This is a genomic window from Draconibacterium sediminis (assembly GCF_000949475.1).
Taxonomy (GTDB): Bacteria; Bacteroidota; Bacteroidia; order Bacteroidales; family Prolixibacteraceae; genus Draconibacterium; species Draconibacterium sediminis.
Genome location: NZ_JRHC01000001.1, coordinates 173,015 through 288,357 on the forward strand (window position 1 = coordinate 173,015; position 115,343 = coordinate 288,357).

The 115,343-nt window shown below is 39.6% G+C and carries 80 protein-coding genes and 1 tRNA gene (2 of these 81 running past the window's edge); 36 read left to right on the forward strand and 45 right to left on the reverse strand.

Features of this window, described 5'->3' with window-relative positions:
• From LH29_RS00705 to LH29_RS00770, 14 genes are all read right to left on the reverse strand, one after another.
• Positions 1-2,020: the 5' portion of an ABC transporter permease gene (locus LH29_RS00705; protein WP_045025656.1), read on the reverse strand. 323 nt of this gene lie to the left of the window's left edge; only the first 2,020 of its 2,343 coding nucleotides appear in the window; it begins with the start codon at positions 2,018-2,020; its stop codon lies beyond the left edge, outside the window.
• A 60-nt stretch (positions 2,021-2,080) separates the two neighbouring features.
• Positions 2,081-2,449: a GxxExxY protein gene (locus LH29_RS00710; RefSeq protein WP_045028367.1), complete on the reverse strand. Its 369-nt coding sequence runs from the start codon at positions 2,447-2,449 to the stop codon at positions 2,081-2,083.
• A gap of 62 nt (positions 2,450-2,511) precedes the next feature.
• Positions 2,512-4,887: an ABC transporter permease gene (locus LH29_RS00715; protein WP_045025657.1), complete on the reverse strand. Its 2,376-nt coding sequence runs from the start codon at positions 4,885-4,887 to the stop codon at positions 2,512-2,514.
• A gap of 328 nt (positions 4,888-5,215) precedes the next feature.
• Complete coding sequence (locus LH29_RS23495) at positions 5,216-6,217, reverse strand: DUF4097 family beta strand repeat-containing protein (RefSeq protein WP_052670487.1); 1,002 nt, start codon at positions 6,215-6,217, stop codon at positions 5,216-5,218.
• A 321-nt stretch (positions 6,218-6,538) separates the two neighbouring features.
• Positions 6,539-7,537, reverse strand: coding sequence for an SMP-30/gluconolactonase/LRE family protein (locus tag LH29_RS00725; protein ID WP_045025658.1), 999 nt, complete (start codon positions 7,535-7,537; stop codon positions 6,539-6,541).
• A 157-nt stretch (positions 7,538-7,694) separates the two neighbouring features.
• On the reverse strand, positions 7,695-10,073 hold the full coding sequence (locus tag LH29_RS00730; RefSeq protein ID WP_045025659.1) for an ABC transporter permease: 2,379 nt from the start codon (positions 10,071-10,073) through the stop codon (positions 7,695-7,697).
• An 89-nt stretch (positions 10,074-10,162) separates the two neighbouring features.
• Positions 10,163-12,550, reverse strand: coding sequence for an ABC transporter permease (locus LH29_RS00735; protein WP_045025662.1), 2,388 nt, complete (start codon positions 12,548-12,550; stop codon positions 10,163-10,165).
• Positions 12,551-12,631: 81 nt separating this feature from the next.
• Positions 12,632-14,965: an ABC transporter permease gene (locus tag LH29_RS00740; protein ID WP_045025664.1), complete on the reverse strand. Its 2,334-nt coding sequence runs from the start codon at positions 14,963-14,965 to the stop codon at positions 12,632-12,634.
• A gap of 205 nt (positions 14,966-15,170) precedes the next feature.
• Positions 15,171-15,590: an endonuclease domain-containing protein gene (locus LH29_RS00745; RefSeq protein ID WP_045025665.1), complete on the reverse strand. Its 420-nt coding sequence runs from the start codon at positions 15,588-15,590 to the stop codon at positions 15,171-15,173.
• A 175-nt stretch (positions 15,591-15,765) separates the two neighbouring features.
• Entirely contained in the window at positions 15,766-18,165 is a 2,400-nt protein-coding gene (locus LH29_RS00750; RefSeq protein ID WP_082063360.1) for an ABC transporter permease, read from the reverse strand.
• A gap of 131 nt (positions 18,166-18,296) precedes the next feature.
• Positions 18,297-20,645: an ABC transporter permease gene (locus LH29_RS00755; protein WP_082063361.1), complete on the reverse strand. Its 2,349-nt coding sequence runs from the start codon at positions 20,643-20,645 to the stop codon at positions 18,297-18,299.
• 82 nt (positions 20,646-20,727) lie between these two features.
• Entirely contained in the window at positions 20,728-21,426 is a 699-nt protein-coding gene (locus LH29_RS00760; RefSeq protein ID WP_045025671.1) for an ABC transporter ATP-binding protein, read from the reverse strand.
• Between the two features lie 148 nt (positions 21,427-21,574).
• On the reverse strand, positions 21,575-22,831 hold the full coding sequence (locus LH29_RS00765) for an efflux RND transporter periplasmic adaptor subunit (RefSeq protein WP_232302807.1): 1,257 nt from the start codon (positions 22,829-22,831) through the stop codon (positions 21,575-21,577).
• Positions 22,832-22,997: 166 nt separating this feature from the next.
• The gene (locus LH29_RS00770; protein WP_045025673.1) at positions 22,998-24,350 is read right to left on the reverse strand and encodes a TolC family protein; all 1,353 of its coding nucleotides are present in this window, start codon (positions 24,348-24,350) and stop codon (positions 22,998-23,000) included.
• A gap of 291 nt (positions 24,351-24,641) precedes the next feature.
• Here LH29_RS00770 and LH29_RS00775 point away from each other — a divergent pair, with 291 nt between their 5' ends.
• Together LH29_RS00775 and LH29_RS00780 are read left to right on the forward strand one after the other, a co-directional pair.
• On the forward strand, positions 24,642-26,006 hold the full coding sequence (locus LH29_RS00775; RefSeq protein ID WP_045025676.1) for a sigma-54-dependent transcriptional regulator: 1,365 nt from the start codon (positions 24,642-24,644) through the stop codon (positions 26,004-26,006).
• The gene (locus LH29_RS00780) at positions 26,003-27,355 is read left to right on the forward strand and encodes a sensor histidine kinase (protein ID WP_045025678.1); all 1,353 of its coding nucleotides are present in this window, start codon (positions 26,003-26,005) and stop codon (positions 27,353-27,355) included. The genes LH29_RS00775 and LH29_RS00780 overlap by 4 nt, the downstream gene beginning before the upstream one ends.
• A 15-nt stretch (positions 27,356-27,370) precedes the next feature.
• Here LH29_RS00780 and LH29_RS00785 read toward each other — a convergent pair whose 3' ends face one another.
• From LH29_RS00785 to LH29_RS00800, 4 genes are all read right to left on the reverse strand, one after another.
• Positions 27,371-27,781: a DoxX family protein gene (locus LH29_RS00785; RefSeq protein WP_045028374.1), complete on the reverse strand. Its 411-nt coding sequence runs from the start codon at positions 27,779-27,781 to the stop codon at positions 27,371-27,373.
• A 194-nt stretch (positions 27,782-27,975) separates the two neighbouring features.
• The gene (locus tag LH29_RS00790) at positions 27,976-30,351 is read right to left on the reverse strand and encodes a glycoside hydrolase family 127 protein (RefSeq protein WP_157493517.1); all 2,376 of its coding nucleotides are present in this window, start codon (positions 30,349-30,351) and stop codon (positions 27,976-27,978) included.
• Between the two features lie 12 nt (positions 30,352-30,363).
• Entirely contained in the window at positions 30,364-31,731 is a 1,368-nt protein-coding gene (locus tag LH29_RS00795) for a glycoside hydrolase family 27 protein (protein WP_082063363.1), read from the reverse strand.
• 153 nt (positions 31,732-31,884) lie between these two features.
• On the reverse strand, positions 31,885-32,460 hold the full coding sequence (locus LH29_RS00800; RefSeq protein WP_045025681.1) for a hypothetical protein: 576 nt from the start codon (positions 32,458-32,460) through the stop codon (positions 31,885-31,887).
• Positions 32,461-32,968: 508 nt separating this feature from the next.
• Between LH29_RS00800 and LH29_RS00805 the strand changes: the two genes are divergently transcribed.
• The 3 genes from LH29_RS00805 (at position 32,969) to LH29_RS00815 (ending at position 35,896) form a co-directional block, all read left to right on the forward strand.
• On the forward strand, positions 32,969-34,585 hold the full coding sequence (locus LH29_RS00805; protein ID WP_082063364.1) for a glycoside hydrolase family 43 protein: 1,617 nt from the start codon (positions 32,969-32,971) through the stop codon (positions 34,583-34,585).
• Between the two features lie 89 nt (positions 34,586-34,674).
• The gene (locus LH29_RS00810) at positions 34,675-35,508 is read left to right on the forward strand and encodes an alpha/beta hydrolase (protein ID WP_045028379.1); all 834 of its coding nucleotides are present in this window, start codon (positions 34,675-34,677) and stop codon (positions 35,506-35,508) included.
• A 193-nt stretch (positions 35,509-35,701) separates the two neighbouring features.
• The gene (locus LH29_RS00815) at positions 35,702-35,896 is read left to right on the forward strand and encodes a cysteine-rich CWC family protein (protein ID WP_045025683.1); all 195 of its coding nucleotides are present in this window, start codon (positions 35,702-35,704) and stop codon (positions 35,894-35,896) included.
• Positions 35,897-35,923: 27 nt separating this feature from the next.
• Here LH29_RS00815 and LH29_RS00820 read toward each other — a convergent pair whose 3' ends face one another.
• The 7 genes from LH29_RS00820 to LH29_RS00850 all read right to left on the reverse strand — a co-directional run bounded on the left by LH29_RS00820 (position 35,924) and on the right by LH29_RS00850 (position 48,853).
• Positions 35,924-38,092 carry a TonB-dependent receptor gene (locus tag LH29_RS00820; protein ID WP_045025684.1) on the reverse strand — a complete coding sequence of 723 codons (2,169 nt, stop codon included), beginning with the start codon at positions 38,090-38,092 and terminating at the stop codon, positions 35,924-35,926.
• 338 nt (positions 38,093-38,430) lie between these two features.
• Positions 38,431-40,011 carry a glycoside hydrolase family 32 protein gene (locus LH29_RS00825; RefSeq protein ID WP_045025685.1) on the reverse strand — a complete coding sequence of 527 codons (1,581 nt, stop codon included), beginning with the start codon at positions 40,009-40,011 and terminating at the stop codon, positions 38,431-38,433.
• Between the two features lie 40 nt (positions 40,012-40,051).
• The gene (locus LH29_RS00830) at positions 40,052-41,524 is read right to left on the reverse strand and encodes a glycoside hydrolase family 32 protein (RefSeq protein ID WP_045025686.1); all 1,473 of its coding nucleotides are present in this window, start codon (positions 41,522-41,524) and stop codon (positions 40,052-40,054) included.
• 82 nt (positions 41,525-41,606) lie between these two features.
• Entirely contained in the window at positions 41,607-43,343 is a 1,737-nt protein-coding gene (locus tag LH29_RS00835) for a RagB/SusD family nutrient uptake outer membrane protein (RefSeq protein WP_045025687.1), read from the reverse strand.
• Positions 43,344-43,363: 20 nt separating this feature from the next.
• The gene (locus tag LH29_RS00840) at positions 43,364-46,552 is read right to left on the reverse strand and encodes a SusC/RagA family TonB-linked outer membrane protein (protein ID WP_045025688.1); all 3,189 of its coding nucleotides are present in this window, start codon (positions 46,550-46,552) and stop codon (positions 43,364-43,366) included.
• A 12-nt stretch (positions 46,553-46,564) separates the two neighbouring features.
• Positions 46,565-47,497: a carbohydrate kinase family protein gene (locus tag LH29_RS00845; RefSeq protein ID WP_045025689.1), complete on the reverse strand. Its 933-nt coding sequence runs from the start codon at positions 47,495-47,497 to the stop codon at positions 46,565-46,567.
• Between the two features lie 12 nt (positions 47,498-47,509).
• Positions 47,510-48,853 (reverse strand): sugar porter family MFS transporter, encoded by a 1,344-nt coding sequence (locus LH29_RS00850; protein WP_045025690.1) that lies wholly within the window; start codon positions 48,851-48,853, stop codon positions 47,510-47,512.
• Positions 48,854-49,121: 268 nt separating this feature from the next.
• Here LH29_RS00850 and LH29_RS00855 point away from each other — a divergent pair, with 268 nt between their 5' ends.
• Positions 49,122-51,908: a hybrid sensor histidine kinase/response regulator transcription factor gene (locus LH29_RS00855; RefSeq protein WP_045025691.1), complete on the forward strand. Its 2,787-nt coding sequence runs from the start codon at positions 49,122-49,124 to the stop codon at positions 51,906-51,908.
• A 25-nt stretch (positions 51,909-51,933) separates the two neighbouring features.
• On the opposite strand, the gene LH29_RS00860 is transcribed toward LH29_RS00855, so the two are convergent.
• From LH29_RS00860 to LH29_RS00890, 7 genes are all read right to left on the reverse strand, one after another.
• A complete protein-coding gene (locus tag LH29_RS00860) occupies positions 51,934-53,394 on the reverse strand; it encodes a sigma-54-dependent transcriptional regulator (protein WP_045025692.1) in 1,461 nt (486 codons plus the stop codon).
• On the reverse strand, positions 53,375-55,816 hold the full coding sequence (locus LH29_RS00865; RefSeq protein WP_045025693.1) for a sensor histidine kinase: 2,442 nt from the start codon (positions 55,814-55,816) through the stop codon (positions 53,375-53,377). Before LH29_RS00865 ends, LH29_RS00860 begins: the two co-directional genes overlap by 20 nt.
• A 178-nt stretch (positions 55,817-55,994) precedes the next feature.
• Positions 55,995-60,098: an FAD-binding and (Fe-S)-binding domain-containing protein gene (locus LH29_RS00870; protein WP_082063367.1), complete on the reverse strand. Its 4,104-nt coding sequence runs from the start codon at positions 60,096-60,098 to the stop codon at positions 55,995-55,997.
• 18 nt (positions 60,099-60,116) lie between these two features.
• Positions 60,117-61,772 carry an L-lactate permease gene (locus LH29_RS00875; RefSeq protein WP_045028383.1) on the reverse strand — a complete coding sequence of 552 codons (1,656 nt, stop codon included), beginning with the start codon at positions 61,770-61,772 and terminating at the stop codon, positions 60,117-60,119.
• Positions 61,773-62,367: 595 nt separating this feature from the next.
• Positions 62,368-63,648: an ATP-binding protein gene (locus tag LH29_RS00880; RefSeq protein ID WP_198152316.1), complete on the reverse strand. Its 1,281-nt coding sequence runs from the start codon at positions 63,646-63,648 to the stop codon at positions 62,368-62,370.
• A gap of 689 nt (positions 63,649-64,337) precedes the next feature.
• Positions 64,338-65,237, reverse strand: a complete 900-nt coding sequence (locus tag LH29_RS00885) for a relaxase/mobilization nuclease domain-containing protein (RefSeq protein ID WP_045025694.1) — start codon at positions 65,235-65,237, stop codon at positions 64,338-64,340.
• The gene (locus tag LH29_RS00890; protein ID WP_045025695.1) at positions 65,234-65,578 is read right to left on the reverse strand and encodes a MobC family plasmid mobilization relaxosome protein; all 345 of its coding nucleotides are present in this window, start codon (positions 65,576-65,578) and stop codon (positions 65,234-65,236) included. Before LH29_RS00890 ends, LH29_RS00885 begins: the two co-directional genes overlap by 4 nt.
• Positions 65,579-65,998: 420 nt before the next feature.
• On the opposite strand from LH29_RS00890, the gene LH29_RS00895 reads away from it, so the two are divergent.
• The 11 genes from LH29_RS00895 to LH29_RS00945 all read left to right on the forward strand — a co-directional run bounded on the left by LH29_RS00895 (position 65,999) and on the right by LH29_RS00945 (position 77,183).
• The gene (locus LH29_RS00895; RefSeq protein ID WP_045025696.1) at positions 65,999-68,650 is read left to right on the forward strand and encodes a LuxR C-terminal-related transcriptional regulator; all 2,652 of its coding nucleotides are present in this window, start codon (positions 65,999-66,001) and stop codon (positions 68,648-68,650) included.
• Positions 68,651-69,050: 400 nt separating this feature from the next.
• Positions 69,051-69,845, forward strand: a complete 795-nt coding sequence (locus LH29_RS00900) for a class I SAM-dependent methyltransferase (RefSeq protein ID WP_157493519.1) — start codon at positions 69,051-69,053, stop codon at positions 69,843-69,845.
• Between the two features lie 140 nt (positions 69,846-69,985).
• The gene (locus LH29_RS00905; protein ID WP_045028388.1) at positions 69,986-70,840 is read left to right on the forward strand and encodes an SDR family oxidoreductase; all 855 of its coding nucleotides are present in this window, start codon (positions 69,986-69,988) and stop codon (positions 70,838-70,840) included.
• 116 nt (positions 70,841-70,956) lie between these two features.
• Positions 70,957-71,829, forward strand: a complete 873-nt coding sequence (locus LH29_RS00910; RefSeq protein ID WP_045025698.1) for a nitroreductase family protein — start codon at positions 70,957-70,959, stop codon at positions 71,827-71,829.
• Positions 71,826-72,959 carry an acyltransferase family protein gene (locus tag LH29_RS00915; RefSeq protein ID WP_045025699.1) on the forward strand — a complete coding sequence of 378 codons (1,134 nt, stop codon included), beginning with the start codon at positions 71,826-71,828 and terminating at the stop codon, positions 72,957-72,959. The genes LH29_RS00910 and LH29_RS00915 overlap by 4 nt, the downstream gene beginning before the upstream one ends.
• Positions 72,960-73,064: 105 nt before the next feature.
• On the forward strand, positions 73,065-73,922 hold the full coding sequence (locus LH29_RS00920; protein ID WP_052670489.1) for an SDR family NAD(P)-dependent oxidoreductase: 858 nt from the start codon (positions 73,065-73,067) through the stop codon (positions 73,920-73,922).
• Positions 73,923-73,940: 18 nt separating this feature from the next.
• Positions 73,941-74,147 (forward strand): hypothetical protein, encoded by a 207-nt coding sequence (locus LH29_RS00925; RefSeq protein ID WP_082063534.1) that lies wholly within the window; start codon positions 73,941-73,943, stop codon positions 74,145-74,147.
• 11 nt (positions 74,148-74,158) lie between these two features.
• Positions 74,159-74,875 (forward strand): 4Fe-4S binding protein, encoded by a 717-nt coding sequence (locus tag LH29_RS00930; RefSeq protein WP_045025701.1) that lies wholly within the window; start codon positions 74,159-74,161, stop codon positions 74,873-74,875.
• A 22-nt stretch (positions 74,876-74,897) separates the two neighbouring features.
• Positions 74,898-75,131 (forward strand): 2TM domain-containing protein, encoded by a 234-nt coding sequence (locus tag LH29_RS00935; RefSeq protein WP_045025702.1) that lies wholly within the window; start codon positions 74,898-74,900, stop codon positions 75,129-75,131.
• Positions 75,132-75,273: 142 nt separating this feature from the next.
• On the forward strand, positions 75,274-75,762 hold the full coding sequence (locus tag LH29_RS00940) for a hypothetical protein (RefSeq protein WP_045025703.1): 489 nt from the start codon (positions 75,274-75,276) through the stop codon (positions 75,760-75,762).
• On the forward strand, positions 75,726-77,183 hold the full coding sequence (locus tag LH29_RS00945; protein ID WP_052670493.1) for a serine hydrolase: 1,458 nt from the start codon (positions 75,726-75,728) through the stop codon (positions 77,181-77,183). The genes LH29_RS00940 and LH29_RS00945 overlap by 37 nt, the downstream gene beginning before the upstream one ends.
• 198 nt (positions 77,184-77,381) lie before the next feature.
• On the opposite strand, the gene LH29_RS00950 is transcribed toward LH29_RS00945, so the two are convergent.
• The 3 genes from LH29_RS00950 to LH29_RS00960 form a co-directional block, all read right to left on the reverse strand.
• Positions 77,382-78,578, reverse strand: a complete 1,197-nt coding sequence (locus tag LH29_RS00950) for a site-specific integrase (protein WP_045025704.1) — start codon at positions 78,576-78,578, stop codon at positions 77,382-77,384.
• A 282-nt stretch (positions 78,579-78,860) separates the two neighbouring features.
• Positions 78,861-78,944 (reverse strand) — tRNA-Leu (locus LH29_RS00955).
• Between the two features lie 143 nt (positions 78,945-79,087).
• Positions 79,088-80,527, reverse strand: coding sequence for an MFS transporter (locus LH29_RS00960; protein ID WP_045025705.1), 1,440 nt, complete (start codon positions 80,525-80,527; stop codon positions 79,088-79,090).
• 137 nt (positions 80,528-80,664) lie between these two features.
• Between LH29_RS00960 and LH29_RS00965 the strand changes: the two genes are divergently transcribed.
• From LH29_RS00965 to rsgA, 8 genes are all read left to right on the forward strand, one after another.
• Positions 80,665-81,246, forward strand: a complete 582-nt coding sequence (locus tag LH29_RS00965; RefSeq protein WP_045025706.1) for an RNA polymerase sigma-70 factor — start codon at positions 80,665-80,667, stop codon at positions 81,244-81,246.
• A gap of 43 nt (positions 81,247-81,289) precedes the next feature.
• Entirely contained in the window at positions 81,290-82,333 is a 1,044-nt protein-coding gene (locus LH29_RS00970) for a FecR family protein (RefSeq protein WP_198152317.1), read from the forward strand.
• Positions 82,334-82,345: 12 nt separating this feature from the next.
• Positions 82,346-83,914 carry an aspartyl protease family protein gene (locus tag LH29_RS00975; RefSeq protein WP_045025708.1) on the forward strand — a complete coding sequence of 523 codons (1,569 nt, stop codon included), beginning with the start codon at positions 82,346-82,348 and terminating at the stop codon, positions 83,912-83,914.
• Entirely contained in the window at positions 83,914-85,434 is a 1,521-nt protein-coding gene (locus LH29_RS00980) for an STN and carboxypeptidase regulatory-like domain-containing protein (protein ID WP_045025709.1), read from the forward strand. Before LH29_RS00975 ends, LH29_RS00980 begins: the two co-directional genes overlap by 1 nt.
• 55 nt (positions 85,435-85,489) lie before the next feature.
• Positions 85,490-85,834 (forward strand): 30S ribosome-binding factor RbfA, encoded by a 345-nt coding sequence (gene rbfA / locus LH29_RS00985; RefSeq protein WP_045025710.1) that lies wholly within the window; start codon positions 85,490-85,492, stop codon positions 85,832-85,834.
• A gap of 38 nt (positions 85,835-85,872) precedes the next feature.
• Complete coding sequence (locus LH29_RS00990) at positions 85,873-87,105, forward strand: ABC transporter permease (RefSeq protein ID WP_045025711.1); 1,233 nt, start codon at positions 85,873-85,875, stop codon at positions 87,103-87,105.
• Between the two features lie 177 nt (positions 87,106-87,282).
• Positions 87,283-88,311: an L-threonine 3-dehydrogenase gene (tdh, locus tag LH29_RS00995; protein WP_045025712.1), complete on the forward strand. Its 1,029-nt coding sequence runs from the start codon at positions 87,283-87,285 to the stop codon at positions 88,309-88,311.
• 237 nt (positions 88,312-88,548) lie between these two features.
• Positions 88,549-89,499 carry a ribosome small subunit-dependent GTPase A gene (rsgA, locus tag LH29_RS01000; RefSeq protein WP_045025713.1) on the forward strand — a complete coding sequence of 317 codons (951 nt, stop codon included), beginning with the start codon at positions 88,549-88,551 and terminating at the stop codon, positions 89,497-89,499.
• 64 nt (positions 89,500-89,563) lie between these two features.
• Here rsgA and LH29_RS01005 read toward each other — a convergent pair whose 3' ends face one another.
• The 9 genes from LH29_RS01005 to LH29_RS01045 all read right to left on the reverse strand — a co-directional run bounded on the left by LH29_RS01005 (position 89,564) and on the right by LH29_RS01045 (position 101,820).
• Positions 89,564-91,012: a family 43 glycosylhydrolase gene (locus LH29_RS01005; RefSeq protein ID WP_045025714.1), complete on the reverse strand. Its 1,449-nt coding sequence runs from the start codon at positions 91,010-91,012 to the stop codon at positions 89,564-89,566.
• 47 nt (positions 91,013-91,059) lie between these two features.
• Positions 91,060-91,797 carry an acetylxylan esterase gene (locus LH29_RS01010; protein WP_082063368.1) on the reverse strand — a complete coding sequence of 246 codons (738 nt, stop codon included), beginning with the start codon at positions 91,795-91,797 and terminating at the stop codon, positions 91,060-91,062.
• 519 nt (positions 91,798-92,316) lie between these two features.
• Positions 92,317-93,366 (reverse strand): tRNA 2-thiouridine(34) synthase MnmA, encoded by a 1,050-nt coding sequence (gene mnmA, locus LH29_RS01015; protein ID WP_052670497.1) that lies wholly within the window; start codon positions 93,364-93,366, stop codon positions 92,317-92,319.
• Between the two features lie 83 nt (positions 93,367-93,449).
• Positions 93,450-95,273, reverse strand: a complete 1,824-nt coding sequence (gene uvrC, locus LH29_RS01020; protein ID WP_198152318.1) for an excinuclease ABC subunit UvrC — start codon at positions 95,271-95,273, stop codon at positions 93,450-93,452.
• Positions 95,274-95,795 carry an adenine phosphoribosyltransferase gene (locus LH29_RS01025; protein WP_198152319.1) on the reverse strand — a complete coding sequence of 174 codons (522 nt, stop codon included), beginning with the start codon at positions 95,793-95,795 and terminating at the stop codon, positions 95,274-95,276.
• A 26-nt stretch (positions 95,796-95,821) separates the two neighbouring features.
• Positions 95,822-97,702 (reverse strand): tRNA uridine-5-carboxymethylaminomethyl(34) synthesis enzyme MnmG, encoded by a 1,881-nt coding sequence (gene mnmG / locus LH29_RS01030; RefSeq protein WP_045025717.1) that lies wholly within the window; start codon positions 97,700-97,702, stop codon positions 95,822-95,824.
• Positions 97,699-98,136 (reverse strand): rRNA maturation RNase YbeY, encoded by a 438-nt coding sequence (gene ybeY, locus LH29_RS01035; protein ID WP_045025718.1) that lies wholly within the window; start codon positions 98,134-98,136, stop codon positions 97,699-97,701. Before ybeY ends, mnmG begins: the two co-directional genes overlap by 4 nt.
• Positions 98,133-98,543: an ATP-binding protein gene (locus tag LH29_RS01040; protein WP_082063369.1), complete on the reverse strand. Its 411-nt coding sequence runs from the start codon at positions 98,541-98,543 to the stop codon at positions 98,133-98,135. The genes ybeY and LH29_RS01040 overlap by 4 nt, the downstream gene beginning before the upstream one ends.
• Complete coding sequence (locus tag LH29_RS01045; RefSeq protein WP_045025720.1) at positions 98,533-101,820, reverse strand: DUF4175 family protein; 3,288 nt, start codon at positions 101,818-101,820, stop codon at positions 98,533-98,535. The genes LH29_RS01040 and LH29_RS01045 overlap by 11 nt, the downstream gene beginning before the upstream one ends.
• Positions 101,821-102,257: 437 nt before the next feature.
• On the opposite strand from LH29_RS01045, the gene LH29_RS01050 reads away from it, so the two are divergent.
• Both LH29_RS01050 and ruvB read left to right on the forward strand, forming a co-directional pair.
• Positions 102,258-102,632, forward strand: coding sequence for a response regulator (locus LH29_RS01050; RefSeq protein WP_045025721.1), 375 nt, complete (start codon positions 102,258-102,260; stop codon positions 102,630-102,632).
• 11 nt (positions 102,633-102,643) lie between these two features.
• Entirely contained in the window at positions 102,644-103,666 is a 1,023-nt protein-coding gene (ruvB, locus tag LH29_RS01055) for a Holliday junction branch migration DNA helicase RuvB (protein ID WP_045025722.1), read from the forward strand.
• Between the two features lie 117 nt (positions 103,667-103,783).
• Here the strand turns inward: ruvB and LH29_RS01060 are convergent, their stop codons facing one another.
• Entirely contained in the window at positions 103,784-104,857 is a 1,074-nt protein-coding gene (locus LH29_RS01060; protein WP_045028404.1) for a glutaminyl-peptide cyclotransferase, read from the reverse strand.
• A gap of 207 nt (positions 104,858-105,064) precedes the next feature.
• Between LH29_RS01060 and LH29_RS01065 the strand changes: the two genes are divergently transcribed.
• The 9 genes from LH29_RS01065 to LH29_RS01100 form a co-directional block, all read left to right on the forward strand.
• A complete protein-coding gene (locus LH29_RS01065; protein ID WP_045025723.1) occupies positions 105,065-106,621 on the forward strand; it encodes a hypothetical protein in 1,557 nt (518 codons plus the stop codon).
• Positions 106,605-107,537 (forward strand): glycine-rich domain-containing protein, encoded by a 933-nt coding sequence (locus LH29_RS23500; protein WP_157493520.1) that lies wholly within the window; start codon positions 106,605-106,607, stop codon positions 107,535-107,537. Before LH29_RS01065 ends, LH29_RS23500 begins: the two co-directional genes overlap by 17 nt.
• Positions 107,538-107,643: 106 nt before the next feature.
• Positions 107,644-109,515 carry a hypothetical protein gene (locus tag LH29_RS01075; RefSeq protein ID WP_045025724.1) on the forward strand — a complete coding sequence of 624 codons (1,872 nt, stop codon included), beginning with the start codon at positions 107,644-107,646 and terminating at the stop codon, positions 109,513-109,515.
• A complete protein-coding gene (locus tag LH29_RS01080) occupies positions 109,515-110,282 on the forward strand; it encodes a hypothetical protein (RefSeq protein WP_045025725.1) in 768 nt (255 codons plus the stop codon). The genes LH29_RS01075 and LH29_RS01080 overlap by 1 nt, the downstream gene beginning before the upstream one ends.
• Positions 110,283-110,296: 14 nt before the next feature.
• Complete coding sequence (locus LH29_RS24485) at positions 110,297-110,506, forward strand: hypothetical protein (RefSeq protein WP_157493521.1); 210 nt, start codon at positions 110,297-110,299, stop codon at positions 110,504-110,506.
• A gap of 186 nt (positions 110,507-110,692) precedes the next feature.
• Positions 110,693-111,274 carry a hypothetical protein gene (locus LH29_RS23505; protein ID WP_052670503.1) on the forward strand — a complete coding sequence of 194 codons (582 nt, stop codon included), beginning with the start codon at positions 110,693-110,695 and terminating at the stop codon, positions 111,272-111,274.
• Positions 111,275-111,555: 281 nt separating this feature from the next.
• Positions 111,556-112,200 carry a hypothetical protein gene (locus LH29_RS01090; RefSeq protein WP_045028414.1) on the forward strand — a complete coding sequence of 215 codons (645 nt, stop codon included), beginning with the start codon at positions 111,556-111,558 and terminating at the stop codon, positions 112,198-112,200.
• Positions 112,201-112,217: 17 nt separating this feature from the next.
• On the forward strand, positions 112,218-115,223 hold the full coding sequence (locus tag LH29_RS01095) for an RHS repeat protein (protein ID WP_045025726.1): 3,006 nt from the start codon (positions 112,218-112,220) through the stop codon (positions 115,221-115,223).
• Positions 115,207-115,343 carry the 5' portion of a T9SS type A sorting domain-containing protein gene (locus LH29_RS01100; protein WP_045025727.1) on the forward strand. The gene runs 1,933 nt beyond the window's last position, so the window shows 137 of its 2,070 coding nt (coding positions 1-137); its start codon is at positions 115,207-115,209; the stop codon falls past the right edge of the window. Before LH29_RS01095 ends, LH29_RS01100 begins: the two co-directional genes overlap by 17 nt.

Here is a 115,343-nt window from a genome sequence, read left to right on the forward strand (position 1 = left end):
CCATGGCCGCAATTAACACCGCCATTATGGTAAAAAAAGCAAATGTATTTTTAGCGCTCGTCCAAATTTCCAGTGCCAGCCGGTAAGTTCCTACATCGTACCCGTTTACTTCAAAAAGAATATTCGGGAAAGCCTCGTTTAATACCGAGTTAATGTGTTCAAGGCTGCTTGTCATAGTATTCGGATTCACCTTAAAAGTGAGATCGTTATTACTTGCAAAACCTTCATCGCGATACAACAGCACATACGGAATTATTGGATTATGTACATCTTCAATATTAAAATCTTTTATAACACCGATTACTGTAAAGTGGCCATCAATCATTTCAAGCCATTTCCCGATGGGGTTGTCCCAACCAAATTGTTTTACCGCCGTTTCGTTTATCAAACACGTTTTGGTTTCGGCTGAATAATCGGTAGAAAAGTTACGCCCATCCACCAATGTCATACTCATTGTATTCAAATAATTTTCGTCAGCCTGGTTCCATCGTACATAAGCATGATCATCGGTCGGGCCACCTTCGTAATGAACACGTGTTCCCCAATTTGAATGCAACGGCGAATTAATCGATATAGTCATGTTCTCGATTCCGGGATTTTCAAGTATCCGCTGCCGAACCTGCTGATATGAAACCGTGCTATTCACACTTGGCAACTTACAATGCAACAGGTTATCTTTTGTGTAGCCAAGATCTTTGTTTTTCAGAAATGTAACCTGCTTGTACATCCAGATACTTGAGGTTAAGAGCACCACAGAAAGTATAAACTGAAGATAGACCATGGCAGTTAATCCACGTACTTTCCCTTTGTTGAAAGAACCTCTGCCTTTTAAAACATTTACAGGCTTTAAACGCGATATAAACAGAGCGGGATAGCTCCCTCCGATAAATCCTGTTACAACAACCGTTGCCAGTAAAAACAACACAAACAGAGGATTTTGCAGCAACTGAAGTTCGATATTCCGGTTTACAACATTATTAAACAAGGGCAGTAAAAGATAAGCCAGGAACACTGCAAATGCCAGCGAGATTAGTGCAATTAACACCGCCTCGGTAAGAAACTGCACTCGCAAAATGTTTCGGTTGCTGCCCGACACTTTGCGAATACCAATTTCGACAGCACGCATGGTAGAAAACGATGTGGTTAGATTCATAAAACTCACACAGGCCAGCAAAAGAGTTAAAATACCAATGAAAGAGAAAAAGTAAATAATGGAGCCCCGGTCGTCGCGTACACGTTCTTTCAGGTGTAAATTGCTTAAGGGTTGAAGAAAGCTGACCCGTTTCGATTCCTTATCGTAACGTCGAATCACATCTGCTATTTTCTCATTCACTGTACCGGCCATAGCACCGGGTTTTAGCAACACAAAAATCTCGAACGAACTATTGTCCCAGTTATCATTGTATCTTTTTACCAGGTCGGCATTCGACCGAAAATACGTGGCTACAATCGACGATTGTTCAGGAATATCCTGCATAATTCCGGTAACACGAAGCTCCTGTTTTTTCTCATCCAGAATTATTTTCCCCATCGCATCCTGTCCGGGAAAATATCTTTCTGCCATCGATTCACTAAGTACGATAGAATTGGGATCGTCGAGTACATCTTCTTTATTTCCCCGAAGCAACTTAAACGAGAAAAAACCGAAAATTTCAGATGGCGCAAGCAGTCCGGTTTGCTCCTTAAAAACACGTTCCTCATCGGGCGACAAATACTCGTTCCAAATTTCGTTGGTGGCAATGGCATTCTCAACTTCAGGAACATTATCGCGAATGAATTTCGCCATCGGAACAACGGATTGACCGGTTTCATCCATCCTGTCCGTCATTTTATACGATTGTACGCGATAAATTCTGTCGAAATTTACGTTGAACTTATCGTAGTCCATTTCATACTGAACATAGCGGGCAACCAAAATAAAAGCAGCCAGCCCCACCGAAAGGCACAAAATCTGGATAGCAGAAAGCGTTTTCCGTCTTCTGATATTTCGCCAGGCTATTAAAATAAAATGTTTAATCATGGTTTTTGTTTTCTAATCATTGTCTGAATCCGGACAATCAGGATTTAAAGATTTTCAGGATTAATGTTTTTTGTATAGTCTTTTGGTTTGCAGACTCGTTGAGCCAAAATTAATGAGCAAACCTATTTCTAAATTGTAAGCCGTTAGATAATTTAAGCCTTGAGCGAGATGAACATCCTCAAGGTTAATTATGGCTTTCAATTCAACCATTACCTTCTCTTCAATAATAAAATCTGCTCTGCGAGTGCCAACTTCGTAACCTTCATAATAAATGGGCATTTCTTGTTCACGCTGATACACAATTCCTGCATTGTCTAGCTCAATAGCCAAGCATCTTTGGTAAATTACCTCCTGGAATCCATTCCCCAACGTGTTATGAACTTTCATTGCACTACCAATAATTTTGTATGTCAGTTCATCCTCTATCATCGTCATTTTCTTTTTTCAAATCATGTAAATCCTAAAATCCTGTATATCCTGATTCTGACAGTTTATTCGTAACGTAATGACTCAACCGGATTACGTGTTGCAGCACGCCAGCTGTTCCAGGTTACGGTTAGCAATGCAATTCCCAGTGCCAGCAAACCGGCCAGTGCAAAAATCCACCAGCTCATGTTGGTTTTGTAGGCAAAGTTTTCGAGCCATTTACTCATGGCATAAAAAGCAAGCGGAGTAGCTATAATAAATGCAAAACCCACCCATTTTACAAAACTCTGGTTTAGCAATCCTAATATTTCCGAAACCGTTGCTCCATTCACTTTTCGGATACCGATTTCTTTGGTGCGTTGCTGAGAAATAAACAGGGCCAACGCACTGATTCCGATAATGCTGATGAGAATCCCGATGGTTGAAAATGCAAATAGGATACGGCTCAAAATCGTCTCTGCTTTATATTGTTGAGCAATTTTTTCATCGATAAAAAAGTATTCGGGTTCCTGGTTAGGGTAATATTCATTCCAGGTGTTTTTAATGGCTTCCATGCCGGCGTGCAGGTTGTTAATCCGCACGTGAGTAAAACGCGCCCTTGGTCCGCCTTCATCCAGCCAAAAGGCAAAATCGCCAATGCTTTCATGTGCCGAACTGTAATTAAAATCCTCAGCAACTCCGACAAAATTAATCCGTGTTTCTCCCGGGCCTAAGGGTTGGGCATTTGAATAGGCCAAAAGTTTTTCCATGCTACCGTGTTTATCCATCAGTCGCTGGTACAAATGATTGTTTATCACCATTCCCCGCACGGTGTCGGCATCCGGTTTTATCCAGTTATGTATGAGTTTAATATTCATGGTTTTGAGGTAGTCATAGTTGGCAAAAACAAATTCAGCCGTACCCTCAATTCCCAGTCCTTCCAGACCCATTCCCTGTGCCGGATAGCCAAAATGCTGTGCCGTCATTCCTACCGAAACTACCTGGCTTTGTTTTTCCAACTCGCGGGCAAAAACAGCGGGGTCTTTGGAAAGGTCTGTTAAGTGCAAAACAACAACATTTTCCTTGTCAAAACCCAATGGTTTATTCAGAACGAAACCAACCTGCTTATTCACCAGCAAGGTTCCTGAAATGAGGACGATAACAATTGTTACCTGCACCACCAGCAATGATTTCAGGACATAACTACCCGAAAAGTTGTTGCGCCCCGCCAAAATATCGATAGCCGAACTGCGAGCCAGTAAAAATACCGACACAAAAAAGGCAGTGATAAAAAGGCAGATGATCAAAACTCCGATGATGGTAAGATATACAACCGGCTCTGAAAAATAAATATCGAATTCAATCTCGAACAATCGGTTAATCATTGGCTTTAAACTTTCAATCGCCAGCAATGAAATACCAATGGCCAGTAAGCAAACCAAAAACACTTCCATTAAAACCTGCCTGACCAACTGGCGTTTTGTTGCTCCTATTGATTTTTTCAGGCCCAGCTCTTTTGATCGTTTAATTAATTTGGCAATGGAAAGGTTGGTGAAATTCAGCAACGAGATCGTAAGAATGACAAATGAAATAAGGATAAACAAACCAATATTTATCTTGCTTGAACTTTCGCGCAACTCAAAACGGTAATCCGATTTTAAGTGAATATTATCCATCGGGAACAGCGAAAAATCGTATTCCTGAGGGCCACGTGTTGTTTTCAGACTGCTGTTATCGTAATAAGTAGCTACCTTCTCAGCTACGAGCTTTGGATCTGCAGCTTTCTGAAGTTTGAAATAGTTATAAGTCCACTGTATTTTCCGGTCGGGAAGCGAAGCAAAACGTTCTTGCAGTCCTCCTTTCTGAGAGATCAGCAATTCGTACCTGAAATGAGTTTTCGGATGCGTGTTTTTTACCACTCCCCGAATCTCATAATCGCCCAAATCCCTGGTATACTGCAGTGCTTCAATAGTTATGGTTTGACCAACAGGATTTAAGTTACCGTAGTATTTCCGGGCAAAATCCTCGGTAATAAAAACGGTATTAGGTTTCGAAATTTCTGACAGATCACCTACCACCGGCTCTACCTCAAAAAGCTCCATAAAGGCCTTGTCAACCGACATAATATCCTTTTGTGCAACATAAGATTCCCCCATTTTAATGGTACCTTCCTCGCAATGCGAAAACTGGGTAGCCAGCTCCACTTCAGGAATTTCGGCTGCTGCAGTATGAACAATTCCCATACTACGCGCCCATGAAGCATTATCGCGTCCTCCCGGAACAGAATTCACACGGTAGATATTTTCGTGCGCACCAAAATGTTTATCAAAACTTTTTTCGTTTGAAACGTGAATGAATAAAACCAGGAAAGACGAAATACCGATCACTAATCCAAAGATGTTGATCAGCGAAAAAGCCTTGTCTTTAAAAAGGCGTCGTATCGTAATTTTCAGATTGTACATTTACTGGTATTTAAGATCCGGTATTTGCCGGTAGTTTTGTTCGTCAGTTTATTAACCAACTCTTGTGCCTTAAATACTAAAGGCTGAATTCTAACCACTTAACAAAAATACTATTTTTATTGTGTAAATAATTTTGACAAAAACTGTATAATTCCTTGTCACAAAGACCGGAACATCAATTTCGCAGTTTTACTCCGTTGGATATAAAAGTCAGATGCGTTTTGTAGGAACTTTGGATCGGATTTTTTTGACAAAAAAATAGTGAGGACTTCACGTCAAGAGAAATCCTCACTATTACTACTAAATTTTATGCAGAAGGAAACGGGAACTAATCCTCGTAACTGATGTTCACGTTACCTCCTGATGCATGAGCATAAACCGGAATTCCTCCTCCGTTCATTTTACCTTTCACGCGGTCTTTTTCGGAAGTACCGTTAAAGTTATGGAGCTCGATATTCACTCTGCCTGAACGCAAATCAAGATCGAGGCCCAATTTCTCGCCATCATGAATAACCGCAGAAACACCACCGCCGCTGGATTGCAGGTACAACTCATCGCTTAGATTACTAATATTAACCTTAACCGATCCGCCACTCGATTTGGCCTTAACCATCCCCGCTTCACCCTGCACATACACACCGCCACCACTGCTACTGGCATCCACGTCGCCGTTAATCTCTTCGAGTTTTACACTGCCACCAGAACTGCGTGCATAAACACTTCCTTTAGCTTTTTCAAGCGTTACGCCACCGCCACTCGAACTCAGTTTAATGTCTCCCTTATGTTTGTACACGTGAACACCGCCACCCGATGAGCTGGCTTTTGTGCTACCGCTTGTATTTTCCAGTTTTACGCCACCGCCGCTACTTGAGAAATCATGTGTTCCTTTTACGCCCGAAATTTTCAGGCCACCGCCGCTGGATGATACATCGCACGACATTTCTTCCGGAACGATAATGGTGAGCGAAATACCCACATTGTTTCTCCAGAAATTCATCTGACCCCTGCGTTTTACAACTGCAGTAATTGTTGATCCGCTTTTTGAAAAATCGATATCAAAATCGTCAAGAACTTCATCCAACGATTTGTCAGACGGAGATAAAAGACTTCCGTTTTTACGTACAAAAGCCTGAATTATAACTTTTGGCTGATTATGTGTTTGCACTGTTACACCACCTCCCGATGATGAAGCATTGAGTTGCCCCGGCTGGTTGATATCAAAGGTTTTTGTAATGGTTGGCTGACCGTCTTTTGCCAATCCATTCAACGAAAGCACAGCGGTCAGCACTGCTATTATCGTAAATAATTTGATGTTCTTTTGAGTTTTCATAATGCGTTTGATTTAATTGTTTTAAACTGATTATTAGTTATAGGACGACAAAGTTTTGGAATAGTTACTATTATTTTCAAATCGATCTCGCCATAATTACCTCATCGGGCTGAAAGCCCAGACTATTCTAACCCAACGGCAAAGCGAATGCGACACCTTGGGTTTCAGACGCCTATCTTTACGTCGCCCTGTATGGGCAGACTAATAACCTGGGCTTTCAGCCCGATATCCTTTTTTGTTCATCTACCCAAGACGATGTCTTGGGCTCAATTTAGCTGTCCTTTCAGGACGAAAAATCAGGATTGGACAATTTTAATGAATTCATTTTTTAAGGTGAACGCGCATGAGATAATTGTCAGCTGTTACATACAAAGCCGAATAGTCGTCATTAAATGCGCAGTTTGCCGTCTCTTTCCCTGTTTCTATTTTTCCCAGGATTTTCCCGTCAGGAGAGAAAATAAAAATCCCGCCTGGCCCTGTAGCAAAGACCGTCCCATTCCTGTGAACTTTCATTCCATCGGGAAGTCCATTATTCGCTAAAACCAGGTTTGTTGCATCATAAAAAACTTTTCCATTCCCAATGCTTCCATTCTCTTTCACATCATAAACCATCCAGATGGCTCTTTTCGGATCTGAATTGGCCACATATAATTTTGTTCCATCAGGCGAAAAAGCAATTCCATTTGGGCGGGTCAATGCTTTTGTGAGCAACTTAATTTCGCCCGATTTTGAAAGTTTGTAAACCCCCTGAAAATCCAATTCCTTTGCAGGATCATCTACATTTTTTTCAAGCCCGTATGGAGGATCGGTAAAATACAATTCACCGGTTTTACTAAAAACGGCATCGTTAGGGCTATTAAGTTTCTTTGCCTGATAGCTGTCAACCAGGGTTTCAAATTTTGGTATCGGATCACTCAATGGTGCTAACATTTTAGCTATCCTGCGATCGCCGTGCTGGCAGAGAACCAAACGCCCATCCGAATCCAAAAGCAAGGCATTGGAACCAAGCTCTCCCCCTCTGGCTTGTTCCCCGGTATACCCTGATGGTTTAAGATACAACTTCAGTCCATCGGATTCACTCCATTCATAAATCGAATTGTCTGGAATATCTGAAAAAATAAGTTTGTTCTCAGAGCTCAGCCAAAGCGGTCCCTCTGACCATCCAAAGCCATCGGCCAGAATTTCTATGCCTGCAGAAACATCGATCAAATCGGCCAGGTGTGGATCGTCCACAATGATTTTTCCGGTGGTTTGATAGTTTTGAGCGAAAGCTGGAACCGTCAAAATAAATGATAAAACCAGGTAAATAAATTGATGCATCTTGTTCTCTTTTAGGTTTGACTAATACCTATAAAGGTATGAATAAGCTTCGTAATTTGTTTGGTAACTCCCTTAGCTACTTTGAAGTTTGGGCTTACTCATACCTAAATGCCTCAATACTGACGAACTTCGTTTGTCAGCATCTCCGCATTTCTCACTACTCGTATCGAAGTGCTTCGACCGGATTCCTCGTTGCCGCCCTCCAGCTTTGCCAGCTAACGGTTAGTAATGCAATTCCCAAAGCCAGTACTCCGGCAAGGGCAAATATCCACCAGCTTAAAGTAGTTTTATAAGCAAAGTTTTCAAGCCATTTATTCATGGCGTAGTATGCAATGGGGGTGGCAATTATAAATGCTATGACTACCCATTTTATAATATTATTATTTAGAATAATCACTACTTCAGAAATTTTAGCACCGTTAATTTTTCGAATCCCAATTTCCTTTTTTCGTTGTAAAGCCGAAAAAGAGATTAGACCAAAAAGACCTAAGCAAGCTATAAATATCGCGATCAGGGTAAATATTTTAATCAATGAACTGAATTCAGTTTCGGTTTTATAAAGTTCCTCAAAACGTTCATCCAGAAAATGATATTCGAAAGGTACATCGGGAGAGAACTTCTTCCATGTGCTTTCAATTGTGGCAATTGTATTTTCCAGATCCATCCCCGATACTTTAATGTTAATGCAAGTATTCCACGGCAGATAACAAAGCATTGAAGGTTTTATTTCGTGGTGCAAAGAGTTAATATGGAAGTCCTTAATTATCCCAATAATCGTAATGTCATCTCCTAAAAAAGTTACGGTTGAGCCAATTGGGTCTTCTAACTCCATTTGCTTTACAAAACATTCATTTACCAACGCCGTGTTATTTAAGTCGTTTTTAATGGTTTTTGAGAAATTACGACCTGCGAGAAGTTCAATTCCAAATGTTTCGATGAAATCAGGATCAACCGTTGTAGCTTTATAATTTTTAAATTCACCATTCACTTTATGTTTGGAACCAATATTCAGATGGCCAACAAATGTTCCATTTGAACGTGCAACATTTTGAATCGATGGATTTGTCAATAATGATTCCCTAAATGACTGATATTGTTTACTTATACTGGCACCACCTGATAGGTAAATTAGGTGTTCTTTATCGAATCCCAGATTTTTAGATTTAATATAGTTCGCTTGTTTCGAGAATGTTAAAACCGCTATTATTAGAAAAATTGAAACAACAAATTGTGTTGTGATTAATACTTGTTTTAACCTATTTCCTTTCGTTCCTTTGTTGAATTCATTTTTTATACTCTTTACAGGTTTGAGCTTTGTAAGGAACCAGGCAGGATATAATCCTGAAATGAATCCAATCAGAATTAGTCCTCCAATCAGGAATACCAGTGCTTTGAATGTTTCACCAGGTGCAACCACGGATTTAAATCCGGTAAAGTTGAACAAATAGGGGTGAATGAAAAGAACTATAATTACTGCAATAATGCCAGCAATTGAAGTGATTAGTATTGACTCAGTTATAAATTGTTTGAATAAAGTACTTTTATCAGAACCGATTATTTTTCGAATTCCTATTTCTTTTAAACGGGTGCTGGAAATGGCCAGTGACAAATTAATGTAGTTTATAATGGCTATTATTAAAATGACCAGTCCTATTAGTAATATCAGATAAACAGAAAAGCGTTTGTTGCTACCATGGAAATGTACCTCTTTTAGTGGAACAAAGTTTAATTTGTATTCCTCTGCACGCTGACTTCCTTTATCTACCTGCCAACGCTCAGCCATCAGATTTGTCCAGCATTCGGGTGTTTCGTTATTGAGTTGATGTACTGTTTCAGGTGAAGAAATTTTAACAAAGCTGCCAAATCCCCAGTTGACCCAATCTTCGCTAATATTTCCGTTTCTAATGTGGTGATAAATTATGGTTGACATTGAAATTATTCCATTGTATGGAATTGATGAATTGGTAGGTGAGTCCTCAATTACACCGCTTACGGTGAAAGTATATTTTGCACTGGGGTAGTCACTTAAATAGGTAATTTGTTTACCTGTTGGGTTTTCGTTGCCAAACATTTTTCGCGACAAACGCTCTGATAAGATGATTGAATTTGGAAATTTCAGACCATTTTGGGCATCACCAAACAACATTTTAAAATCAAAAAAATCAAAGAAACTGCTGTCAGCAAAAATAAAATTCTCAGTTCTGATCGTTTCGTTTTCGTATTCTAAATAACCTTTATTTCCTCCACCAAACCATTCATCTACCCGAACAACATCTTCAATTCCGGCAATATTATCCTTTAAGAATAAGGCAACAGCCGGAGGTAAAGATCCATTATCGCCAAGATATACCTTGTAAATATTGTTCTGCTGTTTGTGAAAGCGATCGAAACTGAATTGATGATTTACGTATCTTGCTATTAGTATAAAAACAGCGATGCCAATTGCTAGTCCGATAATGTTAATCGAAGAATGAAGCTTATTGCGCCAAATGGTTCGCAGGATTATTTTATGATTTATATTTCTTAATGAGTTCATTTTATTAGCTTAAATATTTGATTTTTTTTTGTTTAGCTATTCGTACCTCAGCGCCTCCATCCCGATACGCTTCGCGATCGAGGATTTTGTCACTCATACCTGAGTGCCTCAACCGGGTTTCGTGTAGCAGCCCGCCAACTTTGCCAGCTAACAGTCAACAACGCAATTCCCAGCGCCAGCACCCCGGCAAGGGCAAATATCCACCAGCTTAGTGTGGTTTTATAGGCAAAGTTTTCGAGCCATTTATTCATAGCGTAGTATGCAATGGGCGTGGCAATTACAAAGGCAATAACCACTCTCATCACAAAGTCTTTGTTTAATAGCATCATTACTTCTGAAACTTTGGCGCCGTTTACTTTTCTGATACCAATTTCCTTGGTTCGCTTTTGCATGGCCAAAATAGAAAGAGCAAGCAAACCCATGCAGGCGATCAGAATTCCAATGCCTGCAAATACATTTAAACTGGCAGTCAGTTTACTTTCCGATTCGTACATTTGGTTGAGTTGGTCGTTTACAAAACTGTATTCAAAAGGGTATTCAGGCACAAATTCTTCCCACAATGTTTTTATTTGATCCGGCACTGCCGGTACTCCGGGATTCATTCTTACAATAATTTCATTGTAGTAAAACGGATTCATATTAAAACACATGGGAGTTATTTCACTGTGCAGCGATTTGAAGTTGAAATTTTCTACGATGCCAACTATCGTACCTTCCTGGTAAGCATATAATGTTTTCCCTATAGGATTATCAATCCCCATCTCATCAGCCGCTTTTTGGTTGATCACATAGGCACATTTTCTTTGGATGTCGTAATCAACTATGTCGTTTTTGAAGTCGCGATTAAATCCACGCCCCTCCACCATTTTAACACCTAGCGTTTCAAAATAATCGTAATAAACCGAGTTCCATTGCATGCTAACAGTTTCTCCTTCGGGCATTCCGTCACAACGAAAACCATCGGCTGATGTTTGTACATCCGAGGGCGAAGAAAAAGCGAGTGTTGCATTCTTTATCCCCTGCAATTTTTTTACTTCCTGTGCAAAAGCATCAAATTTATTCCCGTTTAATCCGTCGTCAACCGACATATTCAAAGGAATGGTTATTAATTCCTCCCTGGCGAATCCAGGGCTGTGTTTTTCCAGAAAATAAACCTGTTTATAAAATAAAGTAGTTATCGCCAACAGCACCACACTGATGGTAAATTGTCCAACGATAAAGACATTTACCATTTTGGGTTGTTTGTGCAGCGATTGTTGATCTGCCTTAAAAATACGTACTGTTTTTTGTCTCGAAATTATCAAGGCAGGAACAATCGAAGTTATAATTGCAAAAACAAAAATTACTCCTGTCAAAAAGAGTAAAAGTGTAAAATCAAACTCTTTTAAAGCTGGAAGAAATGAAAACCTGACTGTAAGAATAGAATTATACAGATAAATAAAAATTATTGAAATCGCCACGCTTATAGAGATATAAGATAATATCTCGCGAATTTGATCGCCGAAAATAATTGATTTTGAGGCCCCGCAAACTTTTTTGACTCCCGTATTAATAGCTCGTTGCGATGCGGTTCCAATGTGGAGCAGAAGAAAATTTACTGCCGACATGGAAAGTATAATCAAGGCAACAATGGCCAAAAGATATAGGTAACTTTTGTTTGCCTGCGGTACCGATTCCCAGCCGGTTTGCATTTCAGTGTGTAACTTTTTTAACGGTTGTAACGCCAGTTTATCGGGATTTTCTTCCACATGTGTCGTTAGGTAATCTGATACTTTTGTCGAAAAGGCTTCCTCTTCAATTTGGTTTTCGGCCAGGATAAATGTATGAATGTCGGATGGATAATTCCATGAAGGTTCAATCCAAACCTGGGTTAGTTTTGAGATACTTTCCAGGGGTAAAAGGATATCGCCACGAAAATTGGAATTCCTCGGGAAATCACTAAAAACCCCCTGAACTGTAAATAATCTGTCTTTGCCGATTTTTATCTGTTCCCCCACCGGGTCCTTTTCACCAAAATATTTTTTGGCTGCACTCCCCGATAATACAATAGAATTTGGCGAACTCAGGCAATTTGCCGCATCGCCTTTTTCAAGAGGAAATGAAAACAGCGAGAAGAAGTTTGGATCGGCAAAAATGGTTCGATTCTCATTAAACATTTTATCACCTGCAGTGAGTGCCAGGTAGCCCCAGTAAAAACTGGTGCGTGTAGCGTCCTTAATTTCCGGAAAACCTGATTTTAGGCTTTGTGCTAACGGCCCGTAAGTTGCTGCACCCGATAATTCATTTTTATCATTTTGAGTTAAAACACGGTACACCCGACTGGAATTTTCATATTGAGAATCATAGGTAAATTCCTGATAAACATGGCCCAAAACAATAATTACTACTGCCAAACCTATTGCCATCGACAAGATATTCAGCAGGTTCAATCTACTGTTTTTTCTGAATCCGCGCAGGATGATTTTTAGTGTTTTCATTTTTTTGTCTTTCAGGTTTATTCATATCTCAAAGCCTCAATACTGACGAAACTTCGTTTGTCAGCATCTACGCACTTCTCACTACTCGTATCGAAGTGCTTCGACAGGATTTCGCGTTGCCGCCCGCCAGCTTTGCCAGCTAACGGTTAACAGGGCAATTCCCAAAGCCAGTATTCCGGCCAGGGCAAATATCCACCAGCTTAGTGTGGTTTTATAGGCAAAGTTTTCGAGCCATTTATTCATGGCGTAGTATGCAATGGGGGTGGCAATTACCAAAGCTACAATTACCCAAATCACAAAATCTTTATTCAGCAAAACCAGTATTTCCGAAACGGTTGCACCATTCACTTTGCGCACACCGATTTCTTTCGTCCGGTTTAAACTGATCAGGAAAATCTGACCTAAAATCCCCATACAAGTTAGCACAATTGCAATTATTGAAAAGAATGTAATGGATTTGGCCAACTTATCTTCTTTTTGGTACATGGCCTGAAACTGGTCGTCGTAGAAAGTAAATTCCATGGGGTCGTCCGGTAACAGGCGCCCCCAAACTTTCCGAAGTTCACTTATTTGCTGTCCAAGGTTCCCGGGAATCAGCCGCAGTGAAAGCGTATTATACTCGCGGTCGGATTCGTAAATCAACGCAACCGGACTTAAAGAAGAATGTAACGATTCAACGTTGAAATTATTCACCATCCCCACTACATCGTAACCACCTTCTCTTCCGTTGTTATATTTTTTGCCAATAATATCTTCCCAGCCATAACGTTTTACGGCAGCTTCATTCATCAAACACGCCTTTCCTTTATCGCCCGACAAAAAATTTCGACCATCAAGTAGCTGAACGCCCATTGTTTCCAGGAAGTTTTCAGTTACATAAATACATTCGACCATAAACTCATCGTCTTCTACTCCACTTCCCATACTCATATTAATTAGCCCGGGATAACCGTTACTCAAAGCACTGCCCGATACAAAAGGAAGATCGCTGAACTCGTTTCGCAATGTCGTCTGGTTTTCACTCAGCCACGGAAGTTCTACCCTCAACAAGTGCTCTTCGTTAAAACCTAAATCATAGTGTTTTACGTATTGTAATTGTTTAAAAATCAGCATCACAACTGCAATCAGGGCAATGGAAACTGTTAACTGAAAAGTAAGCATTAGCTGTTTACCGAATTGTTTTCCGTTTCTTTTGCGTCCTCCCTGCAGAAAATCGGCAATGTTAAACCGGGATAAAATATAGATAGGCGCTAAACTGTTCAGAAAAATAATGCCGGTAACGATACCCAAAACAACAGGCAATAATTGTTGAAGATTAACATCGGCAAGATGAATTTCTCTTCCAAATAAGGTTCCGGTTGCCGGTAAAAGCAACGAGACAAATAGCACCGAAATAATCAAAGCAATAAAAATTCCTAGGGTAACTTCAATAAAAGAATCGATGAGCAAATGTGGTTTCCCCGCGCCATTGGTTTTGTTGATGCCAATTTCTTTCAGTTTTGCGTATTGCATTGAAACCGTGTAATTGAGGTAATTAATACTCGAAAGGAGAATAATCAGAATTGCAATAGCCAAAAAGATAAACAGCATTTTTGAATTGCCTTTGCTATGCTCATCAGTCCAACCCAACTTTATTGGAAACAGATAGATATCGGATAAACTTTGCAGTGCCAGGCTGTCGGTAGTGGTATTAAACTGCCCGATAGAGGCATTCATTTTCTTTGCAAACTCATCGGGTTCGATATTGTCTTTTAACAACAGAAAGTGTTCGACTGGAAATATACAAACACCGTCATTGCAGGCTTGCGCCATCTGAAATTCTTCATTTTCGCTATTCAGCAATAGTTCGGCTTTAAAACTCGAATTATCGGGCAAATCCTGCATAACAGCAGTAACTGTTGCCGAGAAAAATTCTTCTTTAATCGTTTTTCCTAACGGATTCTCATCCCCAAAAAGTTTTCTGGCTAATGACTCTGTAATTACTGCCGAGTTCAACTGACTAAAAGGCTTTTCATCCAGACTGGATAAAACGGGTATTGAAAATACATTGAAAAAGTTATTGTTCGTTGAAACAGTGTACTCAACACGTGTATAATTTCTTGTTTCAGGATCTTTTAGTGTAAATGGAAAATACGAGTACCCGAGCGGACAGGCTTTTTCAACATCAGGGTATTGTTCGGCAATTACAGCGTTGATTTTGTAATCGAGTCCCGACTCATTCTTTTTGGCATCATACACGCGATAAATCTGTTCATGCCGGGTATAGTGTTTGTTCACATTGTGTTCAGCACTGTAAAACAAAGCTATTAAAATACAGGCCGTAAAACCAATGGCAAACCCACCAATAATAAGCGATGAATACAACTTATTCTTCAACAAATTCCTGAATGCCAGTCTTATTTTGAATCGTAACATAGTTTTTCGTTTTTTAATTATTCTTACCCCTAAATCCCCTAAAGGGGACTTGTTCACATCTCCGATTGGCGAGTTATTTATTTTGAATTTTAACTTTCATATTCTTCACAAAATCTTGTTCAATGCTGACTCCCATAAGCCCCTTTAGGGGTTTGGGGTAAAAACAAAGTGTTTTACCTTGGCTTTTCCACCTGTTTCCTCACCCCTAAATCCCCTGAAGGGGACCTTTTGCTATCTCCGATTGGCGTTTTATACATTTCTGCTTTATTGTTTCAATTACTTGGGTTATATTTCTCTCAACCTCTTCATTTGTGAATCGGACCACTTCAATACCCCAATAATTCAATTCGCCGGTTCTGCCAATATCATATTCTTTTTGATCTTTTGATTTATGAATCCCTCCATCTACTTCAATTACAAGTTTTAACGGTTGACAATAAAAATCAGCGATAAAAATGTCAATAGGATGCTGTGGACGGAAACGAAGTCCCAAAACCTTCTTCCCTTTTAATTGCTCCCACAACAAAATTTCAGCCTCAGTCATGTTATTTCGTAAAAGTTTTGCCTTTTCGAAAATATGAGCTTTTGCCCCGTAAAACATTGAAACATTATCGCTTATTGACATTTATATAATTTTGTAATTCTAATTTTTTTTAACCCCTATTTCCTCTAAAGGGGACTTTTTTACGTCTCCGATTGGCGTATCACTTCTCTTATAATTTTAACTTTCATTTTCTTCACTAATCTGGTGCATTGCTCGGTCCCAGAAACCCCTTTAGGGGTTTGGGGTAAAAACTAGCTTATTCGTATCTCAACGCTTCGACAGGATTGCGCGTTGCTGCGCGCCAACTCTGCCAACTCACAGTCAACAGCGCAATTCCCAATGCCAACACTCCGGCCAAGGCAAAAATCCACCAACTTAATGTGGTTTTGTAAGCAAAGTTCTCGAGCCATTTGGTCATAACATAGTATGCAATGGGAGTTGCAACAATGGAAGCAATAGTTACCCATCTTACAAAATCTCGATTTAACATAGTAAGGATTTCAGAAACTTTAGCTCCGTTAACTTTTCGAATACCAATTTCTTTGGTTTTTCCTTCAGTAGCAAGAATTGACCAACCAATCAATCCAAGTACACTAATCAGGATGGTCACAATTGTTAATCCGGAAATCAGTTTTGTACGGCGAATATCTTTCCCATAAGCTTCTGATTGATCATAATGCCATTGATACAAAAAAGAATCGGGATAAAATTCATCGTAGACGGTCTTGAGGTGTTTGCATGCTTCCACTAAATGCCCCTCTTTATACTTGATGGAATAAGAACCGGTGACCCTGGACATGTGATAAGCCAGAACGGTTGGTTTTATTGGGTTGTAATAGGATTCGGAATGAAAATCGTCAACAACTCCAACAATAACACCATGCTGAAAACCATGACCACGCAAAATAGTTCCCAATACATTCTTTTGATTCATTTTCTCAGCAAAACTTTCATTCACCAACACTTCTATAGGGGAATTTCGAACTTTGAAAAAATCATCAAATGATTTAGGTTGCTTATTGGGGTCCAAGTTCCTACCTGCTAAAAGTGGAATATTATAAACCTCTACAAATTCAGGATCTTCCTGAAGTAATATTGCAGAAATGCTTTCCTTCGGGTTATTTTCAACTTTAACTTCTTCCATGTTCTCCCCTCCAACAGGCAAAGGTACCCCATGCGAAAAGTTTGTAATAAACGGTGATTTTAAAAGTTCCTGTTTTATAGCTGCGATGCGTGAAAGATCAGTTTCGCGGATAGCAAAAGATTGTGTATTATTTAGGTCACATCCGGGATCTTTTTCTTGAATGTAGTTCATCTGTTTGACCAGAACGAAAGAAGACATTAACAAAGCCGTAAAAACAATAATCTGTCCAACAATAAAATAAGCCCCCATCGATTGTCGCGACTTCAGGTTTACGCTTTTATGCTGCATGCGGTGTAAAGTCCCCGATAAAAGTCTCTCTAGCAGCCAAGCAGCTATACTGCCAAGTATAAGGGCACTTCCCAATATCAGGAAAAGCTGCAATGGATAATCGTAAAGAATAAACTGATGATTATTTCCCAAATACTCTCCAAAATGTTGATGAATGAATTGAGCCAGGGGAGCCGCCAAAAACAAGGCGAGTAACATTTGCAACAAGGTATAAATAATCTCATTGATAAAAACATCGCGTTTACCCGCACCATTAAAACTCAAAATCTTTTGTGTCTTGAAATACTTAAGCGATAGCGATGAATTCAAGAGAATATAATTCAGCAAAGCAACACTAAGAATCAATACCGAAATAATTGTCAACACCTTGATAAACACCAGCGACCCCATAGAGCCACCTGTAACGTATTCTGAATGAAAGTGGATATCCGTTAACGGCTGAAGCTTCCATTCGTCGTAGTCGGGTTTAGAATTAAATTTATTTCCATAATTGGCAAAATAAGTTTCAGCTATATTCGTCTCAACCTCTTCCCTTATGGCATTCGGAGACAGTAAAAGAAATGATTCAACTCTACCTGCTCCCCAATGGTTACTGGTTTTCCCATCTAAGTTCATAACAAAATCAGCCTGTATGGTTGATGTTGAAGGGATGTTTTTCATCACGGCAGCAACCTGAAATTGCTTTGGCGATTTTTTCATATTATCAGTATACAAATCGAAAGTGAGTTGTTGCCCAATTGGATTTTCCTGTCCAAAATATTTGCGGGCACTCCGCTCACTAATTACCAAAGCATTGGGTGTTTGGTCAAACTCACTAATATCTCCAAGAACAATGGGGAATGAAAAGACATCGAACAAAGACTGATCGGCATACAATATTCCTGGCTCATTTCCTGTAACACCCTCTTTATGTACAGTTACCGGCTCAGGAAGAAATTCTTTCGTATACCTAACAAAGTTTAAAACTGAAGGGTCATTTGCTTTTAAAGTTGGAGCAACGATAGTTGGGATAATCTGGTCGAACCTGTCATCGTACTTTTGTAATATTCTTGCTATTTGATTTTTATTTTTGTTAAACTGATCAGTCTTCAATTCATGCACCATAAAATTGAGCAGAAAAAGCACAACAGAAATGGCGATTGTAAGACTAACAATACTAATTATCGTGTAGAGTCTGTTTCTAAATAATCTTCTTATTACAAGTAAAAAATTAAATCTGGTCATAGTTTAGTATAAAAAATATTCATATTTCATTGTTCCATCTGGGATGCATGATTCTTTGCTCCTCTCTCTATTCATACCTCAAAGCTTCAATACTGACTAAACTTCGTTTGTCAGCATCTTCGCACTTCTCACTATTCATATCGAAGTGCCTCCACTGGATTTCGTGTAGCGGCCCGCCAGCTTTGCCAGCCAACAGCCATAAAGCCTATAAACAGTGCAAAAGCAGCACTAATCAGAAAATATACAGGACTGATGGAAACGCGGTTTACAAAATGCTGTAACCATTGATGCATGGTAAAATAGCTGCCGGTAAAAGCTATTGCGATAGCAATTAGCACCAGGATAAAGGTCTCTTTCAACAACTCGCTTACCACCTGCGATTCTGTGCTACCAATCACTTTACGTATTCCAATTTCCTTTTTCCGTCGGTTTACATTCATCACCGAAAGCGCCATTAATCCAATAAAACTGATGATAATTGCCAATCCGGCACCGGTAGTAACCAGTTTTATCATTCGCTCTTCGTTGGTGTATTTATTGGCGTAAACATCAGTTAACTGAAACTTGCTAATGATCAATTCCGGTGAATAGCTTTTAATCACCTCATCAATTTGGGCCAGCTGAGCAGAGGTAGTTCCTTCTTTTGTTCGCACATATAGATTGTTTACGTTGGTGCGGTAGTTGGTAAGAACAAGAGGTGCAATTGGTGCTCCCGGATGATCGATGTAATAAAAATCCTTTGCAATGGCAATTACCGTTAAAGGTTCGTCAAACATATCGAGCAAGCTCCCCACTTTTACATCGGGACCAAGCATTTTTGCTGCAGCTTCATTAAGAATCACTGCTCTTTTGTCTGCTTCCGAGTTATTAAAATAACGGCCGTCGACCAGTTCCAGCTGCATTGTTTTTGCAAACCCGGGTTGTACCCGGTATTCATTAATACCTTTAAAATTTCCGGGATCGCCATATTTTTTTATTCCCTGTCCGCTAGAGCCATGCCCCATGCCATGATCGGAAGATGCAACATCTTCAACAAATGCCAGTTGCGATAATTCATCAGCAATAGACGACGCGCTTCTTCGCACCTCATTATTCAGGTTGGTGATGCCGATTACATTCCCGGGATTAAAACCCAGAGGCACTTCCTTTAAATAGTTCACCTGGGCAAAAACAATTACCAGGGCACTAATGAGAAAAACAGAAATGGAAAACTGCGAAATAACGGCAATGCGCGACAAGGTGCTTTTACGTTTTACTTTTGAAGACTTTCCTTTAAGCGCATTTACGAGATTTAACTTCGACAAATAATAACTTGGATAGGCACCCGAAACCAGTATTAAAATTGTTAGAATTCCCATAACCAGCAAAATGCCGGAGAAGGAAAACATGTCTGAAAGTTCGATCTGGCTTTTCATTAGCCTCGCAAACGCGGGCTGAACAAGTGCCGTTAGTCCCAACGCCAACACAAACGACAAAAGGCTAATTACCGATGTTTCGGTAAAAAACAAACGTGACAAAGTGCTTTGCGTTGCTCCCAGTGACTTTCGGGAAGCAATTTCAGAAATGCGTTTTTCGCCATGTAAAACATATAGGTTAATGTAATTCACCATGGCAATAAGCAGCACTAAAAAAGCAATGCCGGCAATAATAAACACGTGCGTTAAATTGGCTTTTGGCGAAAGATCAAAGTCAACAGCCGAATGCAAATGCAGATCAGCCAGCAGCTCAGTTCCCGTTTCTACTGTTAGGCTGAATGGTTCACCCCAGGGTTTCATAAGCTCGTTGTTTGCAGCGGCTATTTTTTCACCTACCGAAGCTAAATCCGCATTTTCATCAATTCTGAAATAGGTGTAAAGTTCCAGCCCACCCCAGTTTTCAGGATGAACCGTCTGCATCGAAAGCAGCAAATCGAAATTAAAATGCGTATTATTGGGTAAATCATTTATTACACCCGTTACAGTAACCGGATCTTCCGAAACATTTAAAACCTTGCCAACACAATCCTCAGTATTGAATACTTTTAATGCAGTTGACCGGGTAATAACCACGTTTTTTTCACCCACCAAAGCATCATCGGCGTTTCCCTGAATCAACTCCAGTCCGAAAACATCAAAGAAATCCTTGTCGGCAAACAACATATGCACGTTTGGGAATTTTTGCTTCTCAAATTCTGCTGTAGTATTCCAGCCGTTATAAATCTGAGTGGCCGATCTTATTTCCGGAACCCGCGATGGAATTTCGGTGTACGCTTTGCGCAAACAAATGGCATAATTGGTGGTATTTCCATTTTCGGTAACTGCGTTGTAAAGTCGTAAAACATTGTTTTTTGTTTGAAAATGCTGGTCGTAACTCAACTCGTGTTTCAGGTAAACTGATAACAGCAATACTGCACTTAATCCGATGGCTAATCCGGGCAGGTTTACAAAAACCAACAAAGGATTTCGCCTAAACATTCTGAATATAAATCGTAAATTTTTCATGGCTTCCGATTTTATGTTGGTTCGCGCAGAAAGCAAGGCGTTAACCTCTCTCTCTGCCCGTTGCGCTTCGCGATCTGCTCTTTTACAACAGGATCTCTCCCATTTCTTTTTTCACCTCTTCGGTAATAATCATACCGTCGAACAGGTTTACAACGCGGTGGGCAAATTCCGAGTCGTGCAACGAGTGGGTAACCATAACAATGGTTGTTCCTTCGCGGTTGAGTTCGGTAAGCAGGTTCATTACTTCCAGACCGTTTTTAGAGTCAAGGTTACCCGTTGGCTCATCGGCAAGAATCAGTTTCGGGTTGGCAACTACCGCACGGGCAATGGCCACACGCTGCTGCTGACCTCCTGAAAGTTGTTGCGGGAAGTGTTTTGCACGGTGCGCAATTTTCATTCGCTCCAGTACTTTCTCTACCATTTCTTTGCGCTCGCGGGCTTTTAGTTTTAAATAGATGAGTGGAAGCTCCACATTTTCGTAAACATTCAGCTCATCAATCAGGTTAAAGCTCTGAAATACAAAACCAATATTTCCTTTGCGCAGCATGGTACGGTTCCGTTCTTTTAACTGCCCAACTTCTGCACCATCGAAATAATATTCGCCGCTGGTCGGATTATCCAGTAAGCCGATAATATTCATTAAGGTTGATTTCCCGCAACCCGAAGGCCCCATAATGGCTACAAATTCGCCCTTTTTTATATGAAGGCTTACTTCATTCAATGCACTGGTTTCCACCTCTTCAGTGCGGAATACTTTTGTCAGATTTTCTGTCTTTATCATGATATTTTTATTTTGTTGTTTGATTCTATTTTTGTCATTTCGACGACTCAGGAGGAGAAATCTGTTAATAAATGGTAGAGATTTCTCAGTCGTACCTCCTTCGAAATGACAAGCAACTTTTGCCTTTTGCCTTTCTACTTTTTACTTTTTACTTAAAAACAATCTTGTCGTTATCGCCAAACAAATCATAGCTTGAAGTAATCACTTTCTCTCCCGGTGTTAAACCTTCCAACACTTCATAATACTGTGGGTTTTGTTTCCCGATGCGGATGCTGCGTTTTTCGGCTTCCGTTCCGTTATCGTTTAGCACATAAACCCACTGGCCTCCGGTACTTTGAAAGAAGCCACCTTTTGGAATTAGTACGGCTTTTTCAGGTTGACCGAGCTGTAATTTTGTGTGATAAGTTTGCCCGGTGCGAATGTTATCCGGTTTTGCCCCTTCAAAGATCATATCAATTTCAAACTGACCTTCACGAACTTCAGGATATACCTTTTTAACGGTTAGGTTGTAGTTTTCGCCACCACGATCGAACGACGAATTTAAACCGCGGCGCACACGATCGATGTAATGTTCGTCGATAAGCGCATTGATTTTAAAGTCGGTTAAAATATTTATCATCCCTATTCGCTGTCCGCGGGCAATTGACTCCCCGATCTCAGCATTTAATAATCCCAACTGACCGTCGGCAGGTGCTTTTACATTCAGGTTATCCAAACGCAGGCGGGCCATTGCCAGGTTATCGCGCATATTTTCCAGACTCTCGTCCATATTTTTCTTTTGGTTGGAACGAAAAATCGAATCCTGTTCAAACTTCAGGTAAGTCAGTTCCTTTTCTTTGAGTGCCAGGTCGTAATCTTCTTTGGCTTGCAGGTATTCCTCGCGGGCAATCAGGTCATCTTCATACAATGCCTTATATTGTTTATATTTTCGTTCAGCCTGTGTTACCTGCAAATCAATCTGTAGCTTGGCTCGCTGGTTACCAATCTGTTGTTGTTCAATGGCAATTTGCGTGTTCCTGAGCTCGTTGGAATGATATGCCATATTCGATTCACTGTTCATAATGGTGGTATTCAGGTCGTTGTTTTTCAAACGAAGAATAACATCACCTTTTTTCACCATTTCTCCTTCTTCGATGAAAATCTCTTCCACTTTTCCACCTTCTTCCACATCGAGGAAAATGGTTGTTATCGGTTCCACCTGGCCAATTACGGTGATGTAATCGTTAAACTCGCCGTCGGTAACGGAGCTTATGGTCAGCTTATCTTTCTCGGCCCGAAACACGGAACCACTGCTTCCCGATACCACTTTATACAACAGAAAGGCAAATGCTAATCCGCCAACAATCCAAATAATGTGTTTGGCTTTTAGGCCTTTCTTCTTTTCAATTTTTTTATCCATTCCCATAATAAACCTGCTTTGAGCATGGAGCAGAGGGCAACGTGCCGTGCATCCTATGATATGTTTTATTTTATTTCAATTAATTTGTCATTGGTCAATAGTCATTAGTTTTCTTCCTAATGACCAATGTCTAATGACTTTTCCCTTTTTGCTTATTGCAAACTGCCTACTGCTACTGTAAACTTTCTTCCATTTCCCAAAAGCGCTGTCCGCGGTAAAACTGCAGTATTTTCATTTTTATCTCCCACTGGGTACGCGAACGCAAAACCTGACTTTGTGTATTCGCCAAGCGGTTTTTAGCAATGTAGTAATCGTTGATGTCTATCAGTCCCTGGTCGAATTTCTTCTCGGCAGCCTGGAAAGCCAGCTCGTCAACCTCGGTGCGTTTTACATACTGACTGTGCTCTTTGTACAGCGATTCCAGTTCCGTAAGGTCATTCACCATGTCGAAAAACATTTTTTGACGTTCATCGTCCAGATTATTTTGAGCACGTTCCAGTTCCAGTTTTGCCTTTTTCACCTCTGATCGATTGCTCCACCGGCTAAAAACCGGGATACTTAACGAGGCTCCCAGATACTGGTTTTTGTTATTTTTCCACTGATCGCCAAAAGCCACTGTGTTTCCATCGGCGTCGGTATTGGTTTCGTAAAAACCTGTACCTATCGATCCTCTGGCATAAATTGACGGGTAAAGTGCCGAGCGACTTAAAGCAAGGCCTTTTTCCGTGGCTTTCACATTGGCTTCAATCGACCGGTAATAAGGCGACCAACCGGTGTACTGTTCAAAAAGCTGTTGTGGCTGAGTTACTTGTTCGTTAATTACCACCGTCGAATCATCTACCAGCTCCATTTCCTCAGTCGAAATAAGATTCATCAACTGCTTTAGTTTTAATGTTGCTGTTTCCAGCGTGTTTTCAATCTGAATTTTGTTGAGTTCTTCGCGCTCCAGATTGGCACGCATGTCTAATAAGTCGGTTTTGGCTTTTAAACCAACTTCCACTTTCTTTTCTGTTGTTTTCAAACTTAGCTTTGAGGCTTCTACCTGCTCGTTGGCAATTCCGAGCATTCCTTTATAATAAACCACATCAAAAAAGGCCACCATCACGTTAAACGCCAAATCGTCGGTTGCCTTTAGCCGGTTATATTCCGAGGCCTGTTTCCTGAATTGCTGGTATTTTATCTGGTTCTGAATTCGAAATCCATCGAAAACAACAATGGACGACGACAAATCGAAGCTGCTGGAAAAAAACTCGGTATTGATATAGTCATTGGTATTCGGGTCGGCCGAACGACCAAAACTTAAGCCAGCACCACTTGAAGCTTCTATACCGGGCAACATATTTCGTTTGGCCTGGCGCGCCTGTTCCAGCGATAATCTTTCAAGAATCTCGTAATCCTTTAAATTAATGTTGTTTTCAATGGCATATGAAATACATTGGCTCAGGCTCCATTTTTGCTGAGCCTGAGCCGTATTTCCAATTATCAAATACAAAACTATAATGAGAATTATTCGTTTTTTTATCATCGTATAAAAATTGTTTCTACTACCCGTGCCATTATAATGCCACAAACCCAAACAACTGATATTGTGCTGCTTAAGATTCATCAATTTTCAGAATCGTTAAAATAATTTACAGAATATTGTAAAATAATTTTACAGTTGGTTGGAAATGGTTTTGGCTTAGTCTAATTTTGATTCATCAGTTCTTACCCCTAAATCCCCTAAAGGGGACTTAAGGTGGTTGATTCAAACAGAGCCTTTCCGGTTCTCCCTTCAGGGAGTCAGAGGGTGGAAAGGCGATCAATATTGCACAACATGCCAAAAGGAAACATCTTAATAGTCGACGACAACAAAAGCATCATCAGCACCCTGGAAATTTTGCTGGGGCAGGAATTCGATGCCGTAAAAGGAATTACCAATCCGAACCTCATTCCCAATGAATTGCGGACCGGCAACTATAATGTTGTTATTCTCGACATGAATTTTCAGGCCGGAATAAATACCGGAAACGAAGGTTTGTACTGGCTTGAACAAATAAAAAAAAGCTACCCCGATATTTCGGTGGTACTTATAACCGCTTACAGCGATGTGGAACTGGCTGTAAAAGCACTAAAACAGGGAGCCACCGATTTCGTTCCAAAACCCTGGGACAACAGCAAACTACTGGCTACAATTAAAGCTGCTGTTCAGCTTAACTTTTCGAAAACTGAAGTTGGAAAACTCAGGCAAAAAGAAGCCGGATTAAAGCAGGAGCTAAACCGCGATCAGAAGTTTATTATTGGTTCGTCGCCACAACTTACACAGGTGATGAACATGGTGCGAAAAGTGGCAAAAACCAATGCAAACATTCTGATTACCGGAGAAAACGGAACAGGAAAAGAACTGATCGCCCGCGAAATACACCGTCTCTCGCAGCGCCGAAACGAGGTGATGGTTAGTGTTGATATGGGCGCCATTAGCGAAACACTTTTTGAAAGTGAACTTTTTGGCCACGTAAAAGGTGCTTTTACCGATGCCCGCGAAAACCGCGCCGGCAAATTCGAAACGGCCCACAAGGGAACACTGTTTCTCGACGAAATCGGGAACCTTTCCTTTCATCTGCAGGCCAAATTACTGGCAGCTATTCAAAACCGGGAATTTATGCGTTTAGGTTCTGATAAACCTATCCCTGTTGATATACGGCTGGTTTGTGCCACCAACAAAAAACTGGAGAATATGGTAGTTGAAGGTTTGTTTCGCGAAGATTTGTTGTACCGTATTAACACCATTCAAATAGAAGTTCCTCCGCTGCGCGAAAGAGGCGACGACATTATAGTTCTGGCCGATTTTTTCCTGAAAAAATTTGCTTCGAAATACGAAAAACACGGGTTAAAAATCAACCAACCTGCCCAGGAAAAGCTGCTGAAATACAACTGGCCCGGCAACATTCGCGAACTGCAACACACCATTGAAAAGGCCGTAATTTTGAGTGATTCAATGGTGCTAAAACCCGAAGACTTTTTCTTTAAACAAGTATTTGCATCGAAGTTTGAAGATGAACTGCTGACCATTGAGGAAATGGAAAAACGTATGATTGTTTCGGCCATTGATAAAAATGCAGGAAATATGAGCCTGGCCGCCGATAAACTGGGAATTACACGCCAAACGCTGTATAATAAAATAAAAAAATACGGGCTATGATAAGTAAAAATCTATACGTCAAAATCCTTATCAGAGTCCTGCTTTTACTGACCGGTGCCCTGTTTTTAGGCTGGCTGATATTTGACCGGCAAGCGTACATTTTTGCCATCATTCCTGCCCTGTTTATTTTGGGAGTTACCATTAACCTCATCTATTTTTTGAACCGCATAAACCGACGCATATTTTACTTTTTTGATGCCATAAAAAACGAAGATTCTACACTTCGGTTCCCGAATAACGTCAACAACAAAATTATAAACGACCTGAACCAAAGTCTGCAAAAAGTAAACTCACAGATTCAGCAAATTTATCTCGATAACCAAAAGCAGGAACAATATTTTCAGGCCCTTCTGGAACACGCTGCCACCGGGATGTTCACCTTCAACAGAAAAGGATTTATTCTGCACTCGAACAAACTAGCCAAACAACTTTTTGAAGTGGATGTTCTTACCCACATCAACCAGTTGGAACGAATTGATCCCAAACTTTTTCAGACGATAAAAGAAATACACCCCTCAGAGCAAAGACTGATCACTTTACATTTAAAAAGCGGAATTTTTCAGTTGCTCGTCAAGTCGAATTCATTTATTTCAGACAAAGATGAGTTGATGCTGATTTCGGTGCACGATATTAAGAACCAACTGGATGAAAAAGAGCTGGAATCGTGGCGCAAACTGATACGCGTAATGATGCACGAGATCATGAACTCAATCACTCCGGTAACCTCTTTATCTGAAAGTCTGGCCGGATATTTTTACAAAAACGGGGCAATGGTATCGCCTGAAGACATTAACACAAAAACGATTGAGAACACCATTCGCGGGCTGGAAGTGATTCGCGAACAAGGCAAAGGACTGATCAATTTTGTTGATTCGTACCGGAAAATCACACGGCTTCCGGCTCCCGTGAAGAAAGTCTTCCAGGTGAAAAACCTGATCGATCATATACGGATCTTATCATCTTCGTTTGAGAATGCCGAACATGTTGAGTTATCGTGTAATGTTATGCCACCACAACTGGAATTACACGCCGATGAAAAGCAAATTTCGCAGGTACTCATCAACCTCGTAAAAAATGCTTACCAGGCCAATGAAGAGAATAAAAATGCAAAAATCAGGATCAAAGCAACGGTTAACGAAGCAGGACACCCTACCATTTCGGTTACGGACAACGGCCCCGGAATTTCGGATGAATTGATGGACAAAATTTTTGTTCCGTTTTTTACCACCAAAGAAAATGGTTCGGGAATCGGACTCAGTATTTCCCGGCAAATCATGCAATTGCACGGTGGCAGCCTGAAAATGAGCTCCGTTCCCGGAAAATATACTTCGGCAGTTCTGGTATTTTAATACAGGTTTTGGCTACTACTTTTTAGCAATCAACCGGTCGACCGAAATTTTTCCACTACCCGTTAGCAGCAACACAACATAGCCAACCAGGTAAAGCAAAGCCATTTCTTTGCGGCCAAACGGATCGGCACCATGAACAATAAAAGCAGCTACGGCCATGGTTACGATTGATGGAATTACAGCCAGGCGGGTTCCTAAACCAAGCACAATAAGAATGGAACAGAAAAACTCGGCAAACACAGCCAGTACCAGTGATACTTCAGGCCCTAAACCAAGCGGATCGCCAAATTGCATTTCGCCCGATAACAGACGCTGCAGCTTTGGATAGCCGTGAGTAAGCATAAAACCTCCTGTTGCCAAACGCAACAGCAACAGCGATAAGTGAACACTGGTATTGTTCAATTTTGTTTGAAATAACTTCTTCATAACTTCTAAATTTTGTTTTACACCAAACAGCCATCTTTTAAAATTGTTGGCAGCAATTCTCGAAATTATAGATAAAAAGCCCGATAACCACATGGTTAACAGGCTTTTTAACTTGATATAAATCAACTTATCTTAATCGATTTATGAAAGTCAAACATCCATTTTATTGGCTCAACGATTTACACAAGAATAAATTACGGAATTTCATTCTTCGTGAGCAATCGTACTTCGATAAGCCGTATACTAGACTGATCCGAAGCCTGCACTTTAAATATCAACTCTTGTTTTGTAAGTTCGCTATCAGGTATCGGGATTACTTTTTCAAGAATCGTATCTTCGTCTCCTCCATTCAGTTCTATAGTACCTGCAGATTTGTTATTTACAAGAATTTCTGCCGAACGCGGATATTGCGAGTCAAAATATTTCAGGTATAAAAAGCGACCTGTTTTATCCGGATTTTTCAGATTGTAGCTAAAAAACCGTCGTGTTTCACGGTAGTGATAATCATTTGCATATCCGGTTCTTGAACCTTCAAATTTCACAAAGTGATCCGATTCGGGCTGCTGCTCTCCACATCCCACCTTGTCGACGGTAATTTCTTCGAGGGCAATTCGGGCTTGCTCTTCTTGCTCAACTTCGCGAATCATATCGTTCAGCTCTTCTTTGCTTGCCTGCGACCAGTAGATGTTGTAGCGCGACTCGTGTATCCGGTAAAACGGCAACAACTCCAATCCGTCCTGGTATTGTTCCGGGTATAAACCCTTTAGTTGAAATGCCAGCTGATTTCCGCTTTCTTTTTCCAGCATCGACGGTAAATTATCAGCCGAAGCCACAATTACGGGCCGGTCTTTTAGCGGAATCATTTTGCCATGTGCAACGTGTCCCATGCGACTTGCATCGGCGTATAATCCTTTCAAATCTTCGGTGCCTGTTTTAGCAGCCAGCACAATTGGTCCGTAGTTAAAAGCATAGTTATTACTGCCGTCTTCCAACTGTTCTGTCGTAATTTTCATGGGTAAAACCAGCTCCACTTTATCGCCTTTTTCCCATTCCCGCTTAACCACCGCATAACCATTTTCCGACACCTGAAATTTTGCTTCTTTACCGTTCACCAGTACGTTCAGAGCCCCGTTTTCAACCCACGACGGATAACGCAAATGCAATTCGAATTCGGTTTTTTCGTTCGGATTGATGGTCAGATAAACTTTATCCTCATCCGGGAATTGGGTTTCCATAACCACTTCTGTGTTTTTGTCTTCCCAGTTGAGCACCGATGGAATGAATAAGTTTACGTACAACGACTGATCGGTATGTGCATAAATCATCTCGCCGTATTTTCCCGGGTTTTCGATACCGGAACCCACACAACACCAAAAGCTGGTTTCAGGTTGCGAATACACGCGGTAGTGGTTGGGGCGCATAGGCGTAAAATACACCAGTCCGCCGTTGTCGGGATTAATCGAGGCTAAAATATGATTGTAAAGTGTTTTTTCGTAATAGTCGATAAACTTGCTGTTGTTGCCAAAAGTAGGGTACAACATTTTGGTCAGCTTCAGCATGTTGTACGAATTGCACGTTTCCGGACCTTCAACCGATGAAATCATTTCGGAGAAATCATCTTTTGGATGAAAGTGTTCGCGAACGCTGTTTCCGCCAATGGCTATGCTGCGCCCGTTTACCACTGTATTCCAAAAGAACAGTGATGCATCCGACCAGACAGAATCACCATCCAACTCGGCAATTCGCTGATAACCGATCACTTTTGGTATTTGTGTATTGGCATGTTTTCCAGTCAACTCATCGTGATGTTCGATTAAAGGATCGAGAATTTCATGATGTGAGAACTTTTTAGCCAGATCGAGGTACTTGTCGTTGCCGGTAATTTCGGCTACATCGGCAAAAGTTTCATTTAATCCGCCATGTTCGCTTTCGAGCATGGTTTGTATCTGCTCATTGTTTAACCCTGATACCAAATCCAGCATCCAGTCGGTCATGTCGATCAGCATGGTTTTAGCGGTTTCGTTTCCAGCATAAATCCATGCGTCGCGCAATCCCGCATAGGTTTTATGAATGTTATACAGCGGTACCCATTTCCCATTCAGGCTGAAACCTCCGGCACGAATTTCACCACTCTTTATCTCATCCCATGCCGTTTGTCCACCGGGAACACCACCAACATAACCGTTTCCGTTGGCATCCTGACAGCGTTTTAATTCCGAAATCATGTAGTCGAGTCTTTCCTTCATTTCAGCATCTCCGGTTGATGCGTACATCAGCGAAAGCGCTGTAAGGTAGTGCCCACCAATATGCCCGTCGAGCCCGGTATTTTCCCAATTAGGATAACTTTCGACTTTGGGTTCCAACCCGGATTCGCGCAGAAAAGGAGCCAGCAAACGATCGGGATCAAGCGCCATCAAATAGACAATATCTTGTTTCTGTGCGTTCTTAAACTCGCTGTCGAGGAGCTTTACATCGCTGAGATTAAAATACTCAACAGGCGAGTTGTCTACTGTTTTATCGCAGGAGTTCAGGGCAAAAAATAAGAATATGAATAATGTTGTATACTTCATTTTAATAATAAATTACGGTTTTAGTTTTAACAAGACACTTTGGTGCGCCGAAAGGCTTTGGTCAATAGAGCCGGAAAATTTACCAAGTTCTTCACCCGACCACATATTGAATGCAGAGCATTCGCCATCAATACCCAGTTTTGAAAGTTCAACACCTACGATCAACGGTTCTTCGCCATCCGAGATATTGAAAAGTGCCAGGTAGATTTCTCCGGTATTTGGATTTTTTGATGTTATGGCTACCATACTTTCGTCCTGAAAAAGTTGTTTTACACCGGTGCTTTCGCGGTGCATTTTCAGCACGTCTTCGTTGGTCAACAACGACAGGGTGAATTCATCGTTACTTGGCAGATCGCCGCCAAACATGAGTGGCGATTTAAAAATTGTAAATAAAGTCATTAACGAATATTGCTCATCCGAAGTCAAACGTGTCATACGATCTTCGCCACGTTCTCCGCGAATTGAAATACGTCCCAGTGGAATCATATCACAATCGGGCCAGGTACCGGGAGCAATTTGCGGATACCATTGTTCACATACTTTTATCAGGTTATCGAAATGATGCCAGGTGTCCCAAACATCATCAACCATACGCCACATGTTGGCATGTTCTTTTACATGGTCGGCAGCTGTAATGGGTGTTGCACCGGGCGATGTACTTAAAACGATCGGCCGGCCACAGTTGTCGATGGCGTTTCGGATCAGTTCAATTTCTCCCTGGTGGTAGGGACGCGACAAGTCGTCGATCTTGATAAAATCGACTCCCCATCCGGCATACATATTCATAATTGAGTTGTAATACTCCTGTGCTCCGGGTTGATCGGCAACAATGGTGTAATTATCCCGTAACCAGGGGCACTGCAATTCAGTTGAATAAATCTGATCAGCAGTAATTCCGTCGGTTCCTAAAATCGGTAATTTGTTTTCAACCGCAACTTTCGGGATACCGCGCATAATGTGGATACCAAATTTTAATCCTTTGCCGTGCACATATTCAGCCAGCTCTTTAAAACCCTTGCCATCGGCAGCCGACGGGAAACGATTTACGGCAGGTTGGTAACGGCCGTATTCATCGATTACATAGCGCGGATCGGCTTGGTTGTAACCACCGGCTTTGTCATTCTCAACAAACCAACGAATATCAACCACAATATACTCCCAGCCGTAATCTTTCATATTTTCGGCCATGTAGTCGGCATTGGCTTTTACCTCATGTTCCTCAACGGTTGGTCCGTAACAGTCCCAACTGTTCCAGCCCATTGGTGGTGTTTCGGCCCAGGTTTTAAACTCGCCTTTGGCAAACGGCTCCGCTTGTTTTTGATCGTTACATGCAAATAATGCAAAAATTATTGCGACGGATAGTAGCTTTAATATCTTCATATTTTGATTAGTTTTATTGACAACTCAAACATTTCGTACCTCTAACAAAAGTAAAACAAACTCCAATTTTTGGAGAGGACATTTCTTAGTAATATGTAGACAAATCGGTAAATAACTTGCACATATTCGTTCTCGTGTAAATTTCAGTGAAAATTACATAAGCACTTTATAAATACAGGTATTATTCTTATAAATTGAGCTATTATTATTCCCGCGATGGATTGATGATACCACTTCTGCTTTTACCTTTTTATCCGCAACAAATGAAAACATGAGTTCGGCAAATCCTTCGGAGCAGTAACATAAAATTGATGAGTCCACTCCTTTTTCCCGGTTTACCATTGGGCAAACACAAAAATCCTTGTTTTCGTTGGCTAATAATACACCCGTACTTTTATCATATTCAATCTTCCAAAGCCACTCCTTTTCCAAAAATGAAATAAATTTTTCGATATTACCTTTATAAGGTTTCAGCACTTTTTCCATTTTCAGATGCCGAAAATGCACCTGTGCACAATTTTTCAAAATTTGTTGCGAAGCTTCGGTGTTATCGTCGATACTCTTTAAGAGGGTTGAAATCCACTCCTGCATGAGTAATCTTCCGGAATCGGGTTGTACTTCGGCACGCCCGTCATTTGATATAGCCAGAAAACCACAAAAACAGGATCCCGCCAGACATGTTTTTTTGATAAAATTTCTGCGGCTGTTGTTCTTCTCATTACTCTCCATCGAAATACAATTTTATTATCGCTTAAATCTCCGGGAAAATTGCAGAAGCACTTGATAAATACAGGTATTTTTCTAATGAATAAAGGTAATATTGTTCCCGCGATGGATTGATGATACCACTTCTGCTTTTACCTTTTTATCCGCAACAAATGAAAACATGAGTTCGGCAAATCCTTCGGAGCAGTAACATAAAATTGATGAGTCCACTACATTTTCCCAAGAATAAAAGGATCATATTTCTGCGAAAGGCTATTTTAATCCAGCCAAAGTTCATCGGATATAAGAAAAACAATATCTTATAATTTTCGAGTTTAATCTTTTGGCAAAGGAATACCGTCTTATGAATATACATGTCTGTCAGGCATCAGATAGTTGTCATCCGCAAGAAGAGCAGAATTATTTTGTACTTAATACAATATGAATTAGCTTCGCACAATAAGCTTAATTTTTATAGATTAGGCTTATTGATCTAACAAGAATTTACAACCAACTAAAATGAATTATAACCATGAATAAATATGAATCACGCTCAACCACAGCATTAAAAAGTTTTGTTCTGCTACTCGCACTTTGCCTGAGCATGAACCTGTTTGCGCAAGTCGCACCAAATCCGTTTGCAAAAGCACCTGAGCCAAATGCAACAGTAACCTACAATAATCCAATTCTTCCGGGTTTCTATTCCGATCCGAGTGTTTGCCGTGTTGGCGACGATTATTACCTCATCACAAGTACTTTTGAATACTTCCCGGGAGTACCGGTTTTTCATAGTAAAGACCTTGTAAACTGGGAACAAATCGGTCATTGTATCCACCGGAAAGAACAAATTCCAAACGGGCTGAACATTTTTGCTGCAACGCTGCGTTACCACAACGGAACATTTTATATGATCACTACCAACATTAGCGGCGGAGGAAACTTTTTTGTAAGCGCAACCAATCCGGCAGGTCCGTGGTCCGATCCAATTTGGGTAGATGTTCCGGGTATTGATCCCGATCTGTTTTGGGATGAAGATGGAAAAGCCTACATCATCAGTTCGCCTTTTATTTTGTATGAAGTAGACTTAAAAACCGGAAAATTATCGGAAGGCAAAAAAGTTTGGAACGGAACCGGAGGCAGGTATGCCGAGGGACCACATATTTACAAAAAAGATGGGTGGTATTACCTGATGGCTGCCGAAGGCGGAACCGAGGAAGCACACTCCGAAACCATTGCCCGCAGTAACAGCATTTGGGGCCCCTACACCGACAATCCGGCCAACCCAATTTTAACACAATGTAACGCCGCCGGCCAGGGGAAACCTATTCAGGGAATTGGCCATGCTGATATTATCCAGGCGCACGACAATTCGTGGTGGATCGTTTTCCATGGCTACCGCAATATTTCGGATAAAACGCACCACATTTTAGGTCGCGAAACCTGTCTGGCACCTGCTACCTGGCCCAAAAACGGCTGGCCGGTGGTAAACGGAAACGGAACAGTTGACGTTGAAATGACCTGCCCCACCCTGCCATTAAAACCGGTTGCCGAGTCTCCGGCTAAAATTGAGTTTGATAACAACAACTTGGGCCTAGACTGGAACTATGTTCAGGCACCGGTAGAAAGTAACTTTTCACTTACCGAAAGAAAAGGTTTCCTGCGCTTAAAAGGAGCTGCCGAGACAATCAGTACCAATCATACATCAACCTTTGTGGGACGCCGGCTAAAACACCATTATTTCACGGCAACCACTCAACTTGAGTTCGATCCGAAAAATGAAAATGAGGAGGCCGGGTTGATTTTGCTTAACAACGGTTCGCACTTCGATATAATGATTAGCAAAAAAGGAAACGCCCGAATTCTGACCGTAAAATTGCAGTTTGGACAAACCATTTACACCTCGAAAGAATATACGCTAGAACCGGGTCCGGTAAAACTGCGGGTCAGCGGCGATAAAACCACTTTTACCTTTTCGTTTGCACAGGGTAACGACGAATTTACCCCCGTTGAAACCGCCGATGCCAAATTTCTGGCAACCGAAACAGTTGGCTTCTTTACCGGTATTTATGTTGGTTTATATGCCACCGGAAATGGAAAAGCTTCAAAAGCCTACGCCGATTTCGACTGGTTTGAATACCTGAAGAATTAATTGAAAGCTACTCCTATACAAAATTGTAAACATTGCCTATCATAAATTATTTGTCGCTATTTTTAACGCCAGCAAAAAAAATTGAACTCATGAAAAGAACACTTTTACTTAAAGCAATCATCTTACTGATTGTGGTTACCGGACTGGCACTGCAAACAAAAGCTGCCAGGGTTCAGCACTTAACAACGCATAGCCAATCGATGGATAAAGACATAGAAGTAGTTGTAGTTACTCCGGAAGGTTATTCTGATGATAAATCATACCCGGTTTTGTACCTGCTTCACGGTTATAGCGATAACCAAACCGGTTGGATAACCAAAGTACCTGAAATTAAAAACTATGCCGATCTGTATCAGTTTATTATCGTTTGTCCTGATGGTGCTTTTTCGAGCTGGTATTTTGATAGCCCGATTGACAAAAACATAAAATACGAAACCTACGTATCGCATGAATTGGTTGATTGGGTAGACGACTCGTTTAGCACAATTGATTCGCGCGAAGGACGTGCCATTACCGGATTAAGTATGGGTGGACACGGTGCTTTGTATCTTGCTTTCAGAAACCAGGATATTTATGGCGCAGCAGGTAGCTTGAGTGGCGGAGTTGATATTCGCCCGTTCCCCGATAACTGGGATCTTTCGAAAAGGCTGGGTACTTACGCTGAAAACAAAGACAACTGGGAAGAAAACAGCGTCATCAATCTTGTTTACAAGCTAACGCCCGGATCGCTTGAAATATCAATTGATTGTGGCGTAGGCGACTTCTTTTACGGCGTTAACTGCGACTTGCACGAAAAGCTGCTTGAGCGAAATATTCCACACGATTTTACCACACGGCCCGGCGGACATACCTGGGATTACTGGAAAAACGCTATTGCTTTTCAAAGTGTATTCTTTCACCACTTTTTTGAAAAGGCGAAGTAGTTTAGAATTTATCGCTAATTAAAATTTACGAACCTCACTGATTTATAATTAGATCACCTCGGTTTTGTCTTTTGTTTTATCGGGTATCAAATGCAAAAAAATAGCGTTCGAAAAACATTGTTTCATCTATTTTTAAAACTCAAATTGTAATCTTCTAAGAAATATTCATTTTTGTACTCCTAAAATCAGGACAATGATGGAGCACAATCCAAAATATGAACCACATGCATGTGCCCGATGCGACAGTTTACATACCTGCACCGGAACCTACCACTGCTGGTGCAACCGGGTAGAAATTCCGGAAAATGTGCGCGATTACGTTATGGCCTGTTTCGATGGTTGCCTGTGCCCCGATTGTATTGAGGAATTAAAAAGAACGATTATTTAGGGATTCTATACTCAATTAATCTAAATCCTACAGAAGATTTATTCTTATCCCGCCATTAAATACAAAACCATCAGATGGCGCCCAGATATCAGGGAAAGTTGGCGAATTGTACGGTGGCAAAACCAGCGGCTCATAATTGGTCTGAATTACATCGGTAAAATTCTCAAAATTGATAAATGCCGACAGTCGCTTAAAATGCCGCATTACCATAAATCCCATCATCCAGTAATCAGGTTTTGAGTTGTATTGTTCGTCAAACTGAGTACCTGTATAATACAACTCGTATCCTACCGACCATTTTTCCTCCGTTTCGTACATTAGCGCCAACCCGACATTGTGCTTTGGTGTAAGCGGTTTCTGGTTGTTTATATTATCGTATTGAAGTTTGGTATTGATAAAGGCATAATTAAAATACAGCTTGAAATCGGCATACGAAAGTTTGCCATTGGTTTCAAATCCTGAGCTTAAAATATTGCCGTCGGCATTTTCAAAAAAGTAGGTGTTATCGGGCTGGTTTTCTCTTAAAACAAGTGCATCTTTAAGTTGTGTGATGTAAAAAAGTTGATTAATAGAAAAGGTAACTGCATCGAAAAACACCGTTTTATAATTCAAATCAAAGTTCCCACCTACCGACTTTTCGGGATTCATTTCACCACTTGAAATAGGTTGAATATTGCGGAAATACAGTTTTTCGGCATCTTCGGTAAAAATCGATGGCAGTTTATACCCCATTGCACCGCCAATTCGTGAAGAAAATTTCTCGGTGGCTTTAAAAAGCAAAGCAATTCTCGGAAGTACAAACGTACCGTAATCAAAATTGTAATCCGTTCTCAATCCGCCTTCAAACGTAAACTTCGGTCCAAAATCTGTTGTGTTCTGCGCAAAAACACCAAGCGTATTGTGGGTATAATCCCTTTTTTCACTGGCATCAACGTTCGTTTCTTTAAACTGCTCGAAATAATGATTTGCACCCAATTGCCAGTCAGACTTTTCATTTTTGTAAAGGCTGTAATTTATTTCTGAGAAGCCGGATAACTGTTTCCCGGCAAACTGATAATCCGGGATGTTCAACTCTCTGCTAAAATAACTCACACTGTTTTTTACAGCTATACTTCGCACATCGTTTGTATTCTGAATTTTAAACTGTGTAGAATACCGCTCCGATGTATTTTTGTCAGAAAAAACATGTTCCTGAGTTACATTGTGTTTTATCACTTCCATATCACCACCGGTCCGTGTATCGAAAGCCGAGCTGATTCCAAACAATACTTCGGTATTTGAATTGGGGTAGAAATAAAACTTTGGATTCAGGTTATAGGTGGTCGATTTTGGCAGGTTTGAAAATCCATCATCATCCGGGTCGTATGGAACCTGCTTATCTGCCGATCCATAAATGGTAATTCCTGTTTTACTAAATTTTTGCGCATAGAAAAAATTAGCTGTCGATCCCAAAGCGCTGGTTTGATTCAACATGAGGCTTAGCTCCGGTTTATCTTCTGGAGTAATGGAAACAAGATTCACCAGCCCGGCAATTGCACCACCACCATAAAGCGTTGAATTACTTCCTTTTATCAATTCCACCTGTTTTAAATCGAGCGGAGGAATCTGCATAATGGATAAGCCGCCTGCAAACCCGCCATATAAAGGAAATCCGTCTTTTAATATTTGCGTGTATCGGCCGTCCAGACCCTGAATCCGGATACTCATATTTCCCGAACTCAGCGATGTTTGCTGCATTTGTACCCCGGTGGTTTCCTTTAAAAGCATTCCGATATTGCTGGAGTTCATGGCAGCTTGTTCGCCTAATTCTTCGCCGGTTATGGCTTCAACACGCGTAGGAATATCTTCGATTGTTCTCGACGATCGGGTGGCAGCCACAATAACCTCTTCCAGTTCCTCTCCTTCTTCCAGTTCAACAGTGATTGATTTCTTATTATCCTGAGGAAAAACCAGGACTACTTTGCTCTTTTCATATCCGATAAAGGATATTACAAACACGGTTTTACCATCGGCTAAATCATTAAATACTGCAATCCCGTTTTCGTGTGAAACCGTTCCGGTTGTTGTTCCTTCAATAACAATATTTGCCCCGGTTAAAATTTCATCGTTCTCATCTTTAACGGTAAAGGTGACCGAATTCTGAGCCAGAGAATTAAAGGCGAATAGAATTGAAATGACTAAGAAAATATTTTTCATATACGTTGCTTACCTAACTTATCCATAAAAGTAAGTCGAAATGGTTATTACAATCCTACAAAGATTTCATTTTATAATTTATGATCGCAGTTTCAGCGATTATTATCTCATAGCTCAAGGGAAAAACTTCACAATAATTCCTGGAAAAGGCTTCATGATGTTGTTTAGAATGCTACCAAAAAAAGGAAGAACCAGATAACTTCTGATTCTTCCTCTCTTAAAATTTGGTTTTTAGATGGAACTAAATTGGAGAAATTACTTTAACGATTTAAACAATTCCATTTATAGAATTTAAATATCTGGATTTCAACGCTACACGTTTCCTTTTTTTGACAACTTTACCAAATGCTATTTATTCCTGTACACTTCGCGTTCACCAAAGTAAGTGACTGCCCTTCGGCAAAAACTTTCAGTTTGCTGAAAGGTTGAGAATTAAAAAAGATCTCTGTCATTACCAGATCTCCGCCATCTACAAAAATTTCGGCAGATGCGGCGTCCACAAAAATTTCAAGTTTTACGGTTGATCCAATTTTGTATGGAGCCACCGATATTCCGGAAAACTGATCAGAAAAGCTCATGTCTCCTGATTGGGTTCTATCAAACTGAAACTGCTCTGCCGATGCAGAATAGCTGAGTGTGACATTTTCGCCCAATTCATTTTCCAGCAGAATCCCAAATGATTCGGGAAGTGTTTCTCCCATTTCAAACTCCAGCGACAAGCGACTCTGATTCAAAGTCAAACCTTCTATATCCAGCTCCTTAACTCCCGAAATTTTCAGCGCTTCATCACTATTCACTGTTGCTGAATTAGCTGTGATCAGCTCAGCCTCTTTTACCGGGCTCGACTTTAAAACGTATTGCTCCTTCTTTTTAATCAGCGAAAGCGTGCGGGGTAAAGTCATTGCACTGCGCCATTTCTCTGTTGGTACAAGCTGTGCATACGCCCAGTTACTCATCCAGCCCAGGAAAATCCGACGACCGTCTTCTTTTGGCACATCCGACCAGGTAACACCGGCGTAATTATCGCGCCCCCAATCTACCCAATTGGTATCTTTTGAGTCGGCAGAAAATTCATGTCCATCAAAATCACCTAAAAAGTATTGGGTTCCCGAGCCACCATTTGGCCCGCCGGGGTTGATATTCACGATCAACACCCATTTTGTTTCGTCGGTTCCTTCAACCTGCAGCGGGAATAAATCGGGGCACTCCCAAACCCCATCGTGTGTTCCGGCATCAATACCAAAATCGCTTTCGTGTTTCCAGTTTTTTAAATCATCGGAAGTATAAATCTGAACGTGGTCGTGTGCAGAAAGTACAAGGTTCCACTTTTGAATTTCTTCATTCCAAATCACATTCGGATCCCTAAAATCGCGGTTCCCATCATTTGGAATCACCGGATTTCCCTCATATTTTGTCCAGCTTCGCCCTTTATCCAAACTGTAAGCAATGGCCTGCGATTCCACATCAACACCACCGGCCTTTGCAATTTCAGGATTATGATAGGTGAAAATTGCTATTAACGGCGGATTTTCAGCCGAACCAAATCCAGAGGTATTGTTCCAGTCAACCACTGCGCTACCGGAGAAAATATACCCCAAACTGTCGGGATATAGAGCAATGGGCATGTGTTGCCAATGCACCAAATCGGTACTAATTGCATGTCCCCAATGCATAGGGCCCCAAACTGTACTATCAGGATAATATTGATAGAACAGGTGATATTCTCCTTCGTAATAGACCATTCCATTTGGGTCGTTCATCCATGCCGAATCCGGCGAAAAATGGAATTGCGGACGGTATTTTTCGGTGTATGGTTTTGTCGTTTCTTCGGCTTCTGTTGTTTTAGTAGGACCGGAAGAACAGGCCACCGCATACAACAGTAAAATTGCAGCCAGAAAATTGAAATACTTATGGTTCATCTCTATTCGTTTAAATGGTTTATTTATCGTTTTATTTGAACTAAAATTCAGTAATTGTTCCTTCCAATAACTTAACGGTTCCTGTCTCGCTAAATAAGCTCAGCTGCACGTTTTCTGCATTAAAAGAAAACTTTCGCGAAACAGAAATCAGTCCGTTAATGGCAAATAGTTCGGCCGAGTTCCTGTCAATAATAAGCGTCATATCCAGTTCTGGCTCGTTGGTTACATAAGGTGCATAGTAGAAACCATCCCAACTATCGGGGAAATCGCGTTGTATAGAGGGGTCAGCTATGTAAAAATATCTTCGCTCGGCCTGATAACCCAGGATCAGCTCCTTGCCTTCGTTTGTAGTAATTTTAACACCAAAAGATTCCGCCATACCCAGGTATAAACGGCTATTAACATCGTATGTCAGGTCGATCCGGATTGGCAAATCCAGGTTCTTTTCGATTGATTTGCCATCGCTTAATTCAGTTTCGTTAATTGTTTCTGTTGCTGGTTTTTCAATGGCTGTTACAGGTTCTGCAAATAAATAATAATCGTAAAATTTTTCTTTTAAAGTTAATTGGCGGGCTAGCGAGAATTCGGCTGAGGGATTAGTTGGAATATTGAATTTTTCGTAGATCGAATTGTATAATGTTCCTATTAAAACAGGCTTTTTGTTTACGATCCGGTAATCGGATAAAACAACTGCCTGGTAAAGATCGCTTCCGTGATCGATCCATTTGGGTTTATTGTGCGAGGCCTGGTAAACAAAGCCATCGAAACTTCCAATAAAATACTGAACACCGCTGCCCTCATTTGGCGAGCCGCTATCGGCACTGATAAAAAGTACCCACTTCGTTTCGTTGGTTTCCGTAATCTCCATCGGAAAAAAATCGATGCTTGTCCACGATCCAGATTTTGGCACAACCTCATCACCAAACCGGCTTAGGTACTCCCAGTTTTTCAAATCTATGGATGAATAAAAACGCACTTCATATCCTGAAAGTGTTACCAGGATCCAGGTCTGGGTTTCATCGTTCCAAAATACTTTCAGGTCCTGAATGGGCTCGTAAAAATCAGCGAGCGAAATCGTGTTTTCTGTGTCTTGTTTCCATGTAGAGCCATTGTCGATGCTGTATAAAAGTGATAATTCTCCAAATTGATCAGCTACTGTTCCGAAAGCAATTAATGCAGAAGCTTCTGCACTATAAGCTGTTGTTTGATTCCAATCCGCAACAATGGTTTTTATGTTATGAATTCCGGCTTCTTCCGACTCAAAACTTATTGCTTTAGTGCTCCAGTTTACCAGGTCATTACTTTCAGCCTGTCCACACTTCTTTTCACCGTTAACCGTGTAATTGAAAAACAAGTGATAACTGTTTTCAGCATAAATTAAGGCTATAGGATTCTGGAGTATCGAATCTTCCGGGTTGAAATGCAGGGAAACAGCAGCTTTCTGTTCTTTATTTCCTGTGCACCCCCAGAAAACAACCAAAATCAGCAATAAAATTGAAGCCGGAATTTTCATAGGTAAACTGTTTTGATTAGTAAAGTTACGAAAACAGATCATGGTTGGAAGAATGTCTTCCAACCATGATCTTTTCTATTTATTAATACCCAACATTTTGTTCGTACAAACCTTTTGTAAAGTCTATCTCACGCTGCGGAATCGGGAAATATTCGTCCCTTCCGGCAGTAAATTGAGCATCATTCAAGAAATCTTTTCTTGTTTTCTCTTTTTCCAGGTAAGCATTCAAAGTTGGTTCTGCAATTCCCCAACGTACCAGGTCGAAAAAGCGAGGGCTCTCCAAAGCAAACTCCAAACGACGCTCCCACTGTAAAGCTTTTCGTGCGTTATCCTGTGTCCAGGCTAAATTCGATCCGTCGTATTCCGAGATCATATAATTTGATGGAGCAGTACCATCGGCAAAACGCGTTCTGCTGGTACTTTCAGAGGCACGTTTACGAACCTGGTTGATCAGCGGACGGGCCATATCTTGCTGTCCCAGTTCGATGTAAGCTTCAGCCTGCATTAACAATACATCGGCATAACGAATGATATCGATGTTTTTTGAAACGCCCATAAACGGACCTTGCTTTTTGTAGCAGGAACAATCGGCAGCCTGCTGCTCTTTCATACTTTGGAAGTAACCATAAACTCCCGGATCGCGCACCCAACTGTTGCTGAAAATGTAGGATTCCTCGTTACGGTATTTGTACGGGTGACCGTCGATACCAATGGAGTGGTCGATACGCGGGTCAACAGGTACTCCATCAGGAGTAATATCGGCTGCACTCAGTTCAACATCGTTAAACGTGTCGAACTTTGGTAAACCATTCTCATCGGTAGCAAAAGCATTCACCATATTCTGGCTTGGCTGATGGAAACCGCAACATCCGTATTGTGGAGCTCCGTGTGGATAATTCAAACCATTCTCGAAGTTCAAACGTCCAGATGTTGTTCCGTCGCTGATTGAAAACTGAATAGCAAAAACTGATTCAGGGCCATTATCGTAGCCCCCCGTAAAGTTTTCACCAAAATCAGCCTGCAAACTGTACTGTCCGGATGCAATAACCATTTCGCACAGGTTAACAACTTCCTGCATACGGCTTTGGTTAATGTTTACAACCTGGTTATTTTCATCCTGCTCGTAAGCCTGGTATAATCTCAGTTTTGCAAGGTAAGCGGCAGCAGCATATTTATTGGCTCTACCTACCTGCGATTGTGATTCGGGAAGATTATTCATTGCAAATTCAAAGTCTTCAGCGATTTTATTCCATAGTTCATCGTTTGAATATTCGCGGTTTGACGTTTGAAGAATCTCCTCGTTGCTCAGACTTTCATCGATATACGGAACATATTTGAACAACACTTTCAGCATAAAATGCGAATGTCCACGAAGGAAACGTGCTTCAGCAATCCTTGTCTGACGCAGCGCAAATTCTTCGTCGGTTAGCTCATTCAAGGTGCGCAATGCCGAGTTGGCACGCGAAATAGCACGGTAATAGTTTTCCCAGGTGTAAGGTAAACCGGCCAACCAACTCTGGAATGGTTGAGTAAGGTTGTATTGCTCGTAAAAGTTGTAAGGTTCAACATCGGAAACACCACCGCCTCCTTTGTAAGCATCGTCAGAGCGCACACTACCATAAACCCACATACTTGCTATTGGGCCAATCATATCGTTGTTTCCAATTCCGGCGTAAGCCGCGGTAACTAAACCTTCAGCGCCTTCGGCCGTTGGGCTTCCGGCTGAAATGAACCCTTGCGGCTCAGTTTCCAGGTAATTATCGCACGAGACAGCCAACAGGCTTATCAGTGCAACTATATATGTCTTTATATTTTTCATGATATCTTAAGTTTTATTGATTAGAATGAAACATTTACACCTACAGAGAAAGTTCTCGGAATAGGAATGGTATTAATATCTGTACGTTCCGGATCCGGCCCCTGAAATTCGTTGCTCTGAATCCAAAACAGGTTTTCGGCCATCAGGTAAAAGCGAACCTTATCCATGCCAACTTTATCCAATGTATTTTTTGGCAAGGAGTAACCAAGCTGGATGTTACGCAGTTTGAAATAAGACGCGTTTACATTCAAATAGCTTGAAGTACGCGTTTCATTATTGCTATCTGACAATGTTAATGCAGGAACATCTGAATCCGGATTTTGGGTAGTCCAGGCTCTGAAAACACCAGGTCCTACGTTATCGCGACCACGAATAAAATCGTTATAGTAAGTATAAGGATCATAACCGGTTTTTCCGGCAACACCCGATCCGAAAACCGACAAATCGAAGTCTTTGTAATTCACATCAATTCTTAAACTGTATTCCAGTTTTGGAAGCAGTGTTCCAAGGAATTTCTGGTCGAGCGAGTTAATTACACCATCATCATTCAAATCAGCCCAGCGAATACGCCCCGGAGCAGCACCAACCTGGCTGGCATGTGCATCAACTTCTCCCTGGTTTTTAAAAATACCATCAGCAACGTAGCCAAAAATCGAAAGTTCTGAATGCCCAAGAACTGTTTGCTCCGAGTTACCGGGATAAGCTGTTCTAACTTCTTCAGGAAGTTCAGTGATTTTATCCGCAAAGTGGCTGGCACTACCTGCAATCTCGTATGATAAGTCGCTGTTCACTTGTTTTCGGTAGCTCAACGCAAATTCCCAACCTGTGTTTTTCTTGGTTGCACCGTTCAGGAACTGCAGTTGTCCTTCACCTAAAGCCGAAGCTACGGGTGGCTGAATCAAAATATCGGTTGTTTTACGTGTATACCAATCGAATGCTCCTACCAGCTTACTATCGAAAAATCCGAAATCGATACCCAGGTTCAATTCATCTGTTGTTTCCCATTTCAAGGCAGGGTTTCCGGCTTGCACCGATACAAAACCCGAAGGCAGGTTTCCTGAATCCTGACCATCTAAAGCATAAGCTGAACCCACATTCCAGTAGTCATCAAAAAAGTCGTTGTGGAATATGGCATCAACCTGGTTGGCTACAGCACCGTAACGAGGTTCGAATAATCCGAGGCTGGCAAAATCACCAACATCCTGGTTACCAACACGACCAACACCCGCGCGGAATTTCAGGTTTGAAAGCTTTTCCATATCTGCCATAAATGATTCCTGGCTCAAACGCCATCCAAAAGTAGCTGCAGGGAAGAAACCGTAACGATTATCGGCACCGAATCGTGATGAACCATCGCGACGTAATGTTAAAGAAGCCAGAAAACGCTCGTCGTAGTTATAATCGATTTTACCGAATTGAGAGAATAAACGGCTGCTTGTGGCAGTTCCAAAACTATTTCCATTGCTGGTTCCCGCGCTCAACACAAAGAAGTCTTCTGTTTGTGTTGAAAATCCTTCTTTGTAACCTCTGAAGTCCTGGAAATTATCGCTGACGGCTTCAATTCCAAACAAGAAGTTAAATTTACTTTTGTCTAAACTCAGTTGATATTGTGCTGTATTCGACCAGGTTATGCTGGTAAAATCGCTGTTATAGATACTTAAATTGTTAACCGATCGTGCAATAAAACCATTGCTAAAAGCAGGTTCAATATCTTTGTCTTTAACCATCGAGTAGTCAATACCGAGCGTTGTACGCAGTACAAGATTTTTTACCGGCTGAATTTCAGCAAACACACTACCAAACAAATACCTGCGGTTGGTGTTGTCCCAGCGGTTGATATCCTGCATCATTACCGGGTTGTTACGGTCGGAATAACCTGATCCAAGAGGGCCACCATAATTTCCGTTTGAATCGTACAAGGGGATTGTTGGAGCTAAAGTAATTGCCAGTCCCGGAGTTGGAGAGCTACCAAGATCGGGCGTTTCCAAAGTTTCGTTCGACGACACCACCTGTGCATTGATTCCAAACTTCACTCTATTATCCAACATGCTGGTTTGTCCGTTAATACGGGCCGTAATCCGGTCGTAGTTGGTGAATTTCATCATACCGGTATTTTTAATGTAACCAATATTCATCAATACCGACGATTTTTCAGTTCCTCCGGAAACAGTCAGGTCGTTATTGATTACAAAACCGGTTTCGTAAGTTGCATCCTGCCAATCGGTATCGCCAGCAGGAACATTGGTATCTCCACCAACATAAGGCTGAACGCCTACACTATTCAGTACCGGATTGTTATAATCACCGTTCCAGTCGAAGTTGTAAATTTCGCCGTATCCGCTTGCTGGATCAACGCCGTCGTTTACCGATGCCTGCCACAGGGCCCGCCCACGATCAACGGCATTTAACATATCATAACGTTGCGATTTTTCGCTTTGAACCGAAAAGTTAGAGTTAAACTGAACATTCACTTCACCTTTTTTATCCGATCCGTTTTTGGTGGTAACAATTACAACACCGTTTGATGCACGTGCCCCGTAAATTGAAGAAGCCGAAGCATCTTTCAGCACCTGAACAGAAACGATTGAACCGGCACTTAGCCCCTGGAATACCTCTGGTCTTTTGGTTGGTACTCCATCGATGATATACAAGGGATTGTTATCTCCCAGCGTGTTTACTCCACGAATAAGAATTCGGCTGCTGGTGGCACTTGGAGTACCGGTTTTTTCAATATAAAGTCCCGGAACATGTCCCTGCAATGCCTGCATCGGGTTACCCGAACTTAAACTCACATTTTCGATAGCGTCCATTTCTACCACCTCAACCGCACCGGTTAAATCGGCTTTTCGCTGAACGCTATAACCAACGGCTACAACTTCTGCCAAACCAATGGTTTCTTCCTCCATTGCAATATTAATGGAGGTTCTGCCTGCTACTGCAATTTCCTGTGATTTCATGCCAATAAAAGAAATCTGCAGTACTGCATCGGCACCCGCTACCTCAATGGTGTAAACACCATCAATATCAGTAATGGTACCGTTCGTTGTTCCTTTTTCAACAATTGTTACACCTGGCAAGGCCATGCCCGAGGCGTCTTTCACAGTACCCGAAACCGAAATTTCCTGGGCAAACGCGATTGTTGAAAACAAACTAAGCAGAATGACAAACATTCCCTTAGTCGCATTTTTAAGTTTGATTCTTTTTACCATAATCAGATTAGTTTAATTAATTTGAATGTTATTTCTTTCGATAGTTGGTTGGTCAGTCAATAAGATCTTTTCAATCTCCCCCATGTCGTATTTTGGTGTAGCACCGGCTTTTGATGCCACAAAAGCTCCGGTAGCACAGGCAAAAGCCAGCGCTTCGGCAGGTTCCTTTTTATTGAGGAGGGAAGCAATTAGCCCGGCAAGAAATGCATCGCCGGCGCCAACGGTATCAACAGCATTTACTTTAAATCCGGGGTGTTCGTAGAATTTGCCATTGCAGTACAACAAAGCTCCTTTTTCGCCTTTGGTTACACACAACATTTTAATGTTGTAATGTTTTACAAACCATTCAATAAGGCTGTGTTCATCAGTACCCGACAGCTTGTGCCATGCTGCAAAAACATTTAGTTCGTCATCGTTTAATTTTACGATATCCGATTTCTCCAGAAGCTTTTCAACTACTTCCTGAGAATCATAAGGTTTGCGAAAATTTACATCGATCAGTTTCACTCCATCGTAATCCAGCAGGTTCATTAGCGTTTCACGGGTTAAAGGGTTGCGCGAAGCCAGTGATCCGTAAATCAGCAAACCTGCCTGCCCGGCTTTTTTCATTAGCGAATCAGTTAGTTGAATATTATCCCAGGCTACGGGTTCACAAATTTCGTAAGTAGCGTTGTTGTTTTCATCCAAATGCACCAGTACTTCACTGGTGGGCAAATTGTCATCGGTTTGAATGTATGCGGTAGACATACCTGAATCTTCAAGGAATTTTTTTAGCTCTGCTCCCGGTTCGTCATTCCCCACACTGCTGGCAATAGTAGCATCCAAACCGATAGCACTGAGGTGAAGCGCCACGTTCATGGGTGCACCACCGGCTTTTGCGCCCGATGGCAGACGATCCCAAAGCACCTCGCCAAAACACAATATTTCGTTGTTTCTAATGTCCATGTTTGTTTAGTATTATTTGATTCGTGATTTCATATCCTGTTGAATTTCCTCCAGCGACTTGCCTTTGGTTTCGGGAAGAACTTTCCAGGCAAAGAAGAAGTGCAACACCATCATTGCAGCGAAAAAGCCAAAGGAAATACCGCCACCAACGGTGTTATTCAATACCGGGAATCCCCAAATAAGAGCTGCGGCAAAAATCCAGTGGGTAAAACTTCCCAGCGCCTGCCCCTGCGAACGTACTTTGTTGGGGAATATCTCGGAAATAACCACCCAAAGCACGGCTCCCTGCGAGAAAGCAAAAAAAGCGATGAAACCCATCAGGTAAATCATTACACCGTAGCCGCCAAAATCGGAGTAGTTATTGGTAAAAAATGACTTTGAAAGCAGACCAAGAAACAGAACCATTCCTACTGATCCGGCCATAAGAAGTGTTCTTCGCCCGTATTTATCGATAAGGAAAAGTGCCACGAAAGTGAACACCAAATTTGTGGCTCCTACCGAAATAGACTGAAGTAGCGATGCATTGGTACCAAACCCTGCCATTTCGAATACTCGTGGCGCATAAATCATTATGGCATTTATACCCGCCAGCTGATTAAAGGCGGCAATTAAAAAGGCAATCATTATCGGGAACCGGTAAGCTTTTACAAACAATTTTCTGTGCCCCAATGCCTCCTCTTCGTCTACCGATTGTTTTACAATACGTACTTCCTCCGTTGGATTTTCAGCCTTGATACGCTGAAATACAGCTAATGCCTCATCAGTATGTCCCTGGTTTACCAACCAACGCGGACTTTCAGGAACCAGGTTCAGCAATAAAAAGAAGGTTGCCGCAGGAATAGCTTCCACACCGATCATCCAACGCCACGATCCACTTTCGAAAATATTTGCCAAAAGGTAATTTACTGCAAAAGCCAGAAAGATGGCAGTAACCACAAAAAACTGGTTCAGTAAAACCAGCTGCCCGCGCTTTTTTGCCGGCGATATTTCGGCTATAAACATGGGTGTAACCACCGAAATACAACCTAAAAGAACTCCGGTTATAAAACGGCAGGCCAGCAACATACCCCAGTTAATGGCAAATGCACTACCCAAAGTTGATAAGGCAAAAAGACCGGATAATACGATTAATGATTTGCGGCGCCCGAATTTTTCAGCCGGTTTACCTATTATAACAGTACCAACTATGGTGCCCATAATGGCAACAGCAACTGTAAATCCCAGCCAAAAACTATTTAAGTCGAATAAGGTTTCCAGTTGCGAAGTGGTACCCGACATCATAGCAATGTCGTAACCAAAAAGAAAGCCGCCAAGAGCTATTATTATGGCAACTGAAAAAACGTTTTGTGTCTTCATTTCGATATTAGAATTATTGGTTTAAAACTCTGAGTCAAAGGTATGGAGGCACCCTTTCTTCGGCTTTCAAACATGCTACATAATGTTAAAACCATGTAACATTATCAGCCTAAATATTAATCCATTTGTACTTATGTAACATCGATATCAACTATGATACACAATGAAAAATTAATGGCAAATTTCTTTCACGTAATCGTGCGAATTGAGATATTGGTTCTTTGAAATTTATTACTTTCACAAAATTATATTAATCAGACTAAAATATATGACGAAGAAACTATCGATCCTATTTCTATTCGTACTGTTATTCTCCTTCTTTAGTCTTTCGTCAAAAGAAAAATACAAAATTGGATTTTCGCAATGCACCACAGGCGATGACTGGCGCAAATCGATGCACCGCGAAATGATGATAGAACTGGCCTTTTTCCCCGATTTTGAACTGGTTATAAAAGATGCCAACGACAATAGCGACCAACAAATAAACGACATCAGGCAGTTATTGGAAGAAAAAATTGACCTGTTGATTGTTTCTCCCAACGAATCGGAACCAATAACACCAATTGTTGAAGAGGTATATAATAGCGGAATTCCTGTTATTGTTATCGACAGGCAAATAGCCTCGGAGGCTTATACTGCCTATATTGGCGCAAACAATTATTTAATTGGAAAAGAAGCCGGAGATTATGCGGTAAAATTGTTAAACGGCAAAGGTAAAATCGTTGAAATTACCGGGTTGCAAGGATCCTCGCCTGCAATTAACAGGCACAATGGTTTTATGGAAGTGATTTCGCAATATCCCGAAATTGAACTGGTTGCATCGGAATCGGGCAAGTGGAATTACAGCGACAGTAAAACGGTAATGCAAAATTTCGTTAACCAAAAACTGAACTTCGATCTCATTTTCTCGCATAACGACAGGATTGCCAGAGCAGCCTACGAAGTAATTGCCGCCAATAATATCAGCGATAAATTTATCCTGGGTATCGATGGATTATTAGGAGATGACGGTGGAATAGAAGATGTGATCGATGGTAAAATTGATGCTACTTTTCTTTATCCTACAGGTGGAGCCGAAGCCATTCAACTGGCTGATAAAATTCTAAACAAACAGCCTTTTGAGCGTATCAACATTCTTGAAACCGTGGTTATTGATAACAACAATGCCAAGATATTAAAACTTCAATACGAGGCTGTTGACGACCTGCAGGGAAAAATTGAAAACCAAAAATCTGTTCTTGAAAACCAGATTGCCCGCTTTAAAAGTCAACGGAGCTTTTTAATCGTTGTACTGGTTTTACTGGCAGCTATTGTTATTTTGGTTATTCAAACCTTCAGAGCTTACCAGAACAAACGTGCGGCCAACGAAAAACTGGAGCATCAAAAACTAGAAATAGAAAAAAGAAACCGGGAAATTATAAAACAAAGAGACCAACTTATTGAAGTTTCGGAAAAACTGGAAGAGGCTACACAAACCAAACTTCGTTTTTTTACCAATATGTCGCATGAGTTCAGAACGCCGCTTACGCTCATCATTGGTCCGCTAGAGGATATGATCGAATCAACAGATATTCCGGAGCGTTTTAAGAAGCAGGTTTCCATGATGCACCAGAATTCACTTCGCCTGTTGCACATGATTAATCAACTGATGGATTTCAGGAAAATAGAAAACAATAAAATGCAGTTGCAGGCCGCCAGTTACGACATTGTTGGTTTTCTGAAAGAAATTGTGATGCCCTTTTATGATCTGGCGGAGAAGAAGCATATCTCTCTTGTTTTTGAAGCTGAAAAAAACCATTTAAATGCCTGGTTCGACATGAATAAACTTGATAAAGTTATATTCAACCTGCTCTCAAATGCCATTAAATTCACACCAGTTAATGGCACTATACGAATCACGCTAAAAGTAATTAAACCTTTAACACAGAAGATTTGGGATGAAGAAGTGGAAATTAAAGTTTCCGACAACGGTAACGGAATTCCAACGGATCAGATAGAGCATATTTTTGATCGTTTTTTCCAGGCAGAAAGCTCACACGGCTTTATGGGAACAGGTTTGGGACTTTCGCTTTCGAAAGAATTTGTCGATCTGCACCACGGAGAGATCGAGGTTAAAAGCAACATTGGAGAAGGAACAACTTTTACTATTCATTTGCCACTTGGAAATACCCATCTTAGCGCATCCGAAAAAATTGAAACACCTGTAAACGATACGAAAAAGAAGCAGATTCAACGAAACAACGAAATTCATATCAATCCGGTTTTAAATACCGGAGAAAAGAATATTGAAATAAATTTTGAGGAAAAACCGACACTTCTTTTGGTTGAAGACGAGAACGATGTTCGCGAATATATAAAAGACAGTTTGCAAGATCATTATCATATTCTGGAAGCAGAAAATGGAAAGCTGGCACTGGAAATCATCCGTGATGATGAACCCGACCTTATTGTGAGCGATATTATGATGCCCGAAATGGATGGGCTGGAGCTTACCCGCACCTTAAAAACCGATTTAAAAACCTGCCATATTCCAATCATTCTTCTTACCGCAAAAGCTTCGCAGGAGCAGAAATTTGAAGGATTGGAAGAAGGAGCCGACTCCTACATTCCGAAACCGTTTAACAGCCGTCATCTGCAAATCAGGGTGAAAAAATTGCTTGAACTGAGAAGGAAAATGCAGGAACGCTACAAAGTTCAGCTACTTATTTCAGAAGACGACAAAGATCTTTCGCGCCTCGATCGGAAGTTTCTGAACAAAATCTCGCAAATAGTGGAAGAACACCGCGACAAGGAGGAGTTTTCGGTGGAAGAACTAAGTCAGATGTTGGGATTATCGCGCGTGCATGTTTACCGGAAAATTAAAAAACTTACAGGAATGTCGGTTAGCGAATTTGTACGCTCAGTAAAATTGAAACTCTCGTTAAACCTGATAAAAAACAGCGGAAAAACCATGGCTGAAATTGCCTACGAAGTTGGTTTTTCATCGCCATCGTATTTCACAAAATGTTTTAAAGACCAGTTTGGAATATCGCCCAGTGAATACGCGAAAAAGTGAACACTTAAGGCACTAATTTTACCGGCTATTTTCTGCGATCTTCCAGCTTTCGCAAACGGCTGCGCAATGCCGACCGGCTGATTCCAAGATATTCGGCAACTGCGGTTTTGGCGCCATCAAAACGTTTCATGGCTTTGGCTACAATTTCTACCTCCAGTTCCTCAATTGAAAAACCCTCTTCGGGGAGCACTACTTCGCCCGGCCGGATGGGAATCCCTTCCACTTTTTCGGGCACACTGGCTGTATTCTCAACAAACAAATGCGCCAGATGCCAGGGTTGAAGCTGCTCATCGTCGAACAACAACACCACGCGTTCAATGGCATTTTGCAGCTCGCGAACATTGCCCGGCCATTCGTATTTTTCCAGGATAGAACCGGCCGGTTTAGAAATAAATTTAAAGGCACGGTTGCGTCGTTGCGAGTACATTTCGAGAAAATACTGTGCCAGCGGTAGAATCTCCTCTGTCTTTTCCCTGAGTGGTTTTAACAGAATATTTCCCGTTTCGATGCGGTAGAACAGATCCGAGCGAAATTTATTCTGGTCGATCAGGGCTTTTAACTTTCGGTTGGTGGCAAAAACAAAACGCACATCCAGTTTTATCAGCTGACTGCCTCCCACGCGGTAAAGTTCGCGCTGCTGCAACACCCGTAAAAGTTTGGCCTGCATTTCCAAAGGCAGTTCGCCAATCTCATCTAAAAATAAGGTGCCACCCTGTGCCTGCTCCATTTTTCCGATATATCCGCCAGCGCGTGCCCCGGTAAAAGCTCCCGGCTCGTACCCAAACAATTCACTTTCAAAAAGTTGCTCCGAGATTGCTGCACAGTTAACCGGAATAAAAGGCCCCGGACTTTCGAGCCCTTCCCCGAAATGGATTAGCCGGGCCACCATTTCCTTGCCGGTACCGGTTTCGCCCTGTATCAGCACCGGGATATCCCTGCTTTTATGAAACTTCAGCGACAGGTCTACCACCTGTTTCATATGTTTGGAGAACACCGCCATTTTGCCCGATTCCTGAATGTCGCGAATGGTATTTTGCAAGGCCCGAATCCGTTGCGTAGATGCATTTACTTCCTTGCCCATCTTTTGTACCGATTCTTTCAGGTCTTTGTTTTCATTGATCAATTGGTAGCGCTCCTGAATCTTGGAAACGGTCATCGCCAGTTCATCGATATTTACAGGCTTTAAAAGGTAATCGGCCGCGCCCAGGCGCAGTGCTTCAATAGAATGGGTAATTTCCGAAAAACCGGTCATGAGGATAACCGCGATTCCGGGGTAATCCTGTTTTACGCGTTTCAGCAATTCCAAACCACTTATTCCGGGCATTTTTATATCCGAAATAATCAATTCGAATTTATCTTTTTGCAGAATTTCCAGGGCCGCCGTTCCGTCTTCGGCATCGGTAACATCCAGCTTCAGGTCTTCCACCAGAAATTCAACAATTGCTTCCCTGCTTAATTGGTCATCTTCAACTACCAGTACTTTCATTTTCAGTGTCTTTAGTAAATGTTATCACAAACCGAACACCATCTCCTTCCCGGTTCTCGTAACGAATGTCGCCATTCATTTTCGTAACAAATGTTTTTACAATGGCCAGTCCCAGTCCCGTTCCGCCTTTGCTTTTTTTGGTTGAATAAAAAGGATCGAACAACTGCTCGCCGATCGAACTTTCAATCCCGGCACCATTGTCTTCCAGAATCAGTTCTATCTGCTTTTCCTTTTTAACGGTACGAACGTTTATTTCCTTTTTTTCGCGTTCCACCTCATCGAGCGCATGAATGGAATTCACCACCAGGTTGATAACCACCTGTTCAATCTGAATTTTATTTCCTTTTAAATACAACTCGCCGGCAGCCAGTTTCTGGGTAGCCACAATGCCGTGATTCCGAATTTGCCGGCGCAGCAAATCGAGCGCATTTTTTACGATCGTGTTTAAATCAACCAGCTGAAGTTCATCCGAATCGGGAACTGGATTAACCCAGTAATTGCGCATGTGGCTTACAATTTCATCGATGCGTTCAGTACCTTTCGAAATGGCTTCCAGTTTGCGAACAATATAACTTCCGGTCTCGGTTCCTTCGCGCCTCATTTTCCGCAGCACGGTATCGGTAGTGATTTTTATGGCGTTAAGCGGCTGGTTAATTTCGTGCGTAATGCCCCCGGTTATTACCCCAATGGAGGCCAAACGCGAAGTACGCTCCATAACACGCACCGCCTCGGCATGTTGTTTCTCCATGCTCAAAAACTGGTTCATCTGGAAGTTCCGCTCCCAGGCGTTGGCAATTACCCGCACCAGTGTTAAAAGCAGGCGTTGTTCGTCCTTTTCCCAAACATGTGGCTCCTGGAAAGCAAAACCGGCCATCCCGTTTATTTTATCCACCACTTTTATCGGAATCAGCATCACCGAACGGATACCCCGATTTTCAAAAAATTGCCTTTCGCCTTCGCTTAGCTCCGAAAGATCGGGGCTTACAATAGTTTCATTTTTAAGAATCCGTGTGATGATATTTTGCATCGCCTCGGTTCGGCTACTGTCCATTTCTTCTATACCTTCTCCTTTTTCCGAAGTCATTGAACCGATTATCTGGCCAATCTTATCGTCTTCGGAAAAACTGTACAAGCTTACTTTTCCCACATGCGTTGACCCCGTAATTGCATTCAAAACCTTATCGATCACTTGTGTGAAATCGTTGGTGGAATTCAGGTAGGTAACGATTTCGGCCATTAGCCGCTGTTGTTTAAATGCCAGCGTTAAATGCTCCTGTTTTAAGAGCAACAACTTCTCGGCCTTTTTACGGCGCTGAACCGACCGGCTTAAAACCAGGATAATAACAAAAGCCACTACCAGCACCAAAAGCACCACTACGATAGTTGTTTTGTTGAGGGAATAAAAATCCATCGGTTTATTGATGATCCGGGCCTCGGCAGGAAGTTTGCTCTTATCGATGTTATACTTTTTCAGCAGATTCTGATCGAACATGTAAAGCCCCTGCAAATCTTCTTTTATGGGAATTTCCGATGTTTTCTCGCCATGCAAAATGCGTAATCCCATTAATGCCGCTTCCTTCCCGTGATCAATACCGCGGATTAGCTTTCCGCCAACGATACCGCGGTTTAAAAAGAACTCCCAGCTGGAATAAACCGGAACTTTTGCATTTTCAGCCACCAGCCTCGATTCTTCTTTGTACGATATAAATTCCTGGTTTTTATCCTTGTTGAAAGTGAGCATCAGGATTAGGTCGGGCGAATTAACACGGGCCACTTCTTCAGCCAGTTCATCAAAACTTACATTATCGATAAAACGAAGTTTGTTTCGGTAATTTTCGGGTAGCGCATCCAGCATCATCCGGTTAATTTTGGCTGTGGTGGTGTACAAATCATTCACCACATAAATGAGCCCCGATCCGGGATGCAGTTTTTCCATGATATCGATGGTTGCCTTAAAATCGGGGCGTTCGGTTATCCCGGTAATCATTCCATCGTTGATATCGCGCTCATCGATTTGCTGGTTAATTCCACAAAAAACAACCGGAATATTCTTGTAAATTTCCTCGCGGTTATCGAGCAAAAATTTCAACGCATCATCGTCGACTGTTATAATCAGATCAAATTGATTTTGTTGCAGACGTTCGCGGTAAAATCGTTCAATCCGAGAAAAATAAAGCGAATCGGTGTATCTTTTTGTATCGAGGTATTCATAAAAAAGCTCCACTTCTTCATCGTGCGCCGACATAATTTCCTGTATTCCGCGCGACACATTATCCGACCAATCCAGCCCCTGGTGATACGAATGCAGCACCAAGATTTTATGCGACGGCTGTTCGTAAGCAAATACCGATACCGTAAAAATCAAAAATAGGGGAAGCAGTAAACAACCGAAGAACATCTTCTTTATTTGTGATTTTTTCATAAGCCTATTCCCGTCCCTAATTTTCTTTTAAGATAAACAATTAAATATAAGTTTTTCTTTCAATCGTAATGAAATAAATCAGAAGGAGTTGGAGATGCCAACTATGCTCCATAACGAAAACAGGGGAAACTACAAGTAGTCTCCCCTCCCTCCTCAACTCAATACCTCTGCCGGAATTCTAGAATGAATATTTCACATGTAATTGCAAGCGGGTGTTTCCCACTTTCTCCACATCCGTTACATTCAAACCGGAATCGGCTGTGCCGTATCCTGCATAAGTTTGGTTTAATTCCAACATCACTTTAATTGCCTGGTTTCCCATTATTACTCTTGGCGATATTCGCGCAACATAATCAATGTTAGTGCCCCGGGCATAAACCTCTCCGCCATCGGCAATTGGGTCGCTGCTACCCAAGTTGTTCGCCATACCTGCGAAAAGGCCAAAATTCACCTTCGAAAAGCGCGTCATTACTTCTGTCCACCACGAAAAAGTATTCACCGGTGTATATTTAAAACTGTTTGTTTCTGTATTGATTTCGCTAACACCGTAACCTCCAAGCATGGTTAAATCGGTGCCGTTTTGTGCATAAATACCCTGAAGTTTAAAAGTCATCGATTTGCTTTTTAGAACGGTATATGCAATAGCATGATAGGTTCTGAGTGATTCATCCACATAATTGCCGTCGCTGTTTACAAAGCGCGGAACAAGGCTTTTGGTTCCGGCTACTAAACCAATCAGGCTTTTGCCCGGCGCACCGTATTCCAGGTGCACATCAAATTCAGGAATTGACGACTGGCGAATATAGACAGAGCTGAGTCCTTGCGGCCCGAGCGATTTGTAATCCAGCTGCGATAAAGCGGTTAATGATCCAACAAATTTGTCAGAAAACTTGCGCGTTACCCTGATTTGCGGATTTCGTGCCAGCGTTGAAATTGGCGCTGCTGCTCCCCACGACGAAACCTCGGGGTAGCACGACAAAACAAACATCGGGCTCCAGTACTGGCCAATCATAATGCTTGTTTTTTCATAGTCGAGTTTGGCCATGGCGTGACGCAGACGTACCGTGCCGATTTTATCGTTTGCATTTCCAACAAAATCGAATTCAATAAGACTGCTTAAATCTCCGCCCCACAATTTGGAGCCTGAAGATTTTGCGCGTAGGCGGCTGTGCAAAGCAAAAAAGTTAAAGTTGCCTTTTGCGTTAATATCAACTCCATTATCATCGTAAACAATAGGCGCCGGATATAAAACCACATCCCCGTCGCGGGCCGAAACTACCTGCCGGCTATCGAAAACCGCCTCGGTAGATACAAATCCGCCTACTTCTACTTTTATCTTGTCCTGTGCATTCACCAAAGATGTTAACGACAGCAGTAAAATCATAACGGCTGTTGCCATTGCAGTTTTGGTTTTCTCTTTAGCAACAGGTTTTGTTTCCTTTTTAACCAATTCTTTTTTGGGTGCCGGTTCGGTAACCTGATCGACCAGATAAACAATTGATTTGTGGGAAATTCCACTGTTTTTCGACAAACCAATCTCACAGGTTCTTGAAGTGGAGTACCCTTGTTTTACGTCATCAGGCAGCTGAATCTTCAAATTCCGAAGACCATGTTCGTTTAATTCGGGATACGAAAAACCCCTGTCGCCGGCAAAACCACAACAGTTGGTTTCGGGCTGAACCACTTTTTCAGCACATAACTTCGCCAGATCGACCAAACGGGCGTCCATTCCCATTTTTTTCATACTGCAAACCGCAAATACCGAAACGGGCTCAGCCACCGGAGTAAAACTTAATTCATCTTTTAAATATTCCCAAATGAACTCTACCGGTTCGTACAATTTTAAGCGGTCTTTCATATTTTCTTTCATGGTAAACAGGCATGGGCTCATATCGCATAAAACCGGATATTTGCCGTATTGGCTGGCACTTTTCAACGCTTCTTCCAGTTCATTCGATTTTCTCAAGCCCTGCTCTTTAAATCCTTTGCTGGAATAGGACATTCCACAACAAAGACTATTCAACTTCTCGGGATAGATAATTTCGTATCCTGCCTTTTTTATCAGGCGTTCCATAACAGCAGTCAGCTGTTCTTCTCCTTTTTGATCTTTTGATTTTCCCATCGATCGGTTGATACACGACGGGAAGTAAACCACCTTTTTAGGATTTGCCGAATCGACCTTACCGGGCACTATTTTTTTCGCACCCGATGGCATGTACTCGTTCCAAAGCGGCACTTTTTTGCCCGAAAGTTTATGAATACCGTTTGAGGCAGCGTTCATAAAACCGGTTCCCAGCACCGAATGTGCAAGATTTACAACCGACAGCGAACCACGCATAACTTTAGTGGTTAAGGCCATATGATCGGCCAGCCAGTCGGCCACTTTGTTTTGCTTTGGCGTATGTTTTTGATAACGAATTTCCTTGATCAGTTTTCCGGTATCGATTTTCACAGGGCAACTTAAGGCACAAAGCCCATCGGTAGCGCAGGTTTCGTCGCCCGAATAATTGTACGAATTTTCGAGGGCCGCCAATTCATGAACTTTCTCGCCGCTTACCCGCAAACGTGAAATCTCGCGGTAAACCGCCACACGCTGGCGCGGCGACAAGGTTAGTTCGTTGGCCACGCACGAGGGTTCGCAAAAACCACACTCAATACATTTGTCCACCTTTTCTGATGCAGCCGGAAGCGGTTTCAGATTTTTCAGATGCGATTGCGAATCATCGTTCAGGATAACACCCGGATTTAGCAAATAATGAGGATCAAAAATCTGCTTGATCTTTTTCATCAGATCGTAGGCTTCCTTTCCCCATTCGTGCTCAACATAAGGGGCCATGTTCCTTCCCGTTCCGTGTTCCGCCTTTAAAGCGCCGTCGTATTTATCAACTACCAGTTTCACCAGGTCGTCCATAAAATTCTGATAGCGGGTTACTTCTTCTTCACTGGCAAAATCCTGTGTAAACACAAAGTGCAGGTTTCCTTCCAGCGCATGACCAAAAATCACGGCTTCATCATAACCGTATGTTACAAAAAGAGCCTGCAAATCGAGCGAGGCCTGTGCCAGTTTTGGTACCGGGAAAGTCACGTCTTCGATAATTACGGTTGTGCCGGTTTCTCGCATGGCACCTACCGACGGGAATAAACCTTTTCTGATTTTCCACAAGGCCATAAATTCAGACAGCACATCGGTAAATGATACCGGAATTTCGGCAGGAATATCGCTTATCGTTTCTAAAATCTCATCAATCTGTTCAGCCAGAACTGTTGGCTCTGATGCACGGGTTTCCACCAGAATGGCACTGGCTCCTTCCGACAAATCTTTCAGGTAAGCCGGCACTCCGTCCTGATCTTCAACCGAACGAAGACCTGCCCGGTCAATCAGTTCGACCGCAGCCACCGGGGCACTTTTTAACAACGAAACCGCGTTACATGCTTTTTCAATATCGGGGAAAACCATCAGTGAACTAGCTTTGAATTTGTGTTCGATTACCGTTTTGTAGGTGATCTCGGCAATAAAACCCAAAGTTCCTTCAGAGCCAATCATAATGTGTTCGATCACATCAAAGGGATCGGTAAAATCGACCAGCGCATTCAGGCTGTAACCCGTTGTATTTTTCATTTTGAACTTGTCGCGGATACGCTGCGCCAAAGGCTCGTTGGCATTAACCGATTCCACCAGTTCGGTTAGGTTAGCCAAAAGTCCGGCATGTGTTTCCCTGAAAGCTTCTTTACTTTTTTCATCACCGGTGTCGAGCAACGTTCCGTCGTGGAAAACAATTTTCATGCTTTCAACCGTTTTGTAAGAGTTTTCGGATGTACCGCAACACATTCCGCTGGCGTTGTTGGCAGCAATTCCGCCAATCTGAGCCGCATTTATCGATGCCGGATCAGGACCGATTTTACGTCCGTATTTTGCTAAAATAGCATTGGCTCGTGCACCGATAATTCCGGGTTGCAAACGAATACTCAGGCCGTTCGCCAGTACTTCGTGCTTTTGCCAGTGAGCGCCGGCAATCACCAGTATCGAATCGGTGATGGCCTGACCTGAAAGACTGGTTCCGCCAGCACGGAAAGTAACCGGTAGTTTTCGTTTTTGGGCTTCCTTTAATATCGTTGACACTTCGTTTTCGTCCCTGGCCTTGATTACCAGCTTTGGAATCAGGCGATAAAAACTCGCATCGGTTCCAAATGCCAGCGTGTGCATCGGATCGTGAAACATTCGGTTCTCATCGATCACCGACAATAACGAATCGTAGAGTGATTTATATTCTCCGCTAAGCATAATTTCTTTGTTTAAATTTTAAAGTGGTAATGGATTTAGCCCCATAAACAGAACGGATCCGAGAATCAGCAGAATGATCAGATAATAGGCAAACGAGGGCACCGAATTGGTGCGAATTATCCTTCCTTCCGACCCGATACAACCAACAGTAGCCGACACGGCCACCACGTTGTTCACACAAATCATATTTCCAACACCTGCTCCAATTCCCTGCATAGCCAGAATCAGAATTTGCGGTATGCCCAGCAAGGTTGCTGTTTCGAACTGGAACGAAGCAAACAGAATATTTGAAACCGTTGCTGAACCCGACATAAAAGCACCTAAAATGGCAATTAGTGGTGCAAAAACCGGGTAAGCGTGTCCCGAGATAGATGCGGTTGTACGCGCCATTTCGGTGAGCATACTTTCCAAACCTGCGCCGTTTGTTCCCGAGTTTAGCATGATCTGCACCAAAGCAACCCCGCTGAATAAAGCTATTGCAGCTCCTTTTATTTGATTGAAAGTCATTTTCCAGGCTGCCTTTACCTCTTTCATCTTCATTTTATGAAAAACGTGGGTGAACAACGCTACCACAATAAAGGGCAGCGTGCCCGGTAAATACGCCCATTTTAAGGCATAATCAAGTTTATCTATTCCGAATAAATTATTGATTTGTATGGTTTGTGCTGCCAAAATTCCTTTTAATCCAAATTGCGGAATACGTGTCACAACCAGGATGACCGCGATGAGCAAATAAGGTGACCATGCACGAAGCAGTGACATTTTTGCTTCGCCAACAGTTCCGGTGTCGGTATTCGAAAACCAGCTTTTTGCCCACTTCGATTCGTGCGGAAAGTCCCAAGTTTTTTTAGGAACAAGAAAACCTTTTTTAGCTGCCACAATTATAATTCCCAAACCAATAAACGATCCCACCAAACTGGGTAGTTCGGGACCGAACACCACAGCGATTAGTGCGTAAGGAACCATAAATGCCAGGCCGGCAAATAAGGCAAAAGGTGCAGCCTGCAAAGCAGGTTTAATCGATTTCTCCTTACCAAAAATCTGGGTCATAATCATTAAACCCAGCAAAGGAAGCAGCGTACCAGCCACCACATTGGGCAATGCCACCCATTTGGTCAGCATCATTTGAAACACCGTCGGATCGGCTCCAACCTGTTGCAAATTGGTTTCGAGCGTGCTCATTGCGCCAAAAATGGGCGTTCCAACTGCGCCAAACGGAACAGGGACACTGTTAAATATCAGCGCCACGATTGCCGCAGCCAGCGGAGGGAAACCCAGTCCGACCAGCAGTGGCCCTGCCAAAGCCGCAGGAGTACCGAAACCGGCAGCGCCCTCGATAAATGCACCGAACATATAACCGATGATGATCGCCTGAATCCGGCGATCGCGGGTGATTCCCTGAAACCCGTTGTTAATGGATGCCATGGCACCCGATATTTTTAATGTATTCAGAATCAGAATGGCTCCGAATATGATGATCAGAATGTCCATTGCTTTTAAGACACCGAAAAAAGAATATGCGGTAACACTCAGAATATCGATCTTCCAATAGACCAATGCTATTAAAACAGCCAGGCCCCAGGATAACGGAAGCGCCTTTTTTGCTCCCCAGTTAAATCCCGCCATCAATACGATTGTTACTACAATTGGTAAAAAAGCCAATAACGCGTTCATAAGTTTTAGATTTAAATTAAACATCAAAGCCATCTTGGTTTACGACGACGCGACCCTTAGCCAATTGAAATGCCAAAAAATAGAGAAGCTGATTTTTTATCGAAAATGAAAACACTTAATATCTGGTATTCTGATCATTACGGTTTATGTTTTTTGATTTTGGGGGAGAATTGCCTACTGAATAAAAACGGGCCATTTGGAACATGCGGGCCATTTGGAACGCGATAATCGGGCGAATGTGCCATTTGGAACGGGGTGGAATTTTAAAAATAGGGACTCTTTTAATGTACATTTAGAACACAGAGGGTACCTTTTAAAAAAACCAAACTTGAAAATTCAGAAAGGAAATTGAAATAAAGTACAATTATAAGTGCCACGTTTTATGCCAAACAAAAAGCGCTTAAATCAATGATCTAAGCGCTTTTAATGTTTTTTGGTATTTCACCAAGTACCCGGGGCGGGAATCGAACCACGCCCGTAATACGCTTATAATCAATGTGTTATTTTAATGCAAATCGTGAGGTCTCGTTTTTGTCTCTCACTGGTTCATTTTCAATATTTTATCGTTTAAAAATACGAAATTGTAACCACTTCTTCAAATGTTGATTAATTCCCACGGATGTAGATGAAGAATACCTTCATAGTTCGAATATTTCATATCATCAAGAGAAACAACATACTTTTCATAGTTATCTTTTATCTGTAAAAGGTTGCCAAATTCCCTGTTTATAACATTTTCGTTGTTTAATAAATAGGCTACCTGAATATAAATTATCCTATCAGCCTTTTGGGCAATAAAATCAATCTCAAGATTATTTAATACTCCAACCTGCACTTCATATCCCAAACGTTTTAGTTGCAGATAAACGTAATTTTCAAGGTTATATCCGACATCTGTCGGTAAAAATCCAAACAAGAAATTTTTAAAAGCTAAATCATTCAGATAATATTTACAGGCACCTCCGAGTACTTGTTTCCCTCGTAAATTAAAACGATCTGCCTGATGAAAAATAAAGGCATCAGTTAAATACTGCACATAACTTGAAACAGTTTCGTAATTTGTTTTTTTCTGTTTGCTTTTAAAATAATTGATAATATTACTTATCGCTGTCAGGTTTCCGATATTTACCGCAAGGAACTTAAATAGTTCTTCCAGTAATGGTAGATCCTTAATTTTATGTCTGTCCAGTATATCGCGTAAAATGACAGTATTTTTTAAACTGGCTATGTAATTACGTTTAAGTTCTTCTGAATTAAGATGAAACAATTCAGGTAAACCTCCGGTTTTAAGATATTCAAGAAAACTTTCCTTTCCCAGAGTTAATTCCTTTACATCCAAAAATTCGGAGTAATCAAAAGGTAAAATCTCAAATTCAACATATCTACCTGATAGTAATGTTGCTAATTCTCCTGATAATAAAGTAGAGTTTGAGCCGGAAACAAATAGCTCGTAATCCTGTGTAAAATCCTGAGAATATGAATTAACAAAGGTTTCCCAACCTTCAATGTTTTGCACTTCATCAAGAAATATATAGATTTTTCCTTCTACCTGAAGTTGTGCTCGATAAAAGGAAAACAATTCATCTAAGTCAGTAGCTTCTTGTATTTCATCAAATGCAATAAATTCCTTATTCAAAAAGAACAAATTCTTTGGATCAACATTCTTATTCGTAATAAGATAATTCATTATTTGTCGTAATAGATAACTCTTTCCGGATCGACGTTGACCTACCAGTACTTTTACTAAACGAGTATCCAAAAATCCAGTTATTTTTTCAAGATATTGCTTACGCTCATAACCGATCTGTATTGTTTGTCCTTCCCAGGCATTATATCTTTTTGTTTTCTCAAATACATTTGCAATTTTTTCAGCCATATTTGAATTTATTTTTATTTGATATATTTTTTCAAATATATTTGAATATTTTCAAATTGTTTAGATATTTTCAAATATATTTGAATTATTGTTGTGAAATTATATCTATGTGACCTAATCTGTCTATTCAATTCGACACATTAGCAATGTTTTTGTCGATCACAATCGACACTTTTAATGAAGCATGAGCTATAAAATACACATTTATAGCCCAACATAATCTAAATTGTGAGCTATACAAACAATTTCGAGATTGTAAGTCAACTCCATATATTACCGTTTTACTCTTCCGAAACACACTTTTTCGAACGACTTTTCGTGAGTTGACACATTTTTTCGAACGACTTTTGGTGCCAATTAAAAGAAAAATACTCCCATCTTCATTCATTTCCAAAGGCTATCCTTAATCCCAAATCGTAAACACCGGCTCTTTCCAATTCAGGCATTAGGCAAAAGAAGGCGGAATAAATGGACTGAAAGATTGCGCCGGAGGACAGTAAATTGGCAAGTGTTTTTCCAATACTTTGATGTCAAGTCTCCTTTCGAAGTATGAGAAAGGTGTCTTGGCAGCAAAGAATACAAACAATTTCAAAACTCTTGTCAATTTGCTGGCTGCGTTTATGCCGTAAGCTTTTGACGGTTGACTGAATTGAAATCAATTTGTTGAAGATTTGGGAAAACCTTATGACCTACATCCGGTACCCTCTGTTCTTTTTCTTTATGGGCTTTATGCGTTGATAGGTTTCCTTTCTACTTTGTCTTCTTTCATCTTTCTCTGCCTCAAGCAGACCTTCTTTTATCAACTGATAAAAAGCCTGATCCAGTGATGGATTATCAATAACAGCAAAATATTCCTGCCTCTTATTCTCATCCAGCTTGTACTTAATCTTTGAATAGCTGAATTGCCTGTCAATTTTGGAACCGTTAAATTTTAAATCATTTTTAGTAAACGAAATCCCCTGAACAACATTTGTATTTCCCCTGCATTTGTAGTTTACTGTTATCCCCTCTTTGTTTAGTTTAGCTTCCAGTTCGTCCATATCTTTACATTTGGGCACAAGCTCTTTCAGGCAGCTATAAATCTCATATTTTGTTTTGTCCGGTTCTTTTAGCCGGTGAACGTTTACATTTTCCTTTCCTTTGGCAAAATACAAGTCATTCTCTCGTGTAAGTTCTTTACAGATCTTTTCACTACGGTAACGATCGTTTTTATTGGATATCGTTTTCCCAAGATTGTTGACTCTGTTAAACACAATATGAATATGAGGATGCTCCTTATCGTAATGCCGGGCGATGATAAACTGGGTATTTACAATTCCCATTCTGTTTAGATAATCATCTGCAATCTTTAGAAGAAACTCATTATTCAACTTTGCTTTATCCTGAACAGAGAAATCCAGGGAAATATGACCTACCGGTTTGCTGACCCGCGAATTGAGTTCTGTTTGAGCAACAAAACTTTTTGTAATCGAATTCGTGTTTTTCAAACGTACGCCCTCTCCCATTAACAATTCAGCTGCTTTCTTTGGAGCAAGGATATAATTTACTGCCCCGGCGAAGTCTCCACCTGTTGTAATCTTGGCAATCATAACATCTTGTTTATGATTCGGTCAATTTTACGTGCAAGAAACAGGTATTCGCTACGAATATGATCGTAACCCAGGGCATTGGCTTTTCGTGCAATCTGATTGAGGTTATTGGCCATTCCTGAAAGTTTTCTTATCTCAGCATTAAGTTCGGGTGTTAAGCGTTGAACAACTGTTGTATTCATTATTGACTGCCTGATAAACTCACTTTGTGTAATTCCGGCTTCTGTTGATTTGCCAATTAGGGAGTAATATTCTACGGTCGACATTTTTACCGTTACCTTATATTTCATCTTCTCACCATCCAATTTTCGAGGACGTCCACCTTTGTTAAATTGCACCATTTTTTATTACCATTTTTTAGACCAACGGGATGCTAAATAGGAGTTTTGGTCTTACCAAAACATAAACTTGCTATCCTACCTCGAAAGGGTCTTTTTATGGAAATAAAGTTAGGTAACAGAACAGAAAAAGAAAACAGCAAATAAGCTCAATATCAACCAAATAAAATGTATTTAATCTCTTTACATACTAGTTACCAATAATATTGAAATGAATAAACTACTACAAATAAAGTTTGGCAAATTCTTAATGATTCATTTGGCGGTGATAATTTTCTCGACACTAATTTCTATTTTATGGACAAAGCTTGTTAGCCTTACCTATAATCCCTTCGCTTCCCCCTGACCTCGTTCGAGGCAAACAAAAAATGCTGATTCAAATTCGTGAATACGAATTGTGCAGATTTTTACTAATTTGCATTAATGCTTAAAACAAAACTAAATAAACCAAATCCGACTTCTAAATTAATCCTTAGAAAGGAACTAATTGATATACTGGAAAATGGCAAAGAAAAAAAACTGACCTTAATTTCAGCACCTGCAGGATACGGAAAAAGCACAGCACTAAGTCAATGGATTGACAATGGGAAATTGCCATATGTATGGTATTCGCTTGACAAATCAGACAATGACATAACTAATTTCTTACAATATACAATTACAGGTATTCAGTCGGTTTATAACAACATTGGAACAGAAGCGTTAAAACTGATGGAATCCAATGGCAATCCTACTTTTGAAACCATTGCCTCGCATCTTATCAACGATCTGTACGAGATACAGGAGCATTTCTACATCATATTCGACGACTATCATTTAATTGAAAACCAGCAAATCAACCAGCTTATTTCTTTCTTGCTTCATAAGCTGCCCGACAATATCCATATCGTACTCATTACCCGTTCAGACCCTTCAATTCCTTTAGCTCGCTTAAGAAGTCAGCAGTTGGTTACAGATATCCGCTTATCCGATTTATGTTTTAATGCAAACAACATCTATGATTTCTTTAAAAAAAGTTTAAATATTAGTTTGACTATTGAAGATGCCAAAAATCTGGAATCAAAAACAGAAGGATGGATTGCAGGACTTCAACTAACGGCTTTATCCTTACAGGGTAAAGAAGATATTAGCGAATTTGTTCAAAAACTCAAAGGTGATAATCGGTATATAGTGGATTATCTGATTGAGGAAGTTCTTCAACAACAATCCCAGGAGTTAAGGGAGTTTCTTTTATGTACCTCTGTATTAAGCCAGTTTAATGCATCTCTTTGCAATCATGTGCTTAATATCAATAATGGACAGGAAATAATTGAACTTTTTGAAAGAAATAACATGTTCATTATTCCTTTAGACAATGAAAGGAACTGGTTCCGCTACCATCATCTGTTTGCCAGTTTGCTTCAGCATCGGCTAAAAGTACAATTGAAGGATAGGATACCTGAACTTCATGCCAATGCCAGTCAATGGTTTGAAAATAATGATCAACTCGTTTTTGCCTTGGAGCATGCAATTGCCGCTGGAAATAAAATCAAGGCATTAAATCATTTTGCCAATGTTATTGATCACCTGTGGAAAACTTCACAATATCAAACTATACTCCAATTTGGTGGAATGTTTACGCACGAGGAGTTAATTAAAAACGTAAATCTTTGTCTAAACTACTTTTGGATTTTATTTCAGTCGGGGTACATCGAGCAGGCCGCAAGTTTAATATATCTGCTGCAAAACCACACCACCAACAAGGCCGAATTAGCAATGGTCCATGTTTGTATAAATAATCTTAAGGTATTAACCGGCGATATTGAATCTGTATTTACATATTCTGAATTAGAACTCCAGCATATTAAGGAAGATGTTGACTATTGGAATATACTTGCTTTTCTGTCTCTGGGAGAAATTCATCGTCTTAGATTTGAGTTAACCACAAGTTATCATTCTTTTGATCAGGCAGCAAAGAGAGCTGCAGTGCCTCAACTTATCTATTTTGAAATGGTAAACCGGATCAGATCTTCTTTCGTATTATGGACACTGGGAGATTTTTTAGGGGGCTATATAGAAAGTCAGGATCTGCTTGACAAATTGAACGCGTCTGGCGCAAATAATAGTTTTAGTATTGATCTCTTATCTTCAATTTTGTACTGTAAAGTTGGAAATTTTCTGATACATACTAATCAAATTGAAGAAGGGCTTCAAAAAAGCATTCGTGGCTACGACTTATCAAAAAAATCAACGAACCAACTTTTTATTACAAGTTGTACCTATCTGCTCGCAGAAGCATATTATTTGGCAGGAGAATATAACAAGGCGATTAACGTTGTCGAAGAACTGGATGCCATACCTTACAAACAGGTTGCGAAATACCTAAGTGAACTGGCGGATTCGTTAAAGTGCAAATTGTACCTTTTAACCAATAAACAAGATAAGCTTAAACCACTTTTTGAAAAGGATATTAAAGCAGATAAAAACCATGCCTTCGAATACATTCTATTTAGTATTAGCAGGGCACGGTATCAAATTGAACAAGGAAAAATCAAGGATGCTTTAGATATGTTACAGGAAGTTGCAGAAGAGCTAAAGGCTGAGAAGGGCTACGGATTACTTGCCGAGGTTGAGATTCTTCAGGCGAAGGCTCATTCCCTGATTCATATAGAGGATGAAGCTATCGATTATCTGTTACAGGCAATCCTAAAAACACAAAGTGCCGGCTTAATCCGAATTTATATTCTTGAAGGTGCTGAAATAGAAATCAACCTAAAAAAAATCAAACAATTAATAAGCACCAAAGCCAACACTCAGTTTAACAAAGTTGATGTTGAGTACATAAACAAACTATTGCGTGTGTTTGAAAAAGAAAAAACGGTGTCTCCCATAATTTTAGAAGATTCATTGAGCAGCCGGGAACTGGACACATTAAAACTTATTGCTGAAAACCTTACAAACCAGGAAATTGCAGATGCTCTCTATATTTCAATTACAACAGTAAAAACACATGTAAGAAATATTCTGCTCAAACTTGAAGCAAAAAACAGGAACGAAGCTGTTTCAATAGCGAAAGAAAAAGGGCTGTTGCACTAAAACACTATTGCCTGTTAAATCATCCCCCTAAATCATCCTTAGGGATGATTTTTACACAATTATAAATTCGGAATTTTGACATGTAAAAATTAAGATTGTTGAAGAATAAAAATGTGGAATGAAAGTTGATTTTATTTTACTAACAATTTATGTACATTTGCTACACAATAAAAACAAAGTGCCGGTAACCCATCCCATACACTTTTAGTGGCTTGGGAACGAGAAAATCTAATTTACAGAACATTCTAAATGGCAATGACAGACTGTCGTTGCCTGTACAATTCAATTTATTTATTAATTGAAGTAATGTTGTAATTAGATTTTTACATGTACTCCTATTCGGGATAGATACATTTCAACAAATCATATCGCAAATTACTTCGTGAAAAAAATCACGAAAATGCTTATTAACAAACAAATAAGGGAAGAACTTAATCATTTGTTCTTTCTACTAAAATTACAGGACCGAAATTCAAAATCGTCACTCGACAAACAAGTAAAAATAGAACAGATTATTGCTTATCTGGAAGTCATTCATGCAGAATTTCGCAAGACCTCAAGAAAACGTAAACTGGTTATAATTGATAGTGGAGCAGGTAATTGCTACCTAAGCTTCCTGGTCTATTACTTTTATCACAAGATAGAAAACAGAGATATTGAAATTCATTGTATTGATTTCAATGAAAAGCTTATGGAAGCTAATGAAAAACTAGCCAATGAAATGAGGTTCGAAAACATGTACTTCTATCCAATGGATATAGCAGATTTTGTTGCAGACAAGAAGGTTGACATGGTATATTCATTACATGCCTGTGATACTGCTACAGACAAAACAATGTACTTAGGAATTAAAACTAATGCACGAGTTATATTATCAGTTGCTTGTTGTCAACATACTATCAATATGAAAGCATCATCATTGAAGGCAATCACCAGATACAAGTCCTTCAGAGACAAAATGTTAATGATGATATCAGATACAATGAGAGCTCTACTGCTAGAACGTAATCAATACAAGGTCGAAATATTCGATTTCGTCTCATCCAGATTCACAGAAAAGAATGCTATGGTCAGAGCCAGAAGGGCTGAAGTCAGAAAACAGCAAAATGCAGTCAGAGAATATGATTTTCTTCGCAAAGAGTTTCGGATGAAACCTTACCTTGAGGAGCTCCTGTCTGATCTTGAAGTAGATTGAGAAAAGAAGAAACCAATATCTAATTAAATCATCCTTCCAAATCATCCCTGGGGATGATTTTTTTTTGCCCACTCCTCCCGTACTTTGTATCAGTTATTTTAAAAGCAACGGCAAAGAAAGTAATAATAAAACGATACGTGATGAAAAACAAAAAAGTATTATTAGCAGGAGCAACAGGATATTTGGGAAAGCATATTGCAGTTGAAATACAGAAACAACAATATGACGTAACAATTTTAGTTCGGGATAAATCTAAAGTCCCTGTGAATGTAGCAAACCTGAACAAAATTGTTGCCGAAGTTACAAAGCCGAAAACATTAAATGGACTAATGAACAATTTTGAGGTTGTCATTAGTACCATTGGCATTACCAAACAAAAAGATGGATTATCATACATGGATGTGGATTACCAGGGTAATCTTAACCTTCTTAATGAAGCAAAGAAAGCAGGTGTTAAGAAATTCATCTATGTTTCAGCTTTAAATGCAGATAAGCTTACCCATCTTAAGATGTGCCATGCAAAAGAACTTTTTGTTCAGGAACTTAAAAAAAGTGGATTGGATTATTGCGTTATCCGTCCAAATGGCTTTTTCTCAGATATGGCCGAATTTCTGAAAATGGCAAAAAAAGGAAAAGCAGAATTGTTTGGTGGTGGAAATTACACGATGAATCCCATTCACGGTGCAGACCTTGCAGAAATATGTGTTTATGCCATCGATGGTATAGAAAAGACAATTGAATTGGGTGGTCCTGAAGTTTTAACGCATAATGAAATGGTCGAATTAGCTTTCAGCACCCTTAATAAAAAAGTCAAAGTAAGTTATATGCCGGAATGGATGCGTAAAATGATTCTTTGGTTTGCACGAAGTTTTTCATCGTCCCAAAAATATGGCCCAATGGAATTTTTCTTTACCGTTCTGTCAATGGATATGGTAGCTCCGAAATATGGGACACATACACTCAGAGCTTACTTCGATCAACAAAAAAAATGTTAAACAAATGAGTTTGTTAAGGTTAATTCTAATAGGGCTTTTTCAGATGTTCAAATGGACATTTTACGGTCTCTATCTATGGACTCTCACTTCCATGAATTGAAAAAATTATTAAAATCATGAGAAACAAAATAAATCAATCACTTTGCAAAAAATGTGGAATATGTACTGAGGTTTGTCCAAATAAAATTATTCTTCAAAATGGGCATATCCAGTTTAAAGAAGAAAAAGAACATTTGTGTCTGCAATGCGGACAATGTATGGCTGTTTGTCCTTCAAAGGCAATAAAAGTCAAAGGTTTATCCTATGAAAATGATTTTCATGAAATAACCGGAAAAAAGGCAGATTACGAAAATTTCATGGAAATCCTTTCGAGCCGTCGATCGGTAAGAACGTTTAAAAACCGGCCGGTGAGTGAAGAAGTAATAGATGAAATAGTGAACTCTCTTTCTTATGCTCCATTTGGTGCAGCACCCGAAAAAATGGAGATTAGTGTGATCAATAATCGCGAGAAGATTGTATCGGCACTACCTTTAATTTCGGACTTCTTTCATGGAATTGAAAAAATGATTGAAAGTCCGATTGCTTCAATATTTCTCAAATTATTTGCAGGGAAGGAAGATTTTCAAACCATAAAAAATCACATATATCCAATCGCTAAGAGTGGAATATATAATCTCGATAACGGAGACGGTATAACAAGAGGCGCACCAGCAATAATAACCATACATGCAGCTAAAGATGCCGAAGCACACACCAATAACGGAATAATATATGCAACCTATATGATGCTAGCTGCTCATGCAATAGGGCTTGGAGCAACCATGATAGAGTGCGTTATTCCTGCCATTAATAGAAATAAGAAGTTAAAGCGGATTTTTCAAATCCCTGATAACAACGAAGCGATTATGTCAGTTATCGTAGGTTATCCAAAGTACCATTATAAAAGAACGATTAAACGTCACAAACATAAAATTAACAGAGTGTTATGAAGCAAAAGGAACGATTATATTACCTGGACTGGCTAAGAGTATTGGCCTTTGGTCTGCTGTTTGTTTTCCATTCAGCACGATTTTTTGATGATTATGGATGGCATGTAAAAAATGTAGAACATAGCATACTGGCAAATATTTTAGTGGGATTCACTCATGGATGGCGCATGCAGCTTATCTTCTTCATTTCCGGAGTTGGAACCTACTTTGCACTAAGATCCCGCAAAGGGGAATTTCTAAAAGATCGATTTGTCAGGCTCATTATTCCGTACCTGTTTGGAATCGTTTTACTGGTTCCGCCTCAGAAATATTACGAATTTCTTTACAATAATTGGTTTACTGGCCGTTTTACAGAGTTCATTATGGGATATCCTATGGGACTAATGGAACACCATCCGGGTGTAAGCCTGGAATGGACAGGACATTTAGGTTTGCATATCTGGTACCTGGCATTTCTTTTTGTGATGACACTGGTTTATCTCCCACTGGTAAAAGCCATTGCTAAACCCAATCTTCTTAGAAAATCATTAAAGTTCTTCTCCCGAAATTTGATGGGCCTGTTTGTCTTTATTCTTCCGGTAATTCTCACAGAAGTTTGGTTAAGGCCGACACATGGGGATTATCTTAATTGGGCTGATTTCTTCCAATACAGCATGTTCTTCCTGGTTGGATACTTTTTTATGGTATTTGATAATTACAGAAGCCTGGTAAAGAAATACACTTACCTGTTTCTTATATTGGGTGTGGCCTCATCATGGTATATTTTCAGTCATTACCCGGAGATAAATCAGGCAGAAACGATACTTATTTCCATCATTAATGCTACCATTCGAATTACCTCTTCATATTCGTGGGTATTGTTCTTCTTTGGTCTAAGCCAACGTAAGTTAAATTTTAACAGCAGGTATTTAAGCCGACTCAACACAGGAATACTTCCCTTCTACATACTGCATCAAACCGTGATTATAGTGATAGGATTTTATGTAGTTTCTACCAATTTTAGCATAATGACTAAATTCCTGATTATTCTCACCACCTCTTTGGTTTCCACAATTCTATTGTATCAGATCATAAAAAGAGTGAATGCCTTGCGATTCGTTTTTGGTATGAAAGCACTGGAAAAGAAATAGTGGATTATACAAAAATCATCCTTCCAAATCATCCTCAGGGATGATTTTTTGTTGGTGGGTGGATAGTAATTTTGATTTAGAAATAATTCATAAAACAGAAATAAGATGAAAACAGAAAAAAATACAAACAAAAAACAAGCAGTTCTTATAACTGGTGCTTCAACAGGAATTGGATATGCAACTGCCCTTTATCTTGACAAAGCAGGATATCAAGTATATGCGAGTGTGCGCAAAGAAGCTGATAAACAAAAACTCATTAAAGCTGCATCATCAAACCTGACTCCGGTAATAATGGATGTGTGTGATGAAGAAGCGGTGAACAAAGCTTATCAGCAAATAAAAACAGAAACCGAAGGATATGCCTTTAGTTTGGTAAATAACGCAGGAGTCTCCCTTAACGGGCCACTGGAATTGATTCCCTACTCAAATATAAAAATGTTATTGGATGTTAATATCAGTGGTTTAATCCTGGTAACAAAAACTTTCTTACCCCTTATTAGAAATACAAAGGGGCGAATTATAAATATAAGTTCCGGCCATGGGCTGCTTGCCATTCCCGATAAAAGTGTATATGCCGCTTCCAAATTTGCTGTTCAGGCTATTTCCGATTCACTCCGGGTTGAACTAAGCCCTTTTGGAGTAAAGGTTTCGGTTGTTGTACCCGGCAAGATAAATACAAATGTATTGGGAAAGATAATGGATGAAAGAGAAAAAATGATTGACCAGGCTCAGCCCGAAACAGCAAAACTCTACTCAACGCAAATGGAGTATTTCGACAGGGAAGTAAAAAACCTTCCATGTATCGAAGCTGTGGAAGTTGCAAAAGTAATTACAAAATCATTAAGCAATCCAAAACCAAAAGCTCAATATTTGGCAGGTCCTGGTGCGAAGAAAATGAAAATATTTGCCCGCTTTCCCCGATCAATGAGAGATAATATGATTTACAAAGCCATTTATAAATAGATGATAAAAAGGATAGACATGGACCGATTTCAAATTGTAATAAAAGGCCGTATTGATATAGAATGGGCAGAATGGTTCGGGGCGATGGAAATCAACTACGATGGGGACTCTACAATATTGACAGGAGAATTACCGGACCAGTCGGCTTTACATGGACTATTGAATCAAATTAGGGACTTAAACCTAAAACTGATATCTGTTAATCCCGATAAACAAATCAAATAAACCTGGAAATCATGAAACGACAAGTACTTAGAAAAAGGATATCATCCATATCATTTTTCCTGTTCCCGGCCACCTTTGTTTATTTTTCACCCTATGTCATTGTCGATGCCAGTGCCAAAGGAATTATATGTGGAAGCTTCTTTATGTTTATTCTGCTATTTGTGGGATCATTGTTTTTTGGCCGGGCCTTCTGTTCATGGGCCTGCCCTTTAGGTGGTGCACAAGAAATATTATCGCCCCTAAAAAAGAAGTTTGCGATAAAAGGAAGAATCATAAAGTGGTTTATTTGGGTTCCCTGGGTTATCTCCATCATTATTGTTGCAATGCGTCGGGGGGGATATCAGGAAATAAACCCCATTTTTAGAACAAACCATGGTTTTTCTCTTGGAAGTATCTACACAGCTATAGCTTATATGTGTGTACTATTCGTGTTACTCACAGCTCAGTTTATAGTTGGTAAAAGATCTTTTTGCAGACACATTTGTTGGATTGCCCCTTTTATGATTCTCGGGAATAAAATTAGAATCCTGTTAAAAACCCCGTCTCTGAAATTAGCCAAAACAGATAGTCCCTGTATTAATTGTAAAACGTGTACAAAAAATTGCTTGATGGGGCTTGATGTCGAAAACATGATCATGACTAATAAAATGGAAGATTCCGAATGTATTCTGTGTGGCAATTGCGCGGATGTTTGTAATAAGGGTTGCATAAAACTAAAGTTTCAATAATTAATCTTTTAAAATAATCAACATGAATAATCAAAAATCACAGCAAATAGGCCTAAACAAGGCAAAAGCAAAAGTTGAATTTCGTATTCACATCATCAATTACATCGTAGTAAATGCAATTCTTGCAATTATTAACTTGACACTAACTCCCGGTTATATCTGGTTTAAGTGGCCTCTTTTGGGCTGGGGAATCGGCATCATTCTTCATGCTTTAAAAGTCTTTTATTCTGGAAATACAAGCACAAGGAGCAATTGATCTAAAAAGAGACGGAAAAACAATACAAAAACTCAACTGACAAAGTATTATGGCGCGCAAATTAAGAAAACATCCATTAACCTGCTTACTAATTTCCATATGTTGGTTAATAATTGGACGGCTACGATTATCAAATGTATATATGGATCAAATTATTGAGATGGATGACAATTCAAACTTTCAGATATTTAGGCATGCAACAAAAAAGAAAGTTGATTTTAATACTCAATTTACAGTGTTTATAGTGAGTTTTAAATTTTTGCATTTATCTCATAAGGCAAATAAACTAACATCAATAGTTCCAATGCTCCTGATAACCGGATTTCCGGGATTTGTCAAAAAAATATATGCGGTTAATTATAAAAATGGTTATTGGCAAGGAATGTACCAATGGAAATCATTAGAAAATTTGGAGGAATATAAAAGGTCTTTTGTGTTTAAGATGATGAATAAAAGAGCTATTCAGGAATCGATAAAATCCATTCATTACGAGAACAAATCTTTGGATACTTTTATAAAAGAAAAAGTCAAATACAACAACGAACACATAACACCGTATCTTAAAATAAGTAATCAAAAATTATATGAAATATCATGCAAAGACTTATCAAAATATTTATCGCTGCTCTAATCACAATTACCTTTAGCTGTACAACAGATGATCAAAATATTTCCGATGAAGTAAAAGAGAATATTATTGCCCGGGTAAACAATGAAGTAAATACAGGAATTGTCGTTGGTGTGATTACACCACAAGGAACAAGCTTTTACAGTTATGGTGTAAAATCATTAGAGACAAATGAGCCGGTAGATGAACATACTGTTTTTGAAATCGGCTCAATAACTAAAACATTTACTGGAATATTATTGGCTAACGAAGCAGTTAATGGAGGGCTAAGTCTTGATGATCAACTACAAAATCTATTACCAGAAGGAGTTATTGCTCCAACAAGAAACGGAGAATCTATAAGATTAGTTCATCTGGCAAATCATACTTCTGCATTACCTCGCGTACCAAATAATTTTGTTCGAACCAATCCTGAAAATCCATATACCGATTTAACAGAACAACAGGTATATGAATTTGTAAATAATTACGAATTACCTTATGATATTGGCACAAAGTTCTTATACTCCAATTTAGGAATGGGCTTACTGGGAAATGTTTTAGCAGCAAAAAACAATACTACTTATGAGGAATTAATGTTAAAGAAAATTGTTGATCCGTTGGACTTAGAGGACACCCGTATTACCTTAACACCTGATATGGAAAGACGATTTGCAAAGGGGTACAACATGGGTGTAGAAGTTGGTTATTATACACTTCCGGCCATAGCCGGAGCAGGAGCAATTCGCTCAACAGCTGTCGATATGCTAAAGTATTTAGCAGCAAATATGGGAATTAAAAAGACTGATCTATATCCTGCCATGGAATTATCGCATAAATCTACCGGAATTAAGGAAGGGGAAATGACCGTTGGATTAGGCTGGATAACATCGATGGTTGAAGGAGAAGAAATAATTTGGCATGATGGAGGAACAGGTGGTTTTATGTCTTTTATAGGTTTTACAAAGGATGGTGCAAAAGGAGTTGTGGTGTTAACCAATTCGAATGGTTTCCCCGATGATATCGGGTTTCACTTATTAAACCCAAAATCAGAATTAAAAAATCCAATTCCTTCCATTGCAACAAAATTGAACAAGATAATTGAGAAGGAAGGTATAAATGCAGCGGTCAAATCGTATGAACAGTTGAAGAATGATCATGCTGATAAATATAATTTTAGTAGTCCGGAATTGATTAATTTAGGTTATAAATTACTTCAAAAAGACAAAACAAAAGAAGCACTGGAAATATTTAGAATAAATGTCGAGAACTACCCAAACGACTGGAATGCCAATGATAGTTATGCAGAAGCTTTGTTAAAAAACGATGAAAAAGAAAAGTCAATTGAGTATTACAAGAAGTCAATTGAGCTTAATCCTGAAAATGCTTCTGGAATTGAGGTATTAAAACAACTCGGAGCAGAAATTGAAAGATCACAAAAATAGAATCTTAAAAAAGAAAAAGATGACGCGTTAACATACGGTATAAGGCGTGGCTAGGTTGGGCTCGTATGACACAGTCGAATCTTGTTTCGCCTCAGTTTCGGTCGGACATTCAGACTTTCTAAAAATCATTTGAAGGAATGTCTGTAAGGGAAGTTCTAATCCGTAGTTGTTCCTTTCAAAAATTCAATCCAATCAATCTCATATATCCATTATCTTGTTAAAGTCTTGCGAAATTTTTGTGTCCAGTATCCTAGCATAAATCTGGGTAGTTTTCAGAGAACTATGTCCTAACACTTTCGAAACGGTTTCAATTGGTACACCATTGGTTAGCGTTATTGTTGTAGCAAATGTATGCCTGGCTACATGCATTGATAGATTCTTTTTAATTCCGCATATATCCGCAATTTCTTTTAAATATGCATTCATCTTTTGATTTGAATTCACTGGTAGCAATAGTCCTTTTGAAACATTTATTGGATAGTTTTTATAGCGCTTCAGAATGCTTTTAGCAGCAGGCAATAATGGAACTCTGCATCTTGATCCATTTTTAGTTCGATCTATAATAATCCATTTTTTTCCATCGTTTCCGATTCTTATATGCTGTTTTGCCAACTTCGAAATATCAGCATAAGACAGTCCTGTATAAGAGGCAAAAAGAAAAATATCTCTAACAATGGCAAGCCGTTCAATATCAATCTTCTTTTTCCTTATTTTTTTTAATTCCTTTTGAGTTAAAAATTCGCGCTTTGGTTGTTCTGTTTTTACCTGAAACTTTACATACGGATTCGTTGAAAGATAATCCATCGCAACTGCAATATTCAAAACTTTCTTCATGTGTTTATGGTAACACCAGGCAGTATTTACACTGTTATTGTATTTGGTTTTTAGGTATACATCAAAATCATTAATAAACTTATAACCTATGTTACTAAGAGTCCACTCCTTCTTTCCATAAACGTCAGATAAAAAGTTTAGAAGCCGGTTTTTTGAGGTTTTATAGTGTTTTAATGTAGTTGCTGAAAAACCTTTGCCAATATTGGATTCTATTGTGTTCATGTAAGTATCAAACATTTCAACTATTCCATGCTCTTCTTCTATGCCGCAAAGTTTGTTTTTAATATCAATTACATCAAACTTTTTGTTCCCGGCTTCAAACTGATTATAAATATCAAGAATATTAGAAGCTACTTTATCAAGACGATTATTAGTTGTCTTCGCTAAACTTGATGAGCCAGTCATTCTTTCTTTTGATATATCCCAGGAATTCTGATCAACAAATATCTTTGTCGATAATTCAGCACGTTTTCCATTGAGCGTAAACCTGACATAAACGGGGTAAGTTCTGTCTTCCCGCTTCTTTGATTTTTTAAGTAAAAATGCAATTGTAATCCTCATAATCCATAAATTTTAACAATTTAGGTCTCGCTCACTGTCTAAAAATACATTATAAATGCCACTTTTGAAACAGTAAAACGAACCAAATTAAACCAATTAAAATGAAATGAATCAGCGAGTTACAGCGTTTAGCGAGACCTATCGAGTCTATTTAACCATAGGTCTCGATTTTGTCGCATTTTAGATGCTTTTAAAGCACTTTTATTGATATTTATGCTAAATAAAAAAGCGCTTAAATCATTGATTTTAAGCGCTTTTAATGTTTTTTGGTATTTCACCAAGTACCCGGGGCGGGAATCGAACCCGCACTCCGTTGCCAGAACTGGATTTTGAATCCAGCGCGTCTACCAATTCCGCCACCCGGGCAAACTTCCTTTGTGGAAAATTGGTGTGCAAAACTAATTATTTCCGTTGAATTCGCAAAAACTATTTGAAAAAGATTTTTGAGCAAAAAAATACCTCCCTGAATATTAAACAGAGAGGTAGTATAGTCTTTTGGAAACAAGGTATTAAACCAGCCTTTTTTTAGCATCGATTCGTCGAACCACCTGTCCGTAAATAATTAAGGCCAATGCCGAAATTAAGGCAATACCCACAAATACATACCAGATATAATGTGAATTGCTGTAGTGCTCAATTTTTTGGGCTTCCGTTAATAATTTCAATGGTTCGATATTTCCTTGCTCAAATATCACCTTTTGTTCTGAAGTAAGCAGCAACATGGGATCCGGACAGTACTTCTCTAACAACACACCCGACATAATAAATCCTAATAAAGAGGATATGAACGAGTGAAGGTGACTAAAACCAAGATACAATCCCTCTTCCCCTTTTGGCGCCTGCAACGAGAAATATTCAAGAAACCGGGGCGAAATAAACGATTCGGCCAAACCCTGAAAACCAATACCGATTACCATCATAAAAGCCACAGGGTGCATGCCAATAATGTTTCCATCGGGCATTAAATTACCAGCCGCCATAAACAGGGCTGAAACCGGCATGATAAACATTCCAATAGTCATACTGAACAGAGCCGATTTTTTCCTTAAAAGCTGTGTAATAAATGCTACTGTAATAAACACCACCAGCGGATTAACGTTGGCATACCACGACGGCGATGCTCCTTCTCCCGCCAAACGAAGCACATATTTTGGCATGGTTGCATACATCTGATGTTGAACCATCCAAAAGCCCGTAACAATAAGAATTAATACCACCAGTCGTGTATTGGTTAGTACCCTCATAAATCCGGCCCAAAGTTCTCCTATTGTTTTTCCTTGCCCTTCGTGCTTTTTGCTTTTATACATTACAAAAACGACAATTAATCCAAGCAAGGTCATTACTGCCGAGAAATAGCTGATCCAAATCAATCCTTCGTTACCCATCGACAAGCGCAAGGGTTTCACGATTGTTTTACCGGTAAAAGCACCAATATTTACCATGGTATAGAAAATACTGTAACCTCTTGCCCTGTTTACTTCCGAAGTTTCTTTGGCAACCGTACCTGTAATGACCGATTTAATAAACGAACCACCTAAAATAATGAGCGCCATAACCGGAAGTACAGCATACCGATATGAAGAACTGTCGAGTCCATTAAATTTGGTGACATCGCCATACTCTACCAAACCACCACCTTCAAACAGCGATGGGAGTACACCCAATCCGGCATAGCCAATTGTTAACAGACCAAACGCCAGGATTAATGATTTCCGGAATCCTATTTTATCAGCATAGGCGCCGGCAAATGTGGGTAAAAAATACAGCAGAGCAGAAAAAGTACCGGCAATTGCACCGGCTTCAATATCGCCAAAACCAATTATACGCGATAAGTAAAGCGTAATTGCTATAAACAAGCCATAATACGCTGCACGTTCGAATAATTCAACTGTATTGGCTACCCAAAATGCTTGTGGGAATTTCCAGGTTTCGTTTTTTTCTCTTGTCATTTTTTATCGATTATGCCCGCAAAAATAGCAGCTTAATCGAAAGCACAAAATGACATAAATTTCTTAAACATAATTTCAATCTTTTGCAAAGTATTTCTTTTTCATACCTTAGCAACCACCGTTAGAACTATTTGTACATGAACTCATTCGAAGAAAACAATCTATTCGAAAATATTCAGCAGGGTGATGAAAAGGCTTTTGAAAAGCTTTTTAAACTTTATTACGGATACCTGTGCAACTTTGCCACTAAAATAATTGCCGATGATGTGGCTGCCGAAGAAATTGTTCAGGAATTTTTTGTGAAGTTTTGGGAGCGCCGGGCCGATCTTAAAGTTGAAACGTCGCTAAAAAACTACCTCTTCCGTTCGGTAAAAAACCTTTGCCTGAATTACATTAAACATAGTAATATAAAATTATTACATGCTCAAAAAGTGATTGCCGAATCGGAAACAAACAGTTTTAACAACGATTATATTGAAGTTGACCTGGCTGCCGACATTGCCAAAAGCATTGAAGAACTGCCCGAAAAACGTCGCGAAATATTCCGCTTGAGCCGCGAAGAAGGATTAAAATACCGCGAAATTGCTGAAAAATTAAATATTTCAATAAAAACGGTTGAGGCACAAATGAGTTTAGCAATCAAATCATTACGAGACAAATTAAAAAAATATAACACCTTCATCTTCTACTTTTTTGTTAGCAGGACAAAAAATATTTAGGGGTAAATTAATTGTGTATTGTCATTTAAACGAGATGGGAAAAATGGAGAACATAGAAAAATTTGATTGGGAACTGGTTACCAAATATTTGAGTAACGAAACCAGTTCGCAGGAAAATGACGAGGTGGAGACCTGGATTTATCAATCTGATAAAAACCAGGCAGAGTTTGAGCAGTACAAAAACATGCTCAACAAAGTAGATTCCTATTACCAGGCAAAAAAATTCGATAACGAAACAGCCTGGAAATCTGTACATACACAATTAAGCCCTGCTAAAGTTCGATCTATTCAGCTGCAAAAAAGAAGAAAGGAGGTTATTGCACAATTTTACAAATATGCTGCAATAGTTGTTATCGCACTTTTATTGGGTTCAGTTGCATATTACCTTGGTTTCCGCAACCCGGAAAAGGCTTATTACAGCGAGGTGATCTCGGCCAAAGATCAGGTGCTGAACGAATATGTTTTACCCGATGGTTCGGTGGTTACTTTAAACAACGATTCGAAACTGCTGTTTCCGAAAAAGTTTAAAGGCAACACCCGCGAAGTTACCATCATTGGCGAAGCATTTTTCGATGTTCAGCGTAATCCCGAAAAACCGTTTGTAATTAATGCCGGCAATGCACAGGTTAAAGTTTTAGGTACCTCTTTTAACGTTAGTGCATACCCGGACGCAGAAACTGTTGAGGTTATTGTTGAAACAGGTAAAGTTCAGGTAATCAGTAAAAACGATAATCCTGAAATGGAAAGCCGCGAGGTATTTTTATCTCCCGGCGAAAAAGGAACGCTGCATGTATTAAACCGCGAATTGATGAAAACGGTGAACAGCGATCCGAATTTCCTGGCCTGGAAAACACACGACCTCATTTTCAACACTGTTCCGTTACACGAAGTGGTTGAATGTCTTGAAAAAGCTTACCACATTGATATCGACGTGATGGAACCGGAGCTAAACGACCTACTATACGAAGGTCATTTCGATCAGAAACCGGTTGATTTCGTGTTAAATGTAATTCGGCTCACATTTGATTTGGATTTATCGGTTGAAGGCAAACATTACACTTTAATGAGCCGTACAAACAATCAGTAAAGCTTTAAAGTCATGAAACCAATAAAATGGAATAAAATAAAAATTATTGTCCTAATGGCCTTGCTGGCATTGTTAGTGGTACCTAACACCAGTTTTGCCCAGGATACAAAGAGCCAGGCACTCGATCAAAACATCAGTATTTACGCTGAAGACGAGCCACTTTCGGATGTCATTGAAAAGATCTGTAAATACCTGGACATTGATTACTCGTACAACGCAGAAATGGTTGCGGATAAAAAAATCAGTTTAAACGTATCGAACAAGCCATTAAAATATGTGCTCGATAAACTGATGAAAGATTTCTACCTGCTTTTTGAAATTGAAGATAACCTGCTGGTAGTGCGCGATTACGTTCCTATCGACGAGAGTATGGAATACGAAAATACCACGCAACAATTTGCCAGTACCAACCGTGGATTCCTGTTCGATAACCCGCGTGATAAACAAATCACCATAAAATTTAAATCGGCCAGTAACTTAATTATCATTCCGGTAAATATTAACGACTCGGATACGCTGAATTTTATTCTCGATACCGGTGTTCGTTACCCGATAATTACCGAGTTACCGTTTATTAACAAGCTGAATTTGAACTACATGATGCCGGTTAAGGTACAAGGACTTGGCGAAGGAGAATCGTTAACAGCTTATCGTTCGGGCAATAACGTAATGCATATCGACGGATTAACAGCGCGTAACCAGGAAGTACAAATGATCATCGACGAAAACTTCCAGATTTCGCACATGCTCGGTATTCCGGTTCACGGATTAATCGGCTTTAATCTGTTTAAAGATTACATTGTAAAAGTTGATTACATGAACGAAAAACTGACATTGTATAAGCCGGAATATTACAAATATCGCGACCGAGACAAAGACATTATTATGCCTCTGCATTTTGATGGAAACAAACCATTCGTACGCACCACAATTGTTACCGATGAAATGAAAGAAGTTCCGGTAAAACTGTTGGTTGACACCGGTGCCAGCGATGCGCTTTGGTTATCAGAAAGTTCAGACGAACGAATTAATTTGCCGCAAAAACACATTGAAACCTTTTTGGGTCGTGGTTTAAATGGCGACCTGTACGGAACAAAAGGACGTATTGATGCCATTTGGGTAGGACCACTGTTGCTTACAAAACCAATTGTAGCCTTTCCTAACTCAAAAAATATCGATAGCCTAATATCAGTAAACGGCAGAAACGGAACCATTGGCGCAGAAATTTTAAGGCGTTTTTATGTAACAATCGACTACAGGAATAGCCGGTTAACACTGCGCCCAAATCATAAAATTAAGGAAGACTTTAATTACAATATGAGTGGAATGGAAGTTACCAATCCGATGCCCGGCCTGCCCATTTTCACCATTGCCGATATTCGCGAAAATTCGCCCGCACACATCGCCGGGTTACAGGAAAACGACCAGATTATTCGTATTAACAGCAGTAATCACCAGTCGCTGGAGTTAAACGATATTAATCTACTGCTTCAAAGCCGCGAAGACAAAAAAATTAAACTCACGGTATTACGAAACGGAGAAGAGTTTAAAACTTCTTTTGAGCTGAAAAAGATGTTTTAATGAAACAAGTAAAACAACTGATCATATTTGTTACCATCCTGTTGCTATCTTTTACTACAAAAGGCCAGCAACAGGATGGCTCTATTTTCGAGCGTCGCATAAGTATCAATCAAACCGATCAGCCGCTCGATTTTGTTTTGGAACAGATCAGTTGGCAGGCTAATGTATTTTTTTCGTACGATGCCACTATTTTCAATTCTGCACAAAAAGTCAGTATATCGGCACAAGATAAATCGCTGTACACCATTCTTAATACTTTGCTCGATACCACTCAGTATCGTTTTAGCGAGTTGCAAAACCAGGTAATTATTACCCGAAAATCGAACAACGAAGTCATGGTGACAGCACAGGATTCAGTTCCGGTTAAATATTTTTTCCTGTCGGGTAAGTTAATTGAAAGCCGAAAAGGGCGGCCCATTCCTTTTGCATCAGTATCAATTTTTGATAAACCAATTGGCACTATCAGTAATACCGATGGCGAGTTTTTGCTAAAGGTTCATCCCTCATATATCGCTGATACCATTGTTATTTCGTGCATGGGATACGAGCAAAAGTTGTTGCCAGCCAACCAGTTGCTCGATGAAGATCTTTTTATTCTTGAACCGGCTTCGATAAAAATAAAGGAGATAAAGGTTACCGCTATCACGCCCGAAAAATTGTTAAAGAATATGCGGGCCAATTATGAAAAGAATTATACACCATCAAGCAAACTAATGACGGCTTTTTACCGCGAAACTGTTAAACAGGATAAAAATTATATAAGTGTTTCGGAGGCGGTAATGGAAGTACTAAAAGCACCTTATATTGGCACCACTCGCGGAGATTTGGTGCGTTTGTTAAAAGGGCGAAAAAGTCGAGAAGTTCAACCTTTTAAGTGGCTGAATTTTAAACTGATGGGCGGCCCCTTTACCATTACCGAACTGGATGCCGTAAAAACCGTTGAAACATTTATTGATCCTGAATACGAACGTGTTTATGAATATCAGATCAGCGATGTTGTATGGTATGAAAACCAACCGGTTTATGTGGTAAAGTTCCAAGCTCAATCCAGCGAATTTTACCCGCCCTTTGAAGGCGAAATGTATGTTCACCGTGAAACATTTGCCCTTGTACATGCTAATTACCACCTAGATAAAGCGGGATTAAAAAAGGCCGAAGAGGTTATGATTAAAAAGAAACCGCGAAAAGTAAAAGCGCGGCCAACCTATGTAAATTACCAGGTAAATTACCGTCAATACCAGGGAAAATGGCATCTGGCTTCGGCAAAAGCATCGGTTAAATTTAAAGTCCGAAGCAAAAGAGATCGCATAAATTCGGAGTTTCACAGCGTTTCCGACCTGTTAATCACCAATATTCAACCCACCGATTTAAAGCGTTTCAACAAAGACGAACGTTTTAGCCGCAGCGATATTTTTGTTGAATTATTAGGGGCCTACGACGAAAAATTCTGGGAAAACTACAACATCATTAAACCCAACGAAAGCCTGCGAAATGCTTTTAAACAATCGCTGTTTAACTGATTTCTGCTTCTATTCCAAGGTTTTTGCGTAATTTTGTGGCTTATAATCAGAAACAATGGAACAATACAGCACAAGACAGAATAAAATCTCGAGGCTCATTCAACGCGAGATGGCCGAAATCCTTTTAAAAGTAAACAAAGAACGTTTCCCGGGTAAATTGCTTAGCGTTACCGGAGTGCGCATAACAAAAGATCTTTCCATTGCGCGCATTCACCTTAGTATTTTTCCCTCGGAATTTGCCAACGAAATTCTGGAAGAAATTAAGCTTTCGGGCAAACAACTACGTGGCGAACTGGGCCGGAAAACAGGAAAAAGCCTGCGTGTTATTCCTGATCTGGAATTTTATATTGACGACAGCCTCGATTATATCGACAATATTGATAGCCTGCTAAAGAAATAGTTTCCGAAACTTTTCGTTCTCAAACAAAACACCGGCGTTTGAACTTACCATTTTTCATAGCAAAACGTTATCTGTTCTCGAAAAAGAAACAGAATATTATTAATATAATATCATGGATTTCTATGGCCGGAATCGTGGTAGGTACCATGGCGATTATCATCATTGTTTCCGTTTTAAATGGGTTTACCGATCTGATTGGAGTGTTTTACAGCGACTTCGATCCTGATATTAAAATTTCGTCGGTTGAAGGGAAAATGTTTGATCCCAATACTATTGATATTGAGCAGATAAAAGCCTTACCCGATGTAGTTTCGTATGCCGAAGTGGTTGAAGAAGTGGCCTTGTTACGTTATGGAAAACGCCAGTTTGCGGCAACAATTAAAGGTGTTCCTGATAATTATCCGGATTATACCAATATCGATAAGCTGTTGATTGAAGGCGAATATTACCTCAAAAAAGACGGGATAGATTACGCTGTTGTGGGACGCGGAATTGCCAATAATCTTGGTGTTGGCGTTTCCTTTCTCGATCCGTTGCATGTTTATGTGCCTAAAAAGGGAAAACAGGTATCGCTGAATCCATCACGGGCTTTTAATCACGGTTATCTGTTTCCGTCGGCGGTGTTTGCTGTGCTCGAAGATGTGGATGCCAAATACATGCTGGTATCAAAGGCGTTTGCCACCGAGCTTTTTGACAGTGAAGACGACATTTCTGCCATTGAACTGGCTATTGCTGATGGGGCTGATGTTGACGCTCTTCAGGAAAAACTGGAAGAAATTGTGGGAGCCGGGTTCCACGTGAAAAACAAAGAACAGCAACACTACCTGGTTTTTAAAACCATGAAATCGGAAAAATGGGCGGTTTACTTTATCCTTGTTTTTATTTTGCTGCTGGCTTCGGGGAATATGATCGGCAATCTGACCATGCTTTATATCGATAAAAAAGAGGATATTGCCATTTTGGGTAGCATGGGACTTCCCACAGAACAAATTAACCGGATTTTTCTATACGAAGGCTGGTTAATTTCGCTGGCAGGAGGAGTTTTAGGTACCATTTTGGGTGTTTTTGTGTGCTGGTTACAAAATACTTTTGGCCTTATAAAATTGCCGGGTGCCGGTGGTTCCTTTGTTATTTCGGCCTACCCGGTTCATATCATTTTTACCGACATCATTTTGGCATTCGCCGCAGTTTTAATTATCGGATTTATTGCCTCGTGGTACCCCGTTAAATTCATATCTAACAAACAGTTAGCTCCTTCAAATATCGCCTGATTGAAGAATTTTCAAAACTGACTTTCCTTAGATTTTCAGCCATATTTTTGTTTTAACTTGCACCTGATATCATCTAACAAGTTATATGTAAATGAAACGAGCTTCTACAACTTTTTCTAATAAACCTTGTGATTATAGCGAGTTACATAAGTTGCCGAAAAATATAAATACTAACGAATGAAAGCAATTGTAAAAAGTAAACCTGAAAAAGGCATTTGGATGGAAGATGTTCCGATGCCCACAGTCAGACCCAACGATATTCTTCTGAAAGTACAAAAATCAGCCATTTGCGGCACCGATTTGCACATTTATAAATGGGACGAATGGGCGCAACAAACCATTAAAACACCTGTAACAATTGGCCACGAATACATGGGAACCGTTGTTGAAGTGGGTTCGGAAGTTGACCGCGTAAAAGTAGGTGAGCGCGTTACCGTTGAAGGTCATATTTCGTGTGGATTTTGCCGAAACTGCAGGCGCGGCCGTCAGCACATTTGCGACAATACCATTGGAATTGGGGTAAACCGCGACGGTGGTTTTGCGGAATACATTTCTGTTCCGGCAAAAAACGTGCTGCATGTTGATGATCGGATTTCGGATGAGATGATGGCGATTATGGATCCACTTGGAAATGCAACTCACACCGCTCTGTCGTTTCCTTTACTGGGCGAAGATGTATTAATTACCGGCATTGGCGGGCCGATTGGAGCCATGGCAGCAGCCATTTGCAAATTTGCCGGAGCACGCAACATTATCGGTACTGATTTAAGTAAATACCGCCGAGATCTGGCCCGAAAAATGGGTGCTACACGTGTTATCGATCCTACCAAAGAAAGCATTAAAGAAGCCATGAAAGTACATCATATGGTTAGTGGTTTTGACATTGGTTTGGAATGTTCGGGTTCGCCGGTAGCCTTTAACGACATGGTAAACCACATGTACAATGGCGGAAAGATAAGTTTGCTTGGTTTGCTACCCGAACGTACTCAAATTAACTGGAGCAAGCTCATTTTTAAAGGATTAACGCTAAAAGGAATTTATGGCCGCGAAATGTACGAAACCTGGTACCACATGGAAATGATGCTGACCACCGGCCTCGATATCTCGCCTGTTATTACCCACCGTTTTAAAGCCGATGATTACCAGGAAGCCTTTGAAATTATGGAATCAGGCGACTGCGGAAAGATCATTTTGGATTGGGAATAAGAGAATGATGAATTTTGATTAACGAATTTTGATTTCAAATGGGAGTGGTTCTACTAGCTTTACTTCTAAAATCTTAATTCGTTAATCATCATTCGATATTCATAAATAACCATTCTAAACACATAATCTTCATTTCATTTGTTGTTCCACCATTGTTCCACGTGAAAAATCATCTGGTGTTTCAGGAAATTTCCTGATAAACAGCAGAAAAACTACCTTTGCAGAAAATTAAAGAGCTTGAAAGAAGGATTAGTAATAAAATCGACCGGTAGCTGGTACACCGTGGAGGATGAAAACGGAAATACCTACGAATGCAAAATAAAGGGCAAATTTCGCATTAAAGGAATTCGGAACACAAACCCCGTTGCCGTGGGCGATCGTGTGGGATTTACGCTCCAAAACGTGTCTGCCGACGAAAATGTAGCGCAGGTTGGTTTAATTACCAAAATCAACGAACGCAAAAATTACATTATTCGCCGATCTATCAATCTTTCGAAACAGGCACATATTATTGCTGCCAACATCGACCAGGCCGTTTTGGTAGTAACCATGCAATACCCCGTTACCACAACCACTTTTATCGATCGTTACCTGGCTTCGGCCGAGGCGTACCGTATTCCGGTTATGATTGTTTTTAACAAAGCTGACCGCTACAACGAAGACGAAACGGAAGAGATGGACCTGTTGATGCAGATCTACCGTAATATCGGCTATAAATGCCTTAAAACGTCGGCTAAAGAAGGAACCGGTATAGAAAAGTTTAAGGAAGCTTTAAAAGACAAAACCAACGTCATTAACGGCCATAGCGGTGTTGGAAAATCGACACTCATTAATCTTATTCAGCCGGGTTTGAATCTGAGAACCATGGAGATTTCCGACTCACATAAAACCGGAAAACATACCACTACCTATTCTCAACTGTTTAAGCTGAATTTTGGCGGGTATATTATCGATACGCCGGGAATTAAAGCCTTTGGTGTTTTGGAAATGGAACCGTGGGAGATTTCGCATTATTTTGTTGAGATATTTAAATTTTCGGAGCATTGCCAGTACAACAATTGCTCGCATACCCACGAACCCGGATGTGCCGTTAAAGAGGCCGTGGAAAATTATCAGATCGCTCCTTCCCGATTCAGAAGTTATCTGGGATTACTGGAACCGGATGATAAACACCGACCTGCATTTTAAGCAAAAAAGAAAGGCGCAAGTTGAATCAACCAGCGCCTTCCGCAATAATATTTTTAACCTTATTCTAGTGATCTCTAAAATTCCATTTAGAATTGTCACTGTTAAAATCAAATTCAGCAAGCGTAGGTGTACTGTCACCAGTTGATACCAACGCCAGCTTCTTATCTGAGTTTGGAACAACCTTCGGCATAATTCTGTACGTTCCGTCAATTAATTGCTCAATTCTCCATAATTGCTCGTCAGCGCCTGTAAATTCCGGCACTGCAATTACTTCAGCATCTGCTGTTGCTGCCAGGGCGCGTTCTGTTCCTTCAATAACGATTTTATAGTAAGGCCCACCCAAATATCCACCGGCTTCAGGCACTGCAGTAATCGTCCATCGTTGGTGCGGACGGAACATGTAATCACCAATTCTTACACCTATGTCTCCTTTTGGCCAGGTGTCGATTACATCTTCTAAAGTTTGCGAAGGAATAGGTTCAACCGGTTTGTCGGCATCTTCCCAAAACCGGTGTGTTCCACGTGGCATACGCACAAAATCAACCACTAGTTCCAAAGCATATCCTCTTCTTTCCGATTCAATTTCGTAAGTTCCTTCTTTAAACGGATCACCTGCAACAGGCCAATCATTTTTCCAAAGTAACGGACGAATCCCAAGTACACTGCGGCCACTACGATCTAAATCAGCTTCAAAATGGCATGACATTTTTTGTACTCCTTCATCAATATTTATTAATCCGAAATGCCCAGGACCGGTAACTCTTCCACCGGCAGCAATAACCATTTTTCCACCACCTTTAAGCATTTCTCTTCCCATATTGTCGACGTATGGGCCGGTAACTTCTTTTGAACGGCCAACTACAATATTGTAAGTTGAATTAGCACCATCGCAGCAGGTTCCGTGTGTACCCAGCAAATAATACCATCCGTTACGGTACATCATTGTTGTGGCTTCGCAGTCGATGGCAATATCAATTTGTTCATTACCTTCAACTCGTTTCCCTGTTTTGGGATCGAGCTCGATAAGGCGAATAAATCCAAAATAAGTACCGTACGAACACCATAAGCGCCCTGTAGTTGGATCAAGCAACAGTCCCGGATCAATGGCATCACAATCTTCCATACCTTCCGATCGAACCACTTCAATAGGTTCAGAATATTCGAAATCGGGAGAATTTGGATCGAGTGTTTTGTTCCACATGGTTAGAATTCGTCCGTTGTGTCCGCCTCCGAGGCCACCACCGGTTGCACCATAAACCACAAGGTAACGGTCACCAATTTTCATTGCGTCAGGAGCTGCACCACCACCGGGTCTTACTCCCCCACCGTTCCATACCCAACCATCTTCGGATATTAAACCACCTCTACCTGTTCCAAAAGTATAATACTTACCGTCGCATTCCATTATTGTTGAAGGGTCGTGTATATACGGTTTCCCTACTTGTGCCATTACTGTTTCGCAGAATAACAGCGATAAAAGAGCTATTGAGCCCAATATTTTGATTTGTTTCATAATAATTTCGTTTCAATTGAGATTTTAACTAGTTTGATTAAACGATATTACTCACAGGTAACTGTGATGTTTTTGATTGGCTCGCCTTTTTCATCCAGAAAACGAACACAAAAATCGCTCATCCCCGGCCCGTTGATTACAACGCCACGAACAATATTTTTTCCCTTTTTAAGTGTTAGTCGCGGCGATACAGCATCATCCATTACCATACGTCTGTCGCCCGAAAGTAACAATGTTTCTTCACCGTTTAACCACCACATCGATGCTGAGTTTGAGCCCACTGCCATTCTCACATTTTCCATGTCCTCAGGCGCATTAACAACAGTTACAGCCCAAAACACCACTCCGTAAATGGGTTTAGCTAATCCATAAGCGAAACGGAATAATTTTACATTGAAAAGTTTACTGTCCAAAGCATGCCAGGCCAGTTCAGTATCGCCAACTTTTACAATGTCACCATCTTCTGGCAGAATAGTAAACTGGTTGGGGAAATAAAGCGTATCGAATGCTGCACGAAGATAGCTGTCGGTAAAAACAGTATTACTACGGTTGGGTTTACTAATTGGTTCTAATAGTAACCAACGTTGAATAAAACCATCCTTATCCGGGGTACTTTCTTCAAGCGATACCGGAGCAAAATAAGCATCGATACTTCTTCCTGTAGTATCGGTTAAAGCAGGATCGTCCATCTGACGTCCAGGTCTTCCTTGTTGGGCTTTTAATTCAGAACCAACCAGAATAAAAAGGCTAAGCGCCAATAAAATAGTCTTTTGTCTTACGTTCATAATTACATCTTTTCAGAGTTTAAGATTTATTTTTTTTATTAATCAATATTGCGAATAGTCATAATTCCATTACTCCTCATTTTCAGGTATGGAAACCGTGTACTTATTCTTCAAAATTAAGTCGATGTAGGTTTTGGGATTTTAGTTTTTGAATATTTGATTTCTATTTTTACACATATTTCATCATTTCCGGGAATATAAAGACTCTTTTACACTTCAAACTGAATAACTGACTATTGCCAATCGATCCATTTGTTATAATCCACCTCCGGAAACGGGTGAATGGCAACTTTTTCGCTTTTTTGATTATTTAGTATTAAATAGAATTGACTATTTAGAACTACATAAGTTTAGTCGTATTGATATAAGATTTAAGATTTGCTCCTATATCAATTGTGTCTTAATAAATCATATCGGAGAAAACTGTTTTCTGAATCTTGAGGGTAGTTATTGCAGTTGTAAACAAAATTCGATTCTTTAAAGAATCTGTATACGATCGGATCTTTTAATAGATATTATCTATTTTGCTGATTTTATAAATCCACCACCGATCAATCTGTCGTTATGATAAAAAACTGCCGTTTGTCCGGGTGCAATCATGGCTTCAGGTTCTAATAATTCGACCTCAGCCACAGTATCGTTTAAAATATGCAAATTACAGGGAGTTTCCTGAAGCCTGTAACGCACCTTTACTATTAATTCTAAATTACTATTAACTATCTCTTTATCAATTATATAGTAATTTTCCAAATACAATTTAGAGCGGTATAAATCGTCGTATTTTGCCAACACTATTTCGTTGTCATCTAGACGAAATTCGGCCACAAATAGCGGAAAATTCAGATTCAGTCCCAATCCGCGCCGTTGTCCGATGGTAAAATTGAAAATTCCCTTATGCTCACCCAAAATGTTCCCGAATTGGTCAACAAAATTTCCGGGTTGCGATTTTATGCCACGCTTTTTTAGAAATTGACGGTAATCATTTCCCTCAATAAAACATATCCCCAGGCTGTCCTTTTTTTCCGACAAGGATAAAAATCCTTTTTCCCGGGCTAGATTCCTAATCTCTGTTTTTTTAAAATTACCCAATGGAAAAATCAGTTTATCGATGATCTCGCGAGGCAATCCCCAAAGAAAAAAGGATTGATCTTTTTCCGGATCCTCACCCTGAAAGATATATTTCTGTCCATTATATATTCCGGTTTTCACATAATGCCCGGTAGCGATTGAATCGCAATTCATTGCATTCGCGTATTTTTCCAGGTATTTAAATTTCAGGTTAGGGTTACAATATGCACATGGGAAAGGTGTGCGACCGTTTATATATTCGTCGATAAAGTAACGAATAACATATTCTTCAAACTCCTTTCGCAGATCTACGGTAATGTGTTGAATTTTTAGGCGATTAGCTAAATCAGTAGCATCTTTTAAAAAGTGATGATTTTGATCATCGGTACCACTAAAAAGAAATGTAACTCCAATAACAGTAAAACCCTGCTCCTGTAATAACATCGCTGAAACAGAACTGTCAATTCCTCCACTCATCCCCAGCAAAACACGTTTATTCATTTCAATATGATTGTAAAATTTTAACGGTATTCAATAAACTCACTTCTAAGTTTTGGTTTGATCAGCTGATAAGATCCGTTCTTTTATTCCCTTTCTTTCTGAAAATAATCGTACACAACCTTTGCTTTAGCCTTCCCAATTGAGGCTTCCAAAGCGTCGAGTTTTTGTAGTTTTAACTGTTTTACCGATTTGAAATCCTTCAATAATTTCTCGGTGGTCTTCTCCCCTACTCCGTCTATATTTCCTAATTCAGATGTTATAAAAGCTTTCGAGCGTTTATCCCGATGAAATGTAATTCCAAAACGGTGTGCTTCGTCTCTTAGATGCTGAATTACTTTTAGCGTTTCGGAGTTTTTATTGATGTAAAGAGGAACTGAATCACCCGGAAAATAAATTTCTTCCAGCCGTTTTGCGATCCCTATTACCGTAATTTTGCCGCGTAGTTCCAGCTTGTCCATCGCTTTCATTGTAGCCGACAACTGGCCTTTTCCTCCATCAACAACAATCAAATTAGGTAATGGTTTGTTTTCTTCTTTTAAACGTTTGTAACGCCTGTAAACAACCTCCTCCATCGAAGCAAAATCGTTTGGACCATCAACGGTTTTGATATTAAAATGACGGTATTCCTTTTTTGCCGGTTTTGCATTTTTAAAGACTACACACGCTGCAACCGGATTTGTTCCTTGCAGATTACTGTTATCAAAACACTCAATTCGTTCGGGTAATTCCTTTAATTGAAGGTCTTTTTTAATGGTATTTAGTATACGATCAGTTCGAATTTTAGGATTTTTAAGTACCGCTTGTTTGTCCCTTTCTAAACGAAAATACTTTGCATTACGCATCGAAAGGTCTAACAATTGTTTCTTCTCCCCTCTTTGCGGCACCTTAAAAGTGACATTTTCAATCACATTTTCCAGTTTAAAAGGCACAAGAATTTCACGTGCATTGCTAAATATTTTTTGTCGTATTTCAATAATCCCGGCCAAAAGAAGCTCTTCTTTATTCTCATCCAGACCCTTTTTAATCTCTAAAGTAAAGGTCTGAATAATGGCTCCTTTTATAATTTTCAGGTAATTGATGAAGGCAAAATTTTCATCCTCCTCAATCGAATACACATCTACATCTGTAATAACCGGAGACACAACAGTTGAACGGCTTTGATAACGTTTTAACGAATCATACTTTTCTTTAATTGCAGCTGCTTCTTCGAAATTTAAATTCTCCGCCATTTCTGCCATCATGCCTTCCAAATGCTTGATAACGCCAGAAATATTTCCTTTCAAAATATCTGTAATATCAGCAATTCCCTGGTCGTATTTCTCTACCGAAACGTGCCCTTCGCAAGGTCCTTTACAATTTCCAATATGGTACTCCAGACAAACTTTATACTTGCCTGAAGTAATATTTTCGGGTGATAAATTGTAGTTACAGGTACGCAATTTATATTCCGATTTAAACAAATCCAGCAAAGTTCTGACGGTATAAATAGAAGTGTACGGACCAAAATATTTTGAGCCATCGCGAACCAAATCCCTGGTTTTAAAAACGCGTGGAAAAGGCTCGTTTTTTATACATATCCATGGATAGCTTTTGTCATCCTTTAATCGAATATTGTAGCGGGGCTGATACTTTTTAATCAGATTATTTTCCAACAACAAAGCATCTTGCTCACTCTCCACTACCATGTGTTTTATATCAACAATATTGCGTACCAATAAAGCCGTTTTCCGGTGATCGTGATTCTTTGTAAAATACGAAGAAACCCGCTTTCGCAGGTTCTTTGCTTTTCCGATGTAGATTATCGTATTCGACTGATCGAAATACTGATAAATACCGGGCTTATTCGGCAACACCGATATAAGCGTTTTTAAGTGATCAATATTTTTATTTACCGTCTTATATTTCAATTACTGATATTTTACTAATACCTGAGTTTCGTATTCTTTTAGTATCGCCTTATTAGGTGTATCAATAAATTCAAGATCGCAAATAAAGCTGAAATAAATATTCTCCACACCACACTTTTTTGCCAGATTTAATGCCGCGACAGCTGTTCCTCCGGTGGCCAGCAAATCATCATGAATCAATACCACATCATGTTTTTCCAATGCATCGCTATGCATCTCTACACTATCCATTCCATATTCCAATTCGTACGATTCACTCAAAACCGCACTGGGCAATTTTCCTTTTTTACGAATAGGTACAAAACCGGCATCAAGACGGTCGGCAATTGCTCCGCCAAAAACAAAACCGCGGGCTTCAAGACCAACAACTTTTGTAATTCCTTTCTCTTTAAAGTTTTCCACGATTGTATTCGTAACAAACCTAACCGCTTCTTTATTTTTAAAAAGCGTTGTTACATCTTTAAAACTTATCCCCTTTTTTGGGTAATCAGGAATCTCGCGTATTTCTCTTCTTAAATCCATTTTATAAAATTGTTCCACGTGAAACATTAACGCCCTAATAACACCAGTAAAACGTTTATATCGGATGGAGAGACACCCGAGATACGTTTTGCCTGCCCAATTGTTTTTGGTTTTATTTTATCTAGTTTCTGACGTGCTTCCGTAGAGATTGATTTTAACTCGTTATAATTAAACTTATTTTCAATATTAATATTCTCGAACTTATCCAGTTTTTCAGCCAATAGTTTTTCGCGATTAATATAACCTTCGTATTTAATCACAATTTCGGCTCCTTCTATAATTTCTGTTTTTCTTACTTCCGGAACCCGCCCGAGAAATGTTTTAAACGGGGTAATCACTTCAATCAAATCAAATATCGAAATCTGAGGACGCAAAATAAGGTCGAATAATTTAACGCCTTGCTTCAATTCCGAAGTACCCTTTTCCGTAAGTAACTGATTTACAAAGCGTGGCTTTACAGAAAAATCCTTCGCATAGTCGATAATTTCCTGAATTAAGCGTGTTTTTTCTTGCAGTAAATTGAGACGTTCTAGCGAAGCCAGGCCTAATTTATACGATTTTTCGGTTAGACGGATGTCTGCATTGTCTTGTCGGAGCAAAATTCGAAATTCTGCCCTACTGGTAAACATCCGGTAAGGTTCGTCTACACCTTTTGTAACAAGATCGTCGATTAGAACTCCAATATAAGCTTCGTTTCTTTTTAAGACAAAAGTGTCGTTATTTCCTGCTGATTTTAAATGCGCATTTATACCGGCCATGATTCCCTGGGCACCTGCTTCTTCATAACCGGTAGTTCCATTAATCTGTCCGGCAAAAAACAAATTGTCAATAATTTTGGTTTCCAGAGTATGATTCAATTGAGTTGGATCAAAATAATCGTATTCTATCGCATAACCCGGACGGAATATTTTGGCCTTTTCCAGACCGGAAATTTTATGTAAACCTTTTAACTGAACCTGCCATGGAAGTGAAGAAGAGAAACCATTTAAATAATATTCGATTGTATTCTCCCCTTCCGGCTCCAAAAACAACTGATGTTTTTCCTTTTCGGCAAAGGTTACCAATTTCGATTCTATACTCGGACAATAACGTGGACCGGTACTTTGAATCGTACCATCAAACATAGGCGAATCTTCAAATCCCTGCTGAAGTTCTTCATGTACTTCAGCACTTGTATGTGTGATCCAGCAAGAACGTTGTTTAAGTTTTGTTTCGGTACCAGGTAAATAAGAGAATTTATAATGCCCTTCATCGCCCTTTTGCTCAGTAAGTTTCGAAAAATCAATGGTTCTGCCATCGATTCGAACAGGTGTTCCGGTTTTCATCCTGCCGGTTTTAAAACCTGCTTCCAGTAACTGTTCAGAAATATTATACGATGCAGCTTCTCCAATACGTCCTCCGGCAAGCTTTTCCTGCCCTATATGCATTAAACCGTTTAAAAAGGTACCATTGGTCAAAACAACTGTATTCGACTCAAATTCGACACCAATCTTCGTTTTAACGCCCGTTACCTTTTTATCTTTGATTATCAATTGAATAACAGCATCCTGCCATAAATCGAGATTATCCGTGTTTTCAAGAATATTTCTCCATTCTTCAACAAAGCGAAAGCGATCGTTTTGAGCACGTGGACTCCACATTGCAGGTCCTTTCGATTTGTTAAGCATACGGAACTGGATAGTTGTCTTATCGGCTAGAATACCTGAGTAACCACCCAGAGCATCTATTTCACGCACGATCTGACCTTTTGCAATTCCTCCCATAGCAGGATTACACGACATCTGACCATACTTGGTCATATCCATAGTAATGAGTAATGTTTTCGACCCAAGGTTTGCAGCTGCTGTGGCTGCTTCGCATCCGGCATGTCCTCCCCCAACAACAATTACATCATATTTCTCCATCATACCTTCAGTTCTTTAAAATCTATTTTGGCAAGATAAAACTCTTCCATTTTTGTCATTTCCACTTGTTCCTCTTCCGTTTTATCTTTATATCCTACTAAATGCAGAACTCCGTGTAATACAACACGATACAACTCCTTTAATTGTGAAATTCCGTAATTTTCTGCATTTTCATTTACTCTGTCTATACTTATAAATAAATCGCCCGAAATTACATTTTTCTCCACGTAATCAAAAGTTATTATATCTGTATAATAGTCATGATCAAGATATTGTTTATTCATTTCGAGCAAAAACTCGTCGGAGCAATACACAATTGTAAGTTCTCCAAGTTGATATTTTTCATTGATTACGAGATTTTCAATTTGATTTTTAAGAAAATCTTCCTGGAATGATATCGGTTCGATATCTTCAAAATAAAATTCTATTGAGTTCATTCACAGACAATTTGGAAACTTAGACTGTTTCCCTTTTTGTTAAATTCAACATTTTTGGCGATGCTTCTAATGATATGTATTCCGCGTCCGGTTTCATTCAAAAGATTATCCTTATGAGTTGGATCCGGCACCTTTTCCACATCAAATCCTTCTCCTTCATCGGTAACACGAACCTGAATAAGATGGCTTTTACAATCGATATTAAGTTCTACTGTTTTTCGATGGTCCTCTTTATTACCATGAACAATAGAATTTGTTGTTGCTTCAGAAATACACAAAAACACAGGATTAAAGCATTTTTCGGGCATATTATGAAAGATAAAATGAGCCCGTACAAACTCTTCTACCCGTTTTATTTCCTCATTAACTGACTTTATAATCAATATGTTAGGTGGTCTATTCTTCACTCTGGTCTTGTATTTTGTTTAGATAATCTTTGTATTTTTTGTTATAAAAGTTATTCAATGTATTTGAATTTCGGTTTAAGTACTCAATAGTGAAATTCTCTTTTTCCTTATACTCGAAAAACTTAACAGGGTTACTGTAGAACTCATCTGCACTCTCTGATTCCCTTTTATCTTCGAATTCGCGTTCTGTTTCGGCCTTTTCAGCTTCAAGCAATCGTGTAGTAATAAGATTCTGTCTTGCAATAGTTTCCGCATTAATCGACTTACTCATCAACTCTCTGCGGTTTTGTTCCAGCATCTCATCAATTCTTTTTAAAGTTTCCTGTGCCTGGCTACCCACCTGACCGTTATTCATAAGGTCGCGAAGCATTTGTTGCATCATTTCGTGTTGCATTAAACTTTGCCCCAATTGTTGGCTTAATCCCTGCGAATTTCCGTTCTTCATTTGTTCGATCATCTTTTGTAACTGCTGTTTTATACTTTCAGATGATTCCTTAAGATCCTGCATTCCACTCCCCATCCCGCCGGGATTTTCGCATTGCTGATCGCCTGGTTGGGCATTTGCCATTTGTTTTTCCAGCTGCTCCAGGCTTTCGTTTAATAAAAGCGCCAGGTTATTTGTAGCAGTAATTACAAATTGCTGGCTACTTCTGGCTTGCGGAAACAAGGCCTCTTCAAGTTGCTCGCCCGATTTTGTAAGATTTATTTCCATGTCCACCAATTCATTGCTTATCATACTTGAAATTTGTGGTGTACGTTTCGCCAATGCGTATAACGAATCTCTTACAATTTTACTTTGGTCTTCAATACGTTTTTGTTCCTTATTAAGCTCCGTCAAGCGCGGATCTTTAGCACTAATACTACTTAAACCGGTTAATACATCTTCCTGATTAAACGACAAAAGCACCAGGTTATCCAATATTTGACGTAGATTTTGAATGTTCTCCTGGTTTTGTTGCATACTGTTCATATCCAACATTTGCTGCATGGCAAACGCTGCATTTTTCATTTGCTCTGAAGTTTTCTGAATGCTTTGGCTCGACTTTTTACGGTTCTTTTTCTCCAGGTTTTCTTTACTTTCTTCCGAACTGTTTTGCATTTCCTTAAATTCCTCGTCAAAATCATCAAAACCAATAGGTTTCTCCAATTCTTTATTCATTTCCAAAGCTTCATTTAAACGCTTTTCGAGGTCTTTCAGGTTTTCCTGATGTTCGTTTACCTTTTCACTTATTTCTTCGAAATTTTTCTCTTCATTTATCTCCCTGGCCATTTTCTCCTCTTCCATGGCCATTTCACTCATTTCATCCGTAATGTCCTGCAACTTTTGCTCAACCTTGAACTTCTTTAACATCTCCAGATTTCTGTCGAGTTGTTTCTGAAGATCGTCCATGGTAACGTTCATATCGCGGGTAAGCTCATTTAGTTTTTTACTGTCAAACTCCTCAGCCAGTTTATTAAATTCGTCCATTAGTTCCTGTAACTCGTCCGTAAAAACTTCTTTGAGCAGTTCTTCTATCTGCTTTTGTTTTTCGATGATCGCCTCCGAGTTATCATTAAACGAATTCATGTAATTATTTAGGCGCTTATTATCCTGCTTAATTTTATCGTACAGTTTTTCAAGCTGGTTTTGCTTTTGTACAATGTCATTAACCATCTGCGATTTTTCCCAATCGGAGGTATTGGTATCCATATTTTTAATCTGCAGATTTTGCAAACTATTTTGAATTTCCTTTGATAATTGCTGGCTTTCAGCAATCATATTCTCCAGGTTTTCAAACTGTTCTTTTTCGTTAGCTTCCAATTCTTCTTTATCTGGGAATACAAATGTGTAACTGTCGGAAGTAGTAGTTTTATAGCCGTTTATAGCATCGTTATCGGACACAGAAAAATAGTAAGAAATTGCTCCTTCCGATTCAACAGCATTAAAATCATAACTGAAATAAAACTCCTGGTCGGTGGTATTTTTTGAAAAAGGTAATGCAATAGCCGTGTCTTCGTTGGCAATATTATAATGGAATTTTAGTGACGAAAAACCATAGTCATCCCCAATAACACCTTTAAAAAAGAAACGTGTTAAACGTGTTGAGTCCTCAATGCGCATAACTTCAATATCCGGGTAAATATCCGGTATCACATCAATATTATATGACAGAGCTAACTCTTCCTCGGTAACACTGTTACGGATATAAACATTGTAATTACTTGATTTGTAGATCCTTCTTTCAAGTTCAAACAGTCCTTCGTTTTCAGTCGCTTTCACTCTTATCGAGTCATTAAACAACAGGGCCAGCGAGTCAACATCTATTCCTGAAAACTGCCATTTCAAAATTGTTCCACATGGAACCTGCACATCTCCGATGTTTTCCAGCAACTGCGATTCGCCTAATGTATAACTCGGTGGAATTACATTTACAGTGAAAGAATTAATACCAGGTTTAGGTAGCAACTGAAGGGTATAACTATCTGATTTATAGTTTAAATCAGTAAAATAAAACGAAACAGGATTAATTACTGAGGCCATCTCAAATTCGTAATTACCGGTTTCAATTGTTTTCATCAGGTAATTATTTCCCTCGATATTTATATATACGATTTGTGGAATTTCATCGCCTTCGGCTATTACTTTTACGGTATAGGGATCACCCTTTTTCGCTTTCAGACTTTCGTTTGTTAATTGAAAAGAGAAAGGAGCAGGTTTAACAAACTCCTGGTTATAATGTACCAAACGATTTGTTGATTCAGTAAAAATATTTTTATTGAATAATAATATTCCTGAAGCGATTAAAACACTAACTATCAAATAAATAGAAATAACCTTAATATTTTTATACTCAATTGCTTCATTAAAATCGAATACTTTCAACTCATCAATTTTTTGATCAATACTGGCAATTAACAAGTCGTTGGAGTACTGCTTGTCATGCAAATCAGATAATTCAATGATATTCAATAATTTATCTTTTATCTCACCAAAATGTTTCTGAATCAGATGAGTAGATGATTTCAGATCAATAGGTTTTAAAATATGCAGTAAACGAAATAAAGGAACGAATATAAACTGCGTACTTAACAAACCGGCAAAAATGAGATAACCGTAGAAAATGACTTTACGTGTTAACGAAGAAAGGTAAATATAGTATTCAACTACAGAAAATACTGTATATAAGGTAATTAACAATACAAAAACCAAAGCCGCCCCTCTTATCAACTTGTACAAGCCATATTTAAACCTAAATGCGTTTAGTTTATTAACAAGTATGTTGAAATTTTCCGTCATTCTGCTTAAAGTTCTTATTTTTCAATCGTTTATTTTTTACACTAATTGTTAATAATTGTGGATAAACGTGTCAAAAAAACAAAAGTAATCTTTTATACTAATTTTTGGTTTCTTCAATTTTTTCATCATATAATTTCGCTTTCCAAAAACCATCGTTAATCTTACGTTTTTTTGATGCCCGTTTATTCACAGGAAATGCACCTGTTAAAAACGTTAGTTCTCTTTTCCTATTCACTATTAACAGTTGTTGAAAAGAAAAGTTATTTTATTACCAAAGAACAATTTAACCTGTAAAATAGTTGTTGAAAACAGGAGAACAAACATGTTTACAGTTTCTGCATAATTGGTAAAAAATAGTAATTAACAATTACCAACAGGATATAATAACTAGTATTAATTTTTAAATTTGTTTAATTATTAATTATAATAGAAGAAGATTGGACATATTACTTGTAGAAGACAACCTATTAAATCAAAAGGTGGTTATATTTAATTTGAAGAAGTATAACTACAACGTTACTGCAGTTACCAACGGACCCGAAGCTATTGAGCAGGTAAAGCAGAACGATTTCGATTTGGTGTTAATGGACATTATGCTGCCCGAAATGGACGGCTATGAAATTACCGCCGCCATAAGAGAGTATGAGAAGGCAAACGCCATTGAAAACCCGGTTCCTATAATTGCCATAACAGCCAATACGCTCGACAACGATCGGGAGCGGTGTTTTAAGGTAGGAATGAATGAGTATTTATCAAAACCCTTTACAGCTGCCCAGCTTATTGAAAAAATACGCATCTTTATTCCCGAATAAGATTTGTGCAGATGGAAGATGGATTAGATATTAGAGGAAATTCATATACGGATACCGAAAAAGAGCTCGACAAGCGTTTGCGCCCCTTGCAATTCGATGATTTCAGCGGACAAAAACAAATTGTTGAAAACCTCGAGATTTTTGTAAAGGCGGCTCTTATGCGTGGCGAAGCTTTGGATCATGTTTTATTACACGGACCTCCGGGACTGGGAAAAACAACCTTATCGAATATTATTGCCAACGAATTGGGAGTTGGTATTAAAATTACTTCCGGACCGGTATTGGATAAACCAGGCGATTTGGCCGGCTTATTAACCAATCTCGAAGAAAACGATGTTTTGTTTATCGACGAAATCCATCGCCTCTCTCCTATTGTTGAGGAATATTTGTATTCGGCTATGGAAGATTTCCGTATCGATATCATGATAGACAAAGGTCCGAGTGCACGTTCGGTACAAATAGAGCTGAATTCGTTTACGCTAATCGGCGCTACTACACGTTCGGGATTATTAACGTCGCCATTGCGGGCACGTTTTGGTATCAATTCGCACCTGGAGTATTATGACGGCGATATTTTAACGCAAATAGTAAAAAGGTCGGCTGGTATACTGAATGTAGAGATAAGCGACGAGGCGGCTCATGAGATAGCTTTCCGGAGCCGTGGCACTCCTCGAATAGTAAATTCATTGCTGCGTCGTGTTCGCGACTTTGCCCAGGTAAAAGGTGATGGTACTATCGATATGGATATTACCCGTCATGCACTGGCTGCTTTAAACATCGATAAATACGGCCTGGACGAAATGGACAACCGTATTTTAAAATCGATTATCGATAAATTTAAAGGCGGACCGGTTGGAATCACAACCATTGCAACGGCTGTTGGCGAAGATGCCGGAACCATTGAAGAAGTGTACGAACCGTTTTTGATTAAAGAAGGTTTTATTAAACGAACACCACGCGGAAGAGAAGTTACCGATTTGGCTTATAAACATTTAGGACGCGTTCGGTACGGCGACTCCCCCAGCCTTTTTTAAGGTTGGAATGATGAATTTCGATTAACGATTTTAGATTTATGATCGGAAAAGAAGTAGACAGTTTCAGTTGATGGATACTTCTAAAATCTACATTCGTTAATCATCATTCGAAATTCTTTATTGTTCGATAAACTTTACTTCGAATAGCATGGGCCACAGCTTTCCGGTAACAAACATGCGGTCGTTTTTGGCATCGTAAGCTATTCCGTTTAACACATCAATTCGATCGTTTGGTTGGTGATACATATCGATCAGACCTTCCAGGTTTATTTCTTCCAATACTTTACCGGTTTTGACATCAATTTTGACAATGTGGTTAGTGGTGTAAATATTGGCGTAAATTATTCCGTCGATGTATTCCAGCTCGTTCAAAACATTCATATTTCCACGGTTATTGGCCACCTGTACAGTTTTAACTATCGAAAAATCATCTGGATTCAACCAGGTTAACACATTGGTTCCATCGCTCATTATCAGGTTGGTACCATCGTTTGTCAATCCCCACCCTTGTTCCGATTTATAGGTAAAACTGTCGATTACTGCAAAGGTTTCCAGGTCGTAAATAAAACCCTTTTTTGCACGGTAGGTAAGCTGGTAAATTTTACCATTTAAAATAGTAATTCCTTCTCCAAAATACTTGTCATTCATGTCGAAAGATTGAAGAGGTTTGCCGGTTTTAATATCGATTTTCATCAGTTTCGAATGGCCGGTTTCACCTGTTCCTTCATACAAATAGCCGTTGTAATATTCCAGTCCCTGGGTGTAGGAAGTTTTTAAATGCGGATATTTTTCAATCACCTGGTAAGTCAGTTGTTTTGGGGCTATATCAGAAATTACATTAATCGTTTTTGTGCGGCTGTTTTTTAGTCCGTCCGTTTTTTCGGCATCTACTTTAAAACTGCTGTTTCCAACCTGATTCAGTTCCACACCGGTAATTTCAAAATCAAGGTCGGTGCTTTCTTTTAATAAGTCGCCTTCGTAATAAACTTTTACCGATTTTAGTTCGCCGTCGCGCAGTTTGGTTTTAATCTCTAAAGTAACTTTATCGCCTGAAGTATATAATTGTTTAGCCGGTTTAATACTTATGCTGCTTACCGGTTTTCGCGGGCGTTTATTCGATTTATTTGAGCACGAAAAAAAGCTCACAAACAAACAAAATATCAGTACTATTGGGAAGAGGTTTCGCTTCATTACACTGTAATTTTTGATTTCAAAGATAAAACATATTGTAAAACGTTGTTTTTGTCTTCTAAATGTATTTTTCAGGTTTGTCAATATACCATTCATAAAAAAAAATATACCATTCACAAAATCATAAGTTCCATTGGAGGTTTCTCATTTTTCATTACCAGATCTATAAATTAACTTGACTTTTATTAAAAATGAAAATTCCATAAAATGAAGAAGTTTCTAATTCTTTTTTTATTTTTTTCCGTCACTTTTCAAGTTGTTTGGTCCAGTTCCCTAACTTCGATTTCGGAAAGTGCGGATAATGTTTATACAGCATTTACCGATAAACTAATAGTTACATCTTCTGACATAGAAGTTATCTGGCCCAAAAGTTTTACGCATGATAATTACTTTCTTTATACAAGAGCATGGACCGAAGAAACAATTGATGGTAAAACAGTACAGATTCAGAATGGTATTTACGATTTTAATAAAAATGCTGCAGGTTTTTCGCTTAAACTTAAAAATCCACAGGGTTACCTTACTTACTATGCAGTAGATACCACATTATTCGATTTAAATAATTTTTGGTCAAAAGACGAAATTACCCCAACAGATACTTCTCGTTGGGGTAACACTGGTTCAGGAACAATAATTTCAGTTAACGGACAAACAGGTGTTGTTCTATTAGATGCCGATGATATAAACGATGCTTCAACATTTAAAAAATTTACAAATCAGGCAGATATTGATAGGCTAGCCAGTACAAGTGGATTTAACAGTGGAGATCAGGATACTACAAATATTCCTGGTTTACAGAAGTTTGTAGAAGATCACTCAACTGGATTTTCTCAGGAAGCAGTGAATAAATTTTGTGATACTATTGTCCAGACTGCTCATGGATTTAGTGTTGGCGACTGGGTAGGATATTCAAATTTTTCTAGATCCTTTATAAAGCCGATTGCAAACGATGCCATTACGGCAGATGTTATTGGCGTTGTTGCGGAAGTAATTGATGCCAATACTTTTAGTTATCAATTTGCTGGAATTTATACAAAAGGATCATGGACTCTTGGTGCCAACTATTTTCTTTCAACCTCTGCTGCAGGAAATGCAATATCCAATCAAACCTATGAACATGGTGATGTACGTTTATTTCTGGGAACAGGAGTAAACAATGGTTTACTTATTGAAATTGCATTGGGCGACGAAATTGATACGACTACTTTTTTTAATCCGGTCACTGGTACTACAGATGATATCGAGCCTGGATCATCAAATCTGTTTAATCAAACACACACTGGAGAGGTTAAAGGAGCGATTGAATTAACTGTTGCGGATAGTGTTATAGATGCTGCAAATTTAAAAGTAATAAACGCACCAAACAGTGGAGACCGATTAACTTTTGATGATTCAGGTAATTTAAATTGGAAAGACGATCTCATACAAAAGGTATTAAACGGATCTTATACAACATCGTTTTCTCATGATGCAAGTGCAGCCAGTATTGGTGCATATACATTAAATACAACTGGCACAGTTACTATATCAATATATAATCTTAAAAGTGGTTATCAGGGAACTATTTTCTTAAGTATTGGAGCGAGTAATCCAAGCTCAGTTACTGTTCAGGGTTATTCTGATTCAGGAGGAACTCTGATATCAAATCAAATTGAATTCAATTCAATATACAATACTGCAAATAAAATGTCGAGTTGCACATATACATGTGTAGATAACGGAACTAATCTGGAATTAATATTACAATATGGTCAGGAACCTTAAAATAGTATTTGGCTTCTTATTAATGAATATTTGTTCATTCGGACAAATTATGAATCACGGGATGTTTTACTACCAGGGAATTGGGGGTGAAAGTGGAGATGTTATTTGTACTGGGGGAACTGTAGCTGACATAAATGTTGATGGTGTAATTTATAGGGTACATACTTTTACTGCTTCTGATACGCTAACTGTTGTTTCCGGGGGAATAATTGAGTATTTGGTCGTTGGTGGCGGCGGTGGAGTTGGTAACAACAATGCAGCAATTGGAGGAGCTGGTGGTGGTGGTGTATTACAGGGCTCTAGCTTGATAGTTAAGGGAAATTATCCCATTACTGTTGGTGCTGGTGGAATAGGTGGTTATCGGGCTACTTCTAGTTCTGCATGGACTCCAGCCGAAACACAAGCGGAGAATAGCTCAATAGGAACAATAATAGTAGCTATTGGAGGTGGCTCAGATGGATCTAATCCTACATTTATGAATGGCGGTTCAGGTGGTGGAGCCACTGTTTATTCAAGTAGTCTTACTAACCATGGAACTGGCATTTCGGGACAAGGATATAATGGCGGTGATGGCTCATTAACTCGACGTTCAGGTGGTGGAGGTGGTGCTGATGAACCTGGTACTACCAAATTGACAACTTCTTATGGCGGTGATGGGGGCAATGGCATCATGAGTGATATTAATGGTATTGCGACTTACTATGGTGGTGGTGGCGGCGGTGCTGGAGATAATGGTACTGCATCAATTGGATATGGTGGACTAGGAGGAGGAGCAGATGGGATATATGGGGTTGCAACATCCGCACAAAACGGCAAGCCAAATACAGGAGGAGGTGCAGGTGGAGCAAGATATGCTACTACTGGCAGGACAGGATCTGGTGGTTCAGGAATAGTAATTATTCGATATCAATTGTGATAATTACAGGTTTAAGCTATTAAACAGTTTTTTTAAATGTGAGAAAATACGATTTGGATTTTTCATAAATGAGCAAAGTAACAAGCTCATCCAAACTGATAAAACAATGAGAAAATTAAGAATTTTGTTAATACTACTAATCCTGTCATCAGGTGCATTTGGTCAGCGGGCATTTAACCAAAGTGTAGTTGTATCAGGAAGTACAGAAACAACAGATCATTCATCGCTGAGCAATTTATCTTTTGATAAGTCAGGACATACAGGTTTTGCCGGATTAGATACATCCAATACTTTTACCAAAAATCAGTTTGTACCCTATACGATTTATGGAGCTTCGTGGAATCGAAATAATTCAGTTCCAACAATGGCTGCTTTGTACGAAAAAATAGAGTTGTTGGATGGTTCTTCGGATAGTTATATAAAAAATATAGTATTAACAGGTAACTCCCTCAATTTTACAGGTGTAGACAGTGCATTTAACAGTATGGTTGGGAACATTGCCAACTTAAGTGTAGCTAACGTATTTACGCAAGATATTAGTGTGCCAACCGAAACTTATGGTTCTTCATGGAATGGAAATAATTCTGTTCCAACCAAAAATGCCCTGTATGATAAAATTGAAAACTTAACTTTAAATATGAGTAGCGGCACTGTTACAAGTATTACTGCTGGCAATGGAATGGATTTTTCAAGTATAACAACCAGCGGCCTGGTAACACTTGGTACACCCTCAACGATTACATCTACTTCGGTAAACAGTGTGACAACGGCAAGTCACTCACATCAAATCGATTTAACGGGTTTAACAATAACAGAAAGTCAGATTAGCGATTTACAAAGCTATTTAACAGAAGAAATTGACAATTCAATCACCAATGAAATTCAGACTATTGATGTATTCCAATTGAACGGTACTGACCTGGAATTAAGTTTAGAAAATGATGGTGAAGCTAAAAAAATAGTCGATTTGAGTGGATTAAGTGGTGATTCATCTTTATGGACAGAAGATACTTACGGAATAGATTATAACAATACTGGTAATGTTGGTATTGGACAAAATTCATTAGAATATACACAATTAATAATAAAGGGAGATAATACAGAAACGGGTCTTTATGTTTCTTCATCAAGCGGAACGGGACTATGGGTTAGTTCATCAGGCGTTGCAGAAGCAGGTTTATTTTTCGCGACTGACACTTATGGAACTGGTGTATCGGCAAATGGTGGAGCAAGAGATTTTATAGCAACTGGTTCAGGTCTTTGGCAGACGAAAGAAAGAACAAGTTCGCCATCAACACCACTTACTGAATATGGAGCATTTTATGGCAAAGATGATGGCAAGTTTTACTACATGAATGATAGTGGAACAGAATACGACCTTACAGACGGTGGTGGAACTGTGAACTATGGAGCAAGCACAGAAATTCCACTTACAAATACTACTGTGGATGGTTTTATATATAATAGTGGTTTTAAATTACACGCAACAGGTACATTGTATGTACCCCATACTGTTCGCGTTAAAGACGCTTATGCAATTGAAAATGAATGGGGAAGCTCAGAATTTGGTGCAGGCGTAAGCGGTCTTTGGGTTCACACAAGTGGGGATTTAATGTTTACCGACAATACGGATGTTGACCATAATCTTTTGGCAACAGGTTCGACTTGGAACTACGGAGTACAAATAGTAACAACAGCTTGGAATGTAGATAACGGATTGAACGCCACAATAACCTTGTCTGCAAATACTTCGATAGCTTTTTCAAACCTTGAAGCAGGAATGACAGGTAACCTTACAGTAAGTAATGCAGCCACAGCTTACACTATAACCTTTACAGGTTACACGGTAGTAATAGCCCCTTATTTAGATTTTACAGGCGATGCAATAACCATGAGTGGTAACAGCACAATAGATATATTGAGTTGGTATTATGATGGCACACGAATAATTGTAAACGGAACACTGGATTACCAATAATGAAACGAATACTATACATATTGATTTTTCTGGTTTTACACCAAGGAGTAACAGGGCAAAACTTTTACTGGTCACACCGTGCGCCCGATGAGGCAGAACCCGTAGGATATACAAGTGTGAGCTACGGAAGTATAATAAACGATGCGATATATAGGACAGATCCTATTGTAGATGCTATAACAATTCCGAGTGGAACTGATTTAGTAATATTGAGTTTGTACGAATATCATGGCGAACCGATAACTGGCGCACCTACAATAAGCAATAATACTTTAACTGAAACATTGCGCCCCGAAAGTGTTTTAGATGCGTTTTCTGCCATACAGGAAATGCACTCGTATTATATAATTAATCCGACAACAGGTTCTCAAACCTTGACTATTCCAAAACCTACGCCATCAAATCAGCGTTATCAGTTGACATTTTTTGAAACCGAGGGCGAGTTTGAATATTTAGGTGCAGATACCAGTAACCATCTTAGCGATACGATAGGTAAGGCAGTAGTGATACAGAATAACGTTACCAATCTGGTCTATTTTTCTGTATTGGCAGTGCGTAATTACGATTTGCCACGCTACTCTATAACAGACATTTCTCAAACTTATAACAATATAAACGAGGGTGTTGGTGGTGGAGTTATAGGTTTTGAGAATGGCTATAAAATAGTAGATGCTACTCAGAGTACATCGTTAATCCAAAAAGTAAAAGCAATCGACCATTTTCAGCATTTGTGTCAGTATATAATATTCAAAGTGAATGCACCATAAAAACATATAAAACGATGATACTAAGTGCAGGCCCATATAAAAGCTTTATATCCAGAAAAGGCGGATTCATAACAGGTAATAAACCTGAAGTACTTGAAAAAACATTAAAGATAATGGACTCGACTAAGCAATTTGGATATATCAACTTAGCATGTGCTTTTGGAACGGTACTTTTAGTAAAAATGCTTCCCGTTAATGGATATTACTGCAAAACAATAATATGACAATAGAGGAAATTAATCACATTTAAGTTGATCTAGATAGTATTACAATTTCAAATACTGGAAACAGTAAAATAGATTTAAATGGCACAAACAGTACTTCTGATTCTACTTATGGCGAATATGACGGATTTGCAGCGAAAGTTAATTTACCTGCTAGAGGAGTGACAATAAATTAAAACTTTAAATATGAAACACCTGATAACAACACTATTAATCCTCCTCTCGCTTAACCTTTTCGGGCAGGAAGGAGGAACCGATCAGATAATGGTTAAAACCAATTATCTGCAAATAGATAGTTTAAAAGAAATTGCGCCATCGATAGTAAAGGTTCTCATTGTTGATGATAACAGCGCGGTGGGTTATACCACCAATCTTCCCGGTGGAGAGTCGTTGTGGAATAACAATGGTGGTTACATAACTTATTTGGGAGGCAATGTTGCTGTTGGAGACTCCTTAAACAACAAAAACCTCCATGTTTTTGGTAATATTTATTCGCACGAGGTTCGGGTACGGCTCGATATCCCGGCTCCCGACTATGTCTTTGAAAACGATTATCAGCTTTTGTCGCTTTCAGAACTTCAAAATTACCTGGAAAAGAATAAACACCTTCCGGAAATTCCTTCGGCAAAAGAAATGGAAAAAGAAGGCGTCGATCTTTCAGAAATAAATATGCTTTTGCTGAAAAAAGTGGAGGAGTTGACCTTATATGTATTGGAACAGCAGAAGCAAATTGAAGCATTAAAAAGGGAGATCAGTGAGAAGTTTTAGTTTACAGTTTGATTAACAAAAAACATGTAAGCTTTAATGGGAATAACAACCCGGCAAAAGAAAAAAATTCCGCATCAGCCTGAAATGACTAACAGTTGACCGGAAATCATTATGGCTCACAAAAGAATGATACACGGTCATTCCGATTTGATTACAGAGCACCAGGGAATGGTAAACGGTCCTTAAGAAATGATTAACCGTCGTTCAGTAATGACTTGAGGTCATTGATAACCGAACTGAATAATATAATCAACCATATTGAACAACTAAATACAAAAAACATGAGCAAAGAAATCGATCAATTACTTACAAAATCAGGAACCGCAATAAATAATAGTTTGCAAAACACTAAACTTCAACCTTTGCTAGCTGAATTTGGCTATACAGCAGAAAAACTTACAGAAGGTAAGGCTTTATTGGACACTGCCACTTCCTTAAACATTACCCAGGCCAAGGAAACGGGTGAAAAAGTGCAAGCTACTGCTACACTTGATGAAAAAAGGGAATTAGCGAACCGCGAATACATAAAATATGTAAAAATTGCCCGGATTGCCTTTACAGATGAACCAGGCATATGGAAATCACTTGGTTTGGCCGGAGAACGTAAAGGATCTATTTCAGGGTGGATCAGTCAGGCACGTCAATTTTATTCCAACCTGATGGCGAATACGGATTGGATGACAAAAATGAATACTTACGGTATTACAATCGAAAAACTTCAGGCAGGCGAGGAATTGTTGCAGGAAGTGGAAGAAGCCCAAAACCAACAAAAAACAGAAATGGGCGAAGCCCAGGAAGCTACCCGGTTACGTGATGAGGCAGCAGATATTTTGCAGGATTGGTACTCTGATTTTATTGCTATCGCTCGTATTGCACTCGAAGATAATCCACAGTATTTGGAAATGCTTGGGATTGTGAAAAAATAAAAAGTGATTTGAATAGTATGAAACTGAAAATAAAATTATTGTTCAATGTTTTGGTGTTTTTTGTAGTTCAAAGTTATGCGCAACAGGATTCACCACAAACGAAGACAATGGAAGTTGAAGTTGACTCTATTTTGGAAACGGCAAGTTTTGGAATACAGGCTTTAACTGCAGAGACAGGTCTAAGTTCTGATATAATTCCGCCATCACCTGAAATAGAAATGATTAACAAATTCACGGATTATCCTGTTAATACACAAACTGGACTTCCGGAAGTTAATGTACCTCTTTATGAAGTTGTGTGTGGCGATTTAAAACTTCCAATATCTATCAGTTATCATGCTTCCGGAAGAAAGACCTATGACCGAAACGGCCCGATTGGTCTGCATTGGGTGTTAAATACAGGAGGATTAGTAAGTAGAACAGTATATGGTATTCGCGATGATGATGTTTGGAAATTTCCATCTCCATTTCCAATTGTTGAAACTCTGACAGTCCAGGATGATTTCGATTTTTTGGCCGGAGTTAATCAATCGCTTGGAGTAGTTACAAAGTACGATACAGAATATGACATTTTTTCCTATTCGTATAATGGCGGTTCAGGAAATTTTATCTTGAAAGACATTAACAATAACAAAGTCCCTGAAGTTATCCCCAATAAAAAAATACAGATAAATGTACACCAAGCAACACCTCCGGCTTCTACTTCTTATTATTTTGATTACATCGAAATGTTAGATGAATTTGGGGTATACTATCGTTTCGGGAAATCCATTATATCAGGAGAAAGTAACCGGGAAACATCAGGTAATGCCACAACCGCATGGTTTATTTCTGAGATCATATCAGCGAATAAACAAGATACCATCCATTTTAAATACACAACTACAGGAAAAGTAAGAAGAACATATCCGCAACAAATAAAATTAAGAGATGATCATCGTTATGTTAATTCTCACAAATCAGAAACTTTTGCTGACAAAAGTGATACTGAAGTTACATTTTCAACGAGTTATGGTTCAGCCCGTATCAGTGAAATTATATTCAATAATGGAAGAGTACATTTTACATTGAACGGAAGTACAGATATTATTGATAAAATGGGTGTTTATCATGAGAATGAATTGATTAGAACCATTGAGTTTCCTAAAACATTGTTAGACGCTCCGGTTGGATTAAGCACGTTTGATGCATCTCAGGCATTAATCTATAAACTTGATAATGTACTGTTTAAGGACAAAAGTGGGACAACAGTAAAGCAATATGAATTTGATTACTATCCTTCAACAAAGTTCAACGTAAGGCAATCAGATTGGTGGGGCTATTACAACAGGGCAAGTTCAACATCGTACAGAATACCGGTGTTCGATAATATACCCTGGGTTGGAACTAATGGGTTGCCTTCAACAATAAGTATAGGAAACAGTGCTGCAGACCGAATCCCTGACTTAACAGGTATGCAATCAGGTATGCTGAAGAGTGTTACATACCCTACCGGAGGGCAAACAGAATTTATTTATGAGCATAATTATTACAAAACAGCATTAAGTCAGGAGGTAAAAAAGTGTGGAGGGCTTCGAATTGCACAGAAGAAAATCACGGATAATTCAGGGAAAACAATAATAAAAACATATAAATACGGCACAAATGAATGTGGCTATGGGATAATAAATAATGAGCCGGGTATTGGAATGATAGGATATGAAAACACAGTGGTAGGTCTTTTAAACTGGGATGGTTGGTGTAGGGTGTATCCAGCTCAGGAGCTTGAGTTATACAGAGAGCGATATTATTTTTCTGATATTCTTCCACAGTACAGTATATATTTCGACCGACCGGTTATCTACCCGGAAGTTACAGAATACGATGGTGAGATAGGGAATAATAATGGTAAAATTATATACAGTTATGAATCTTTAAAACAGTATTTTGCAGAGTTGCCCTATAGTTGTACAGATTGTTCCATTTCCAGAAAATACGTAAGAAAGTTTGATTATTGGAGAATGAACCAATTGAAGGAGAAAGTAATATTTGACAAGAATGGAAATAAAATAAGAAAAGAGATTTACAAGTACACTTCAAAACCCAAAGAGGAAATTACAGGCATGCATTTGGAACAAATTTATGTTTATCCGAATTTTGATAAAGAAGAATGCGCTTCAACTTTTCCTCATCCTATATTTTCCTTCAACGATTATACCGTTTCTTCCGGGGTAAAATTGTTGAGTTCTCAAACTGAAATAATGTATTATGGAGCAAATGATTCAATCGAAGCCAAAACAAACTACACATATAACGACAATCAGTTATTAAGTAAAACGGAAAAAATAGATAATAATGGTAATTTGATAACAACTTATTATTATCCCGATGATTACAATGCAGAGCAAAATTTTTCAGTTTTAAGAGATTCCGTGAAAAATATTGTTGGAAAGCCAATTGACACAAGAACATATAAAGGTACTGACCTTATAGCTGGAACCCAAACCAAATATAACGATTACGGGCAGCCCATTGAGGTTTTTCAAATGGAAAGACAAGAAGGTGATCCGGATATCCCTATTGATATAAATAATCCCTATACCTTTATTCAAAAAGCAGATTACAGCTACAATACCAATAAAAGATTGCAAGAGGCTGCCCCAGTAGACAATATTAAAACCATCTTCATCTGGGGATACAATGCAAACTATCCTGTTGCTAAAATAGATAACATTTCAGCGGGTAGTTTATCATCCGTTATTTTAAATATAGAAAATCATTCATTTACGTGTAGTAATGTATTTGCTGATATTCAAACCGATGTAAATTACCTTAGATTACAATTATCCGACTATGTCAATAATTCTGACTATAAGGTAAGCTTTTACACTTACAAACCCCTTGTAGGCATGACTTCCGAAACCGGCCCAGATGGCCGCACTACCTATTACGAATACGATGATTTTGGCCGGTTGAAGTTGGTTCGAAATCATACGGGAGAAATAACCAATAAATACCACTATCAGCATGGAACGGATCAATAAAAAAATATATCTCCTGCTATTCACATGGTTGGTATTCCATTCGGTTAATGCGCAACAATATTTTCAGTGGACAACAAAATTAGGTGGTTTTTCAGATGATTATGTAAACAGTATTGTTTG

What these genes read in the sequence shown, in the direction of transcription:
- rbfA (WP_045025710.1), top strand. Translation starts at nt 85,490, where the DNA reads ATGGAACAATACAGCACAAGACAGAATAAAATCTCGAGGCTCATTCAA.
- LH29_RS00870 (WP_082063367.1), bottom strand. Translation starts at nt 60,098, where the DNA reads ATGCTTAGCGGAGAATATAAATCACTCTACGATTCGTTATTGTCGGTG.
- LH29_RS00710 (WP_045028367.1), bottom strand. Translation starts at nt 2,449, where the DNA reads ATGATAGAGGATGAACTGACATACAAAATTATTGGTAGTGCAATGAAA.
- mnmA (WP_052670497.1), bottom strand. Translation starts at nt 93,366, where the DNA reads ATGAATAAACGTGTTTTGCTGGGGATGAGTGGAGGAATTGACAGTTCT.
- LH29_RS00805 (WP_082063364.1), top strand. Translation starts at nt 32,969, where the DNA reads ATGAATAAATATGAATCACGCTCAACCACAGCATTAAAAAGTTTTGTT.
- LH29_RS00935 (WP_045025702.1), top strand. Translation starts at nt 74,898, where the DNA reads ATGAATAATCAAAAATCACAGCAAATAGGCCTAAACAAGGCAAAAGCA.
- LH29_RS01065 (WP_045025723.1), top strand. Translation starts at nt 105,065, where the DNA reads ATGAAGAAGTTTCTAATTCTTTTTTTATTTTTTTCCGTCACTTTTCAA.
- LH29_RS00970 (WP_198152317.1), top strand. Translation starts at nt 81,290, where the DNA reads ATGGAGAACATAGAAAAATTTGATTGGGAACTGGTTACCAAATATTTG.
- LH29_RS01045 (WP_045025720.1), bottom strand. Translation starts at nt 101,820, where the DNA reads ATGACGGAAAATTTCAACATACTTGTTAATAAACTAAACGCATTTAGG.
- LH29_RS00980 (WP_045025709.1), top strand. Translation starts at nt 83,914, where the DNA reads ATGAAACAAGTAAAACAACTGATCATATTTGTTACCATCCTGTTGCTA.
- LH29_RS00950 (WP_045025704.1), bottom strand. Translation starts at nt 78,578, where the DNA reads ATGAGGATTACAATTGCATTTTTACTTAAAAAATCAAAGAAGCGGGAA.
- LH29_RS00790 (WP_157493517.1), bottom strand. Translation starts at nt 30,351, where the DNA reads ATGAAGTATACAACATTATTCATATTCTTATTTTTTGCCCTGAACTCC.
- LH29_RS00815 (WP_045025683.1), top strand. Translation starts at nt 35,702, where the DNA reads ATGATGGAGCACAATCCAAAATATGAACCACATGCATGTGCCCGATGC.
- ruvB (WP_045025722.1), top strand. Translation starts at nt 102,644, where the DNA reads ATGGAAGATGGATTAGATATTAGAGGAAATTCATATACGGATACCGAA.
- LH29_RS00845 (WP_045025689.1), bottom strand. Translation starts at nt 47,497, where the DNA reads ATGGACATTAGAAACAACGAAATATTGTGTTTTGGCGAGGTGCTTTGG.
- LH29_RS00740 (WP_045025664.1), bottom strand. Translation starts at nt 14,965, where the DNA reads ATGTTACGATTCAAAATAAGACTGGCATTCAGGAATTTGTTGAAGAAT.
- LH29_RS00840 (WP_045025688.1), bottom strand. Translation starts at nt 46,552, where the DNA reads ATGGTAAAAAGAATCAAACTTAAAAATGCGACTAAGGGAATGTTTGTC.
- LH29_RS00835 (WP_045025687.1), bottom strand. Translation starts at nt 43,343, where the DNA reads ATGAAAAATATAAAGACATATATAGTTGCACTGATAAGCCTGTTGGCT.
- LH29_RS00765 (WP_232302807.1), bottom strand. Translation starts at nt 22,831, where the DNA reads ATGGGAATGGATAAAAAAATTGAAAAGAAGAAAGGCCTAAAAGCCAAA.
- LH29_RS00795 (WP_082063363.1), bottom strand. Translation starts at nt 31,731, where the DNA reads ATGAAGATATTAAAGCTACTATCCGTCGCAATAATTTTTGCATTATTT.
- LH29_RS01080 (WP_045025725.1), top strand. Translation starts at nt 109,515, where the DNA reads ATGAAACGAATACTATACATATTGATTTTTCTGGTTTTACACCAAGGA.
- LH29_RS00900 (WP_157493519.1), top strand. Translation starts at nt 69,051, where the DNA reads ATGCTTATTAACAAACAAATAAGGGAAGAACTTAATCATTTGTTCTTT.
- LH29_RS00825 (WP_045025685.1), bottom strand. Translation starts at nt 40,011, where the DNA reads ATGAACCATAAGTATTTCAATTTTCTGGCTGCAATTTTACTGTTGTAT.
- LH29_RS00715 (WP_045025657.1), bottom strand. Translation starts at nt 4,887, where the DNA reads ATGTACAATCTGAAAATTACGATACGACGCCTTTTTAAAGACAAGGCT.
- LH29_RS00880 (WP_198152316.1), bottom strand. Translation starts at nt 63,648, where the DNA reads ATGGCTGAAAAAATTGCAAATGTATTTGAGAAAACAAAAAGATATAAT.
- LH29_RS00780 (WP_045025678.1), top strand. Translation starts at nt 26,003, where the DNA reads ATGATAAGTAAAAATCTATACGTCAAAATCCTTATCAGAGTCCTGCTT.
- LH29_RS01095 (WP_045025726.1), top strand. Translation starts at nt 112,218, where the DNA reads ATGAAACTGAAAATAAAATTATTGTTCAATGTTTTGGTGTTTTTTGTA.
- LH29_RS00975 (WP_045025708.1), top strand. Translation starts at nt 82,346, where the DNA reads ATGAAACCAATAAAATGGAATAAAATAAAAATTATTGTCCTAATGGCC.
- LH29_RS00750 (WP_082063360.1), bottom strand. Translation starts at nt 18,165, where the DNA reads ATGACCAGATTTAATTTTTTACTTGTAATAAGAAGATTATTTAGAAAC.
- LH29_RS00855 (WP_045025691.1), top strand. Translation starts at nt 49,122, where the DNA reads ATGACGAAGAAACTATCGATCCTATTTCTATTCGTACTGTTATTCTCC.
- LH29_RS00905 (WP_045028388.1), top strand. Translation starts at nt 69,986, where the DNA reads ATGAAAAACAAAAAAGTATTATTAGCAGGAGCAACAGGATATTTGGGA.
- ybeY (WP_045025718.1), bottom strand. Translation starts at nt 98,136, where the DNA reads ATGAACTCAATAGAATTTTATTTTGAAGATATCGAACCGATATCATTC.
- LH29_RS00890 (WP_045025695.1), bottom strand. Translation starts at nt 65,578, where the DNA reads ATGGTGCAATTTAACAAAGGTGGACGTCCTCGAAAATTGGATGGTGAG.
- LH29_RS00735 (WP_045025662.1), bottom strand. Translation starts at nt 12,550, where the DNA reads ATGAAAACACTAAAAATCATCCTGCGCGGATTCAGAAAAAACAGTAGA.
- LH29_RS24485 (WP_157493521.1), top strand. Translation starts at nt 110,297, where the DNA reads ATGATACTAAGTGCAGGCCCATATAAAAGCTTTATATCCAGAAAAGGC.
- LH29_RS00875 (WP_045028383.1), bottom strand. Translation starts at nt 61,772, where the DNA reads ATGAACGCGTTATTGGCTTTTTTACCAATTGTAGTAACAATCGTATTG.
- LH29_RS00850 (WP_045025690.1), bottom strand. Translation starts at nt 48,853, where the DNA reads ATGAAGACACAAAACGTTTTTTCAGTTGCCATAATAATAGCTCTTGGC.
- LH29_RS00860 (WP_045025692.1), bottom strand. Translation starts at nt 53,394, where the DNA reads ATGAAAGTACTGGTAGTTGAAGATGACCAATTAAGCAGGGAAGCAATT.
- LH29_RS00820 (WP_045025684.1), bottom strand. Translation starts at nt 38,092, where the DNA reads ATGAAAAATATTTTCTTAGTCATTTCAATTCTATTCGCCTTTAATTCT.
- LH29_RS00915 (WP_045025699.1), top strand. Translation starts at nt 71,826, where the DNA reads ATGAAGCAAAAGGAACGATTATATTACCTGGACTGGCTAAGAGTATTG.
- LH29_RS23495 (WP_052670487.1), bottom strand. Translation starts at nt 6,217, where the DNA reads ATGAAAACTCAAAAGAACATCAAATTATTTACGATAATAGCAGTGCTG.
- LH29_RS01075 (WP_045025724.1), top strand. Translation starts at nt 107,644, where the DNA reads ATGAGAAAATTAAGAATTTTGTTAATACTACTAATCCTGTCATCAGGT.
- LH29_RS00775 (WP_045025676.1), top strand. Translation starts at nt 24,642, where the DNA reads ATGCCAAAAGGAAACATCTTAATAGTCGACGACAACAAAAGCATCATC.
- LH29_RS00770 (WP_045025673.1), bottom strand. Translation starts at nt 24,350, where the DNA reads ATGATAAAAAAACGAATAATTCTCATTATAGTTTTGTATTTGATAATT.
- LH29_RS01025 (WP_198152319.1), bottom strand. Translation starts at nt 95,795, where the DNA reads ATGGATTTAAGAAGAGAAATACGCGAGATTCCTGATTACCCAAAAAAG.
- LH29_RS01060 (WP_045028404.1), bottom strand. Translation starts at nt 104,857, where the DNA reads ATGAAGCGAAACCTCTTCCCAATAGTACTGATATTTTGTTTGTTTGTG.
- LH29_RS00760 (WP_045025671.1), bottom strand. Translation starts at nt 21,426, where the DNA reads ATGATAAAGACAGAAAATCTGACAAAAGTATTCCGCACTGAAGAGGTG.
- LH29_RS00725 (WP_045025658.1), bottom strand. Translation starts at nt 7,537, where the DNA reads ATGCATCAATTTATTTACCTGGTTTTATCATTTATTTTGACGGTTCCA.
- mnmG (WP_045025717.1), bottom strand. Translation starts at nt 97,702, where the DNA reads ATGATGGAGAAATATGATGTAATTGTTGTTGGGGGAGGACATGCCGGA.
- LH29_RS01090 (WP_045028414.1), top strand. Translation starts at nt 111,556, where the DNA reads ATGAGCAAAGAAATCGATCAATTACTTACAAAATCAGGAACCGCAATA.
- LH29_RS01005 (WP_045025714.1), bottom strand. Translation starts at nt 91,012, where the DNA reads ATGAAACAAATCAAAATATTGGGCTCAATAGCTCTTTTATCGCTGTTA.
- LH29_RS00830 (WP_045025686.1), bottom strand. Translation starts at nt 41,524, where the DNA reads ATGAAAATTCCGGCTTCAATTTTATTGCTGATTTTGGTTGTTTTCTGG.
- LH29_RS00920 (WP_052670489.1), top strand. Translation starts at nt 73,065, where the DNA reads ATGAAAACAGAAAAAAATACAAACAAAAAACAAGCAGTTCTTATAACT.
- LH29_RS00945 (WP_052670493.1), top strand. Translation starts at nt 75,726, where the DNA reads ATGCAAAGACTTATCAAAATATTTATCGCTGCTCTAATCACAATTACC.
- LH29_RS00755 (WP_082063361.1), bottom strand. Translation starts at nt 20,645, where the DNA reads ATGAAAAATTTACGATTTATATTCAGAATGTTTAGGCGAAATCCTTTG.
- LH29_RS00785 (WP_045028374.1), bottom strand. Translation starts at nt 27,781, where the DNA reads ATGAAGAAGTTATTTCAAACAAAATTGAACAATACCAGTGTTCACTTA.
- LH29_RS00810 (WP_045028379.1), top strand. Translation starts at nt 34,675, where the DNA reads ATGAAAAGAACACTTTTACTTAAAGCAATCATCTTACTGATTGTGGTT.
- LH29_RS00930 (WP_045025701.1), top strand. Translation starts at nt 74,159, where the DNA reads ATGAAACGACAAGTACTTAGAAAAAGGATATCATCCATATCATTTTTC.
- LH29_RS00925 (WP_082063534.1), top strand. Translation starts at nt 73,941, where the DNA reads ATGGACCGATTTCAAATTGTAATAAAAGGCCGTATTGATATAGAATGG.
- LH29_RS00895 (WP_045025696.1), top strand. Translation starts at nt 65,999, where the DNA reads ATGCTTAAAACAAAACTAAATAAACCAAATCCGACTTCTAAATTAATC.
- LH29_RS00800 (WP_045025681.1), bottom strand. Translation starts at nt 32,460, where the DNA reads ATGGAGAGTAATGAGAAGAACAACAGCCGCAGAAATTTTATCAAAAAA.
- LH29_RS00865 (WP_045025693.1), bottom strand. Translation starts at nt 55,816, where the DNA reads ATGAAAAAATCACAAATAAAGAAGATGTTCTTCGGTTGTTTACTGCTT.
- tdh (WP_045025712.1), top strand. Translation starts at nt 87,283, where the DNA reads ATGAAAGCAATTGTAAAAAGTAAACCTGAAAAAGGCATTTGGATGGAA.
- LH29_RS00745 (WP_045025665.1), bottom strand. Translation starts at nt 15,590, where the DNA reads ATGTCAATAAGCGATAATGTTTCAATGTTTTACGGGGCAAAAGCTCAT.
- LH29_RS23500 (WP_157493520.1), top strand. Translation starts at nt 106,605, where the DNA reads ATGGTCAGGAACCTTAAAATAGTATTTGGCTTCTTATTAATGAATATT.
- LH29_RS00910 (WP_045025698.1), top strand. Translation starts at nt 70,957, where the DNA reads ATGAGAAACAAAATAAATCAATCACTTTGCAAAAAATGTGGAATATGT.
- LH29_RS00960 (WP_045025705.1), bottom strand. Translation starts at nt 80,527, where the DNA reads ATGACAAGAGAAAAAAACGAAACCTGGAAATTCCCACAAGCATTTTGG.
- LH29_RS01010 (WP_082063368.1), bottom strand. Translation starts at nt 91,797, where the DNA reads ATGAACGTAAGACAAAAGACTATTTTATTGGCGCTTAGCCTTTTTATT.
- LH29_RS00965 (WP_045025706.1), top strand. Translation starts at nt 80,665, where the DNA reads ATGAACTCATTCGAAGAAAACAATCTATTCGAAAATATTCAGCAGGGT.
- LH29_RS00885 (WP_045025694.1), bottom strand. Translation starts at nt 65,237, where the DNA reads ATGATTGCCAAGATTACAACAGGTGGAGACTTCGCCGGGGCAGTAAAT.
- LH29_RS00940 (WP_045025703.1), top strand. Translation starts at nt 75,274, where the DNA reads ATGGATCAAATTATTGAGATGGATGACAATTCAAACTTTCAGATATTT.
- LH29_RS23505 (WP_052670503.1), top strand. Translation starts at nt 110,693, where the DNA reads ATGAAACACCTGATAACAACACTATTAATCCTCCTCTCGCTTAACCTT.
- LH29_RS00730 (WP_045025659.1), bottom strand. Translation starts at nt 10,073, where the DNA reads ATGAACTCATTAAGAAATATAAATCATAAAATAATCCTGCGAACCATT.